This is a genomic window from Kitasatospora sp. NPDC091276, from assembly GCF_040684355.1.
In the GTDB taxonomy this organism is placed as follows: domain Bacteria; phylum Actinomycetota; class Actinomycetes; order Streptomycetales; family Streptomycetaceae; genus Kitasatospora.
Genome location: NZ_JBFBFU010000008.1, coordinates 172,419 through 277,560 on the forward strand (window position 1 = coordinate 172,419; position 105,142 = coordinate 277,560).

Sequence of the window (105,142 nt, forward strand, 5' to 3'; positions counted from 1 at the left end):
GCGAGATCGTCGCCGCCGAGGCGTCCTCCGAGGCCTGATCCCCCGCGTTCCTCACCCCGAGCCCCCGGCCGCCCGGCCGGGGGCTCCGGTGCGTCCCGGGCCAGGAGTCAGCCGCCGGCGAGCCGGCCCGGGTCCGCGACGACCGCCCGCACCACGCCCACCGCGGCGCCCAGCAGCGGCCCGCGCCGGCCCAGCCGGGACACCGTCAGCCGCTCGTCCGACCAGGGCCGCACCGTCACCCGGGCGGCCAGCTCGGCCCGCATCGCCGGCAGCAGCCAGGGCGCCAGCCGGGCGTAGCCGCCGCCCAGCACCACCTCGGCCGGGTCCAGCAGGTTGACCGCCCCGGCGACCGCGATGCCCAGCGCCGAACCGGCCCCGGCCAGCACCGCGAGGGCCGGCTCGTCCCCGGCCCCGGCCCGCCCGGCGAGCAGCGTCACCCAGTCGCCCCGCGCGCCCGCCGGCCCGGCCGCCCGCAGCACGGCCGCCTCCCCCGCGTACTGCTCCAGGCAGCCGTGCGCGCCGCAGGCGCAGCGGTGGCCGTCCGGGTGGACCGGCACGTGGCCGAACTCGCCCGCGTAGCCGCGCGCCCCGCGCAGCAGCCGCCCGCCGACCACGATCGCCGCGCCGACGCCGGCCTCGGCCGAGACGTACAGGAAGTCCTCCGGGCCGCCGCCCAGCCACCGTTCGGCCAGCCCGCCCAGGTTGGCCTCGTTGTCCGCCTCGACCGGCAGCTCGGCCAGTTCGGCCGCGCCGGCCGCGCGCAGCGCGGGGCGCAGTTCGGCCGCCAGCGGGACGTCCCGCCAGCCCAGGTTGGCGGCCCGCTGGAGCACCCCGCCGGAGGTGCCGACCAGCCCGGGGACGGCCAGGGTCAGCCCGGCCGGGCGCAGGCCCGACTCGGCGACGGCCGCGTGCAGCAGTTCGGCGAGGTCGGCCATGACCGCGGCGGGCCGGCGCCCCCGGTTGCGGACCTCGCGGCGGCGCCAGGTCCGGACCTCGCCGCTCAGGTCGACCACGCAGGCGCCGAGGTGCTCCACGCCGATCTCGGCGCCGAGGCCGCCGGGCCCGAGCGGGTTGAGCCCGAGCGCGGTGCCGGGGCGGCCGACCTTGCCGCTGGGCGCGGCCGGGCCCTCCTCGACGACCAGGCCGCCGGCGATCAGCTGCTCGGCGAGCGAGGAGACGGCGGCCCTGGTCAGGCCGGTCTCGGCGGCCACCTCGGCCCGGGAGCGCGGGGCGCGCGCGATCACCCCGAGCACCAGGGCCAGGTTGGCCCGGCGCATCCCCTGCTGGCTGGCGGGCCCGCTCCGAACCGCGTCCGGTTCCCCGCGCATAACCCTCACCTCACGGCCTCATGGCGCATCCCGCGGCATCTCGGGTGCAGCGTAACCGGGTTCGTACCTAGGGTGCGCCCGTTCGGCGGGCCGGGTGAAGACCCACCGCTGCATCGCCCAGAAGCGGAACAGCATCGCGGCGAAGGTGCCGACGACCATCCCGCTGAGGAAGTCCGCGGTCTCCTGGACGAACGGGCCGACGTACGGCTCGCGCAGGTCCAGGGCGTAGCGGGAGAGTGCCAGCGGCAGGTCGTTGACGGCGATCGCCATGGCGCTGACCAGGAAGAACAGCAGTGCCTCGCGCGGGTGCCCGGCCGTCCGGAAGGCCCAGCGACGGTTGAGCACGTAGGAGACGACGGTCGAGATCACGGTCGCGATCGTCAGCGCGACCACCGGCTTGTGCTCCAGCACGGTGAACTTCAGCTCGAAGTCGATCACCAGGGTGAGGGTGAAGCAGGCGCCGCCGACCAGCAGGAACTTCACCAGCCTGCGGTGCCGCACCAGGAACGGACGCAGCCGGGCCGGCACCCGGGCCAGGGCGCGCTGCGTGGGGGACGGCATCTCCGCAGTGTGGCACGCGCAGACGCCGTCCTCCCGTCGATCCTCCCGTCGGTCCGCCCGTCGACCCGGCGCGGCCCGGTCAGGCCGCCGCGGCCAGGACCTTGGCCGGTTCCAGGGCCAGCTCCAGCACCTCCCGCACGTCCGCCACCGGGTGGACGGTGAGCCGCTCCAGCACCTCGGCCGGGACGTCGTCCAGGTCGGCCTCGTTGCGCTTGGGGATGATCACCGTGGTGACGCCGGCCCGGTCGGCGGCGAGCAGCTTCTGCTTCACCCCGCCGATCGGCAGCACCCGCCCGGTCAGCGACACCTCGCCGGTCATCGCCAGGTCGGTGCGCACCTTGCGGCCGGACAGCAGCGAGGCGAGCGCCGTGGTCATGGTGATGCCGGCGCTCGGCCCGTCCTTGGGGACGGCCCCGGCGGGGACGTGCAGGTGCACGCCGCGGTCGCGCAGCGAGGTGACCGGCAGCTCCAGTTCGGCGCCGCGCGAGCGCAGGTAGGAGAGCGCGATGTGCGCGGACTCCTTCATCACGTCGCCCAGTTGCCCGGTGAGGGTGAGTCCGGTGCCGCCGGTCTCGGCGTCGGCGAGCGAGGCCTCGATGTAGAGGACGTCGCCGCCGGCGCCGGTCACGGCGAGGCCGGTGGCCACGCCGGGGACGGCGGTGCGCCGCTCGGCCGGCGCCTGGGCGGCCTCCGGCACGTGGTGGGGCCGGCCGATCAGGGCGCGCAGCTCGTCCGGGCCGATCGCGGCGGGCAGTTCGCGCTCGCCGAGTTCGGCCTGGGCGGCGATCCTGCGCAGCACCCGGGCGATCGAGCGTTCCAGGTTCCGCACGCCGGCCTCCCGGGTGTACTCCCCGGCCAGCCGGCGCAGCGCCGCCTCGTCGACGCTGACCTGGTCGCCGCCCAGTCCGGCCTTCTCGCGCTGGCGCGGGAGCAGGTGGTCGCGGGCGATGACGACCTTCTCGTCCTCGGTGTAGCCGTCGAGGCGGACGAGCTCCATCCGGTCGAGCAGCGGCTCGGGGATGGCCTCCAGCACGTTGGCGGTGGCGAGGAAGACGACGTCCGAGAGGTCGAGCTCGACCTCCAGGTAGTGGTCCCGGAAGGTGTGGTTCTGCGCCGGGTCCAGCACCTCCAGCAGGGCGGCGGCCGGGTCGCCCCGGTAGTCGGAGCCGACCTTGTCGATCTCGTCGAGCAGGACGACCGGGTTCATCGAGCCGGCCTCCTTGATCGCCCGCACGAGCCGGCCGGGCTGCGCGCCGACGTAGGTGCGCCGGTGGCCGCGGATCTCGGCCTCGTCCCGGACGCCGCCGAGCGCGACCCGGACGAAGGTGCGGCCCATGGCGCGGGCCACCGACTCGCCGAGCGAGGTCTTGCCGACGCCGGGCGGGCCGACCAGCGCCAGCACCGCTCCGCCGCGCCGGCCGCCGACCAGCCCGAGCCCCTGGTCGGCCCGGCGCTTGCGCACCGCGAGGTACTCGACGATGCGGTCCTTCACGTCGGCCAAACCGGCGTGGTCGGCGTCCAGCACCGCGCGGGCGCCGGCGATGTCGTACGCGTCCTCGGTGCGCTCGTTCCAGGGCAGCTCCAGGACGGTGTCCAGCCAGGTGCGGATCCAGGGGCCCTCGGGGGACTGCTCGGAGGCCCGCTCCAGCTTGTCGACCTCCTTGAGGGCCGCGTCGCGGACCTTCTCGGGCAGGTCGGCGGCCTCGACCCGGGCGCGGTAGTCGCCCTCCTCGTCGGCCGGGTCGCCGTTGAGCTCGGCCAGTTCCTTGCGGACGGCCTCCAGCTGGCGGCGGAGCAGGAACTCCTTCTGCTGCTTGGCCACGCCCTCCTCGACGTCCTTGCGGATGGTGTCGTTGACCTCCTCCTCGGCGAGGTGGTCGCGCAGCAGGGTCAGCGCGTACTCCAGGCGGGCGACCTGGTCGGCCTCCAGCAGCACCTTGAGCTTCTGCTCGGCGGTGGCGAAGGGCGCGTAGCCGATGTTGTCGGCGAGCTCGCCGACGCCCTCGATCTGGGCCACCCGGTCGACGATCTGCCAGGCGCCGCGCCTGCGCAGCCACTGGGTGGACAGCGCCTTGTACTCCTTGACCAGCTCGGCGGCCCGGCCGGCCACCGGGGTGTCCACCGAGGACTCCCGGAAGGGCGTGGTCTCCACCCAGAGGGCGGCGCCGGGGCCGGTGGTGCCGGCCCCGATGCGGACCCGGCGCACGGCGCGCACCAGCGCGGCCGGCTCCCCGTCGGCCAGCCGGCCGACCTGCTCGACGGTGGCCAGGGTGCCGACCGCCGCGTACGAGCCGTCCACCCGCGGGACCAGCAGGACCTGCGGCTTGCCGGTGCCGGTGGCCGCCGCGCGGGCGGCCTCGACCGCGGCGCGCACCTCGGTGTCCTTGAGGTCCAGCGGGACGACCATGCCCGGCAGGACGACCTCGTCGTCGAGCGGCAGCACGGGCAGGGTGAGCGGTGTGGACGTCGATGCCATGATCTCTCCCCAGTCAGTGAAGTTGAGTCGACCTGACTAAGGCCTGGCGCGCGCCGGATGTTCCCGAGGCGGTGTTCGCCGTGAGCGAACAGGAGCGGGTGTGGAGCGAGCGGGGGGAGGGCGCGGGAAGTGCCGTCAAAAGCGCCCGGGGGGCGACACCCGGAAGGGTCAGCGCACGTCCAGGACCGGAGCGCCGCCCGGCGCGGGCGAGGAGCCCGCGGCCGGCGCCTCGACCCGGCGCGTCCGCGGCTTCGGCCGCGGCCGGCGGGCCTGGGCCCGGCGCAGCCAGCGCCACAGCGCCACCCCGGTGAGCACCGCGGCCGGGTGCCCCACGGCGGTGACCAGGTCCCGCTCGGTGAGGATCTGCTCGGCGATCAGCAGCCCGGCGCCGCCGAGCGCGACCAGCCGCCCGCGCCACGGCAGCAGCCCGGCCACCGCACCCAGACAGGTGAGCACGCCGTAGCTGACGCCGATGTCCAGGTAGTCCAGCGCCCCGGCCTCCATCCGCCCGGCCTCCACCGCGGTGATCACCACGCCCTGGGACAGCAGCGTGGCCGTGACGTGCCCGATCGCGAAGACCGCCGCCGCCCGGGCGGGGCCGATCCGGCGCTCCAGCGGCGCGAGGGTGACGGCGAATCCCCACAGGTACGGCATCCACACCTCGCCGGCCACCCAGAAGCCGCTGAGCACCAGCGCGCGCAGGGGGTGCTGCAGGAGGTTGTGGCCGTCGGAACTGGAGGCCTCCTGCAGCCGCTGCACGAGTTCCGGATCGGCGAGTTTGGCAAAGGTCGTGGTGGCGCCCACCACGGCGAGATAGCCGAGGGTGAAGGGGTTTCGCCGGGGTGTCGGCACCCGCGCCAGCAGCCACTCGACGACGCCGGTGCGCAGACCGTGCCGGAGCATCCCGTACGGCGGGCCGACGGGCGGCGCCCCGACCCGTCCGGCACCTCGCCGCAGTCCAGCCATGCCGCCCTCCGCTCCACGCCGGCAGCCACCGGCCCCTCACCCAGGTGCCCAACGTACCGGCGCGCGCCGCGGATCCCGCCCTGCGGGGCGTTGTCGTGGCCACGTTACATCGAGGTTCTGAGAGGCATCTGAGAAAAGCCGGTGAAGACCGTCAGGAAACCGGTCGACCGGATTCCTGATATTGGTCCAGACCTTCTTTCGGCGAGCGTGCCGACAGGGGCTCTGACCGGCGACTTGGCGTCAACTCGACTGCATACGTACCGTTACGCAGAGAAAAATCGCCGGGTAAGGTATCGGCCCGTGCCCACTCGTGCAGTGGGCTCCGAGGGCGGCCCGACAGCCGGCCCACGGGCCGGAAACGTCCGGTCCACCTGCCGGGAGGCATCCGCTGTCCGTACGCTGCGAAGTGCGCGGGAGAAGTGGGCGGGCGACAATCCGCCCGCCGACCCGCACGCACGACGGGACGGCGGACCCGGCACAGTCCACGACGGAACAAGACTACGAGCGGAGCCCGCCATCCCCACAGGTGGCCGGCCCGCAGCCCTGGGGGCGGTGGCGTGACCGTGACAGAACTTCAGCAGGACAACAACCACAGCGGCGGCACGGTGAGCAGCCAACGCAGAGTGCTGGTGGTGGAGGACGAACCGACGATCGCGGAGTCGATCGCGGCCCGGCTGGGCGCGGAGGGCTTCAAGGTCGCCGTGGCCCACGACGGGCCGGGCGCGGTCGACGGCTTCCACACCTGGCAGCCGGACCTGGTGGTCCTCGACATCATGCTGCCCGGCTTCGACGGCCTTGAGGTGTGCCGCCGGATCCAGGCGCAGCGCCCGGTGCCGGTGCTGATGCTGACCGCGCGCGACGACGAGACGGACCTGCTGGTCGGCCTCGGCGTGGGCGCCGACGACTACATGACCAAACCGTTCTCCATGCGCGAACTGGCCGCCCGGGTCAACGTGCTGCTGCGCCGCGTCGAGCGCGCCCAGCAGGCGGCCCGCACGCCCGCGCTCGGCTCGCTGCGCTTCGGCGAGCTGGAGATCGACCACGTGCAGCGCCGGGTCCGGCTCGCCTCGGGCGACGTCCACCTGACGCCCACCGAGTTCGACCTGCTCGCCTGCCTGGCCGCGCAGCCGCGCGCCGTGCTGACCCGCGAGCAGCTGCTGGCCGAGGTCTGGGACTGGACGGACGCGTCCGGCACCCGCACCGTGGACAGCCACGTCAAGGCGCTGCGCCGCAAGATCGGCGCGAGCTGGATCCGTACCGTCCACGGCGTCGGGTACGCGCTGGAGGCCCCGCTCTCCTAGCGGCGAGCCTCGGGCGACGGGCCTCCGGGGGGCCCGTGTCCCGAACTGCCGCGCACCACGCGGGGGACGTACGCGGGGATCACAGGGGACCAATGACCTTTCCACAGCAACGCAACGGGGACACCGGCGGCACGCGGTCGCAGACGCTGGCCGCCCGCGCCGCCCGCCGGGTCTGGGCCGACATCCGTCCGCTCGACCCGGTCCGCTCGATCAAGGGCAAGCTCGCCCTGCTGGTGATCGTCTCCGTCTTCCTGGCCACCGGCATGGTGGTCGTGGCGATCCGGTCCGAGACCCAGATCCGGATCATCATGGTCTTCTCCATGATCGCCTCGCTGCTCTTCATGCAGTTCCTCGCGCACGGGCTGACCGCCCCCCTGCGCGAGATGACGGCCGCCGCCCGCGCGATGGCCTCCGGCGACTACAGCCGCCGGGTCGAGGTGAACTCGCGCGACGAGATCGGCGAACTGGCGACCACCTTCAACCAGATGGCCGCCGATCTGGGGGCCGCCGACCGGCACCGCCGCGAGTTGGTCGCCAACGTCTCGCACGAGCTGCGCACGCCCATCGCCGCGCTGCGCGCCGTGCTGGAGAACGTGGTGGACGGCGTCGTCCAGCCCAATCCGGCGACCCTGGGGGCCGCCCTGGAGCAGACCGAGCGGCTCGGCCGCCTGGTCACCCACCTGCTGGACCTCTCCAAGATCGACGACGGCGTGGTCGACCTGGACGCCCGCCCCTTCGAGGTGCGCGAGTTCCTGGACGGCGTGCTGCGCGGGGTCACCGTGGACGGCGCGACGGCCGGCGGGGCGTTCTCCCGGCGCGGCGACGTCCGGCTGGCGCTGGAGGTCAGCCCGACCGGCCTGACCGGCGTGGCGGACCCGGAACGGCTCCACCAGGTGGTCGCCAACCTGGTCGACAACGCCTGCAAGCACTCCCCGCCCGGCGGCACCGTGACGGTGCGCGCGCGGCCCGACGGCGGGCCCGGCGGCCTGCTGCTGGAGGTCGAGGACGAGGGCCCGGGCATCCCGCCGGCCGACCGCGGCCGGGTGTTCGAGCGGTTCAGCCGCAGCGGCACCGCGACCGCCCAGGGGCCCGGCGCGGACGGCGGCACCGGCCTCGGCCTGGCCATCGCCCGCTGGGCGGTGGACCTGCACGGCGGTCGGATCGCGGTCGCCGAGTCGCCGCGCGGCTGCCGGATCGAGGTCCGGCTGCCGGGGCAACGCTGAGGGTCGGATGTGTCACAGAAGCGACACAGACGTACACGAAGATCATTGGATGATCCGCATGGGGCTTTGTCCGGTTTTACCCGGATATGCCCTATGGGTGGAGGCGATCGCTTCCCCTCAGATACGGCTTTCTAACGCACATTTTCAGCCAAACTGCAGGTCAGGACTGTGATCTGGGCGACGCCTGGGGCCCGGGGACTGCGCGATCACTGGTCAGGGGCGTAGCCTTAATCCCCGCTGTCCAAACATCCCAAAAGGAAGCGGAAGAGGGCGGTTGCCGCCGTGTCGCCACAGTCCCCTGAAACCCCCAATAGCTCGGCTAGCTCCACTGGCTTCGGTCCCAATGAGTGGCTCGTCGATGAGATCTACCAGCAGTACCTCCAGGACCCGAACTCGGTCGACCGAGCCTGGTGGGACTTTTTCGCCGACTACAAGCCCGGTACCGAGGTGACCCCAGTGACCCAGGCCGCGACCCAGGCCGGCCCCACGCCGACCCCTGCCGCTGCCCCCGCGCCCGCTGCTGCTGCTCCGGCCGCGACCGCCCCCGCCGCACCGGCCGCCCCGGCCGCTCCGGCGCCGGCCCCCGCGCCGCTCGCCGCAGCTCCCGTCGCGCCCCCGGCCCCGGCCCCCAAGGCCGCCGCCCCGGCCGCTCCGGCCGCTCCGGCCGCCGCCGCGGCGGACGCGCCCGCCGGCCCCGAGCTGATCCAGCTGCGCGGCCCGGCCAAGGCCGTCGCCACCAACATGGACGCCTCGCTGGAGGTGCCGACCGCGACCTCGGTCCGCGCGGTGCCCGCGAAGCTGTTGATCGACAACCGCATCGTCATCAACAACCACCTGCAGCGCGCCCGCGGCGGCAAGGTCTCCTTCACCCACCTGATCGGCTACGCCCTGGTCCAGGCCATCAAGGCCGCCCCGGGCATGAACTACAGCTACAAGGTGGAGAACGGCAAGGCCTTCCTGGTCAAGCCCGAGCACGTCAACCTCGGCTTGGCCATCGACCTGGTCAAGCCGAACGGCGACCGCCAGCTCGTCGTCGCGGCCATCAAGAAGGCCGAGACCCTCGACTTCTTCGGCTTCTGGCAGGCCTACGAGGACATCGTCCGCCGGGCCCGCGCCAACAAGCTGACCATGGACGACTTCACCGGCGTCACGGTCTCGCTGACCAACCCCGGCGGCATCGGCACCGTGCACTCCGTGCCGCGCCTGATGCAGAACCAGGGCACCATCGTCGGCGTCGGCGCCATGGAGTACCCGGCCGAGTTCCAGGGCTCCGCCCCGGAGACCCTGTCCCGCCTGGGCGTCTCCAAGATCATGACGCTGACCTCGACCTACGACCACCGCGTCATCCAGGGCGCGGCGTCCGGCGAGTTCCTGCGCGAGATCCACCGCCTCCTCCTCGGTGAGAAGGGCTTCTACGACGAGATCTTCGAGTCGCTGCGGATCCCGTACGAGCCGGTCCGCTGGGCCACCGACGTCGCCACCACCCACGACGACGAGGTCAACAAGACCGCCCGCGTCATGGAGCTGATCCACGCGTACCGCGTGCGCGGCCACCTGATGGCCGACACGGACCCGCTGGAGTACAAGCAGCGCAAGCACCCCGACCTGGACGTCACCACCCACGGCCTCACCCTGTGGGACCTGGAGCGCGAGTTCGCGGTCGGCGGTTTCGGCGGCCAGAAGATGATGAAGCTCCGCGACATCCTCGGCCTGCTGCGCAACACGTACTGCCGCACCGTCGGCGTCGAGTACATGCACATCCAGGACCCGAAGCAGCGCAAGTGGCTGCAGGAGCGCCTGGAGAAGCCCTACTCCAAGCCCGAGCGCGAGGAGCAGCTGCGCATCCTGCGCCGGCTGAACTCGGCCGAGGCCTTCGAGACCTTCCTGCAGACCAAGTACGTCGGGCAGAAGCGCTTCTCGCTGGAGGGCGGCGAGTCGCTCATCCCGCTGCTGGACGCCACCATCGACGCCGCCGCCGAGCACCGCCTCGACGAGGCCGTCATCGGCATGGCCCACCGCGGCCGCCTGAACGTGCTGGCCAACATCGTCGGCAAGCCGTACGGCAAGATCTTCGGCGAGTTCGAGGGCAACCTCGACCCGAAGTCGATGCACGGCTCCGGCGACGTGAAGTACCACCTCGGCTCCGAGGGCACCTTCACCGGCCTGGACGGCGAGACCATCAAGGTCTCGCTCGCCGCGAACCCCTCCCACCTGGAGACGGTCGACCCGGTCGTCGAGGGCATCGCCCGCGCCAAGCAGGACATCCTGGACCAGGGCGGCACCACCTTCCCGGTGCTGCCGATCCAGATCCACGGCGACGCGGCCTTCGCCGGCCAGGGCGTCGTCGCGGAGACCCTGAACATGTCGCAGCTGCGCGGCTACCGCACCGGCGGCACGATCCACCTGGTGGTCAACAACCAGGTCGGCTTCACCGCCGCCCCGGCGTCCTCGCGCTCCTCGATGTACTGCACCGACGTGGCCCGGATGATCGAGGCCCCGATCTTCCACGTGAACGGCGACGACCCGGAAGCCGTGGTCCGCGTCGCGCGGCTCGCCTTCGAGTTCCGCCAGACGTTCCACAAGGACGTCGTGATCGACCTCATCTGCTACCGCCGCCGCGGTCACAACGAGGCCGACAACCCGTCGTTCACCCAGCCGCTGATGTACGACCTGATCGACAAGAAGCGCTCGGTGCGCAAGCTGTACACCGAGGGCCTGATCGGTCGCGGCGACATCACCATGGAAGAGGCGGAGCAGGCGCTCCAGGACTTCCAGGGCCAGCTGGAGAAGGTCTTCGCCGAGGTCCGCGACGCCGCCCAGACCCCGGCCCCGGCCACCGCCGGCAAGCCGGTCGCCGACTTCCCGGTCAACATCCAGACCGGCATCTCCCAGGAGATGGTCAAGCGGATCGCCGCCTCGCAGGTCAACCTGCCGGACTGGCTGACCGTCCACCCGCGCCTGCTGCCGCAGCTCCAGCGCCGCGCCGCCTCCGTCGAGGACAACACCATCGACTGGGCGACGGGCGAGACCCTCGCCATCGGCTCGCTGCTCATGGAGGGCCACCCGGTCCGCCTGGCCGGCCAGGACAGCCGCCGCGGCACCTTCGGCCAGCGGCACGCCGTCCTGATCGACCGCAACACCGGCGAGGACTACACCCCGCTGCAGTACCTCACCGAGGACCAGGCCCGCTACACCGTCTACGACAGCCTGCTGTCGGAGTACGCGGCGATGGGCTTCGAGTACGGCTACTCGCTGACCCGCCCGAACTCGCTGGTCATGTGGGAGGCGCAGTTCGGCGACTTCGTCAACGGCGCGCAGACCGTGGTGGACGAGTACATCGCCTCCGCCGAGCAGAAGTGGGGCCAGCACTCGGGCGTCACCCTGCTGCTGCCGCACGGCTACGAGGGCCAGGGCCCGGACCACTCGTCCGCCCGCCCGGAGCGCTTCCTGCAGCTGTGCGCGCAGAACAACATGACGGTCGCCATGCCGACCCTGCCGTCGAACTACTTCCACCTGCTGCGCTGGCAGGCGCACAACCCGCACCACAAGCCGCTGGTCGTCTTCACCCCGAAGTCGATGCTGCGCCTCAAGGCCGCGGCGAGTGCGACCGAGGAGTTCCTGTCCGGCTCCTTCCGCCCGGTCATCGGCGACAACACCGTCGACCCGGCACAGGTGCGCAAGGTCGTCATCACCGCCGGCAAGTTCTACTACGACCTGGCGGCGGCCCGCACCGAGCGCGGCGTCACCGACACCGCGATCGTCCGGGTCGAGCGGCTCTACCCGCTGCCGGTGGCCGAGCTCCAGGAGGAGCTCGCCCGCTACGGCGACGACGTCCAGTTCGTCTGGGCGCAGGAGGAGCCGGACAACCAGGGCGCCTGGCCGTTCATCGCGATGAACCTGGTCGACCACCTCCAGGTCGTCGTCGGCCGCAGCGCCAACGGCTCGCGGCTGCGCCGCGTCGCCCGCACGACGGCCTCGTCCCCGGCGGTCGGCTCGGCCAAGCGGCACGCCGCCGAGCAGCAGGCGCTGATCGAAGAGGTCTACTCGCTCTGAGGCCCTGACGCCCCGAGGCGCTGGAGCACCGACGCCCGCGGCCCCCGTCCTCCCCTGGGAGACGGGGGCCGCGGGCGTCCCCGACTATCCTGACCAGGTCAATCCCCATCGGACCGGAGTGAACCCGTGTACTTCACCGACCGCGGCATCGAGGAGCTGCAGAACCGGCGCGGCGACGAGGAGGTCACCTTCGAGTGGCTGGCCGAGCGACTGCGCGAGTTCGTCGACCTCAACCCGGACTTCGAGATCCCCGTCGAGCGGCTGGCCACCTGGCTGGCCCGGCTCGACGACGAGGACGACGAGTGACCGGTGCGGTGCCGTCGCACTGAACCGCTGATGAGGGGCCCGGGAGGCGATCGCCTGCCGGGCCCCTCACGTACCCGCGCCCGCCCGTAGGGGGCGCCTCGGGGGCGGCTCCGGGACGGCTCAGGGATGGGATCCGGGACGGCGCGCTTGACTTGCGCGTCACGCGATATATCGTCTTTGGAAGAGAACGCGATACATCGCGATCGGCAACGGGAGGCGGCAGAGATGAGCCAGTGGACGGTCGAGGGACCCGAGAGGATCACCATCGACGAGGCGGTCCGGGCGCTGCACGTGCGGATCATCGAGGGCACGGTGAACGTGGTGGCGGCCGAGGGCCCGGCCCGCCTGGAGGTCACCGAGCTCCAGGGCGAGCCGCTGCACGTGACCCTGGTGGACGGCGTCCTGACGGTCACCTACAAGGACATCAACAGCTGGGGCGAGTTCGGCGACCGGCTCAGGTCGGTCGACGCGGTCAAGGGCTTCTTCAGCTCCTTCAAGCGCAAGCGCGTCGCCGGCGTCACCCTGACCGTCCCGGCCGACGCCGAGGTCAAGGTCGGCACCGTCTCGGCCGACGCCACCGTCTCCGGGATCACCGGGCACGTCTCGGTGCAGAGCGCCAGCGGCGACGCCACCCTGGTCGGCCTGACCGGCCGCACCGAGGCCAACACCGTCACCGGCGACGTCGACGCCCAGTCGGTGGCCGGCCAGCTCAAGGTCAACACCGTCTCCGGCCAGCTCACCGTCGTCGCCGGCACCGCCGACCGGGTCCAGGCCAACGCCGTCACTGGCGCCGTCACCCTGGACCTCGACGTCGCCAACCCGGCCGACGTCAAGGTCACCACCGTCAGCGGCCCGGTCGTCATCCGGATCCCCTCGCTGGCCGACGCCAAGGTCGAGGCCGGCTCCACCAGCGGCGACATCTCCAGCACCTTCGACGGCCTCAAGCTCAGCGGCAGCTGGGGCGCCAAGCGCCTGTCCGGCCAGCTCGGCGACGGCCGGGGCAGCCTCGCCGTGACCACCGTCTCCGGCGGCGTCACCGTGCTGCGCCGCCCCGACCCCGAGGACGAGGCGCCGGTGGTCGTCAAGGAGCTCCCGGCCGGACTCGGCAAGCCCGACCTCACCAAGGAGGCGTGAGATGACGCCCGTGTTCGGCCACGGCCGGCTCCGGCTCTACCTGCTGAAGCTGCTCGACGAGGCCCCGCGGCACGGCTACGAGGTGATCCGCCTGCTGGAGGAGCGCTTCCAGGGCCTGTACGCGCCCTCCGCTGGGACGGTCTACCCCCGGCTCGCCAAGCTGGAGCAGGAGGGCCTGGTCACCCACAGCACCGAGGGCGGCCGCAAGGTCTACCGGCTGACCGACGCCGGGCGCGCCGAACTGGAAGCCCGACAGGGCGAGTTGGACGACCTGGAAGTGGAGATCCACGACTCCGTGGCGCAGTTGGCCGGGGCGATCCGCGAGGACGTCCGGGACAGCGCCAAGGACCTGCGCGAGGAGCTGTGGCAGGCCGCCCGGCAGGCCCCCCGGCCGGACCGCGCCGAGGGCGGGGACCCGTGGTCCGGACCGTGGGGCGACAACGAGTCCTGGCAGCGCGCCAAGGAGGAGTTCGCCCAGTTCAAGCGGCAGGCCAAGGACCAGGCCAAGCGCGCCCGGGAGCAGGAGAAGGCCGCCAAGGCCAAGGCGAAGGCCGCCGAGGAGGAGGCCCGCAGGCTGCGCGAGCAGGCCAAGGCCTCGCGGACGGCCGCTCAGCAGGAGGCGCTGCGGATCAAGCGCCGGGTCGAGCAGCAGGTGCGCGAGCACGCCGCGAAGGGCGACTGGCCGACCGGCCTGGCCGAGGGCCTGGCCGAGCTGACCAAGGGCCTGTCCGGGCTGGCCGACGCGGCCCGCTGGGGCCAGTCGGCCGACGGGCCGGCCGAGGAGGTCACCGTCACCCGGATCGACCTGGACAAGGACGAGCCGACCACGCCGACCGCCCCGGCCGACCTGCCGCCGTGGGCGCGGACCGACCCGGCCGGCGACCCGGCCCGCGAACTGGAGCGGCTGCTCGACCGCTTCCGCGACCAGGTCCGCGACGCGGCCCGGGACGGCGGCGTGAGCAGCGACAAGCTGGCCGAGGCCCGCTCGGTGCTGGGCTCGGCCGGCGAGCGGCTGAAGCGCCTGCTCGGCTGACCGGCAGGCTGCCGGACCACCACCGGCCCGGCACGCTCCGCGGAGCGTGCCGGGCCGGTCCGCGTCAGGGCCGCACCGGCGTCAGGGCCGGACGGCGCCAGGGCCGCAAGACGTCACGGCGTCACGGCGTCACGGCGTCACGGCGTCAGCACGATCTTGCCGAAGACGTCGCCCTTGGCGAGCCGCGCGAAGCCGTCCCGGGCCTCTGCCAGCGGCAGCACCGAGTCGATCACCGGCCGGACGCCGCTGGTCGCGCACAGCGAGAGCAGCCCGGCCAGTTCCTCCTTGGTGCCCATCGTCGAGCCGACCACCTTGAGCTCCAGGAAGAAGATCCGGTTCAGCTCGGTGGCGCTCGGGTTGGGGCCGGAGGTGGCACCGGAGATGACGACGGTGCCACCCGGGCGCAGCGCCTTCACCGAGTGCGCCCAGGTCGCGGCGCCGACCGTCTCCATCACCGCGTCCACCCGGGCGGGCAGCCGGGCGCCGCTCTCGAAGGCGGCGTCGGCGCCGAGTTCGACCGCCCGGCGGCGCTTGGCCTCGTCCCGGCCGGTGACCCAGACCCGCAGCCCGGCGGCCTTGCCGAGGACGATCAGCGCGGTCGCCACGCCGCCGCCCGCGCCCTGCACCAGGACGGTGTCACCGGGTTTGACCCCGGCGTTGGTGAACAGCATCCGGTAAGCCGTCAGCCAGGCCGTGGGCAGGCAGGCGGCCTCTTCGAAGCTGAGTTCGGCGGGCTTGGGCAGCAGGTTCCAGGTGGGCACGGCCACCTGCTGGGCGAAGGTGCCCTGGTAGCGCTCGGTCAGGATGGACCGGGGTTCGTCCGGGCCCACCCCGTGGCCGCTCTGGCCGATCACCGAGTGGAGGACGACCTCGTTGCCGTGCTCGTCGACACCGGCGGCGTCGCAGCCGAGGATCATCGGCAGCCGTCCGGCGGGCAGGCCGACCCCGCGCAGCGACCACAGGTCGTGGTGGTTGAGGCTGGCGGCCCTGACCGTGACCACGCTCCATCCGGGGCGGGCCTGCGGCTCGGGGAGTTCACCCAACTCCAGTCCGCTGAGCGGGTCATCGGCGTCGATACGTGCGGCGTAGGCAGCAAACATGCTGCGGACGATAGCCGCGCCGGCCGGGGCCGGGAACCACGCGCGGGTGTGACGCGTGTCCCGGCCCCGGCCGTGTCGGCGGCACCGCTCCCGCCGGGTCCTGCCCGGCAGCGGCGCCCGGATCGTCAGATCCGGGCCACGCCCTCGGCCCGGGCGGCCTCGGCGACGGCCTTGGTGACCGCCGGGGCGACCCGCTCGTCGAACGGCGAGGGGATGACCTTCTGCGGCGTCAGCTCGTCGGCGACGACACCGGCCAGTGCCTTGGCGGCGGCCAGCTTCATGCCCTCGGTGATCCGGCTGGCCCGCACCTGGAGGGCGCCGGCGAAGATGCCGGGGAAGGCCAGCACGTTGTTGATCTGGTTCGGGAAGTCGCTGCGCCCGGTGGCGACGACCGCCGCGTACTTGTGCGCGACCTCGGGGTGGATCTCCGGGGTGGGGTTGGCCATCGCGAAGATGAACGCGCCCGCGGCCATGGTCGCGACGACCTCCTCCGGCACGGTGCCGCCGGAGACGCCGATGAACACGTCGGCGCCGGACAGCGCGTCGGCCAGGGTGCCCCTGAGGCCGGTGCGGTTGGTCAGTTCGGCGATCTCGGCCTTGACGTCGGTGAGGTCGCCGCGGCCGTCGTACACCACGCCCTTGCGGTCGCAGACCGCGACGTCGCCGATGCCCGCCGCCACCAGCATCTTGGCGATGGCGATGCCGGCCGCGCCGGCGCCGGAGATCACGGCCCGCAGCGAGCCGATCTCACGGCCGGTCACCTTGGCCGCGTTCCACAGGGCGGCGGTGGTGACGATCGCGGTGCCGTGCTGGTCGTCGTGGAAGACCGGGATGTCCACGGCCTCCTGGAGCCGGCGCTCGATCTCGAAGCAGCGGGGGGCGGAGATGTCCTCCAGGTTGACGCCGCCGAAGGAGGGCGCCAGCCGCACCACGGTCTCGACGATCTCGTCGACCTCGGTGCAGGCGAGCGCGATCGGCACCGCGTCCACGCCGCCGAACTGCTTGAACAGGATGGCCTTGCCCTCCATCACGGGCAGGGAGGCCTCCGGGCCGATGTCGCCGAGGCCCAGCACGGCGGTGCCGTCGGTGACCACGGCGACGGTGTTGGACTTCCAGGTGTAGTCGTTGACCAGCTCCGGCTGCTCGGCGATGGCCGTGCAGACGCGGGCGACACCGGGCGTGTAGGCGAGGGACAGGTCGTCCGCGTCGCGCACCGGGACGGTCGCCCGGATCTCCATCTTGCCGCCGCGGTGGAGCGCGAAAACGGCGTCGACCGGATCGACGGTGTCCTGGGTGCTGCTGATGATCTCCGCTGCCACGATGACCTCTTCGTCATTGATCTGGCGAGGGTGCGCGACCGACGGACAGGACGACCCGTCCGGAAACCGGAAACCGGGTACGCCGAAGCGGACCCGGGGGCTGGGTCGGGGCGCTGCCGTCGGGCGGCGCCCTCGGATGAGGGTTTTATGGGTCTTGTTGGTCCGCGTAGTGCTTCCGGGCCGAGCGTAGGACGGACCAAGGCATCGCACCTATGCCTTTTCGTCCTCGTCACGTGCAGTTCATCGCCGAGCTGTCGCGTCACTGGGGCCCGGCGTCGGAAGCGCCGGGCCCCGGCGGCGGCAACGGTGATGGCGGCACGCGCACCCGCAGGAGTGAACGCAGACGCGTTGGGGAGTCGGCGTCCCGGATACGGAGCCACGTGATGACTTCCGTTCCCGGACACCCCGAGCCTGTCGGGACTCGTCGGTCTGGTTCGAGCGTTCGGGGGTCACCCGGTACCGAATTCTGACACACCCGCCGCCGGGCCCGGCAGGGCGGGATGGCCGGATCGCGTGTCCGCCATTTCGCGTACACCCACGCGTCACCGTGGCGGCCGCACGCCCCTGCGCCGTGGTCGACGGCGGCATCCGAGCCGGGGCGGCGGGCCTCCGGGCACCGGGCGGGGGGATCTGCATACTTATGCACGGGGTGACAGGAACACGGAATAAGTCCGAATAGCGGACAGCCCGGGCCCTCGTTATCCGATTTTGATCTGGATGAGGGCCATCCGACCGTCCACAGATGGCAGGATTCCCCCCATCTCGGATCGAGCCGGCCACTGGTCGAGGCGGTTCGCTCGACGTCCACCTCGGCGGAGGGTGGCGGAAGCAGTACCCCGTAGCAACCTGGGCGGCCCTGCCGCGCAGGCACCGCACCACCCGGCCCTGCACGTACGACGACGTACAGCGAAATACACCCGTACAGCGCCGCACGGCCCTGCCACCCCGGTGTGCCGCCCCCGCGGCGCGCTCCGCCCGCCCCTCTCCCTCAGGAGGAGATCCCCCTCATGACCGCCCGTACCCAGCGCACCCGGCTTCTCGCGGCCGGCGCGGTTGCCGCCTCCGTCACCCTCGTCCTGACCGGCTGCAGCAGCAGCAAGAGCGACGGTGGCAGCGGCGCGCCCAACGCCTCCGCGACCGTCAACGCGGTCAAGGCCGACGACAAGCTCGCCGCCCTCGTCCCCGCCGACGTCAAGTCCTCCGGCAAGCTCGTGGTCGGCGCGGACGCCTCGTACGCGCCGGACGAGTTCAAGGACGACAGCGGCAAGGTCATCGGCATGGACGTGGACCTGGCCAACGCCATCGCGGCCAAGCTCGGACTGAAGGCCGACGTCCAGGACTCCGGCTTCACCGCGATCATCCCCGGCATCCAGTCGAACAAGTTCCAGCTCGGCATGTCGTCCTTCACGGACAACAAGGAGCGCGAGCAGATCGTCGACATGGTGACCTACTTCAACTCCGGCAGCGCCATCGCGGTCAAGAAGGGCAACCCCGACAAGGTCGACCCCGCCGACCTGTGCGGCAAGAAGGTCGCCGTCCAGACCGGCACCACGCAGGCCGACGAGATCAAGGACACCCGCAACCCGGACTGCGCCAAGAACGGGAAGCCGGGCATCCAGAACGACGGCGACAAGTTCGACCTCCAGACGGACGTCACCAACGCCGTCGTCTCCGGCCGCGACCAGGCGATGATGGCCGACTCCCAGGTCGTCGACTACGCGATCAAGCAGGCCGGCGGCCAGCTGGAGAAGCTCGGCTCCACCTACGGCGTGGCCCCCTACGGCGTCGCCGTCGCCAAGGGCTCCAAGCTCACCCCCGCGATCCAGGGCGCCGTCCAGTCGCTGATCGACGACGGCACCTACAAGCAGATCCTCACCAAGTGGGGCGTCGAGTCCGGCGCCCTCGACAAGTCGACCGTCAACGGCGCCGTGAACTGACCGTCCGCCTGCTCCATCTCTCCCCCGAGGCCACACCGTGAACTCTCTGGACAAGGGGAAGGCGGAGGAGGGACGGCCTGAGACCATCAAGGCCGTCCCGGTCCGCCACCCCGGACGCTGGGTGGGCGCCGTCGTCATCGCCCTGCTCGCGGCGATGCTGCTGAGCGCCCTCTTCACCAACCCCGCTTTCAAGTGGGACATCGTCGGGCAGTACCTGTTCCACGACAGCATCGTGCACGGCATGGTCGTCACGCTGGAACTGACCGTCCTCTCCATGCTGATGGGCGTGATCGGCGGCATCGTCCTCGCCGTGATGCGCCTGTCCCCGAACCCCCTGCTCTCCGGCACCGCCTGGATGTACATCTGGGTCTTCCGCGGCACCCCGGTGCTGGTGCAGCTGGTGTTCTGGAACTTCCTCGGCCTGATCTGGGCCAAGCTGTCGATCGGCGTCCCGTGGGGGCCGGAGTTCTGGTCCGCGGACACCAACGTCCTGATCCCGACCTTCGTCGCCGCCCTGCTGGGCCTCGGCCTCAACGAGGCCGCCTACATGGCGGAGATCGTCCGCGGCGGCATCCAGTCGGTGGACGAGGGCCAGACCGAGGCCGCCCACGCGCTCGGCATGAGCCGGTTCCAGACCATGCGCCGGATCGTCCTGCCCCAGGCCATGCGGGTGATCATCCCGCCGACCGGCAACGAGACCATCTCGATGCTCAAGACCACCTCGCTGGTCAGCGTGATCTCCCTGGAGGAGATCTTCCGGGCCGGTCAGGTCATCTACTCCCGGAACTACCAGAACATCCCGCTGCTGATCGTGGTCAGCCTCTGGTACCTGTTCTTCACCTCGCTGCTGACCATCGGCCAGTACTACATCGAGCGCTACTACGCCCGCGGCTCCAACCGGACCCTCCCGCCCACCCCGTTGCAGCGGCTGCGGGGCCTGTTCGCCGGGAAGCCCGCCCCGAAGACCGGCGCCGACGTCGTCCCGGGGCTCGAGGGAGGTGGTCACGTATGACCGACCTGAGCAAGACCCCGGCCGCCGCCACCGGACAGCCGATGGTGCGCGCCGAGGGCGTCCACAAGTCCTACGGCTCCGTGCACGTGCTCAAGGGCATCGACCTGGAGGTCAAGCAGGGCGAGGTGTTCTGCCTGATCGGCCCCTCCGGCTCCGGCAAGTCGACCTTCCTGCGGTGCATCAACCACCTGGAGAAGATCAACGGCGGACGCCTCTGGGTGGACGGCGAACTGGTCGGCTACCAGCAGAAGGGCGACAAGCTCTACGAGCTCAAGGACCGCGAGGTCGCCGTCAAGCGGCGCGACATCGGCATGGTCTTCCAGCGCTTCAACCTGTTCCCGCACATGACGGCCGTCGAGAACGTCATGGAGGCCCCGGTCCAGGTCAAGGGCGAGAGCAAGGCCGCCGCCCGGGAGCGGGCGATGGTCCTGCTGGAGCGGGTCGGCCTCGCCGACAAGGCGAAGAACTACCCCTCCCAGCTCTCCGGCGGCCAGCAGCAGCGCGTCGCGATCGCCCGCGCGCTGGCCATGAAGCCCAAGCTGATGCTGTTCGACGAGCCCACCTCGGCGCTCGACCCCGAACTGGTCGGCGACGTCCTCGACGTCATGCGCGGCCTCGCCGAGGAGGGCATGACCATGGTGGTCGTCACCCACGAGATGGGCTTCGCCCGCGAGGTCGGCGACGCGCTGGTGTTCATGGACGGCGGCGTGGTGGTCGAGTCCGGCAACCCCCGCGAGGTGCTCACCGACCCCCGGCACGAGCGCACCCGCGCCTTCCTCTCCAAGGTGCTGTAGAACCGTACCGACCGGCGCCCGGCAGGCTGCTCCTGCCGGGCGCCGACGTTTTCCCCACCCAGGTAATAGGCTGGACGCAATCAGCCCGTTACCGACCTTCTGGAAGGACCTCCGTGGAGCTCGCCTCGTACGCCGATCTCGCCGTTCGGCTGGTGAACACCGAGGAGCCCGGGCGCGGCACCGACACGCTGACGTCCGTGGACGCGGTGCGCGGCCTGTTCTCCGACTCCTCGCGGGCCGCCGCACAGGCCGACGAGTCCGACCTGCCCCGGCTGCGGGCGGTACGGACCAGGCTGCGCGGGGTCTTCGAGGCCGCCGCCGAGGGCGACGAGATCCGGGGCGTCGACCTGCTGAACAGCCTGCTGATGGAGTACCCGGTCAGCCCGCTGGTCTCCGGGCACGACTACCTGGACGACGCCGGCCGGCCGCGCTGGCACCTGCACCTGGCCGACAACTCGCCCACCGCCACCGCGCACTTCAGCGCGGTCGCCTGCATGGGCCTGGCCGTCCACCTGACCCAGTTGGGCGCCGACCGGCTCGGCATCTGCCAGGCCGCGCCCTGCCGCAACGCCTACCTGGACACCTCGACCAACCGCTCCCGCCGCTACTGCTCGGACCGCTGTGCGACCCGCGCCAACGTCGCCGCGTACCGGACCCGCAAGCGCCAGGAGGCCGAGGCCGCGGCACTCGGCGCCGCCGGCTAGGTCCTGTCCGGGCCGGGCCCAGGGGGTCAGAGCTCGTCCGCCCAGACGCCCAGGCGGCGGGCCAGGCCCGGCACCCGGGCCAGCCGGGTGCCCAGCAGCAGCCGCTCCAGCCGCCGCCCGGGCGCCAGCCAGGCCGGGCGCGGGCGCAGCCGCAGCAGTACCCGGCCGAGCACCAGCTCGTCCGGGACCGGGCCGTAGCTGCGGCTGTCGCTGTCCACCGGCCGGTTGTCGGACAGCAGCCACCAGCCCCTCGGACGCCGCTCGGCGGCCCGCTTCACCACCAGCAGGTCCTGCTGGAAGGGGTGCCGGAAGAGCACCACCGCGCCGGGCCGGATCGGCGCGCCGTAGCGCACCAGCAACTGGTCGCCCTCGCGCAGGGTCGGGACCATCGACGGGCCCGCCACGTCGACCAGCCCGAACGGCACCGCGCCGCCGCCCCGCCCCCGGGGTTCCGTGCCCATCGGTTCCGCGCCCGCCGGTTCCGTGCTCCGCGCCACGACTCCTCCTCCCGGACCGCCCGGTCCCAGTCTGCCGTACGGACCGTCACCCCGTTCGATCCGTTCGATGTCCGGATTACCCCGGTTCCGGGTCCGCCTTTTGCCCTAGGCCCACCGCCCGATCGCGAAACCCCGGGCGCGGAAGGGTAATCTCGGGCGCGGGAAGACGATCTAAGGAAGGACTCCCATGTTCTCTCGTCTGTTTGCACCGCGCGCCACCGCCCACGCCCACTGTGACCTGCCCTGCGGCGTGTACGACCCGGCGCAGGCCCGGATCGAGGCCGAGTCGGTCAAGGGCACCCAGGAGAAGTACCAGGCCAACGAGGACCCGGCTTTCCGCACCCGCGCCCTGATCATCAAGGAGCAGCGTGCCGAGGCCGTCAAGCACCACATCTCGGTGCTGTGGAGCGACTACTTCAAGGCCCCGCACTTCGAGAAGTACCCGCAGCTGCACCAGCTGATCAACGACACCCTGAAGGCCGCCTCGGCCGCCAAGGCGTCCACCGACCCCGCCACCGGCCAGGCCCTGCTGGACCTGATCGCCGAGGTCGACAAGATCTTCTGGGAGACCAAGCAGGCCTGAGCCTGACGCGTCGCCACCCGACCGCCCCCGTCCGCGAGCCCGGACGGGGGCGGTCGTGCGTTCACGCCCCATCCGAGCCCGGTAAGGGTTGCCTAGCCTGAGTGGCTGTTATGCTGCCAGGGCGTCCGAGGGGGAAGTCCGGTGTGAATCCGGCGCTGACCCGCAACGGTGAGCACGGCCCCGGGGCCGCGCCAGCCCGATCGCCCCCGGCCGCTGAACTCCCGACAACTCGCCGTGGACTGCGAGGGGATGGCGCCCGGGCCCGCGCCCGACCGGTGCCGCCCCCGCGCACCCGCAGCCCGAGGCAAGGCGCACCGTGAGCAGCACCGCAGCCGCGGGCAGTGGCGCAACGAGCCCGCCCGCCCGCCGAATACCCGCCCTCCCGCTCGCCGTCGGCCTGGCCGCCGCCCTGCTGCTCTCGCTGCTCTGCGGCGTGGCGCTGGGCGCCTCCGGGATCGGCCTGCCCCGCGCCCTGCGGCTGCTGGCCGCCGGGCTGACGGGCGGACGGCTGGAGGCGGACGAGGCCGCCGCCTACGCGATCGTCTGGGAGATCCGGCTGCCGCGCGCCGTGCTGGCCGCGGTGGTCGGCGCCGGGCTGGCCGCCACCGGGGTCGCCGTCCAGGCCCTGGTGCGCAACGCGCTGGCCGACCCGTTCGTGCTCGGCATCTCCTCCGGCGCGGCCGTCGGCGCCAACGCCGTGCTGCTGCTCGGCGCCTTCGCCTCGCTCGGGGTGTGGGCGATCTCGGCCTCCGCGTTCGGCTCCGCGCTGGTCGCCATGGTGCTGGTCTACCTCGCGGCGCGCACGGCCTACGGGCTCACCCCGCTGCGGCTGGTGCTCACCGGCACCGCGCTCTCCTACGGCTTCTCCGCCGTCACCGCGCTGATGGTCTTCGCGGCCGCCCGCGGCGAGGCCGCCCGGGACGCCATGATGTGGCTGCTCGGCAGCCTCGGCGGCGCCACCTGGGGCTCGGTGCCGATCGCCGCCGCCACCGTGCTGGCCGGCCTGGCGTACCTGGCCTGCGCCGCCGGCCGGCTGGACGCGCTCGCCATGGGCGACGAGACGGCCGCCTCGCTGGGCGTGGACCCGGACCGGCTTCGCCGCGAGCTCTTCGTGGTGACCGCCGCCGTCACCGGCACGGTGGTGGCCGTCAGCGGGGCGATCGGCTTCGTCGGGCTGATGGTGCCGCACCTGGCCCGGATGCTGGTCGGCGCCGGGCACCGCCGGGTGCTGCTGGTCGCGCCGCTCGCCGGGGCGCTGCTGCTGGTCTGGGTGGACATCGTCTCGCGCACCCTGCTGGCGCCCGCCGAACTGCCGGTCGGGGTGGTCACCGCGGTGCTCGGGGTGCCCTGTTTCCTGCTGCTGATGCGCCGTCGCGGCTATTCCTTCGGAGGCCGCTGATGGATCTCGCCCTGGACTCCGTCTCGGTCGAGCTGGCCGGCGCCCGGCTGGTCCACGACGTCGCCCTGGACGCCGCCGCCGGGCAGGTGGTCGGACTGGTCGGGCCCAACGGCAGCGGCAAGTCGACGCTGCTGCGCTGCGTCTACCGGGCGCTGCGGCCGGCCGCCGGGGCCGTCCGGCTGGACGGCGCGGACCTGCACGCGCTGACCGCGCGCGAGGCCGCCCGGCGGGTGGCCGCACTCCCCCAGGAGCACTCCGCCGAGTTCGACTTCACGGTGGCCGAGGTGGTCGCCATGGGCCGGCTGCCGCACCGGCGCGGGCTGGGCGGCCCGGGTGCGGACGACCACGCGCGCTGCACGGAGGCGCTGCGCAAGGTCGGCGCCGAGCAGTTGGCCGGGCGGGGCTTCCTGAGCCTGTCCGGCGGCGAGAAGCAGCGGGTGCTGATCGCCCGCGCGCTGGTCCAGGAGCCCCGGCTGCTGGTGCTGGACGAGCCCACCAACCACCTGGACATCGGCCACCAGTTGGACGTGCTGGCCCTGGTCCGGGAGGCCGGCCCGACGGTGCTCACCGCGCTGCACGACCTCAACCTGGCGGCCGGCCACTGCGACCTGCTGTACGTGCTGCGGGCCGGCCGGATCGTCGCCTCGGGGCCGCCCGCCGAGGTGCTCCGACCCGCCCTGCTGGCCGAGGTGTTCGGCGTCCGGGCCACCCCCGTCCGGCACCCGGTGACCGGCGCCGTCCAACTGCTCTTCGACCGGATCTGACCCACCCCCCGAAGGAACCCCCGTGCGCACCAAGGCCGTTGCCATCACCGCCCTGCTCACCCTCGGGCTCACCGCCTGCGGCGCCGAGATCGCCCCGAGCGGCGACGCCACCGCCGCCTCCGCCCACTACCCGGTGACCGTGGAGAACTGCGGCACCAAGCTCACCTTCCCGCAGAAGCCCGCCCGGACGGTGACCAACGACGTCGGCATCACCGAGCTGATGCTCGCCCTCGGCCTGGCCGACCGGATGGCCGGCTACGTGATGCCCGACGACAAGGGCCGGGTCGACCAGGTCGCCTGGAAGGACGGCTACCAGCAGACCGCGTGGCTCTCCAAGAAGGAGATCACCAAGGAGATCGTGCTGGGCGCCAAGGCCGACCTGGTCTTCGCCGGCTGGCACTACGGCTTCGACGAGGGCCGCGGCTTCACCCCGCAGGCGCTCAAGGACCTCGGCATCCCCTCGTACGTGCTCAGCGAGTCCTGCCGCAGCGGCAAGGGCAGCGAGCGCGGCGTGATGTCCCCGCTGGACGCGCTCTACACCGACCTGGCCAACCTCGGCGAGATCTTCGACGTCCGCGACCGGGCGGACAAGCTGGTCGCCGATTTCAAGGCGCAGGTCGCCGCCGCCCCGCAGCCCGAGCGCCGGCCGTCCGTGTTCCTGTACGACAGCGGGCAGGATAAGCCGTACACCGCCGGGAAGTTCGCCGCGGCCGACGAGATCATCGCCAAGGCCGGCGGGACCAACGTGATGGGCGACCTCGCGGACACCTGGGTCACCGTCGGCTGGGAGAGCGTGGTCCAGCGCGACCCCGAGGTGATCCTGATCAACAACTACGGCGAGACCGGCGCCGACGCCAAGCGCGCCTTCCTGAAGTCCTTCCCGCCGCTGGCCGGCGTCTCGGCGGTCAGGAACGACCGGATCTTCGTCCTGGACTACGTCGACCTGGTGGAGAGCCCGCGCAACCCGGCCGCGATCACCGCGCTGGCCGACTACCTGCGCACCGTCCCCGCCCGCTGACCCGCCCGTCCCCGGCCCGGGCCCCGATCCGGGCCTGGGCCGGGGGCGGGGGCGCGCAGTAGGCTCGCGGCATGATCCGCACCGCCGTCGTGACCGACGTTCCCGTCATCCTCGCCCTGATCCGCGAGCTCGCGGAGTACGAGAAGGCCCCGGAGGAGGCCGTGGCCACCGAGGAGCAGCTGCGCGACGCCCTCTTCGGCGCCAACCCCGCGCTGTTCGCCCTGATCGCCGAGGACGACGCCACCGGCGAGCCGGTCGGCTTCGCGGTCTGGTTCCTCAACTTCTCGACCTGGCGCGGCACCCACGGGATCTACCTGGAGGACCTGTACGTCCGCCCGCTGTCCCGCGGCGGCGGCCACGGCAAGGCGCTGCTGCTGGAACTGGCGCGGATCGCCGTCGAACGCGGCTACGCGCGGGTGGAGTGGTCGGTGCTCGACTGGAACACGCCCTCGATCGACTTCTACAAGTCCCTCGGCGCGGTGCCGATGGACGACTGGACCGTCTACCGGCTCACCGGCGAGGCCCTCGCCGCCGCCGGCGGCGGTCACTGAACGGACCGCCCGAACCCCTGCCACCCTGCGTCGCGATGGCTTACCATGAGTGACTCCCGAGCCCCGGCCGGCGTGCGGAAGGCGGTAAGGTCTCAGGCGGATACGCGGCGTCCGGTCGCCCCGCGAAGGGTATGACCGGTACGTACCGCACCACCCCTCTGGACAGTTGGGGCGAAGCAGTTGAGCCAAGCAACAGACAGTGCCGCGGCCACCGGCCCGGAAGCACAGCGCGTCACCCAGGAGGTGAGGGTGTCCCAGATCGACGGCGAGCCCGGAGTGCAGGACTTCGTGGAGGTCCGGCTGCCCGCGGCGGGTGCCTACCTCTCGGTCCTGCGAACAGCGACGGCCGGCCTGGCGGCGCGGCTCGACTTCACCCTCGACGAGATCGAGGACCTGCGGATCGCGGTCGACGAGGCCTGCGCCATCCTGCTCCAGCAGGCGGTGCCCGGCTCCGTCCTGACCTGCGAGTTCCGGCTGGTCGGCGACTCGCTGAAGGTGACCGTCGCCGCCCCCACCACCGACGGGAAGGCACCCGAACGGGACACCTTCGCCTGGACGGTGCTCTCCGCCCTGGCCGGCGAGGTCGACTCCTCGGTCGGCGAGGACAAGACCGTGTCGATCAGCCTGCACAAGAAGCGCGGCGGCCCCGTCGCCCACTAGCCGGGGCGTCGACCAGCACCGCACAAGGGCCGTCCGCCCGGTCCCCGCTCAGGGGCCGGGCGGGCGGCGCCCGGTACCGCCCCCCACGCGGTACGACCAACGAGACGATGCCGGGGCCCGAGGGCCCCGGTGCTCCCGGAACGGAACGGGGGAATGGCCGTGAGTGATCTGGACCGTACCGGCCTCGCGACGGCGGGACCTGCCGTACCGACCCAGGCGAGCGTTCCTGGCCTCGCCGCCAACGACGATGCGCACCCGAAGGACGCCCACCGGATGAGCCACCCGACCGAGCCGACGTCTGAACCGTCGCCCGCATCCCCGCCCCCGTCCGATCCGGCGGACGAGGCCGCGGACCTGCGCACCGCGGTGCCCACCCAGGCGCCGGCCCCGGCCCCGCACCGCTCGGGCGCACCGGACCGGGAGGCGGCCCGCGCGCTGTTCGTCCGGCTGTCCGCGCTGCCCGACGGCTCCCCGGAGCGCGTCGAGCTGCGCAACCAGCTGGTGCGGATGCACATCCCGCTGGTCGAGCACCTGGCCCGGCGGTTCCGCAACCGGGGCGAGCCGCTGGACGACCTGACCCAGGTCGCCACCATCGGCCTGATCAAGTCGGTGGACCGCTTCGACCACGAGCGCGGGGTCGAGTTCTCCACCTACGCCACGCCGACCATCGTCGGCGAGATCAAACGGCACTTCCGTGACAAGGGCTGGGCGGTCCGGGTGCCGCGCCGCCTCCAGGAGCTGCGGCTGTCGCTCACCACGGCGACCAGCGAGCTCTCCCAGCGGCACGGGCGCTCCCCCACGGTGCACGAGCTCGCCGAGCACCTGGGGATCTCCGAGGAGGACGTCCTGGAGGGCCTGGAGTCCGCCAACGCGTACTCCACGCTGTCCCTGGACGTCCCGGACAGCGACGACGAGTCGCCGGCCGTGGCCGACACCCTCGGCGCCACCGACGAGGCGCTGGAGGGCGTCGAGTACCGCGAGTCGCTCAAGCCGCTGCTGGCCCAACTGCCGCCCCGGGAGCAGAAGATCCTGGTGCTGCGGTTCTTCCGGAACATGACCCAGTCGCAGATCGCCGCCGAGGTGGGGATCTCCCAGATGCACGTGTCCCGCCTGCTGGCCCGGACCTTGGCCCAGCTGCGGGAGAAGCTCCTGGTGGAGGAGTAGGACTGACGGCCGCCCAGCCGGCGGCCGACCCCCGGCGGCCCTGTGCGCTCAGCCCTCGTGCGAGGCGTACAGGGCCGCCGTCGACTTCGGGTTCAGCAGCGCGCCGATGCCGACCAGCCCGAGCAGGCCGACCAGCACGCCGACGCCGATCATCGCGCCGCCGCTCTCCAGCATGTAGTACCCGATCGGCAGGCAGATCGAGTTGGTGAGCACGGCCGGGCTGCGGCCCCAGCGGCGCTCCTTGAGCAGCGCGCGGGCGGCCAGCACCGGCAGCACGCCGAGCAGCACGATGACCAGGCCGCCGAACTCGTTCAGGGCGAGCTGCTTGGACTGGCCGGACAGCGCGGACACCATGTCCCAGACGCCGACGACGGCCAGCGCGGCGCCCTCCAGGGCGGTGATGGCGGCGCCCATGGTCAGCGGCAGGGGGCGGGCCGGGCCCGCCGTGGGTACGGGTGCGGAGGATTCTGCGGTCACTCCAGCAGGGTAGCCGCCGGTTGGCCCGTACCGACCCGTAGGCTTTCCCCATGCGCGCTCTCCTGGTCGTGAACCACAAGGCCACCACCACCAGTGGCCGCACCAGGGACGTACTGATCCACGCGCTGCGCAGCGACCTCAAGCTGGAGGTGGCCGAGACGCAGTATCGGGGCCACGCCCGCGACCTGGCCCGCGAGGCCTCGGAGGACGGCACGGTCGACCTGGTGGTGGCGCTCGGCGGTGACGGCACCGTGAACGAGGTGGTGAACGGGCTGCTCGCGCACGGCCCGGGCGAGAAGGTCCCGCGACTGGCCGTGGTGCCGGGCGGTTCGACCAATGTGTTCGCCCGCGCGCTGGGCCTGCCCAACGACCCGGTGGAGGCCACCGGCGCCCTGCTGTACGCGCTGGAGCACGGGAGCGAGCGGCCGGTCGGCCTGGGCAAGGCGATGACCGACGGACTGCCGGACCGCTGGTTCACCTTCACCGCCGGCCTGGGCTTCGACGCCGGGGTGGTCGGCCGGGTCGAGGAGCAGCGCCGGTTGGGGCGCAAGTCCACCCACGCGCTCTACGTGGGGCAGGCGCTGCGGCACTACGTCACCCAGCGTGAGCAGCGTCGTTCCGGCCCGGTGGCCCTGGAACTACCGGGCCGCGAGGGCGTGCCGGGCCTGGCCCTGGCCATAGTCAGCAACACCTCGCCGTGGACGTTCCTCGGCAACCGCCCGGTGTATCCCTCACCGCTCGCCTCCTTCGACACCGATCTCGACGTCTTCGGGATCACCCGGATGACGGCGTTCGGCACCGTCCGAACGATCCGTCAGATCCTGCGGTCGTACGCCTCTTCGAGCGAAGGCGCCCCGCCGGCCGGCCCGTCCGGCAAGCACGTCGTCTCCTATCACGACGTCAGACACTTCACCTTGGTTTCAGAGGAACCGGCCCCGTTCCAGGTTGACGGGGACCACCTTGGAGACAGGAGTCGCGTCAGTTTCACAGGCGTACGGCGGGCACTGCGTGTGATTGTGTGACCGGAAGGGGGTTTCACCCTTCTTCTCGAACGCACAAGCCCCCTTCACTCCATAGAAGTACTGGCTGTGAGCTAGGCGACACCGAAGAATCAAAAATTCCTCCCTGAAGGGGGTTGTATCCGGGCCCGAGGTTTGCGAACCTCTACATGGCGATCGGGACGCATCGCAGCGACGGCAACCTCAGAACCTGGCGGGTGTCGACCGCGGGGCGTCCCTCGAATCGCCGAATCCCTCCCCAGCACAGACCACCCGGGCCCCGGCGGGCCTTTGGTCTCTTTTGCTGTTGCGGGATTCGTGAAAGCGTTCACATTCACAAGCCACATTCACAAGCCATCGATTATGCCGACCGGGTGCCCCCCGCCGGCAGGAGGAGTTGGACGACCATGGACTGGCGCCACCGCGCTGTCTGCCGCGAAGAGGACCCGGAGCTGTTCTTCCCGATCGGGAACACCGGTCCTGCTCTGCTGCAGATCGAGGAAGCCAAGGCCGTGTGCCGCCGCTGTCCGGTCATGGAGCAGTGCCTGCAGTGGGCTCTTGAGACCGGCCAGGACGCCGGCGTCTGGGGCGGTATGAGCGAGGACGAGCGTCGCGCGATGAAGCGCCGTGCCGCCCGCAACCGCGCCCGCACCGCCTGATCACACGCCGTAACACCAGCAGTAACCGAAACACCGATCAACACATGATCAAAGGCTTCCCTGCACCTCCTGGTGAAGCCTTCCGCACAAAGGGCCTTGCCTGGCGAGGTCCCGCGACACCGGACCGTCCAGCCACTTGATACTGTTCACTTAGAGCAATATCGTGGAGCTGTGGCGCTCACCGTGTGCAACGCACGGGCGAGGTGTCGCACCACCCAGAGCCCCCGTTCCGGCCGACTCCCCCCGACGGCCGGAACGGGTTGAGAGGCCCTGTCGACCCACCCCCCCCGGTCGACAGGGCCTCGTTTCTGTTTTCGCGCCCCGGTCCGTGTGCGCGCCCCGGCGCGCCCGCACCCTGGCACGCCCTCGCGCGGGCCGCCCGCGCCGGGCTCGCGAGGTGGGCACCCGGCGCCTTTCGCCGAGTGCACGCCCCCACCGCGCGCCTCGATGCACCTTTCCGCGGACCGCACGCCGACCGGACCGCGGACCCGCACCGCGGACCGGTCGGCGGATCAGCGGACCGGGATCTCCAGGATCACCTTGGTGCCGCCGTCCGGACCGGCCACCATGTCGAAGGTGCCGCCCAACTCGCCGGTGGCCAGCGTGCGGACGATCTGCAGGCCGAGGTTGCCGGCCGTCTGAGGGTCGAACCCCTCGGGCATGCCGCGACCGTCGTCCTGCACCGTGATCAGCAGGAACTCCTCCGGCCGGGCGCCGCCGTTCCAGCTGTCCGACCAGCCCGCCCCGGTCGCCGGGGCCCGCCCGCGCAGCGCGCTGACCTCCAGGTTCCCGGAGGCGGACGGGCCGAAGGCGTGCTCCAGAGCGTTCTGCAGCAGTTCGGTCAGCACCATCGACAGCGGGGTGGCCACCTCGGCGGACAGGATGCCGAAGCTGCCGCTGCGGCGGGTCGCCACCCGGCCGTCCTGGGACAGCTCCATCACCATCGCCAGCACCCGGTCGGCGATCTCGTCGAAGGCCACCTGCTCGTCCAGCGCCTGGGACAGCGTCTCGTGCACGATCGCGATCGAGCCGACCCGGCGCACCGCCTCGTCCAGCGCGGCCCGGCCGGCCTCCGACTCCATCCGGCGGGACTGCAGCCGCAGCAGGGCGGCGACGGTCTGCAGGTTGTTCTTCACCCGGTGGTGGATCTCCCGGATGGTGGCGTCCTTGGTCATCAGCTCGCGGTCGCGGCGGCGCAGTTCGGTGACGTCCCGGCACAGCACCAGCGAACCGGTCAGCGTGCCCTTGGGCTTGAGCGGGATGGCCCGCAGGGTCACCACCCCGCCCTGCACCTCGACCTCGGTCTGCCGCGGCGCCCAGCCGCTCGCCAGCTTCACCAGCGCCTCGTGCACGGCCGCCCGGGAGGGCGGGACCAGTTCGGCGGTGGCCCGGCCCAGGTGGCTGCCGACCAGGTCGGTGGTGAGGCCGAGGCGGTGGTAGGCGGACAGGGCGTTGGGGCTGGCGTAGGTGACGATGCCGTCCGCGTCGAGCCGGATCAGGCCGTCGCCGACCCGGGGGGCGGCGTCCATGTCGATCTGCTCGACGCCGTGGAAGGGGAAGCTGCCGGCGGCGATCATCTGGGCCAGGTCGGAGGCGCTCTGCAGGTAGGTGAGCTCCAGCCGGCTGGGGGTGCGGACGGTCAGCAGGTTGGTGTTGCGGGCGATCACCCCGAGCACCTTGCCCTCGCGCCGGACCGGGATGGACTCGACCCGGACCGGCACCTCCTCGCGCCACTCCGGGTCGCCCTCGCGCACGATCCGGCCCTCGTCGAAGGCGGCGTCCAGCAGCGGGCGGCGCCCGCGCGGGACGAGGTGGCCGACCATGTCGTCCTGGTAGGAGGTGGGGCCGGTGTTGGGCCGCATCTGCGCCACCGAGACGTAGCGGATGCCGTCCCAGGTGGGGATCCACAGCACCAGGTCGGCGAAGGAGAGGTCGGAGAGGAGCTGCCACTCCGAGACCAGCATGTGGAGCCATTCCACATCGGCCCCGGTCAGGGTGGTGTGGCGGCGGACGAGTTCGTTCAGCGAGGGCACATGGCGAGGGTAGCGCCGCCGGTCGGGGCGGGGCGCGGCGGACCGGGGAACGGATCACGCGCCGGGCCTGCGGCGGAGCCCACTGCCCGAAGTTGTCCAGACCAATTTCCGGAGCGGCCTGGACAACCCAGATTGGTCTAGTCCACAATGAAAGGGCACCAAGGAGAGGCCCACCGCGCAACTGCCCTGACCGCGCGAGGCCTTTCCTCGGTCGGACGCCGCCGAACGAGGACCCCGCACAGTTCTCGATCGACTCCGGCGACCGACGACAGCTCCGGGCTGCGGTGCCGCATGGGTTGAGGGTCCCGTGTCGGCGCCGTGGCCCGTAGTGCTTTCCGGGTGCGCCGGGCTCCGGGGGTGCGACGCGTTCCCCGGGCGCTCCCCCGCCGAAGCCATGTTCCGCCGCTCAACGAGTCGGGCCCCCGTCCACAGCCTGTGGACAGGGGCCCGATCGCGTGGCGCCGTGCCTCAGTGCGTCTCGGTGACCTTGGCCAGGGCGCGCGGGGCGTCCGGGTCCTGGCCGCGGGCGATGGTGACCTCGTAGGCCAGCAGTTGCAGCGGGAGGATCTCCAGGATCGGCTGGACCTCCTCCGGCACGCCGGCCGGCAGGGCGAAGCCGGCCGAGGCGGCGTCCACCTGCGCCTGCTGGCCGACCACGACCAGGTCCGCGCCGCGACCGCGCAGGCGGTCCAGCACCGGCTGCAGGGCCTCGCCGCCCTTGCCGTCCGGGACGATCGCGATGACCGGCGAGACGTTGTCCACCATGGCCAGCGGGCCGTGCAGCAGGTCGGCGCCGGAGAACGGGGAGGCCGGGATGTAGGTGGTCTCCATCAGCTTCAGCGCCGCCTCGCGGGCGGTCGGGTAGCCGTAGCCGCGCGAGGTGATGACCAGGCGCTGGGCGAAGCGGTACCGCTCGGCCAGCGCCTTCACCTCGGCGTGGCGGGCCAGGACGCCGGCAGCCAGGCCGGGCAGCTCCTTGGCCGCCGCACCGTCGCCGCCGCGCAGGCCCTCGACCAGCAGGTAGAGCGCCAGCAGCTCGGCGGTGTAGGTCTTGGTGGCGGGCAGCGCCTTCTCCGGGCCGGCCAGCACGTCGATGTGGAACTCGGAGACCTCGGCCAGCGGCGAGGACGCGTTGTTGGTGACGGCGAGGGTGATGGCGCCGGCCTCGCGGGCGGCCTTGGTGGAGGCCACCAGGTCGGGCGAGCCGCCGGACTGGCTGACGGTGACGACCAGGACGTCGGTGAGGTCCGGCTTGGCGCCGTACGCGGTGGTGGTGGACATCGAGGTCAGACCGGCCGGCTTGCCGAGCAGGATCTCGATCAGGTACTTGGCGTACAGCGCCGCGTTGTCGGACGTGCCGCGCGCGGTCAGCAGGACGAAGCGAGGGTTGCGGGCGGCGATCTCGGCCGCGATCTGGCGGATCTTCGGGGCACCCTCGTCGAGGATGCGCTGGAGGACGGCCGGCTGCTCGGCCATCTCCGCCGCCATGATCCGGCCGGGGACGGAAACAGTCTGCGGGTCGGACATCAGGATGTGCCTCCGATGAGATGGTTCGACCCCTCCGGGCAGGTTGCCCGACGGGGACCTCTACGGCGGCGAGTCCGCACACTCGCTGCGGTGGTTTCCTGCCGCAATCCTACGGGGGCCGCCCCCGGCGGGCACACCCGAAGGCCCGCCCCGGACGGGACGGGCCCTAGAAGGCTGATGAAGATCTTGAAAACGCGCCCGGCTTGCACCAGTTCGACCTGGTTGACATTTCCCGGCAAACCGGGGTGAATCGGGTGTCCGAAGCAAGATCTTCAGGAGACTTCTAGGACCTGGACGGCGGCGCGGGGTCAGGACGCCTTGTTGATCAGCTGGTCGATCGCGGCGTCGGCGTCCTTGGTGGCCTGGTCCACCGACTTGCCCTTGAGGATGCCGGTCAGCATGTCGGGCAGGATCTTCTGCTTCTCGATCGCGCCCCAGCCGGGGGCCAGCGGGGTGAACCAGGCGTCCGGCACGGCGTTGGCCGCCGCGGCGGTGGTCGGCTTGTTCTTCAGCGGGTTCAGCTGGGTGAGGTTGTTCGGCAGGATGTCCTTGTCGGCCAGCGTCTGCTGGGACTTGGTGCTGGTGAACATCCGCACCCAGTCGGTGGCCAGCTCGACCTGCGTGGACTTGGCGGTGACCGCGAGGTCGGAGCCGCCGATGAAGGTGGGCAGCGGCTTGCCGTCCGGGCCGGGCATGGTGGCCATCTTGACGGTGTCCTTGAGGCTCGGGTCGCCGGTGCCCGGCGCGACGACGCTGGCCGCCTCGTAGCCGTTGCCGTAGAAGGACCCGGCGCGCCCACGGGCCATCGACTCGAACTGGTTCTGCTCGTTCACCGTCAGGTCGCCCTTGGTGTACTTGCGGACCAGGTCGACGAAGTGGCTGATGCCCTGCTGGGACTTGGCGTCGTGCAGGGTGCCGTGCCAGTTGCCGGAGCTGTCGAACTTGGCGATGCTGCCGCCGTACGCGGCCACGTAGCTCATCGCGGCGTACCAGTACGGGCCGGGCAGGTAGAGCGAGGAGTAGCTCTTGTCGGCCTTGTTCTTGTCGGCGACCTTGTCCAGGGCCGCCGTCAGGTCGGCCTCGGTCTTGGGGAACTCGGCGCTGCCGGTGGCCTGCTGGAAGGTGGCGGCGTTGTAGATGGCGACCCGGGCGCCGGCGTAGTAGGGCACGCACCAGAGCTTGTCCTGGTACGTACAGGTGTTGGCGAGCGCCTTGATCCAGCTGTCGGAGTTGTCGAAGGTGGTCCGGTCGACCGGGGCCAGCGCGCCGGAGAGCACGTACTTCATGGTCTCGGTGTTGCCCAGCTCGACCACGTCGGGCGCGGAGCCGTCGGCGATCGCCTTGTCGAGCTTGGTCACCTTGTCGGCCCAACCCTGGTAGGCGAGCTTGAGGGTGACGTTCGGGTACTTCGCCGCGAACTGGTCGTTGACCTGCTGCACCAGGTCGGGCCAGTTCTTCTGGGCGTCGTCCATCAGCCAGACGGTGACGGTGCCGCTCGCGGCCTTCGGGTCGGCGCCGGGGCTCTTGCCGTCCTTCGACGCCGTGCCGGCCGACGAACAGGCCGTCAGCCCGATCGCCAGGGCAGTGATTCCGAACGTCGACATGAGCTGACGCTTCTTCACGCCATCCTCCGAGGGTGCTAGAGCCGTGTTGCCCGCCGGCAGCGTGATGGCGCCCGCAACGGAGGGTCCGGGCAGGGGCGAAGAGCTTCGGGGAGGGCCGATACCACATCCGGTGAGGTTGAATTTCGAACCGGATGACTGGACTCTGGCCTAGACCATAGGTGGTGTCAACGGCCAAATGGCCTCGTCGCCACGGCCGTTGCAGAGCTGTTGTACCCCGTGGCGATCAGTCGCCGTATCGTCACCCTAAGTGGAACTTAAGGTGGATTTAAGGCCCACTTGAGGGAGCACGGTCACCTGGCGAATCCGCAGGTCAACGGCGGGGAAACGGAACGGGCCCGCCATGCGACATGCGCATGACGGGCCCGTCGGCCGGCGCCTCCCGGACACTCCCGGTGACGCCCCCCCTCGGTCTCAGCCGATGGCTCCCGGCTGCCCGGTGAGCACCTCCACGGCCGCCAGCCCGCAGACCCGGGCGGCGCCGTGCGTGGCGATGTAGAGCGCGCCGACCGGCTCGGACTGCGGCAGCCCCATCTCGACCACCGCGGCGTCCGGCCGGGCCGCCACCAGGCGGCCCAGCGCGGCGGACATCCAGGCGTGCCGGTGCGCGTCCCGGACCACCAGCACCAGGCGGCGGCCCTCGGCGCCGGCCACCAGCTCGGCGACCAGGGCGTCCAGCAGCTCGGGGGCGGCCTCGGCCGCCGAGACCGCGCGGGTGCGGGTGCCGGGGAAGCGGTCGGCCAGCATGCCGGCCACGCCCCACGGGGTGACGTCGCCGACGGCGATGTTCGGCTCGTCCGAGAACGAGGCCACGAACGGGCGCTCGGACACCGGCTGCGGCTCGCGGCCCGGCGCCCGGACCACCTTCAGCGCCCGGCGGGCGGCCCGCAGGCCGACCGCGAGGTCCGGCTCCGGCCGCTCACCCTGGGCCGAGATCCGGCCCCAGCTGCCGAGCGAGCGGACCCGGTCGGCGGCGTCCGCCAGCCGCTCCTCGGAGAGCACGCCGGCCCGCACGCCCGCCACGATGGCGTCGCGCAGCATCAGCACGGTGTCCTCGTCGGCCAGCCCGCCGCCGACGCAGATCGCGTCCGCGCCGGCCGCCAGGGCCAGCACGGTGCCGTCGCCCATCCCGAAGGTGTCGGCGATGGCGCCCATCTCGATCGCGTCGCTGACGATCAGGCCCTGGTAGCCGAGGCCGCCGTCGGCCGGGGCCGCGCGCAGCAGGTCGCGCAGCACGAGCGGGCTGAGGGTGGCCGGCAGCTTCGGGTCGAGCGCCGGGATCATGATGTGGGCGGTCATCACGGCCTTGGTGCCGGCCGCGATCGCCGCCTGGAACGGGATCAGGTCGCGGGAGCGCAGCACGTCCAGGTCGACGTCGATGACCGGCAGCCCGTGGTGCGAGTCGACGGCGGTGTCGCCGTGGCCGGGGAAGTGCTTGGAGCAGGCGGCCACGCCGGCCGACTGGAGGCCCTCCACCCAGGCGGCGGTGTGCCGGGCGCACAGCTCCGGGTCGGCGCCGAAGGAACGGACGCCGATGACCGGGTTGCGCGGGTTGGAGTTGACGTCCGCGGTGGGCGCCCAGTTGTAGTTGACGCCGGCCGCGGCCAGCGCCCGGCCCAGCTCGCGGGCGACGTCCCGGGTCAGCGCCGGGTCGTCGATCGCGCCGAGCGCGAGGTTGCCGGGCCAGGACGAGCCGGAGCCCGCCTCCAGCCGGGTGACGTCGCCGCTCTCCTCGTCGATGGCGATCAGGAGGTCGGGGTTCTCCTCGCGCAGCGCCTTGGTGAGCCTGGCGAGCTGGTCGAGGTCGACCACGTTGCGGTCGAACAGCGCGACCGAGCCGAGCCCGGCGGCGAGGTGGCGGCGCAGCCACTGCGGCGGCTCGGTGCCGACGAAGCCGGGCTGCAGGACGGTCAGGGCGTCGCGGTGCAGCTGGTCGCTGACCGGAGCGGTGGGGACGAGGATGCTCACGTTTCTCAGCCCTTCACGGCGCCGTCGGTCAGTCCACCGACCGCCTTGCGCTGCAGGAAGACGAACAGGATCAGCACGGGGATGGCGAACATCGTGGACGCGGCCATGGTGGCGCCCCAGTCGTTGCCGAAGGCGGTCTTGAAGGACGACAGCCACAGCGGGAGGGTCTTGCCCTCCTCCTTGTTGAGGATCAGGACGAGCGGGAACTCGTTCCACGCGGTGATGAAGCCGAACAGCGAGGTCGACATCAGGCCGGGGGCCAGCAGCGGGAAGATCACCTTCACGAAGGCCTGGGAGCGGGTGCAGCCGTCCACCATGGCCGACTCCTCCAGCTCCTTCGGCACCGCCGCGATGAAGCTGCGCAGCGTCCAGATGGTGAAGGGCAGCACCATCATCATGTAGAAGAAGGTCAGCGGCACGAGGCTGTTCAGCATCTCGTTGTCGCGCGAGATCATGTAGACCGCGATGGTCATGACCTCCCACGGCGCCATCTGCGCGACCATGACGACCAGGACGAAGGCCTTGCGGCCGCGGAACTTCATCCGGGCGATGGCGAAGGCCGCGAGGGTCGCGATCACCAGCGAGATCAGCACCGCGCCGATGGTGGCGACGAGGCTGTTGGTGACGTACGTCCAGAAGTTGGGCGCGTTGATCGCGGTGGTGAAGTGGTCGAGGGTCCCGTTGAACGGGATGAAGACCGGCGTCTTGCTGATGATGTCGTTGTCCTGCTTGAAGGCAGTCGCGATCATCCAGTAGACGGGGAAGATGAAGAAGACGAAGAGGACGACCGCGATCACGTTCGGCCAGGTACGTCCGATGAGCGAGCGCCTCACAGCTCGTCCTCCTGCTTGATCATGATGCGGAAGTAGTACGCCATCATCGCGCCCAGCATCAGGATGGTGAGCACCGCGATCGCGGAGCCGATGCCGTAGTGCTGCCCGGACGAACCCTCCAGGAAGGCGTGCACGGGCAGGGTCCGGGTCAGGTTCTCGGGGCCGCCGCCGTTGATCGCGTACACCTGGGTGAAGGCCTTGAAGACCCAGATGATCTCCAGGAACGTCGTGGCCAGGAAGAACGGCTTCAGGTTCGGGAAGATCACCGAGCCGAAGATCTTGGACGCGCCGGCGCCGTCCATCCGGGCGGCCTCGTAGAGCTCCTTGGGGATGGTGGTCAGTCCGGCGTACATGTTGAACGCCACGAAGGGGACCGACTGCCAGACGATCAGCAGGATCACCACGAAGAAGGTCGAGTACTGGTCGCTCATCCAGTTGTAGTCGGCCATCGCGTGCCAACCCAGCTTGTCCAGGAACCAGTTGACGACGCCCCACTGCTGGTCGAACAGCCAGGTGTAGACGGTGGTCGCGGCGACCACGGGCATCGCCCAGGCCATCAGCAGGCCGACCGAGAGGAGCAGCCGCATCCGCTTGCCGAGGCGGTTGAGCAGCAGGCCGATCAGGGTGCCGCCGGCCATGATCAGCACGACGTTGACCAGGGTGAAGGCGACGGTGCGCCCGGTGACCGCCCAGAAGTCCGGGTCGGTCAGCTGCTCCTTGTAGTTGTCGAAGCCGTTCCACTCGGTCAGGTGCTGGACGAACTGGCGCTTGTTGAGGTTCTGGAACGACAGCAGGACCGTCTTCACCAGCGGCCAGCCGAGCAGGGCGACGGTCGCCACGGTGGCGGGCAGCAGCAGCAGGTACGGTGCCAGGCGTGCGCCGAGGCCCGGCCCGCCCGCGGGTCTGGCGCCCTTGCGGGGGGTGCCGTTGGCGCCACCACCGGCGGCACTCGTCTCAATTCCGGCCACGGCAGCCTTCCCTGAATCCGGGGACTGCGTCTGCACCCGCTCCGAATGCACAGCCATCGTTCTCACTTCCTCACAACCCGAACCACGACGGACAGGCGTCGCTCACCGACCCCCCGCCGGGGGTCGGTGAGCGACGCCGCTCGGTGCCTACTGCTTCTGGTTGAGCCGCTTCGCGATCTCGTCGTCGTACTTCTTCGCGGTGGCCGCGTAGTCGCCACCCTGGAGGGCGGCGGTCAGGAACTCCTTGATCGGGTTCGGCTTGTCCTCGACGCTCGCCCAGTTCGGGGTGATCGGGGTGACCGCGCCGACCGCCGAGGCGGACTGGGCGGCCTTCGCGAAGTCGCCGGTGAGCTGGCTGTTCAGCGCGGCCTTGTTCGGGATGTTGCCGGCGGCGGCGACCGCACCCTCGTTCTTGTCGTTGAGGGCGATCTTCAGGAAGTCCTTGGCCATGTCGGTGTTCTTGCTCTGCGCACCGATCGCCAGGTTCGAGCCGCCGAGGAAGACGCCGGAGGGCTTGTCAGCGGTCTTGCCCGGGAGCGGGAAGAAGCCGATCTTGTCCTTCGGCATGTCCTTCTCCGCCGGGAGCTCCCAGCCGAGGGCGATCATGGTGCCGACGTTGCCCTTGCCGAAGACGTCCTTCTGCTGCGGGGTGGCCTCGTCCTTGTCCTTCGGACCGGTGGCCGAGTAGCCCTGCAGCTTCTTGTAGGTCTCGAAGGCCTTCTGCGCCTCGGGCGAGGACAGGCCGCCGACCCACTTGTCGCCGTCCTTCTTGGCGATCTTGCCGCCCTCACCGGTGAGCAGGCCGAAGTAGGTGTACCACTCCTGACCCGGCAGGTAGATCGGGTCGACGACGCCCTCGGTGGCCTTCAGCTTGTCCAGGTCGGCGTAGAACTCGTCCAGGGTCTTCGGCGCGTCGGTCAGCTGGGCCTTGGCCCAGAGGTCCTTGTTGTAGGCGACGACGCGGTTGGAGACCCACCACGGGGCGGCGAACTGCTTGCCGTCCAGCTGGGCGGCCTCGTTCTGGTTGGCGTTCCAACCGTCGCCGCCCAGGGCGGACTTGTCCTTGGTGATGTCGAGCAGGCCACCCGAGGCGGCGTAGCCGGAGGTCTGGGTGTTGCCGAGCTCGACGACGTCGACCGAGCCCTCGGACAGCGCGGCGGTCACCTTCTGGCCGATGCCGTCCCACTCCTGGATCTGGAAGTCGACCTTGGAGCCCGGGTAGGTGGTCTCGAACTCGCTCTTGACCGCGTCGGTCCAGCCCTTCGGGGCGGAGCCGGTCATCAGCCACACCTTCAGCGTCTTGCCGCTGTAGTTCTTGGCGCCCGCCGCGGACGACGAGTTCGAACCGGCGTTGTCCTTGCTCTTGCCGTCCGAGCCACAGGCCGCCAGGCCGACGACCATTGCTGCGACGCCGACCGCCGCGATGAGCTGACGCTTCACGCCATCCTCCTGAGGGATGCCTGGGTTACCCCCGTCGGGCGGCAGCGGCAGACCCACGTAAAGCGGGGGGAAAGGTGCCGCGGACCCCTTCGAGCGGGTGGGGGGATTCATAGTGACCGGCCTAGTGGTGTAGACCAGATGCCTGGAGCTTGGCCTAGACCAATGGGCCTGTCAACGGCTGTTCGACCGATCCGGACCACCCGTTATCAAGCCGACACCGCACATCGTTCATCGCGTGATGAGGTATTCGTTCCGTAGCCATACATGCAACGATGTCACCCGTTAACTATGTGGCGGGGCCCGTAAAGGCCCCGCGAGAAGCGGGAGAACAGGTCCGATGAGCAGCGACGGGGGAACCACCGCCCAGGTCAACGACCCCGAGGTGAAAAACCTCCCGACGCAGGCCGGCGCCGACCCGACCGCGCGCGTCCCCAAGTACTACGGTCTCAAGCGCCACCTGCTCCAGCTCACCGAGACCCAGCCCGCCGGCACCCCGGTCCCGCCCGAGCGCGCGCTGGCCGCCCAGTTCGACACCTCCCGCACCACCGTGCGCCAGGCGCTGCAGGAACTGGTCGTCGAGGGCCGGCTGGAGCGCATCCAGGGCAAGGGCACCTTCGTCGCCAAGCCCAAGGTCGCCCAGGCCCTCCAGCTCACCTCCTACACCGAGGACATGCGGGCCCAGGGCCTGGAGCCCGCCTCGCGGCTGATCGAGATCGGCTACATCACCGCCGACGACCGGCTCGCCCCGCTGCTCGACATCAAGCCCGGCGGCCGGGTGCTGCGGATCGAGCGCCTGCGCCTGGCCAACGGCGACCCGATGGCCATCGAGGTCGCCCACCTGTCCGCCAAGCGCTTCCCCGCGCTGCGGCGCAACCTCGCCAAGCACAACTCGCTGTACGCGGCGCTGCGCGAGGTGTACGGGGTCACCGTGGCCGAGGCCGAGGAGACCATCGAGACCACCCTCGCCAACCCGCGCGAGGCCGGCCTGCTCGGCTCCGACCTCGGACTGCCGATGCTCCAGCTCTCCCGGCACTCCTTCGACGCCGACGGCGACCCGGTGGAGTGGGTCCGCTCGATCTACCGCGGCGACCGCTACAAGTTCATCACCCGGCTCAAGCGCCCGGAGTAGTCCGGGCGGAGCAGTCCGGGGCGAAGCAGTCCGGGCGGGGCACTCCCCCCGCGCACCACGGGCACCGGCGCGCGCGACCCGCGCGCGCCGGTGCCCGTTCGCGTCACGGAAGGGGCAGTACCGGTCGAATACGACCGGATGCCGTCCGGATGGCGGGAAGTTGCGCCGACCCCGGTGACATGGATCACCCCATGCCCTAGATTGCGCAGCCGTACTGACTGTCGATCACCGATGGTGCTGCTCGGCGGGTTCGCGGGGGCGTGCGGTGCCCCGCGGGCTGCGGCGCCGACGGGGAGAACCCTCCGGAGCGGAGCCGAAGATGCCGTCTGATCCCGATACCGTCGAACCTGTCATGCCCGAGCCACCCGGGGAGCGGGTGCCCGCCGTGACCCCCGAACGGGTGCTGGCCGGGCTCGCCCTGCTCGTGCCGATCGTCGCGACGCTGTGGGTGTCCTCGTACGACAAGACCGACCCGGACGTCGGCGGGGTGCCGTTCTTCTACTGGTACCAACTGCTCTGGGTGCCGGTGTCGGCGGTGTTCACCGTGGCCGCGTACCTGCTGATCAACCGGGACGAGAAGGCCCGCAAGGCGGCGCGGAAGGCGGGTGGCGCGCGATGAGCCACGTCAACGTGCCGGCCCTCACGGTCTTCGTGCTGTTCTTCGTCCTGGTCACCGTGATGGGCTTCCTCGCCGCCCGCTGGCGGCGCGCGGACGACGCGGCGCACCTGGACGAGTGGGGCCTGGGCGGCCGCAGCTTCGGGACCTGGGTCACCTGGTTCCTGCTCGGCGGCGACCTCTACACCGCGTACACCTTCGTCGCCGTCCCGGCGGCGGTCTACGCGACCGGTGCGGCGGGCTTCTTCGCGGTGCCGTACACGATCGTCGCCTACCCCCTGGTCTTCCTCTTCCTGCCCCGGCTCTGGTCGGTCTCCCGGGTGCACGGGTACGTCACCCCGGCCGACTTCGTCCGCGGCCGGTACGGCTCGCGGCCGCTCTCCCTGGTCGTCGCGCTGACCGGGATCCTGGCCACCATGCCGTACATCGCGCTCCAACTCGTCGGCATCCAGGCGGTGCTGGACGTGCTGGGCGTCGGCGGCGGCGAGAACGCCAACTGGTTCGTCAAGGACCTGCCGCTGTTCCTCGCCTTCGGCGTGCTGGCCGCGTACACCTACTCCTCCGGGCTGCGCGCCCCGGCGCTGATCGCCTTCGTCAAGGACGCCCTGATCTACATCGTGATCATCGTCGCGGTGATCTACATCCCGATCCGGCTCGGCGGCTACGGGCACATCTTCGACGCGGCCGCGCACAAGTTCAGCGCCCCCAAGTCCGCCGGCTCGCTGACCCTCCCGGGCGACAAGCAGTGGACGTACGCGACGCTGGCGCTGGGCTCGGCGATGGCGCTGTTCATGTACCCGCACTCGGTGACCGGTGTGCTGGCCTCCAAGTCCCGCGGCACGGTGCGCCGCAACATGGCGATCATGCCCGCGTACTCGCTGATGCTGGGCCTGCTGGCGCTGCTCGGCTTCATGGCCATCGCGGCGGGCGTCGGCAAGGGCGACAAGAAGTTCAACGCCCAGTTGTCCGTGCCGCAGCTGTTCGCCGACATGTTCCCGGACTGGTTCACCGGCGTGGCCTTCGCGGCGATCGGGATCGGCGCGCTGGTGCCGGCCGCCATCATGTCGATCGCGGCGGCCAACCTGTTCACCCGCAACGTCTACAAGGAGTGGCTGAAGCCCGCCGCCACCCCGGCGGACGAGACCCGGATCGCCAAGCTGGTCTCGCTGCTGGTGAAGGTCGGCGCGCTGGTCTTCGTGCTCGGCATGGACAAGCAGGCCGCGATCAACCTCCAACTGCTCGGCGGCCTGTGGATCCTCCAGACCTTCGTGGCGATCGTCGGCGGCCTGTTCACCCGCTGGTTCCACCACTGGGCGCTGTTCGCCGGCTGGGCGGCCGGCATGGCCTACGGCACCTGGAAGGCCTACGGCATCGCGAGCCCCGCCACCAAGCACTTCGGCGGCAACGCGGCCGCGATCCCCGGCATCGGCGAGATCGGCTACATCGGCCTGACCGCCTTCGCGCTCAACCTGATCGTCGCGGTGGCGCTCACCCTGGTGCTGCGCGCCGTCAAGGCGCCCGAGGGCCCGGACGAGACCAGGCCCGCCGACTACAGCGCCGAGGCCGGCGACGAGGAGCCGAAGAACGCGCCGGAGCCCGTAGCGGCGCACTGATTCGCGCCGCACGCGCCCTGTGATCGCGCCGCCCTCTCCGTGAACACTGGAGAAGGCGGCGCGATCATATGTATGAACAGCCGCCTTCGCAGGGCACCACCAGACCGGACCGGCGACCGGCCGGCAACTGATCGACCCACGGGGAGCACGCGGCCATGGCAGAACTCGGCACCACCCTCAACGGCCAGCACCAGTCCACCCAGAGCCCGCACCACCTCACCACCCACCGCCCGGCGTCGGCCACCCGGCTGCCGTCCGTGCTGATCGCCACCCGGCACGGCGAGTCCACCGCCAACGTCGAGTTCCATCTGGCCGAGGCCGCCGGCGCGCTCAGCGTCCCGATCAGCTGCCGGGACGCCGACATCCCGCTGTCGCTGCACGGCCAGCAGCAGGCCCAGGCGCTCGGCCGCTGGTGGGCCGCCCTGCCCAGCACCGACCGCCCGCGCAGCGTCTGGTGCTCGCCGTACGTGCGCACCACCGAGACCGCCCGGATCGCGCTCGCCCAGGCCGCCGGGCTCGGCGCCGTCCCGGTCACCCTCGCCGTGCGCCACGACGAGCGGCTGCGCGACCGCGAGCTGGGCGTCCTGGAGATGCTGACGCGGGCCGCGATCGAGGCCAAGCACCCGGAGGAGTCCGCCCGGCGGCGCAAGATGGGCGAGCTGTACTACCGGCCGCCCGGCGGCGAGTCCTGGGCCGACGTCGCGCTGCGGGTGCGCAGCCTGCTGCGGGACGTCTGCGAGGAGGAGGCCGGGCGGCCCGTCCTGCTGGTCGCGCACGACTGCACGGTGCTGATGTTGCGCTACGTGCTGGAGCGGCTCACCGAGGAACGGCTCACCGCGCTCGCGCCGGTGCGCAACTGTTCCACCAGCCTGTGGCGCGCCCAGGACGGGCGGCTGCACCCGGAGCGCTGGAACACCGTCGACCACCTCGCCCTGGAGAATTGACGAGCCGTCACGCGCCCTCGTCCGGTCGCGCCTCGTCGCCCGGTCATGCCTCGCGGTCCGGTCATGCCTCGTCGTCCGGTCATGCCTCGTCGTCCGGGCAGGCGAAGCAGCGCCGGTAGGCCAGCGGCGTGGTCCCCAGCCGGCGCCCGAAGTGGTGCCGCAGCGCGGCCGCGTTGCCGAAGCCGCAGCGGGCGGCGATCGCGTCCACCGGTTCGGCGGTGGACTCCAGCAGCCGCTGGGCGAGCAGCACCCGCTGCCCGGTCAGCCAGCGGTGCGGCGTGGTGCCGGTCTCCTGCTGGAAGCGGCGGGCGAAGGTGCGCGGGGACATGTGGACCCTGGCGGCCAACTGCTCGACGGTGCAGTCCCGGTCCAGGTGGTGGCGCATCCAGTCGAGCAGCGGCGCCAGCGAGTCGCCGTCGCCGCCGGGCAGCGGGCGGCTCACGAACTGGGCCTGCCCGCCCTCCCGGTGCGGCGCCACCACCATCCGGCGGGCGATCCCCCGGGCCACCTCCGCGCCCTGCACCTTGCGCACCAGGTGCAGGCAGGCGTCGATGCCGGCGGCCGTCCCGGCCGAGGTGATCACCGGGTCGTCGTCCACGTACAGCACGTCCGGCTCGACGGCGGTCCGCGGGAAGCGCCGGGCCAGGTCCTCGCTGTGCCGCCAGTGGGTGGTGGAGCGGCGGTCGTCCAGCAGCCCGGCGGCGCCGAGCACGAAGGCGCCGCTACAGATGGACAGCACCCTGCCGCCGTCCGCCACCACCGAGCGCAGCGCCGCCAGCAGCGGCTCCGGGTACTCCGGGCGGATCGCCGTCGCGGTGACCACCACCAGGTCGGCCCCGGCCAGCCGCTCGGGGCCGTGCGGGACGTCCACCGCGAACCCGGCGTGCGTCGTGTGCGGCCCGGGGCGGGCGCCGGCGATCGCGAAGTCGTACCCGGGCAGGCCGTCGGCCGTGCGGTCGAGGCCGAAGACCTCGCAGGCGACACCGAGCTCGAAGGGGTGGATCTCCTCCAGCACCACCGCGACCACGTTCTTCAGCATGCCGCCCAGGATGCCCGGCCGGCACCGGCGACGGAAGGGCCGGATGGCAGTTTTTCGATGAGATCAGTCATTCCTGCCACTCGTGGCCGCCGCCCCGCCCGACCAGAGTGGAGCCATGGACAGCGGCACTCTCGCAAGCGCAATCGCCCTGGTCGGGGCCGTCGGCGGTTTCGGCCTGCTCGGCACCCTGATCGGCCGGGAGGTCGCCCGCGGCGCCGCCACCGACCGCGACAACTGGCACCGCCCGGGCGGCTACCCGGCCGGCCCGGAACGCCTGGACCGGCTGTACGGCACCATGCCCGCCGCCTCGCTGCGCCCCTCCGCCGACCCGGCCACCCTCCCGGTCCGGGCCACCCCGGAGATCACCACCCCGGACGGTTCCGGCACACTGACGGGATGGACATCCTCATCCGCCAGGCCCTTCCGGAGGACCTCGACGACGCCGGCCGCATCACCGTCGAGGCCTTCGTCGGCGACGGCCACACCTCGCCCGAGAGCAGCTACGTCGAGCTCCTGCGCGACGCCGCCCGCCGGGCCCGGGAGGCCGAACTCCTGGTCGCGGTCGACCAGGCCGAAGGACGGGTCCTCGGCTGCGTGACCTACGCCGTCGGCGGCACCGAGTGGGCCGACATCGCCGGCCCGCGCGAGGGCGAGATCCGGATGCTCGCCACCGCCGCGGCCGCCCGCGGCCGGGGCGTCGGCGAGGCCCTGGTCCGCGCCACCATCGCCCGCAGCCGCGAACTCGCCCTGGACGGGATGGCGTTCTCCACCCGCCCGCAGATGACCGCCGCCCACCGCGTCTACGAGCGGACCGGCTTCCGCCGCACCCCCGAGCGCGACTGGTCCCCGTACCCGGGCATGGACCTGATGGTCTACAGCCTGGCGTTCTGAGCCCGGCCGGGGCGTCGTCGGCCCTCCTCCTCCCCGGTGACCGACAGACGATCAACGGACGTCTTTTGATATAAACCACAGATCACGTCTGATGCCACGTCGCGGCAGCCGACCGATCCCGGGGGGACGCACCACATGGACGACGGGCCCGGCCTCGGCACGCCCGCGAGCGGCCCCACGCTCCAGGACATGCGCACGTCCCGGGGCATCGAGCCCCCGGCCACCAGCCGCTACGCGATCCCCGCACCGGCGCCCCGGCCGCGCGGGCCGCTGCCGCCCTCCGTCCGCTTCCCGGCGGTCGACGGGCTGCGCGGCCTCGCCATCGCCTCCGTCCTGCTCTACCACACCAACTGGTTCCAGAACGGCCTGTTCGGAGTGGACGTCTTCTTCGTCCTCTCCGGCTTCCTGGTGACCCTGGTGCTGATCCGCGAACTGGACCGCACCGACGGCATCCGGCTCGGCGTCTTCTACCGCCGCCGGGCCAAGCGGCTGCTGCCCGGACTGCTCGCCACCGTCCTCCTCGTCGTCGCGCTGTCCGCACTGGTCAGCCCGCTACGGGACGTCAGGGACCTCCGCCCGCAGGCGCTCGCCGCGCTCGGCCAGGTCGCCAACTGGGCCCAGCTGGCCCGCGGCGACGCCTACTGGCAGCACTTCGCCTCCATCGACCCGCTCGCGGCCATGTGGTCGCTCAGCATCACCGAGCAGTTCTACGCGCTCTGGCCGCTGCTGCTGCTCGCGGTCTTCGGCCTCTGCCGCCGCTCGCTGCGCGCGACCGGCGTCGTCACCGCCGGGCTGTTCGTCGTCGCCGCGCTCGTCGCCCCGCTGATGTGGAACGGCGACAACAGCGACCGCCTCTACCTCGGCACCGAGACCCGCGCGGTCGGCTTCGCGGCCGGCGCCACCGCCGCCTTCGCCGTCCACCTGCGGCTGCGCCGCCAGGTCCGCGCGGCGGCCCCCGACCGCGACGGCGCCACCCGCTCCCGGCGGCGCCTGCTCGACCGCTCCGGAGCGGCCGGCACCCTGGCGCCCGCCCTGCTCGGGACCGCGGCCCTCGGCGGCCTGGTCTGGGCCAGCCTGTCCGTCAGCGGCTACCACGAGCCGCTGCTCTACCAGGGCGGGCTGGCCGCGGTCGCGGCGCTGGCCGCCGTCCTGGCCGCCTCGCTCTGCCACGACCGGGGCCCGCTGGTCCGGCTGCTGTCACTGCCCCCGCTGCGGCTCACCGGCACCATCTCCTACAGCCTCTACCTGCTCCACCTGCCGGTGTACTGGCTGCTCCAGCACTACGTCGACGACATCTCGCCACAACTGCTGCTCGCCATCGGCGCACCGCTCTCCTGGGTGCTGGCCTGGCTGATGCACACCGGCACCGAGAAGCTGCGGGTGCTGCGCTGGCGGGCCTTCCCGGCCGTCCCGCTGCTGGCCGTCGCCACGGCGGTGGCCACCACCGGCGCCTGGTACCTGCCCGCCTGGGTCCAGTACGACATGCGGTCCGGGCCGAGCGGCAAGCCCGCGGTCCTCGTCCTCGGCGACTCCTTCGCCCAGGACCTCGCCACCGGCCTCTACCGGCACGGCGACCGCTACCGGGTGGTCGACGGCGGGATCAGCGGCTGCGGCGTGTTCGACCCGGACAAGGTGCGCACCACCTCCGGCGAGGAGTTCGACACCAGCCGGGAGTGCCGCGACCGGGCCGCCGCGTGGGACCGGCAGCTCACCGGCGCCGCCCCGCAGGCCGTCGTGATCCACCTCGGCTGGGACGCCGCCGAGCAGTACCTCGACGGCAGCTGGCTCAGTCCCTGCGAGGAGGACTACCGGAGCCGCTACACCACCCAGCTCAGCCAGGCCGTGGACCAGGTCCGTCGCCGGGCGCCCGGCGCCCGGGTGCTGCTGATGAACGAACGGGTCGAGAACGGCGCCATCGACAAGGGCTGGGGCACCTGTTACGACCAGCAGGTCGCCGCCTACGTGAAGGCCACCGCCGGCGCCGTCCGGCTGGTCGACCTCAACACCTTCTTCTGCCCGTACGAGACCTGCGCGTGGAAGGACCGCGACGGCCACTGGGTCACCCCCGCCAACGACGGGGTGCACCTCACTCCGGCCGGCATGCGGTTCGTGACGCCGTGGCTGGAGCAGCAGATCGCGGACGGACTGACCGGGCCGCCGTCGGGGCCGCCCACGGCCGCCCCGGCGCCGACCTCGACACCGACGCCCGCACCCACGCCGACTCCGACTCCGACTCCGACTCCGACAACTGCGACGCCGGCCACCACCAAGCCCACGGGCCTGCCGAGTTCGGCCAAGCCCGGCCGGACCGCGCCCTGACCGGGGCCTAGGACGGCGGCAGTTCGTAGGTCTGCGCGAAGCAGTCGCGGATCGCCTGCTCGGAGGCCGGGCGCCCGGCGTAGTCCATCCGCGGGGTGTCCTGGTTGGTCGGCAGGTTCGGGTCGATGCCGAAGTACAGCGACCAGAAGTACAGCCCGCGCAGCTTGCGCTCCTGCGCCACCTGGCAGACCGCGGTGAACCAGGTCGCCTGGACGGTCTCGTTCAGCTCGGTCTTCTTGTAGTACTCGCCGGGCGTCTTGTAGGCGCCCTTCTGCGCCGGGATGCCCACCTCGGTGAGCTTGGTGGTCGGCTGCGGACCGCTGCCGCGCTTGTCGAGCCAGGCGTTCCAGCTGGCCTTCAGGTCGGCGACCGGGGCGTCGTCACCGGCCGACTTGGCCGGCGGGTAGGCGTCCACGCCCGTGCCGTCCGCCGGTACCGCTATCGGGCCCTTGGACCAGTTGTCGAAGTTCGCGTCGTACACCAGCTCGCCGTGGAAGGTCTTCCGCGCCTGGTCGATGAGACCGGGCCACCGCGGGTCGCCCTCCAGCGAGTTGAACTCGGTGCCGATGGTGACCTCGGCCGCGGAGTGTTCCTGGGCGGTCTTCAGGTAGGGCGTCAGGAAGGCGGCGTAGCTGGCGAACCAGGCGTCCCGGTCGGTCGGTGCGATGTTGCCGCGCCACTTGAGGGTGTTGAGGTAGTCGAAGACGTCCTCGTCCATGATCGGACGGATGGTGGTGCGCAGGCCCGCCCGGTGGGCGGCGTCCAGCAGCAGGGCCAGCCGCTCCGGGGTGGGGGTGGTCGGCCGGGCGGCGACGGCGTTCGACCTGGTGCCCGTCGTGTAGTACGGGAAGGTCACCGACAGGGAGTTGGCGTTCAGCCCGACGACGTACTTGACGATGCGGTCGACCTTGCCCTGGACGAAGTTGTCCGGGTCCGCCGGATCGTCCAGCCAGTACACCTGCACGCCCCACTCGGGGCTGCCCTTGGCCCACGGGCGGGCCACCCTGGGGCCGGTGTCCTCGGCCGGCGGCGCGTCCTTGCCGAAGCCCCAGACCCGTCCCTGCTCGGTCGCGGAGCCGGCCCAGTGCACGGCGGTCGGGCGCTGGTGGACGAACTTGAGCGGGTGGTCCCCCCAGACCACCGGGACGGCGACGGTGACGGCGACCACCACGGTCGGCAGGATGAAGATGGCGGGGCGCTTCACAGCGGTGACCTCCGATCAGGCCGGCTTGGCGATGACGACGAACTTGTTCTCCTCGCCCTTGAGGAACTTGACCAGCCCGCGCAGGCCGCCCCAGCCCTCCAGGAAGGAGAACAGCGGGATGGCCGCCACCACGACGATCGGCTCCCACCACTTGCGCCGGTGGTTCGCCGAGGCGACGACGTTCAGGCGCAGGCCCTCCCAGTACGTCCAGATGACGTAGGCGAAGTTGATCGACCAGACCAGCACCACGGACTGGGTGACCGGGGAGGTGTTCCAGGTGCCGGTGAACCAGGCGACCAGCAGCACCAGGCCGACGTGCTGGAGCGGACCGAGCACCCAGCTGACCATGCCCATCCCGATGAACAGCCGGTACCGCAGCGGGATCGTCCTGTTGAAGCAGAGCGCGACCAGACCCCAGGCCCAGCGCTCGCGCTGCTTGAGGAAGTCCTTGACCCCGGCCGGCGAGGCTCCGTAGCAGCGCCCGTTGAACCAGTCGCTGCGGCCCGGGTAGCGCTGGCAGAAGTTCAGCGCCATCTGGGCGTCCTCGACGATGGTCTTCGGGCCGAAGTCCCAGCCGATGGTGGCCTCCACCGAGGAGCGCATCAGGAGCAGTTCGCCGTGCACGCCGGCGATCGGGGTGCCGGTGCCGGTCATCGCGCGGAAGCGGGCGATGTCGTCGGCCGGGCGGATCGCGTCGGCGAGCCAGGTGAAGGTGGAGACGGCGTTCTCCCGCGGGTACGTCAGGATGCCCTGCGCCATGTGCTTGGCGTCGTCCCCGGCCCGGCGCTGCCGGTTGACGAACTGCGCGACGGCGGCGGCGGTGTCCGGGCCGACGCCGGTGTCGTCGTCCATGTGCAGCACCCAGACGTCGTCCTCGGCCTCGCCCTCCTCGATCCGCAGCTCGTGCGAGTAGTGGTTGGCGCGGGCCTTGAACTTGGTGCCGTTGGCCGTCTCGTAGGCCTTCGGCACGGTCACCACCCGGATCAGCGGGTTGCGGGCGGCCAGACCGTCGATCTTCTCGGCGGCCGCGCAGCCCTCCTCGGTGAGGACGTCCACCCGCATCCACGGGAAGTAGGCCGGCAGGTGCTCGACGTACGAGAGCACCGAGCGCTCCAGCGCCGGATAGGTGTCGTGGCGGCCGATGGTCGGCACCAGCACGATCAGGAAGTCGTCCTCGACCGGCACGGCCGGCGTCATCCGGCTCACCTGGCGCAGCCGGCGGCGGACCATCAGCACGCCCTGGAAGCCGATCAGGACGCCGAACACCGGCATCCCCCACAGGATGGTGATCGTCCAGCCGAGCGGGGTGGGGTTGGGCACGTAGGCCCAGACCGAGAAGGCGAAGATGACCGTGAAGGAGAAGTAGAACGGGAGGACCCGGGGCTTCCACGACATCTGTCGCTCGGCGAGCCGGGCGGCCTCGCGGGACGTGGTGAGCACCGTCCGTGCGGGGGATGTCGATGGCATGGCGAAAGTCGCTCCTCGTCTGGTGTCGGGCCGATCCCGTGCGGGAGCCGGGTCGTTCGTGAGCGGTCCGGGGCTGCGGAGGTTCAGGCCTGGGGCGGGCGGTCCGTCGGCGGGCGGTCCGTCGGCGGGCGGTCGACCGGGGACACGACCGGGCCGGGGGCGACCGGACCGGGCGTCACCGGCGGCGCGGCGGGCCACGGCTGCTGGGCGAGCGTCGACGGGTGCGGGGCCGGCTGGGCGGGCTGCTGCGCGTACGGCACCGGCTGTGACGGCTGCGAAGGCTGGGTCGGCTGGGCCGGCGCCGACTGCGGCCAGGCAGCGGGCTGCGACTGCGGCTGCGAGGCCGGGGGCTGCTGCGGCCACGCGGGCTGCGGCTGCTGTTGGAAGGGCGGCTGCGGTGGCCAGGCTGCCTGCGGCTGCGGCTGCGGTGGCCAGGCGGGCTGGTGTTGGAACGGCGGCTGCTGGTACGGCTGCGGGCCCGGGGCCGGCTCGGCCGGGATCGTCTGCAGCAGTGACCAGTGCACCTGGCCGCCCGACGCCGCGGCGGCCTCCGGCGCCCGCTGCTCCCGCCACTTCAGCCGGGCCAGCAGCAGGATCAGCGCCGCGGTGACGGCCACGCCGAGCGCGAAGGTCGCGAGCTTGAGCCCGCCCTCGGTGGTGCTGGTGAACCACTCCCGCTGCGGCTTGTCCAGGAGCGCGCCGGTCAGGCTGCGCACCCGGTTGTACCCCTCGACCAGAGCGACGCCGGCCGCCACCCCGAGCGCCCAGCTGCGCCCGCGCAGCAGCAGGATTCCCGAAAGCAGGTAGATCAGGCCGTAGTTGAGGCTGCCGGTCTCGGCGTCCACCGAGGTGCCGCCGTAGTAGAAGATGCCTTTGACGTAGGTCGCGAACCCGACCTGGCCGAAGCAGTTGTACGCCGCCCAAGCCAGCAGCACCACGCCCCAGCCGACGGCGATGCCGCCGGCCGCGCGCATCGCACGCGCCTGTCCCATCCCGCACCCCCGCCCCGCCGGGCCCGTCCCGGCGTCAGCCCCTCGGCTTCGCCGCCACAGGATGCCACACGGCACAACGGACACGGTATTCCGGCCGTTCAACGGAATTCGGTGGTGTAGCGCACCTCACGGCGACCGGCTCGGCGGACGCGCGGGGGCGGCTCGACGACCCTGCGGACCGACTCAACGAACGTGCAGGCCGCCCCAGTCGACGTTCGCGCCGAACGGCCCGGCGCCGCCGGTGAGCGCCAGCGGGCTGTGGTAGGTGGCGTTGACGTCCGCGCTGGCGTTGCGCGGCTGGTCCGGCGTCAGGTTGTCCGAGGTGAGCGACTGCCCCCAGACCGTCCAGATCGTCCAGGGCGTGCGCCGCAGCGTGTCCGGCTGGCGGGAGTTGACCGGGACGGCGAAGGACTCGGCCAGGATCCGCGGCTTGCCGTAGCCGGCGAGCCCGTCGTAGTACCGCTTGGTCCACACCTCACCGGTGCCGATCGGGTGCGCGGGGCTGCCGCTGTAGTCGTCCACCCCGACCACGTCGACGTACTGCGAGCCCGGGTAGTAGTCCCACGGGTCCGCGCCGGGGGCTCCGTCCCAGGACACCGGCGTCCAGACGAACAGCAGGTTGTGCAGGCCCCTGGTCTCCACCAGGTAGCGGTAGGTGATCCGCCACAGCGCCTGGTAGTCGGCCGGCTTCTGGCCCGACCACCAGAACCTGCGGGAGCAGTCCTGCACGTTCATCTCGTGGTACGGGCGCAGCAGCACCGGCACGTCGTGGGCGGCCAGGTACTCCAGGTGGTCGGCCAGGTAGGACAGGTCGGTCATCAGCGCGCGGTACTCGGGGGTGTCGTGCGCGCTGTCGACGACCCGGCCGAACCAGCCCTTGTCCTTGGCGGCCGGAGAGTTCGAACAGAGCACCTGCTCGAAGGACTTGACGTCCGAACCCGGGTAGGGCTGGTGGAAGGACATGCCGACGATCCCGGCCGGCCCCCCGCCGTTGTCGGGCAGTTCGGTGGTGGTGCCGTCGCAGTTGTGCTGGACGCCGGCCGTGCCGTAGCTGCCGTCGTCGGCGCGCGGGTGACCGGACCAGACGGCGGAGAGCAGGTCGACGGCGTCGTCGGTGTACTGCCAGCCGGCCCGGCAGGTGGGCCACCGGCCGGCCGAGTAGGAGCGCGGGTCGCCGACGCCCCAGCCGGTCTGGCCGTAGCCGGGGCCGAGGTCGGTCTCGACGAAGCCGGGCAGCTTGCCGGTGAGGTCGGCGGCCTTCTTGTAGTAGTAGCCGACCTGCTTGGTGCCGCGGTAGTCGCCGTACTCGGGGTTGTTGCGCTCGTTGTGCGCCTCGACGTGCTGGCCGATGACCGTCCCGCCGCTCTGCCCGGTGCGGGCCCGGCCCTCCAGGTCGGCGAGCAGCTGCTGGACGGCCCGGGCGTTCGGCGAGGCCTGCGGATCCCGGGCGAGCAGGTCCCGGCCGACCTCCGGCGGCAGGGTGCGGCCGGGGAGGCCTACCGTCACCGGGACGCGGACGGGCCGTTCGCCGTCGGCCCGGCCGTCACGCTGCAACAGCGCCACGGCGCCCGCGGCGACCACGACCCCGGCCGCGGCCAGGACGGCGGGCTTGCCGCGCAGGGCTCTGGGCAGGGCCACGGACCGCTCCTCCGGTTGCTCGCCGGCACCGGCCCAGGCGGACACAACCGGAACACTCGTGCGAATGACTGCCCCGAGAGCCTGCCACACTCCCCCGGCACCGGCGAGCGAACCCGCCGGGCCGGGGGGTCACGGCGGATCAGCCGGCCGCGGCGGCCCCCGGCGCACCCGGCGCACCCGGCGCGGCCGCGGACGCGGCCTTGGCGCGCTGGAGCAGCTGGCCCTTCACGTGCTCGCCGAAGCCGGCGGCCGCCGCGGTGGCGGCGGCGTCGGCGGTGTCGCCGCCCTTCGCCGAGCCCTCGACCGTGAAGTAGGCGTACCGGCCCAGGGTGTTGTGCGTGTTGGTGCAGCCCGGAGTGGCGCAGAAGGCCGGCGCGCCCGGCGCGACGGCGCCCTTGAGGTGGCCGGTGTAGCTCTTCATCGAGGTCTCGGCCTGGATCTTGTGGTCGAAGACCGCGACGCCGACGGTCACCGCGCTGTCGCCGGAGACGTAGGTCGCCCGGAGCACCTTCTGGCAGCCCTGGTCACCGAGGACCTTGCCGAGCCCGCCGGTCGTCGAGTTCCCGTCCCAGCAGGGCGAGTCCAGCGAGACGAAGGTCCGGTTCCAGGTGGCGCCGTTGACCGTCACCTGGAGCGCGGAGAACAGTGCCCCCGCGTCCTGCGGCGCCGGGTCGGTGGCGGCCTCCCAGATCGGCCTCGACGGGTCGTCCGGCGCGCCGCCCGGGGTGCCGGACGGGTTCCCGCCCGGGGTCGCGGCGGCACTCGGCGCGGCACCCGATGCGGCGGAGGACGGCCGGTTGGAGGCGGAGGCGATCGGCCCGGCGACCGGCTTGTCGCCGCCGCCCTTCGTCAGCAGCACCGCCCCGCCCGCGATCAGGCCGCCGACCAGGACGACCGCGACCGCCACGCCGAGGGCCCGCAGCCGGCGGCGGCGCTTGCCGTCCGCCGCGTTGCGGTCGGCCAGCGCCTCCCAGTTCGGCTCGGCGCGCTGCGGCGCCTGGGGCTGCGGGTACGACTGCGGATGCGGCTGGGGGTGTGCCTGGTGATGCGCCTGGGGGTTCGGCTGGGGGTGCGCCTGGGGGTTCGGCTGCCACTGCGGCGGCAGCTGCTGCCCTGGCGGTCCCGGCTGCGGCAGCGGAGGCTGCCCCGGCGGACCGGGCTGCGCCACCGGCTGCGCGGGCGGCACCGGAGGCCCGTACGAGGCCGGCGGCGGCCCGAAGCCCCCGCTCGGCGGCAACACCGGACCGGGCACCACCGGCGGCTGCTGACCGTGCGCGTCCCCCGGCCCGGGGGGAGGCGTTCCCTGCGGACCCTGCCCGGGTGCGCCAGTTCCGTCGCTCACGCGCCCCCTCGCTTCGCTCGATGATCGCTTCGCGAAACGCGCCCCTCGGCGCTTCGCTCGCTCATGCGCCCAGATCGTAGGGCATGCCCGCGGCGACCGGTCCGCCCGGTGACCGTTCCGTATCGAAACCAGGACGCCGGGGCCCGGAATCACGGCGCCGGGAGCCCGGAATCAGGGCGCCGGGAGCCCGGATCCGAGGCGCCCCAAGGCCACGACCCGCCCCCTCCCGGCACCCCCGGTCATCGCTCCGACACACCGCGCCGTACTACATGTGGGGTCGCATCAGAGAGACACCACTAGATGTATGCTCAATCCTGCTGTCGATGCAGGGGAACCCGGTGCGAATCCGGGACTGCCCCGCAGCGGTGAGCGGGCGGCTCCAGTAGCCGCCCCGCGAGTCCGAGTACCTGCCGACGGTGTGCGCACGGGCCCTCCCGCAGAGGCCGCGCCAGCACGAGAACTACCTTCCGGGCCTCGCGGGCGGGCCGGGGACGCCACCGTCGCGCGACGCTTCCTGCGTACGTGCCGTGCTCCCCTGCCCCGAACGGCCCGGTACCCCCCGATCACCGCCGCCGATCGCCGCCAGGAGAGAGCGCCTTGACCACCGCTGCCTCAGCCACCCTGCCCGCCCAGGGCACCGGCCCCGCCCCCACCGACCCGACGGTCTCCGACCCCGGCGGCGCGCTCCTTCGGCTGCTCACCGACCGCAGCGTCGATCTCCCCCAGGTGGACCCCGGCCATGTCGCCGCCGCCGCGCTGCGCGGCCGCCACGCCGGCTCGGACTTCGCCGAGCTGCGCGGGCTGGCCGTGGACGCCGCCGCGTCGATGATCGCCGAGGACCCCCAGTACTCGAAGCTGGCCGCCCGGCTGCTCGCCCTGGAGATCGTCGACGAGGCGAACAGCCAGGGCTCGCGCTCCTTCGCCGCCTCGATCGCCGTCGGCCACGCCGAGGGCCTGATCGGCGACACCACCGCCGCCTTCGTCACCAAGCACGCCGCCGCCCTGGACGCGCTGATCGACGCGCACGGCGACGACCGCTTCGAGTACTTCGGCCTGCGCACCGTGCAGTCCCGCTACCTGCTGCGCCACCCGATCACCCGCAAGGTCATCGAGACCCCGCAGCACTTCCTGCTCCGCGTCGCCTGCGGCCTGGCGGTCGGCGACAGCGAGCAGTCGGTGCGGGAGGTCGCCGAGCTGTACGGCCTGATGAGCCGGCTGGAGTACCTGACCTCCTCGCCGACCCTGTTCAACTCCGGCACCCGGCACCCGCAGATGTCAAGCTGCTACCTGCTCGACTCCCCGCTGGACAACCTGGACTCGATCTACAACCGCTACGCGCAGATCGCCCGGCTGTCCAAGCACGCCGGCGGCATCGGCCTGTCCTACTCGCGCATCCGCTCGCGCGGCAGCCTGATCCGCGGCACCAACGGCAAGTCCAACGGCATCGTCCCGTTCCTGCGCACCCTCGACTCCTCGGTCGCCGCCGTCAACCAGGGCGGCCGCCGCAAGGGCGCGGCCTGCGTCTACCTGGAGACCTGGCACGCCGACATCGAGGAGTTCCTGGAGCTCCGCGACAACACCGGCGAGGAGGCGCGGCGCACCCACAACCTCAACCTGGCGCACTGGATCCCGGACGAGTTCATGCGCCGGGTCAACGCCAACGAGGACTGGTCGCTGTTCTCCCCCGCCGACGTGCCCGAGCTCGTCGACCTGTGGGGCTCCGACTTCGACGAGGCCTACCGCAAGGCCGAGCTGGCCGGCAAGGCCGTGCGCACCATCCCCGCGCAGACCCTGTACGCCCGGATGATGCGCACCCTGGCGCAGACCGGCAACGGCTGGATGACCTTCAAGGACGCCTCCAACCGCGCCGCCAACCAGACCGCGCTGCCCGGCCGCACGGTGCACTCCTCGAACCTGTGCACCGAGATCCTGGAGGTCACGGACGACTCCGAGACCGCCGTCTGCAACCTCGGCTCGGTCAACCTCGGCGCCCACGTCGCCCCGGGGGCCTCCGTCGACGACCTGCTCGGCGCCATGGACTGGGAGCGCCTCGACGCCACCGTCCGCACCGCCGTGACGTTCCTCGACCGCGTGGTGGACATCAACTTCTACCCGACCACCGAGGCCGGCACCTCCAACTCCCGCTGGCGCCCGGTCGGCCTCGGCGTGATGGGCCTCCAGGACGTCTTCTTCAAGCTGCGGATCGACTTCGACTCCGCCGAGGCCGCGCGACTGTCCACCCTCATCGCCGAGCGCATCATGCTCACCGCGTACGAGCGCTCCGCCGACCTGGCCGAGCAGCTGGGCCGCCACGAGGCCTACGGCGAGACCCGCGCCGCCCGCGGCGAGCTGCACATCGACCACTTCCCGACGGCCGCCCCGCAGTGGGCCGACCGCTGGACCGCGCTGCGCGCCCGCATCGCCGAGACCGGCCTGCGCAACTCGCTGCTGCTGGCCATCGCGCCGACCGCGACCATCGCGTCCATCGCCGGCGTCTACGAGTGCATCGAGCCGCAGGTCTCCAACCTGTTCAAGCGCGAGACGCTGTCCGGCGAGTTCCTCCAGGTCAACCCGTACCTGGTGCGCGAGCTCAAGGAGCTCGGCGTCTGGGACCAGCAGACCCGCGACGCCCTGCGCGAGGCCAACGGCTCCGTCCAGGAGCTGGGCTGGCTGCCCGCCGAGGTCCGCTCGCTCTACCGCACCGCCTGGGAGCTGCCCCAGCGCGCGCTGATCGACCTGGCCGCGGCCCGCATGCCGTACCTCGACCAGAGCCAGTCGCTGAACCTGTTCATGGCGGCGCCGACCATCGGCAAGCTCAGCTCGATGTACGCCTACGCGTGGAAGGTCGGTCTCAAGACCACCTACTACCTGCGCTCGCGCCCGGCGACCCGGATCGCCCAGGCCGCCTCCGGTACCGCCCGCGCCGCCGCGCCCGCGTCCTCGTCCGCGCCCGTGCCCGTGAACACCCCGACCCTCACCCCGGAGGAGGAGGCCGCGCTGGCCTGCTCCCTGGAGAACCCCGAGTCCTGCGAGGCCTGCCAGTGAGCACCCCCGACCGCGAGAAGATGCTGCTCGACCCCGGCTTCGAGCTGACCCTGCGCCCGATGCGCTACCCGTCGTTCTACGACCGGTACCGGGACGCGATCAAGAACACCTGGACCGTCGAGGAGGTGGACCTGCACTCCGACGTCGCCGACCTGGCCAAGCTCAGCGAGGGCGAGCGCCACCTCATCGGCCGCCTGGTCGCCTTCTTCGCCACCGGGGACTCGATCGTCTCCAACAACGTGGTGCTGAGCCTCTACAAGCACATCAACTCCCCGGAGGCGCGGCTGTACCTGTCGCGCCAGCTCTTCGAGGAGGCCGTGCACGTCCAGTTCTACCTGACGCTGCTCGACACCTACCTGCCCGACCCCGAGGACCGCGCGGCGGCCTTCGACGCGGTGGAGAACATCCCCTCCATCCGCCAGAAGGCGCAGTTCTGCTTCAAGTACATGAACGCCGTCGACCACATCGACTCGCTCCAGACCAAGGAGGACCGCCGCGCGTTCCTCCTGAACCTGATCTGCTTCGCGGCGTGCGTCGAGGGCCTGTTCTTCTACGGCGCGTTCGCGTACGTGTACTGGTTCCGCTCGCGTGGCCTGCTGCACGGTCTGGCCACCGGCACCAACTGGGTGTTCCGCGACGAGTCCATGCACATGGACTTCGCGATGTCGGTCGTGGACACGGTCCGCGAGGAGGAGCCCGACCTCTTCGACGACGAGATGGCCAAGCAGGTCACGGAGATGCTGGAAGAGGCCGTCGAGGCCGAGCTCCAGTTCGCCCAGGACCTGTGCGGTGACGGCCTCGCCGGCATGAACACCGACTCCATGCGCCAGTACCTGGAGGCCGTGGCCGACCAGCGCCTCGCCCGCCTCGGCCTGCCGATCCGCTACGGGTCGACGAACCCGTTCGGGTTCATGGAGCTCCAGAACGTCCAGGAGCTGACCAACTTCTTCGAGCGCCGTGTGTCGGCGTACCAGGTCGCCGTCGAGGGCTCCGTCGCCTTCGACGACGACTTCTAAACCGCTCAGACACACCAGAGGTGCCCCGCCCGGCTCACCGCCGCGCGGGGCACCTCTGTCTGTACCGACCCGACCGCCCACCCCATCCCCCTGAACTCCCCCGCCCCCACCCGGCGTTCACACCGGGCGGGGGCGGTCGAACGACTTTCCCGTTCTGGAAAGATCAGGTTCTTGACCCTGCGCCCAGAGAGCCGGGAGCATCGGCCAAGACAGGAACCACCGGCGACTGGAGGCACCTGATGCTGCGTTGGCTGTCTGGGAATGGGTCCTGCAACGACGGATCGTGCCCCACGCTGTGGGGCACCGAGAACGGGGACTACGTGGTCCAGGGATACGCGATCACCGACCCTTACCGTCTGGGGGAGTTGAACCTGCCGGACGGCGAGTCGGCGGTCGTGATCCCCGCTGCGGTCCTGGAGGGGTACTTCCATGCTCAAGGGTGAAGACTTCGGCCGTCTCTTCAAGACGTTCGAGCGAACGGCCTTCCGGCTCGAAACTCTGGCCGTCTACGACGTGGACGACGAACGTGAAGAGTTCGCGGATTTCCTCGCCGGCAAGGGGCTGCCGCCTGGCCGCTTCGACAACCCCTGGGTCCGCTCCATGACGGATCTGGGCAAGCAGGTGGCCCGGGTGCACGTCCTCCACTCCCCCTTGTCGGACTACCTCCGCTACGAGCTGGCGTCGTACCCCGGCAACATCAAGGCCGGCGAGTCGATCGGCATCATCGACACGGCTCGCCAGAAGGTGGCCGGGCTACCGGACCACGACTTCTGGCTGTTCGATGACGCCCAGGTCTACCGGATGCACTACACGGATGCAGGGCAGTTCCTCGGAGCCGAACTCCTGCCCGACGACTACCTGAGCGAGTACCAGCAGTACCGGGAGATCGCTCTGACGAACGCCGTGCCTTTCGGGGAGTACTCGGCGGCTTGAGCGGAGAACAGCACAAGGACTTGGGCAAAGCCCTGCGGGCGCTACGGATCGCCTCGGACAAGACAGCCGAGACCGTCGCCCGCAGGGCTTCCATGTCTCCAGCCAAGCTTTCGAAGATCGAAAACGGCAAGACCCTACCGAGCGTGCAGGACGTGGACCTCATCCTGACCGCGCTCGGCATATCAGGCGAAGCCAAAGCAGAGTTCCTGGAGGCAGCCCGCGGCGCGGCGACCGAAGAGGTCGCCTGGCGGGAACTCCGCCGAATGGGCCACTGGAAGCACCAGCACGCCATCAAAGCCATCGAAGCCCGAACAGGCCTTCTCCGACTCTTCCAGGGACAGCTGATTCCTGGACTGCTCCAGAGCGCCGAATATGTCTCGGCCGTCTTCGCCTTGCACCCAGAGCTGCCAGAAGAGGCGAAGACGAAAACGATCGCAGCTCGACTGGAGCGCCAGGCCGTACTGTACGACCGCCAGCGGCAGTTCCACTTCCTCATCTGTGAACATGTACTACGCTGGCGGATCTGTCCTCCTGCCGTCATGGCTACACAGCTCGATCGCCTGGTGTCACTGTCCCGCCTTCCCAACGTGACCATCGGGTCTATTCCCCTCGCCAGACGAATGCCGGACTTCCCAATGACATGCTTCAGCATGTATGACGATCGCCTGGTCATCGTGGAGACGTTCCATTCAGAGATCACCACTCACGATCCACGAGATGTCGGCGTCTATCTGTCAAAATTCTCCGAATTCGATGCCGTAGCACTACACGGAGACGACATGCGCGCATTGGTCGAAGGGATCCGAGACGAATTCCTTCGAGAATAAGAATCCAAAGGAATCCTCAGTGGAAAACAGGTCGGATTCAGCACGGCTCGCGGGTCCAGAGTGGCAGGACGCCAGAATCCTCCGCTGAAACGGCGCGGACAAGAAGCAGGTTGAGCTGGCGAGCCTTGAGCGGACCTCGACGGAACCCCGCCACTTCCTGCCGACCATGATCACCGGACTGCTCTCGACGCCGGCGTACGTCAACGCCAGTCTGACCCAGATCCCCGGCGATTTGTTCAACAGGCCCCACGACGTCCAGGAGTACCTGGACACGTTCCGAACCTTCGAGAATTACGCGCTCTGGGGCGAGGACGCTCGGGCCGCGTTGCACGAGTGGACTTCCCGCCATCGGGAGACATCACAGGATCTCTGCCGATAACCAACCAGCGAACCTTCGCGGCGCAGGAAGTCGACCGGTCCGACTTCCTGCGCCCACGTTCGGCGGGATTCGGTGGGCCACCTGAGCCCTACGATCCCTCCCGTTCGACCCGGGCGGAAAATGGAATGCGCGCACTGCCCAAACGGGCCTGAGGTGAGTTCTTTCGGGAACGGGAAAGCGCACAGAAACAACCCCAACGCCCCGGTAATTTGGTGACTCGCCGAAATGATTCGAGAGCCACAGGAGCGCTCCATGCCCACTGACGGTTTCGCACAGCCGACCGGCACCACACGCCGCCGTACGCACGCGGAACTCATGGAGCGGATCGACAACAATCCGGTCCGGAAGGACCTGACGACCGGGTGTCTGGTCGAAATCGTGGGCGCCCAGGACGGCCGGGCGCTGGTCCGGCCGCTGTTCGAGCCGGACGCCAAGTCGCGCCAGGTGCCGGCCGACCAGCTCACCACCCGCATCAGCCTGTGGGGCTGAACTCCCCCTCATTCTCCCGCCCAAGTCCTGGGCGGGGCGGGGCCGTTCCGTGCCGCCCCGAAGCGATACCGAAAGGTGCAGGCGATGACTGAGCGCAACCTGTACGGACTCGACCTCTCCCAGGTCGAGTTCAACCGTGCGTGCGGCGGCAACCAGGGCGGGGGCGACGACGGCGAGTCGTGCGTGACCCTCGGCCTGGTCGAGCACGGCGTCTTCGCCCTCGGCGACAGCAAGCGTCCCGACCGCGAACCGTTGCTGTTCACCGCCGAGGAGTTGACCGAGGCCGGAATCGACCCGGCGCGGTTCGGCCTGTCCGTCTGAAGTCCCCTGACAGCCCCGGCCGCCCGCAGTCCCGTGCGGGCGGCCGGGGCTTCAACGTCTCCGAGGAGAAGCACAGTTGCACTTCCACGGCTACGAGTGGACCGGTGACGGCCGGCTGTTGGCGAAGGAGCCGGAGCGTCGCCCGATCGAGGCCGCACGGTTCGGCCTCTCGGAATTCCCGCCGATGATGACCGGCTGGTGGCTACTGCGCCCGGCCGCCCAGGTGCGGGGCACCTGGGAGACGGCGGCAGGCGCAGCCAACTGGCTTGCGGAACGGTACGAGGAACACACTCCTGGCGGCGACCCCCAACTTCCCTTGGAGGCACGGCGACTCCGCGCGGTTGAGCAGTTGGAGGGCGCCTCGGACGTCGTCTGGTCCCGCTGGGTGTCCGACAGCCGCTGGTCGGGCCACTACGTGGTCGTGTGCCCCAACCGGATCTGGCCGGACATCCCGTGCCCGATCCGACCCGCTGCCCGGCCGTCAGCCTGATGTGCGATCGCCGGCCAGGCCAGTCACCCGACGTCCAGGTCCTTGATGACCGCCTCAGCGGTGCGGCACTCCGCACAGATCGGCATGCTCCTTGGCCCTTCTCGCTGTCTCAGGCCCAGGTGGAGCCACAAGAGGCGCAGCCCCAACGGCCTTCCATCGTCTGGTACATGGCGCCCGACCCGCACACGACGAAGGAGCGGCTGCCAACCGGTCGCGTGTGGGCGTCGAGCTGCTGGTCGTGGCGCTCCTCGACTCTAACCAGGCCCTGGTGACGTCCGATCCCAGTTTGCATCGAAGCGGGCTTTCTCCGCCTCGATCAGTGGCCGGACCACCTCGTCAACGGATCGGTGAGAGATCTCGGCGAACTCGTGGAGCCAGTCGACGAGGTCGGCGGGTAGGTGGAGGGTGATGCGGCGTGTGGCGGGAAGTTCAGGCATTGGGCTCTCTTGTGAGGGCTGTGTAGGTTGCAGGGCCATAGCAACGCCTGGTCAACCTTTGCTGAGACGGACAAGCCGGTCAATCTTCGCCGGGACAGGACGCGCCGCTCAGGACTCTCGTGACGGCTCCGGTACCGGCCAGGCCTGCGGGGGAAGACACTGATGCCGGTCCCGCCTGCACGAGGCTTCCGGAGGCATGGTGAGCGCAGGGTCCCTGCACGGCCACCACGACGACCAGCAGCCGATCCCGCGGACCCAGGCCTCAACGTTCCTTCACCGTCTCGGGGCCCAGTGAGCGACCACATCGAGGATCCGGACGACCCGATCGCCCCGTCCCGGCCGCGACGCTGATGGTCCCCGCCCGGCGTTCGCACCGGGCGGGGACAGGGCGATCGACCGGTCACACCTCCGCGACCGCTTCCAGCGGGCTGAGGGCGGCGGCCCGGCGGGCGGGGACGGCGGCGGCGAGGACGCCGATCGTGAGGGACGCCAGGCAGACGAGCGCGAGCGTGCCCCAGGGCAGCACCAGCGCGTACTGCCTGACCGCGCCGCCCGCCAGCGCCCCGACCGCCCAGGCGCCGAACAGCCCGCCGGCCAGGCCGAGCAGGGTGCCGAACGCCGCGACCGTCACGGCCTCCAGGCGGATCATGCGACGGATGCCCGCACAATCCATGCCGATGGCGCGCAGGGCGCCGATCTCACGCGTCCGTTCGGTGACCGACATGGCCAGGGTGTTGACGATGCCGAGCGCGGCGATCACGACGCCGATGCCGAGCAGCCCGTACATCAGCGTCAGCAGGTCGCCCATCGTCCCCGCCGCCTCCCGCACCAACTCGGCCCGGTCCTGCACCTTCAGCAGCGGGTTGTTGCCGACGGCGGCCCGCAGCCCGTCCCCGGACAAGCCGTCGCCCCGGACCAGGATCCGCTGGAAGGAGCCGGGCTTGAAGCCGTTCTTCTGCACCTCGCCCCGGGCGCCGACCGCGTCGTGGGCGGTGGGGTTGTCCTGGTAGACACCCACCACGGTGTACTTGGTGAACTCCCCGCTCCGGCCCATCCGTGCGTTGACCTGGCCGCCCGTGCTCACCCCGGTCTCCCGGGCGACGCTGCTGGAGACGGCGATCCGGCCGGGCCCGAGGTCCTGCACGGAACCGCTCACGAAGTCGAGCTTCACGGCCTGTTCAACAGAGACGGGGTCGATGCCGGAGATCTCACGGACCTTGCCGCCGATGACCACCGTGGAGTCCGCGACCGCGCTCGCGCCGCGCACCCCCGCAAGACCGGCCACCCGCTGCACGGCCGCCGGGTCGATGCCGGTCGTGGTGTCGCCGGTGCTGATCACGTAGTCGGCGGCGAGGCCGTCCGCCGTCTGCCGGTCGAGGGCCTGTCCGGTGGAGCTGCCGATGGTGGCGAGCCCGCTGACCAGCGCCGTGCTGATCAGCAGCGTGGCGGCGGTCGCCGCCGTGCGCCGGGGGTCGCGCAGCGCGTTCTGCCGGGCCAGCAGGCCGACGACGCCGAACCGCCGGGTGAGGCGGCCCGTCAGCCGGATCACCGGGACGGCGAGCGTCGGTGCCAGCACGGTCAGGGCGACGACCAGGAGCCCGCAACCCGCCATCGCACTCCGCAGATTCGCCTCGGAGGCGTCCTTCGCCGCACCCGCGAGCGCGACCAGCCAGCCGACGCCGAGGACGAGCAGCCCCACCCCCACGATCGGACGCAGCCGCGAGCGCCCGCCCGGCTGCGCGGCCGCCGCCCGCAGCGCCTCGATCGGCGCGATCCGCGCCGCCCTGCGCGACGGCAGCCAGGCGGCCGACACCGTCACGCCGACCCCGACGAACAGGGCTGCCGCCACCGGCCGGGGCCCGATGACCAACGGCCCCTCCGGCAGCCGGCCGCCCTCGCCACTCAACAGCCCGGGCAGCACGGCCGCGATGCCGAGCCCGAGGACGAACCCCACCACCGACGCGACGACCCCGACCAGCACCGCCTCGGCCAGCAGCGAGCGCACCACCTGGCGCCGGGTCGCGCCGACCGCCCGTAGCAGGGCGATCTCCCGGGTGCGCCGGGCGACGAGCATGGTGAAGGTGTTGACCACGAGGAACGAGCCGATGAACAGCGACACCCCGGCGAAGACCATCGGCAGCTTCTGGTAGCCCCGGGTCAACGTGCCGACGTAGAGGGCTTGTTGGTTCGCCTGCGCCTGTCCGGTGGTGACTTCGGCCCGGCCGGGCGGCAGGACGGCGGCGATCCGCTCCGCCAGCTCGTACTGGCCGGCGCCCGGCCCGGCGGAGACCTCAAGGCTGGTGTAGTGCGCGGGAGTTGTGAACAGCCGCTGCGCGGTGGCCCGGTCGAACAGGGTGAGCGTACCGCCGGCCGTGACCCGGGTGTCCGTGGTGGTCACGATGCCGACCAGCCGCGCGGTGAGGGCCGGGCCGTCCGTGGCGAGCGTGACCGGGTCGCCCACCCGGTACCGGCCCGCCGCCGCGGTGCCCCGGTCGACGGCGATCTCGTCGGCACCGGCCGGGGCACGCCCCTCGACCACGGGGTAGCGGGCGTCCTCGCCGTCGCGCCCCGGGACGTAGACGTCCGCGAGGTTCGTCCCCCGCTTGACCCGCAGCGGCCTGCCGTCGGCCGCGTTCAACGTGGCGCTCCCGTCGACCGACGACCGTACCGCCGCGACGCCGGGCACGTCCGCGATCCGGCGCGCCAACTCGTCCGTCAACACGTTCGGCTGGTCGGGGGCGGCAGGGGACTCCTTCGCGGTGACGCTGACCGCGATGTCGGCGAAGGTGCGGGACGCGGCCGCCCGGTGGGCGGCGGCGGTCGAGTCCGCGAAGACGAGGGTGCCGGAGGCGAAGGCGACGCCGAGGCAGACCGCGAGGACGGTCATGAGCAGCCGGGCCTTGTGCGCCAGGACGTTGCGCAGGGCTGTGGTCAGCATGATCAGCTTTCGAGAGTCGGGGGGAGCGGGTCAGCCCGCGAAGGACTTCATGACGTCCAGCACCCGGTCCGGCGTCGGGTGCGCCATCTCGTCGACCAGCCGCCCGTCGGCCAGGAACACCACCCGGTCCGCGTACCCGGCGGCCACCGGGTCGTGGGTCACCATGACCACCGTCTGCCCCAGTTCCCTGACGGAGTCCCGCAGGAAGCCGAGCACCTCGGCCCCGGACTGCGAGTCGAGGTTGCCGGTCGGCTCGTCGCCGAACACGATCGAGGGCCGCGCGACCAGCGCCCGGGCGACCGCGACGCGCTGCTGCTGCCCGCCGGACAGCTCGGCCGGCCGGTGGTCGAGGCGCCGGGAGAGCCCGACCATCGACACCACGCGGTCCAGCCACTGCCGGTCCGGCGTCCGCCCGGCCAACGACAGCGGGAGCGTGATGTTCTCCAGCGCGGTCAGGGTGGGCAGCAGGTTGAACGCCTGGAAGATGAAGCCGACCCGGTCCCGCCGCAGCCGGGTGAGCTGCCGGTCGCCCAGGCTGCCCAGTTCCGTCGTGCCGATCCGCACCGACCCCGACGTGGGGGTGTCGAGCCCGGCCGCGCAGTGCATCAGGGTGGACTTGCCGCAGCCGGACGGGCCCATGATCGCGGTGAACTCGCCCTCCCGGAAGGCCACGCTGACCCGGTCCAGGGCGGTGACCCTGGTGTCACCGTGGCCGTAGGTCTTCGTCAGGTCGACGACGGCGGCCGCGACCCCGGGGGTCGCCTGCAGGGCAAGGGGGTTGGCGATCACGGGAGGGGCTCCTGTCCGAGGTGCGAGTCGGTGCACTTCGAAGGGTGTCCGGAGCACGTATCAGGCCCCTGCGCCGCCGTGTATCGACGACCGCTCCGCTCGGCAGCAGTCCGGTAGCAACCGAGGCGGTCAGCCCGGCAGCCGCAGAGTCGCCACCGCGCCGCCGTCCTCCGCGTTGTCGAGGCGCAGCTCCGCGCCGAGCAGCCGGGCCTGCCCCAACGCGATGGTCAGCCCCAGTCCGTGGCCCGTGCCGCGCTCGGCGGCGCCGGTGTGGAAGCGCCGCGGGCCGTGGCGCAGCAGGTCCGGCGGGAAGCCGGGGCCGTGGTCGCGCACGACGACCGTACGGTCCTGGACGGTGACCAGGACGGGGGCGGCCCCGTGCCGGTGCGCGTTGACGACGAGGTTGCCGACGATCCGCTCCAGCCGCCGCGGATCGGTCTCCACCGTCAGCTCCGCCGCCACGGCGATCTCGGCCTCGTACCCGGTGCGCAGCGCGGCCTCCCGGACGACGGCCGCGAGCGGCACCCGGGCCCGCGCCACCTCCTCCGCCCCGGCGTCCAGCCGCGAGATCTCCAGCAGGTCCTCGACCAGATCGCGCAGGTCCCGCACCCGCGCCCGGATCAGGTCCTCGGTCTCGCCCGCCGGCAGCAGGTCGACGGCGGCCAGCAGTCCGCCGACCGGCGTGCGCAGCTCGTGCGCCACGTCCGCGGTGAACTGCCGTTCGGAGCGCAGTCGTCGGCCGAGGCTGTCGGCCATCAGGTCCACCGTCGCCGCGATGTCGGCGACTTCGTCGCCGCCCTTGGTGGGCCCGGTCCGGGCGTCGAGGTCCCCGGCGGAGATCCGGCCGGCCGTCTCGGCGACCCGCCGCAGCCGGCGGGCGAGCAGCCCGGCCCCGTAGACCGCGGCCGGTGTGGCCGCGGCGAGCGCGACCAGCGAGGCCACCGCCATCGCCACGTCCAGCCGGGGCAGGTCGGAGAGCTGCGGTGCCAGGTTGACCCGGATGGCGAGGACGGGGCTGCCGGGCCCGCCGGTGCGCTGGGCGGCCCAGTAGCTCGGGCCCGAGTTCCCTTCGGCGTGCCCGTCGTAGGCCGTGTGCCGTTCGCCGTCGACCGGGTGGCGCAGGGCGGCGGGCAGGTCGACGGGGTCGAGTTCGGCGCCGTCCGCCAGCGATCCGGTGCGCCGGTAGACGTCCATGGCCGAGTAGACGGCGTTGAAGGCCTGCGCCTCGGCCCGGCTGCGGATGTCGTGCGCCGTCCACAGGTGCACCAGCACTCCGACCGCCGCCGCGACGAGGCAGGCGGTGGCGGCGGCCAGCGCGGCGATCTTCCAGCGCAGGGGGGCGCGGGCCGGCCGGGGAATCGTGTGCACCGCTCTCAGCGCCTGAGCTTGTAGCCGAAGCCGCGGACCGTCTCGATCCGCTCCCGGCCGAGCTTGCGGCGCAGCCGCTGCACGCACAGGTCCACGACCCGGCTGTCGCCGTCCCAGCCGTACTCCCAGACGTTGCGCAGCAGGGTGTGCCGCTCCAGCACGACGCCGGGGTGGGCGGCGAACTCCAGCAGCAGCTTCAGCTCGGTCGGGGTCAGCGCCACCGGCGCCCCGCCGACGGACACCTCCATTCCGGCGGTGTCGACGGTGAGGTCCCCGAACACCAGGACGTCCCCGTCGGCGGCTCCGGGTGAGGGCGCCGGGGCGGGTGGCGCGTACGTCGCCCGCCGCAGCAGCGAGCGGATGCGCGCCACCAGCACGTACGTGTCCACGGGCTTGACCACGTAGTCGTCCGCCCCGGCCTCCAGGCCGGCGACGACGTCGAGGCCGTCGCCGCGCGCGGACATCATCAGGACGGGCACCAGGCTGGTCTCCCGGACCTTGCGGCACAGGCCGATCCCGTCCAGGCCGGGCAGCATCACGTCCAGGATCAGCAGGTCGAACTGCTCGTCCCGGAACAGTTCCAGCGCCGTGAGGCCGTCCGCCGCGGCGCTCATCCCGTAGCCGTAGCGTTCCAGCGCGACGGTGAAGGAGCGGCGCATCAGCTCGTCGTCCTCGACCAGCAGCACGCGGACGGGGTGCGGGGGCGGCGCGGGCGAGGACACGGGCGGACGGCTCCTGCTCGGACGGCTGCGGGCGGTGGGCGGCGACGCACGGTGGGCGGTGGCAAACGGCAGCGGCGGACAAGGGCACGATACGGCAGATACCGGACGCATCGGCCTCCTCGCCCGCATCGACGGCCGGCCGAGCGCTCCCTGATACCCGGCGGATACAAACCCGCCGACGAACCCCCCGCCGCACCCGCCACCGGTCACCCCTTGACCGACCCGGCGGTCAGGCCCTGGGCCAGGTAGCGCTGGAGGAACTGGTAGACGACGATCACCGGCAGCGAGGTCACCAGCGCCCCGGCCGCGAACAGCCCGTAGTTCTGGTCCTGTTGGCCGGAGATGATCCCGTAGAGGCCGACCGCGACGGTCTTGGAGTCGTTCGAGGTCAGGAAGATGTTCGCCAGGATCACGTCGTTGAGCGCGGCGGTCAGCGACAGGATCGAGATCACCACCAGCATCGGCGCGGCGAGCGGCAGGATCAGCCGGAAGAAGATCTGCGCGTGCCCGGCGCCGTCCACCTTGGCGGCCTCGTCGATCTCGCGCGGGATGGTGTCCAGGTAGCCCTTCATCAGCCAGGTGTTCACTCCCATCGCGCCGCCGAGGTAGACCAGCACCAGGCCCCACGGGGTGTCCAGGCCGATCGCCGGCAGGACGTCCCCGATCTTGGCGAACATCAGGTAGAGCGAGATCACCGCGAGGAACTGCGGGAACATCTGCACCAGGAAGACCGCCATCAGCCCGATCCGCCGGCCCCGGAAGCGGAACCGCGAGAAGGCGTACGCGGCCAGCACCCCGAGCAGCACGTTCAGCACCGCGAAGGTGCCGCAGACCAGCGCCGTGTTCCCCAGCCACCGGGCGAAGGGGTACTGCCCGCTGGTGAACAGCGCGGTGAAGTTGGCGAGCGAGGCGTGCCGGGGCAGCAGCGTGGACGACTGGAGCGTGCCGAGCGGGTTCAGCGCCGCGGACAGCACGAACAGCAGCGGGAACAGCGCGAAGCAGACGGCGAGCACGGCGATCAGGTGCCGCCAGCCGAAGCGGCGCAGCCAGCGGGCGGCAGTGGAGACGGCAGGGGCAGGGGCAGGGGTGGCGGTCATGCGTTCAGCTCCTCCAGGGCGCGGGTGCGGCGGAAGCCCACCAGCGTGATCAGCCCGACCAGCAGGAAGATGACGATGGACAGCGCGGCGGCGAAGCCGTACTGCGCGCCCTGCCCGCCGAAGGCCAGCCGGTAGGTGTAGCTGATCAGGATGTCGGTGGATCCGGCCGTGCCGCCCGCGCCGTCGAACGGCCCGCCGCCGGTGAGCAGTTGGATCGCGTTGAAGTTGTTGAAGTTGAAGGCGAAGGACGAGATCAGCACCGGCGCGGCGGCGACCAGCAGCAGCGGGAAGGTGACCGCCCGGAACGCCGTCCACGGCCCGGCGCCGTCGATCCGGGCGGCCTCGTTGAGTTCGACGGGCATCGCCTGCAGCACGCCCGTACAGATCAGCAGCATGTTGGGGAACCCGAGCCAGAGGCTGGTGAGCACCACCGCGAACCGGGCGTTCCAGGCGTCGCCCAGCCAGTCGACCCTGGCGTGCAGCAGTTGGTTGAGCAGCCCGAAGTCCCGGTTGTACATGCTCTGCCAGATCAGGATGCCGATGAACGCGGGCATCGCGTACGGCAGCAGCATCAGCGAGCGGTAGACCCGCTGCCCGCGCAGCCGCGGGTGGTGCAGGGTGAGCGCCAGGCCGAGGCCGAGGGCGAAGGACGCGCCGGTGGAGAGCAGGGCGAAGCCGAAGGTCCAGGCGAGGACGCCGAGGAAGGGCCCGCGGATGGCGGGGCTGGTGAGCACGGCGGTGAAGTTGGCGAAGCCGACGGTGCGGTGCCAGCCGGTGGGCAGGGTCCGCCCGGAGCCGTCGGCGGCGGTGAACCGGCCGTCCCGGGGTTGGTAGACGGTGTGGTCGCGGGTGTCGGTCAGGGTGTCGGCCTGCCGGTCGTACACCAGGGTGGGCCGTGCCGCGGTGGCCATCGAGAGGCCCTGGCTGACGATGAACCCGCCGTCCACCGGCACCCGGAGGTCCGTCAGCTCGCCGGACCGGCCGTTGACCTGGCCGAAGGTGAGCAGCTTCAGCCCGGGCGCGGCCTTCACCCGGCCGTCCGGCCCGGTCACCGTCCCGGCGGGGGCGGGGGCCAGGCCGCGCGCGGTGCCGACCGAGACCTGCCCGGTGTCCGGGTCGGTGAGCAGCAGCACCAGCGGGCCGCCGTCCGGGCCGGTGGCGATGGTGAGCGCGTACGAGGGGCTGCCGGGGGCGGGCTCGACGGAGTGCTCGACGAGGCTGCGCACCGCCTGGTCCTTGGTGAGCAGGTGGCCGTCGCCGTAGTCGGTGAAGGAGACCGCGACGATGTACAGCACGGGGTAGGCCACGAAGGCCAGGAAGAGCGCGGTGGCGGGCAGCAGGTACTTGGCGGGCAGCCGGCGCGGCGACAGGTAGATCCAGAACGTCGCGCCGACGGCCGCGGCCAGTACGCCGAGCGCGGCCCACTGCCCGTCGTCGTACAGCCTGGGCGCCGCGTAGAGGGCGAGGGCGGCGACGCCGGCCAGCAGGGCGATCTTCACCAGCTGCGCGGTGGCGGCGCCCGCCCGGCGGGGCGGGCGGGCGGGAGGGCGGTCCGGGGCGCCGGCGGATCGGTCGGCCGGGCGCCTGCTGTCCTGAAGGGTGGGGGATGTCATGGGTGGTCCCTGGTCCGGAGGGCGCCCGGCGGTGGTGGCCGTCCGGGTGTCGGCGCGCGTGCCGGGGGGCTCGGCACGCGAGGGCCCGGCGGGCGGGCCCGACGGGTGTTCAGTGCGCGGAGCCGAGGGCGGTGCGGATCGCGTCGCCGGCCTGCCGCATGGTCGCGGCCGGGTCGGCACCGGCCACGATGCTGGCCTCGGCCTGGCCGAGCGGCCCCCAGATCGCGTTCATCGCGGGGATCGTCGGCAGCGGCTGGCCGCCCGCCCCGGCCGCCGCGAGGGAGCCGATGTCCGGGTCGTTCGCGGACGCCTCGGCGAGTGCGGAGGTCAGCGCGGGCGGCTCCGGCGAGGCCTGGTAGAGCGCCAGCTGGCCCTCCTCGGCGCCGATCTCGCGCAGCAGGAACTCCTGGGCCAGCGGCAGGTTCCTGGCCTTGGCGGAGAGGTAGAAGCTCTGCACCCCGATGAACGGGCGGGCCGGGCCCTTGCCCGCCCACCCGGGCACGGCCGAGATCGCGTAGGGCACCCCGGCCTGCTTGAGCTGGCCGAGCGCCCACGGTCCGGCCACCAGGAACGGCGTCCTGCGCCCGGTGAACAGCGCGATGGCGTTGGTGTCCACCGAGCGGTTGAACAGCCCGGCGCCCTTCTCGCCGTACTGCTTGAACAGCTCGCCGGCGGCGATCGAGCCCGGGCCGCCGACGCCGAGGTCGGCGGTGTCGTAGCCGCCGTCCGCCTTGGCGCCGAACAGGTAGCCGCCGGCCGAGGTGAACAGCGGCTGCAGGGCGTACGCGTTGCCCTGCTGTCCGATCGGCAGGGCGAGCGGGACGTCGCTCTTCCCGGCCTTGACGGCGTCCTGCCCGGTGGCGGCCAGGTCCTCGAAGGTGCCGGGGGCGTCCGGCGCGAGCTCGGTGTTGCGGAACAGCACCAGGTTCTCGGTCGCGTACGGCAGCCCGTACGGCCGGCCGTCGTAGCTGACGGCCTCCATCGCGGCGGGCTGGAACTGGGCCTTCTGCGCCTGCGTCAGCGGCACGGGCGCGACGACGCCGTTCTGCACCAGGTTGCCCAGCCAGTCGGAGGCGCCGACCACCAGGTCCGGTCCCTTGCCCGCGTTGGTGGCCGAGACGTAGGCCTGCTGGGTGTTGACGGACTGCGGGGCGACGGTGACCTTGACCCCGTGCTCCTTGGCGAACCGGTCGGCGAGCGGCTGCAGGGCGGCGGCCTGCTGGGTCTGCGCCCAGATCACCAGGTCGCCCTCCGGGCCGGCGATCGGCGGGGCGGTCATCGAGTCCCCCGCCGGCGACCCGCTCCCGGACGGGGCGCCGACGGGCGAGGTGCCGGCGGGCGAGGTGCCGCCGCAGGCCGTGACCAGCAGGGCGAGGACGCCGAGGGCGGCGTGTCTGCGGTAACGCATCGTCCGAGACTCCTTCGTCTGGGCTGGGAGGGATGGGAGGGACCGGAGCCCCCGGAAGGGCCGGGGCCCCGAGGAGGGGCGGCGGGTCAGATGCCGTCCACCGGCCGGTGCCAGCGGTCGACGGTGAGGTCGAGGCGGGTGTCGCGCTCGACCGTCAGCGGGTGCATCACCCGCAGGCCGTCCTCGTCGACGGCGTCCAGGCCCCACCCGCGCGAGATGCCGCCGTCGAAGCCGGTGCCGCGCGGGACGGCGATCCGGCCGCGGAAGCGCCCGGGGCCGTCGGGGCGGCAGGGCAGCGGGCCGAACATCACCGGCGCGTCGTCGGGGGTGCCGTCCGGGACGGTGACGACCACCTCCAGGACGGGCCGCGCGGGCAGTTCGGGCGCCACCTCGATCTCGGAGTGCGCGGCCAGCCCGTGCGCCCGGACGGTCAGCGCGGTGCGCCCGGTGGCCAGCGGGCGCAGCAGCCCGTGCGGCGAGACGGCCGCGACCTCGGGCCGCTCCACCCGGTATTCGGCCTCCAGGGCGGTGTACCGCACGCCGTCGGCCCGGACGGCGACCGGGTTGACGGCGCTCCAGGTCTCGCCGGGGGCGAGCCGCAGCCGCTCGGCGGCGCTGAGCGAGACGACCGGCGAGGGGTCGCCGAAGAGGTGCAGCAGCGCGTGCCGGGAACGGGGTCGCCAGGCGTCCTCGTGGTGCGGCGCGGCCGGGTCCTCGTAGTAGAGGAGGTCCGCGCCGGAGGTGTAGCCGGCCTCGTCGAGCAGTTGGACGGCCAGCTCGCGGGCGGGCCTGGCCATGATCAGGCCCTCCCGGCCGCCGATGTCCAGCCAGAGCCGGCGCGGGCCGCGTCGCCGGTAGCGCTCGTGGACCACCTTCTCGCCGAGGTCGGCCGGGTCGACGTGGGTGAGGAACGGCGAGAGGACGGCGGCCAGGCCGAAGACCTCGGGGCGGCGGAAGGCCATGTGGTAGGCGACCAGGCCGCCCATCGAGGAGCCCATCACCGCGGTGTGCTCGGGCCCGGTCCTGGTCCGGTAGCGGGCGTCGACGAACGGCTTGACCTCGTCGGCGAGGAACGCCTCGTAGCGGTGCCCCTTGAGCGGGGTGCCGGGCGTGCGCCAGTACTCGGCGACGTGCGAGTACTCGGTGCCGCGCTCGACGCCGGCGTTGGGCACGCCGACCGCGATCAGCTCGGGGATCAGGCCCTCGGCGTACAGCTGCTCCAGCGTCCGGTCCAGCGCCCAGGTGGGTCGCTGCCCCTGGTCGAAGACCTGCTGGCCGTCCTGGAGGTAGAGCACGGGGTAGTCGGCGCCCGGGTCGTCGTCGTAGCCGGGCGGCAGGTGGACGAGCAACTCGCGCTCGTTGCCGAGCAGTTCGGAGCGGAAGCCGGGGATGCGCTCGATCCGGCCGCGGCGCACGCCGGCCCCGGCAGTCCCCGTGGTGCGCACGGCGCTCATCGGGCCACCGACCAGACGTGCACGGCCGGGCCCCCGGCGGGCAGGTCGCGGCCGGGGACGAGCTGGGGCCCGCCGAGCAGGTGGGTGGCGTGCCACTCGCCGGCCACCGGCGGGTGGTCGGCCCGGCTGATCTGCACCAGGATCCGCTCCCGCTCGTCCTCGCGCTCGAACAGCAGGACGTCGCGCTCGGCGAGCAGCCAGCGCAGCCCGCCGCCGCTGAGCGCGCTGTGGCTGCGGCGCAGCCGGATCAGCTCGCGGTAGGTGCGGTAGGTGTGCTGGTCCCAGGCGGATTCGTCCCAGGGGAACGGCTTGCGGCCCTCCTCCAGGCCCTCGCCCTCGACGCCGACCTCGTCGCCGGAGAACACCATCGGGGTGCCGGGCAGGGTGAACAGCAGCGCCGCGCCCAGCAGTTGGCGCTCGGGGCCGGCGAAGCTGCGGAACCTGGCGGTGTCGTGCGAGTCCAGCAGAGTGAGGTTGTGCACCCGGCTGCGCCAGGGCAGGGCGGCGCCGAACGCCGTCATCACGGCCCGCACCTGGGCGCCGCCGTAGTCGGGGATCGGCCCGGGCACCGCCCAGAAGTCCTTCTGGTCGTGCCGCTCGGCGAGCCAGGACCACACCGGGCGGGTGAAGCCCGCGTAGCTCATGGTGCCCTGCCAGCCGTCGCCCTTGAGGGTGAGCGAGGCGTCGTGCTGGTGCTCGGCGAGCAGGACGGCGTCGGGGTTGGCGGCCCGGACGGTGGCCGCGGTGGTGGTGGCGACCCGCTGGTTGAGCTCCACCTCGCCGCGCCGGCCGGCCATCTGTGCCACGTCGACCCGCCAGCCGTCCAGGTGGAACGGCGCCTTGAGGTACTTGGCGATCACCGAGTCGGGGCCCTCGTAGAGGCGGCGGCGCAGTTCGGGCGAGCGGTGGTCGAAGGTCGGCAGGGTGCGCACGCCGAGGAAGGTGGCGTAGTCGTCCGGGCCGCCTTCGCCGAAGAAGTAGAAGCCGGCCTCGGGGCTGTGCGGGTCCTGCTGCGCGGCGCGGAACCAGTCGTGGTCGCTGCCGGAGTGGTTGAGCGTGATGTCGCCGATGACCTTGATGCCGCGCCGGTGGGCCTCGGCGGTGAGCGCGATGAGCGCCTCGTCGCCGCCGAGCGCGGGGTCGACGCGGTCGAAGGAGACGGCGTCGTAGCGGTGGTTGGAGCGGCCCTCGAAGAAGGGGGTGAGGTAGATGACGGTGGCGCCGAGGCGCTGGATGTGGTCGATCCTGCGGACCACGCCCCAGAGGTCGCCGCCGTACATCTGCTGGAGGGCGGCGGCGTCGCCGGTGTGCAGCGGGGTGTCCCAGTCGGCGGGGCGGGCCCAGGCGGCGAGCGGTGCGTCGCCGGCGCGGGCGTAGCGGTCCGGGAAGATCTGGTAGACCACGGCGTCGGCGGTCCAGGCGGGCGGGGCCGGGTGGGTGGTGAGGCGGAAGTCGGTGGCGTCGGGCAGGTCGTGGTCGTGCAGGCCGGCGGCGGTGAGCCAGCGCCCGCCGTCGGGGGTGTGCAGCCAGAACCGGTAGTTCATCTCCGGGTTGACCATCGCCAGGCGGGCCCGCCACCAGGTCGCGTCAGCGTCGGCGCGTTCGGGCACCGGTACGGCGGCCTCGAAGTGCGGCTCGCCGTCGGGGACGGAGCGCAGGAAGACCCGCTCCACCTCCTGTCCGGCCGGGATCCGGACCAGCAGGTCGACCTGCTGCCCGAGCCGGGGCGCGAGGTCGCCGACGTACCGCGCGGAGCCGTCGTGGTGCGGCTGGTGGCGGGCGGCGAGGCGGTGGCTGCTGGCCGTGTCCATGGAGCTCCTCGGTCGGGTGAACAGACTGATGGAAGGCGGCGTTCCGCTTACCGGGGCCGACGAGGGAACCGTAACGGCGATGAAACTGTTGCGCAATACGTTGCTAAGATTGTTTCACCAGCCTCGCTGGCCCACGGCCGGGGATTTGTAAGATGCAGGCTCGACCAGGTCGGGAGGACCAATTGAGCGGCCCGTCACTACGGGACATCGCCGCCCGGGCAGGCGTCAGCGCCGCCTCGGTGAGCAGGGTGATCAACGACCGGCCGGGCGTCTCCGACGACACCCGCCTCAAGGTCGCCGAGGCCATGCGCGAACTCGGCTGGCAGCCCGACCAGGGCTACGACCCGCACCAGGGCGCGCTGATCGGCATCGTCGTCCCCGAGCTCGACAACCCGGTCTTCCCGCTGCTCGCCTCCGCGATCGAGGTGCAGCTCGCCAAGCACGGCCTGACCGCCGTGGTCGGCACCTCCACCCGGCAGGGCACCGCCGAGCTGGGCTACATCGACGTCCTGCTCCGCAAGGGCGTGTCCGGACTGGTCCTGGTCTCCGGCCGGCACGCCAACCCGCACGCCGACCACGGCTTCTACCGGCTGCTGCACGAGCGCGGCATCCCGATGGTGCTGGTCAGCGGCAAGGTCGAGGGCCTGGCCGTGCCCACGGTCGCCACCGACGAGGCGATCGGCGCCCGGATCGCCGTCGCCCACCTGCGCGAACTCGGCCACCGCCGGATCGGCCTGGCCGGCGGCCAGGGCTACCTGCGCCCCTCCCTCAACCGGCTGGACGGCTACCGGCGGGCGATGCGCGAGCTGCTCGGCGAGGACGCCCCCGCCGACTGGTACGCCGAGTCCTCCTACTCGATCGCCGGCGGCGCCGCGGCCGCCCGCCAACTGCTCGACGCGGGCGTCACCGCGGTCATCGCCGGCAGCGACCTGATGGCCCTCGGCGTCGCCCAGGCCGCCCGCGAGGCGGGCCGCTCGGTGCCCGGCGACCTCTCCGTGGTCGGCTACGACGACTGCTACCTGGCCGCCCACAGCAACCCGCCGCTGACCACCGTGCGCCAGCCGATCCAGGAGATGGGCGCGGCGGTCGCCGAGGCCCTGTGGCGCCAGCTGGAGGGACACGGCGGGCGGGCCCGGGACTACCTGTTCACGCCGGAGCTGGTCGCCCGCGAGTCCACCGGCCGGGCACCCGGCTGACGGGACGCGACCGGCAGGGCGCGACCGGCGGCGTCAGGAGCGGGAGCGTCACGTGCGGGAACGCCGAGGGCCGGGACGCCCGTCGCGCCCCGGCCCTCGGCGGTTCGTCAGTCGTTCGCCACGGTCGCGTACCGCGGGGTGCCCTCGGCCATCTGCTTCAGCGCGTCCTTGCGGTCCCGCTTCGACAGCTTGTCGATGTAGAGGGTGCCGAACAGGTGGTCGGTCTCGTGCTGCAGGCAGCGGGCGAAGAAGCCGGTGCCCTCGACCCGGATCGGCCGCCCGTCCTTGTCCACGCCGGTCACCGCCGCGTACTCCGGGCGGGGCAGCTCGGCGTACGCGCCCGGCACCGACAGGCAGCCCTCGTTGCTGTCGTCCAGCACCCGCCGGCGGTCCGCCGGGTACTCCTCCAGCTTCGGGTTGATCACGTGGCCGACGTGGCGCACGCCCTCGTCGTCCGGGCAGTCGTAGACGAAGACCTTCAGGTCCACGCCGATCTGATTGGCCGCCAGGCCCACGCCCTCGGCCGCGTACATCGACTGGAACATGTCGTCGATCAACGCGGACAGCTCACCGTCGAACGCGGTGACGTCCTTGACCTCGCGGTGCAGGACCGGGTTGCCCACCACGGTGATCGGGCGCGCGGTGCCCTTGGAGAGGTCCGGCTGCTCGCCGACCACCTTCAGCGGGGCCTCGTCGGCCGCCGACTCCTGGTCATGGTCGTGGTCGTGCTGGTGGTCCTGCTGCTCCGCCATCGCTGCTTATCCGCTTCCGCTTCCGAGAATGGTCCAGGTATTCGGCTCTCGCCGGGTACACCGCTCAAGGGTAAGCGGCGCGCTCAACAGACTTCTTCCAGATCGCGGTACGCCCGCGTGCCGGGCGAGGACGCGGCCCAGCGGTCCAGCAGCGAGCGGACCAGCAGGGCGGGCGCGGCGATCCCGCACTCGCGCTCCACCAGCCAGGACATTCCGGCCTCCCCGCCCTGGCTGAGATGGCTGAGGTGTCCGGGGTGCGCGGCGTCGCCGTCGTCGTGCGGGTCGTGGTGGGCGGTGTTCCCGTCGTCCGCGGCCATCCGGCTCTCCGAACAGGCCCGGCAGAGCAGCCGCACCGAGGACGTCCAGTCCTCCGCCGCGTAGCCGGCGTCCGCGACCACCCGCTCCAGCGCGTCCCGGTCCCCCGCCGTGGCGGCCTGGAGCAGCACCACGTAGGTCGGCACCGGGGACGGCGCCCACAGCTCGATCTCGTCGAACACCGGGTAGGCGACCCCGTCCGTGACCCGCTCACCGTGCGGGGCGCCGTCGTGCAGCACCACCTCGCCCCAGCGGCGGCCGGAGGACGGCAGCGGGATGGACAGCACCTCGATCCGGGCCGGGTCCAGCCGGCGGCCCCACACCACCTCGGACTCGCCGTCCGGGGAGAGCCGCACCGGGGTGGTGCCGAGGTCCAGGCTGACCGGGCCGTCCTGCTGCCCGCCCGGGCCGCCGGGCAGCTTCAGCCCGTACGCCTGCCAGGCGCGGCGGGCCAGCGGCCAGTCCTGCAAGGCGGTCGCGGTGATGCCGAGGTTCCACCAGTCGGGGGCGCCGTGCTCGCGGTCCAGCAGGGCGACGGCCCGCAGCCCGGCCGAGCGGGCCTGCTCCCAGTCCCGGCGGAACTTGTGCAGCAGGGCGAGGTTGAACCAGGAGTCGGACAGCCAGGGCTCCAGGTCGGCGGCCATCACCAGCAGCGCGCCGGCGTCCTCGTAGCGGCCGTCGCCGATCAGCGTGAAGGCCCGGTCGGTCGTCTGCCGCCAGGTGGCGGACGGCCGGTGCCGTGCCCGGTGGAAGATCCTCACGTTCGTCCCTGCCGTCGTCGTCCGCTCAAGTCCCGTACCGCCGCGTCCGGATCCACTTCCGCGGGGGTCCGGGGCACGGTGCCCCGGGTCGGTGTTCCACGCTACGACCGCATCCAACCACGCCCGCCCCCGCCCGCGCTCCCCACCGCCGAGGTTGGGGCCGCCCCTACCCAGCCTGCCCGCCCGGCCGCCCCGCCTCAACCCCGACGGAGGCCCGCCGGTCCGCGGCGCTCCACCGGAGCCCGGGTCAGCCGCCGAACTCAGGCCCGCGCCCGAGCCCGCCCGAGCCCGGGCCTGATCCACCGGGCAGGGCCTAGCCGCCCACCCGGGCCAGCGCGTCCACCACCCGGGCGTCGTACACCCGGCCGCGCCCCAGCCGCAGCACCTCCAGCGCCTCCAGCCGGCCCACCGCCTCGCCGACCCCGCGGCCGCGGGCCGCCGTCAGCAGGTCGTCGTGGGCGTTGGCCACCCGGATGATCCGGGCCGCCAGCGGCACCGCGCCGTCCCCGCCGGCCGTGCCGAGCACCGGATCGGCCAGCCGGGCGACCTGCTCGGCGACCTGCCGGGGCACCCCGGTGCGGCGGATCACCTCGCTGCCCAGCCGGGCGATCCGCTGCTGCTCGGCGCAGGGCAGCAGCGCGGTCGCGCCGTCCGGCACCGGCTCGACCAGCGACAGCTGGCCCACGTCGTGCATCAGCGCCGCGTACTCCAGCAGGGCGAGTTCCCGGGTGCCCAGCCCCAGCTCGCGCCCCAGCGCGCACGCCGTGTCCGCGACCCGGCGGGCGTGCCCGTGCGGGGTGTAGCCGGCCACCTCGGTGGCCCGGGCCAGGCTGGCGATGGTCTGCCCGGTGGTGGCCCGCACGGCCGCGGCCCGCCGGAAGGACACCTGGGCGAGCAGCAGCGGGGTGCAGAACAGCGGCAGCGCCCACAGTCCGACCTCGCCGGCCGCCAGGCTGACCAGCATCCCGGTGGCGACGATCGCCGAGCCGATCCCGAACAGCGAGCGCAGCTCGTCCTCCAGCGCCGCCGGGAACCGCAGCCCGCCCTCCAGACCCGCCGCCGACCGGCGCAGCAGCGCCGCCAGGGTCGCGTCGCAGAGCGCGGCCAGCGCGGCGACGGCGGTCAGGAACGCCCCGTACGCCGGGCCCTCGGGCGAGAAGCGGTCGACCAGTCCGCCGTTGTAGAGCGGCTGGAAGACGGCGGCCGCGAAGCCGACCCCGAGCAGCCGGCGGGCGGCGCTGTCCCGCCGGGCCGGGTCGGCCCAGGGCGGGCGCCGGTGCGGGCGGCCGGGGCGGGCCCGCTGGATCAGGCCCGGCCGGCCCCGGCCCGGGCGGCACGCCCTGAGCCGGGGCAACGCGAGGCCGGGCAGCCAGGACAGCAGCAGGCCGACGCCGGTCACCGCGACGACCTGGAGCATCCCGGGCGCGGTGGGCACCCCGCGCAGCGGCCCGAGCAGGGCGTACGCCAGCGCGCCGGCCGCGCCGATCGGTGCCTGCTCGCGGTCGCCCGGAAGAGTGATCCGGACGCACTCGCCGAGCGCGATCAGCGCCGTGAACGCCAGCGCGACCCGCGCCCCGGCCACCCCGCGCAGCGCGACCGCGCCCACCGCGAACACCAGCAGCGCGGCCGCCGCCGCGTGCACCACGCGGGCCTCCCGGCCGGCCGCGGTCACGGCTGCCCGGCCGTGGGGACGCTCCCGCCCTGCGCGGGCACCCGGCCCGGCGCCGCCCGGGCCGGCTCGGGCACTCCGAGCGGAATGTCGGGGACGGCCCGGATGCCGTCCCCGGGCGGCGGCAGCACCGGCTGCCAGTCGTGCCCGGCCAGCGCGTCGATCAACGCCCGGACCATCACCGGGTCGAACTGGCTGCCCGAGCAGCGCTCCAGCTCCGCCACGGCCTCGGTGACCGGGCGGCCGCGCCGGTAGGAGCGGGTGGAGGTCATCGAGTCGAAGGCGTCGGCGACGGAGATGATCCGGGCGAACTCGGGGATCTGCTCGCCGACCAGCCCGCTCGGGTAACCCCGGCCGTCCATCCGCTCGTGGTGGTGCAGGATCCCGGCGTGCGCCTCGCCGAGGAAGGCGATCCCGCGCACCAGCTCGTACCCGTACACGGGGTGGACCTCGACGGCCCGCCGCTCCGCCTCGCTGAGGGGACCGTTTCTGCGCAGCAACTCGGTGGCCACGCCCAGCTTGCCGACGTCGTGCAGGATCCCCGCGAAGCGCAGGGTGCGCAGCCGCTCGGCCTCCATGCCGAGCTGACCGGCGATCAGCACCGAGGCCCGGCCGACCCGTTCGCTGTGCCCGCGGGTGTACGAGTCCTTGATCTCCACGGCCTGCACCAGCGACTGCACGGTGGCCTGGTGGGCGTCCCGCTCGCGCTGCCCCTGGGCGAACACCCAGGCCGAGATCGACAGCGGCAGCAGCGCCAGCAGCGCCGCGAACGCCCCGTACGGGCCCTGCCAGAGCACGGCCACCATCAGGCCGCCGGCCGCGTGCACCAGCACCGGCAGCCCGCACACCGCGACCGCCCCGCGCAGCAGCACGACGGGCCGGCGGTCCTCCGCGAGCATCAGCATCGCGCCCACCAGCACCCCGTTGACCAGGCAGAACGTGACGACGGCGGCGAAGCCGGGCAGCAGCGCGGCCGGGAAGCGGGAGCCGAGCAGCAGTTGCGGCCCGTGCAGCAGGTGGAAGGCGGCCGCGGAGGCGAAGGCGCACAGCGCGAGCTGGGAGCCGTTCCACAGCTGGCGGGTCCGGCAGCCGCGCCCGGCCGGGCCACCGAGCACCGCGGTGGGCACCGCGACCAGCGCGGCGGCGGCCGGCGGCAGCATCAGCACGCCGGCGAACAGCACCGGGAAGAAGGCGTTGACCCCGGGGCGGGAGAGCGCCCGCTCGGGCGGCGGCGGGCGGCGCAGCAGCCGGCGGACCAGTCGCAGGCAGGGTGTCGGCAGGCCCTGGGCCAGTGACTCCCAGCAGCCGTGCAGGAAGGCCAGCAGCCCGACCTTGGGCCAGTCCACCGGGGCGCCGAGCCAGCGCGGGACCCCGGGCGGCACGCCGGTCGGCAGCAGCGGCAGCAGGCAGCACAGCGCCGCCACCGGGACGGCCACCAGGTAGCGCATCGCCCCCTCCGGCAGGGCCGCGTCTTCGCCGTCGATAGCGATCTCGACCTCCCCGACGTCCGGGCCCGCGTTGCCTCAGCTCGCCGGGCGGACCGGCGGTGAGCGTCCGTCAGGAGGATAGGCCGCCACCCGGGCGTAAGGACGCATGATGGCGCGACGACGCTGCTGGCGCACCGCCAACTCACTCGAACGAGTGAGGGGCGCATGCAAGCACAAAGGGAGCGGCCCCGGGAGCGCACGCTCCCGGGGCCGCCTGACTCCGTGTCCGGACCGCTCGGCCCGCCCTCGCCGGCAGGCCCGTCCGCTTGCTCCGCCCGGCCGTTGGACGGCCGGGCGGCTACTCCGCCGGGGCGCCCGCCTCGACGGTGGCACCGGGCCGGACCGTCGACTCCTCCGGGGCCTCGCCGGCGCCCGGCGCCGGCCGGTCCGCCTCGACGTGCAACTCGACCGTGGTGTCGACGGCGACCACCACCTGCTCGCCCGAACGCTGCCCCGCCCGGATCGAGTCGATCCTGGCCAGCACCTTGCTGCGCAGGTCAGCCGGGGTGTCGTCGCAGCCGCAGGAGCGCTTGATCAGCGCCTTGATCGCCTGCTCCAGCCCGTACTGCTTCAGGCAGGGCGAGCACTCCTCGAAGTGCACCCGCAGCTTGGCGCAGTCGCCCTCGGTCATCTCGTTGTCGAGGAATTCGTAGAGGTGGTCGAGGACCTCGCCACACTCCGTGTCGTGCGGATCGCCGCAGCTCATGAGCCCGAGCCCTTCGCTTCCTGCCCTGCCCCGCTGCCGGCCGGGACGAGCCCGCGCTCACGGGCGTAATCCTCCAGCATGCCGCGCAGCTGACGGCGGCCGCGGTGCAGCCGGGACATCACCGTACCGATGGGAGTACCCATGATGTCCGCGATCTCCTTGTACGCAAAGCCTTCTACGTCCGCGAGGTACACGGCGATCCGGAATTCCTCCGGAATGGCCTGGAGCGCGTCCTTCACGTCGCTGTCGGGGAGGTGGTCGAGCGCCTGGGTCTCGGCCGAGCGCAGACCGGTCGACATGTGCGACTCGGCGCGGGCCAGCTGCCAGTCCTCGATCTCCTCCGCCGCCGTGCGCTGGGGCTCGCGCTGCTTCTTGCGGTACGAGTTGATGAACGTGTTGGTGAGGATGCGGTACAGCCAGGCCTTGAGGTTCGTGCCCTCGCGGAACTGGTGGAAGGACGCGTACGCCTTGGCGAACGCCTCCTGGAGCAGGTCCTCCGCGTCCGCGGGGTTGCGCGTCATGCGCAGCGCCGCCGAGTACATCGGATCCAGGTAGCCCAGGGCGTCGCGCTCGAAGCGCTCCCGCCGGGCCTCCTCGCTCTCCTGTGCCGACACCCGGAAGGTGTCCTCACCGATCGCCTCGGCCAGCTCCTCACCGGTGAGCGCCTCGCCCGCGGGCTGGCCCTCCTCCGGGCCCCGGCCCGGCTCGGCCTCGTGCTCGGTCCCGACGACCGGACCCACCTCCTCGGCATGGCGGGCACGACCCACGGCGGGCCGCCCCGAAATGGAGGATATCGGGCTGACGGGCTTCTCGCCCGCGACAATCCAGTCGGACCAGGCGGGGCCGAACGCCGCGGCGGCCTCGCGCTGCTCTGACCGCTCGGGGCACGCGATCGAACCCATCTGCCCTGCCTCTCAACCGGGAATCGTGCTGACGAGAGTGCCAACCACCCCGGCCCCGCCCGCATTCCCGCGCCCGCCCCGAAATCGCTCGTACGGGTGATCGAGTGGAAACCCCCCGCTCACGGCCACCCCCGCCGCCTCAGACGACCCGCAGCACCCAGTCCCCGACCGCCCGGCAGATCGCCTCCAGCACCTCGTCCTGCCCCACCGGCGCCCGCTTGGGCACGTCGAAACCGTGCCCGCCGTACGGCACCGCCACCAGCTCGTGCCCGGGCGGCAGCTCCGGGAACTCCTGCGGCCCGCCGAACGGATCCGCCGTACCCTGCACCACCAGCGTCGCCGTCCCCGACTCCAGCAGCTCCTGCGCCCGGCTCTTCTCCGGCCGGCCCGGCGGGTGCAGCGGGAACGCCAGCGCCACCACCCCCACCGCCCCGCTCGCCGCCCCGGTCCGGCAGGCCACCCGCGCCCCGGCGCTGCGCCCGCCGACCACCAGCGGCAGCCCCTGACCGGCCAGCCGCCCGGCGACCGGGGTCCAGCCGCGGTCCAGCGTGCGCGGCGCCGGGGCGAGCCGCTTGCCCGCCACCCGCCAGGGCTGCTCCACCAGCGCCACGGTGATCCCGCGCGCCGGCAGCGCCGCGGCCAGCGCCACCAGGTCCCGGGCCTCGATCCCGCCGCCCGCGCCGTGACCGAGCGCCAGCAGCGCCTTCGGCGCACCGGCCCGGTGGTAGCTGATCCGGGCGTCCCCCACCTCGGTGGGGACGAGTTCGGTGGTCATCGTCGGTCGCTCCAACCGGCTCAGGCTCCCTCAGCTGTCAGGACTCGATCGTCGAACTTCAAACATCGGACGGCAGAAGACGTCAGACGTCAGAACAGGGTGGTCTCGTACTCCGCCTCGGCCCACGGCTCCTTGAGCTCCGGCCCGTTGTTGCGGATGCTGCCGACCGCCGGCGAGACCGGGGTGGCCAGCAGCGCACCGGGCGGCGGCGGTATCAGCAGCCGGCGCAGCTCCTCCGGGTCGTCCAGCCCCGGGTCCAGCCACTCGTCGTAGGAGCCCGGGTCGAGGAACAGCGGCATCCGCTCGTGGATCGGCGCCAGCGACTCCTCGGCGTCGGTGGTGACGATGGTGAAGGTCACCAGCCAGGCCGCCGGATGGTCGGCCGGCACCGTCCGGTCGCGCCAGAACTCGTACAACCCGGCCAGCGCCAGCGGGGTGCCGTCCGCCCGGGAGACGAAGAACGGCTTCTTGCGCGCCTTGCCGCGCTCGCCCGGCACCGTCTGCCACTCGTAGTAGCCGTCCACCGGCAGGATGCAGCGGCGCGAGGCGAACGCCTGCCGGTACGAGGGCTTCTCGTGCACCGTGTCCGAACGGGCGTTGATCATCTTCACCGCCGTCTCGGCCGACCGCGACCACTGCGGCACCAGACCCCAGCGCAGCACCCTCAGCTGGCGCACCGGCCGCGCCCGGCCCTTCGGCACCCGCTCCAGCACCACGAAGGCGCTGGTGGTCGGGGCGACGTTCCAGTTGGGGGCCAGCGTCTCCGCCGGATCCCACTGCTCGACGCCGAACAGCTCGACGATGTCCTCGGGCTTGCCACTGGCTGCGAAGCGACCGCACATGCGGGCCAGCTTGCCATGCCGCCCCCGCTCACCACTTCTTCATCCCGCCAGGAGAACCGTCCGCTCCCGCCCGCCCGTCCCCGCATGGGAGGCTGCCCCGAACGGCCCAACGCAGCGGACGGAGGCGGAGACGAGACGATGAGCGCACAACCCACCGACCAGAACCTCGGCGAACTGTGGAACCAGGTCACCGGCACCCAGCCCGCGCCGCCCGGCTGGCTGGTGCTGGCCACCGCCGGCGCCGCCCTGCTCGCCGTCCTCGCCCGCCCGCTCTGGCACGTCACCCGCAACGCCGTGACCATCGCCCACGAAGGCGGCCACGGCCTGATCGCCCTCGTCACCGGCCGCCGGCTCGCCGGCATCCGGCTGCACTCCGACACCTCCGGCCTCACCCTCTCCTACGGCCGCCCCACCGGCCCCGGCATGATCCTCACCGCCGCCGCCGGCTACACCGCCCCCGCCCTGCTCGGCCTCGGCTGCGCCGCCCTGCTCTCCACCGGCCGGATCACCCTGCTGCTCTGGCTGGCCGTCGTCCTGCTGCTCGCCCTCCTGGTGCGCATCCGCAACGCCTTCGGCCTGTTCACCGTGCTGGTCGCCGGCGGCGCCTTCTTCCTGGTCTCCTGGTTCGGCAGCGCCGAGGTCCAGGCCGGCTTCGCCTACCTCGGCTGCTGGTTCCTGCTGTTCGGCGCCGTCCGCCCGGTCCTCGAACTCCAGCACCAGCGCCGCATCGGCTGGGCCCGCGACTCCGACGCCGACCAACTGGCCCGCCTCACCCACATCCCCGGCCTCGCCTGGATCACCGTCTTCCTGCTCACCGCCCTCGCCTGCCTCGCCCTGAGCGCGAGCTGGCTGCTCCAGCCCCTGTACTGAACCTCGCCCGCGGCACGGGCCGGCTGCTCCCGGCCCCGCACCGGGCCGCCCCCGCGGCACGGGCCGGCTGCCACAACCCCTGCACCGGGCCTCCCCCGTCCCGCCATGCGGTTGGCGCAGGGGCCGTTCCGGTACGGCCCCTAAACTTGGCCCCATGACCGAGACCCTGTGGCCCGCCCCCGTCGCGACCACCCCCGTTGACGCCACCGTCACCATCCCCGGCTCCAAGTCGGTCACCAACCGAGCCCTGGTGCTGGCGGCGCTCGCCGACGAGCCCGGCTGGGTGCGCCGGCCGCTGCGCAGCCGCGACTCCCAGCTGATGGCCGACGGCCTGCGCGCCCTCGGCGTCGGCATCGAGGAGAAGGTCAACAACGACTCCGGCGGCACCGGTGGCGGCGAGGCCTGGCGGGTCATCCCGACCCCCGCGCTGCGCGGCCCCGCCTCGATCGACGTCGGCAACGCCGGCACCGTGATGCGCTTCCTGCCCCCGCTCGCCGTCCTCGCCGACGGCCCGGTGCACTTCGACGGCGACCCGCGCAGCTACGAGCGCCCCCAGCACGGCGTGATCAACGCCCTGCGCGCGCTCGGCGCCCGGATCGACGACGGCGGCCGCGGCGCCTTCCCGCTGACCGTGCACGGCACCGGCGCGCTCGACGGCGGCCCGGTCGAGCTCGACGCCTCCTCCTCGTCCCAGTTCGTCTCCGCCCTGCTGCTCTCCGGCGCCCGCTACAACCAGGGCGTCGAGGTCCGGCACGTCGGCGGCCCGGTGCCGTCGCTGCCGCACATCCGGATGACCGTCGAGATGCTGCGCCTGGCAGGCGTCCAGGTCGACGCCCCCGAGGACGGCGGCGAGAAGGACGTCTGGCGGGTCACCCCCGGCGCCCTGATCGGCCGCGACCTGGTGGTCGAGCCGGACCTCTCCAACGCCGCGCCGTTCTTCGCCGCCGCCCTGGTCACCGGCGGCCGGGTCACCGTGCGCGACTGGCCCAAGCACACCAGCCAGCCCGGCGACCAGCTGCGCGAGATCTACACCCGGATGGGCGGCGCCTGCGAGTTCACCGACGAGGGCCTGCAGTTCACCGGCACCGGCCGGATCCACGGCATCGAGGCGGACCTGCACGACGTCGGCGAGCTCACCCCGGTGATCGCCGCCGTCGCCGCACTGGCCGACTCCGAGTCCCACCTGTACGGCATCGCCCACCTGCGGCTGCACGAGACCGACCGGCTCGCCGCGCTCGCCAAGGAGATCAACGACCTCGGCGGCGACGTCACCGAGACCGAGGACGGCCTGCGGATCCGCCCGCGCCCGCTGCACGGCGGCGTCTTCCACACCTACGAGGACCACCGCCTGGCCACCGCCGCCGCCGTGGTCGGCCTGGCCGTGCCCGGCGTCGAGGTGGAGAACGTGGCCACCACCGCCAAGACCCTGCCGGACTTCCCGAAGATGTGGGCGGAACTGCTCGGCGAAGCGGTGGCGGACGCCTGAGCGGAGACTGAGCACATGCGCCGCTACGGCAAGGACGCCGACGAGGACGACATCCGCAACCGCCCCGCCCGCCGGGGCTCCCGGCCGCGGACCCGGATCCGACCCAAACACGAGGACGCCGCCGAGGCGATGGTGCTGACCGTCGACCGCGGCCGGCTGACCTGCCTGATCGACCCGGGCACCAAGCAGGAACGCGAGATCGTCGCCATGAAGGCCCGCGAGCTGGGCCGCAAGGGCGTCGTCGTGGGCGACGTGGTCAACATCGTCGGCGACCTCTCCGGGGACACCGACACGCTCGCCCGGATCGTCCGGGTCGAGGAGCGCAGCTCGGTGCTGCGGCGCACCGCGGACGACGACGACCCGTACGAGCGGATCGTCGTCGCCAACGCCCAGCAGCTGGCCATCGTCACGGCGCTGGCCGACCCGGAGCCCCGGCCCCGGCTGATCGACCGCTGCCTGGTGGCCGCGTACGACGCGGGCATGGAGCCGCTGCTGGTGCTCACCAAGGCCGACCTCGCCCCGGCCGGGCCGCTGCTGGAGTCGTACGCGCCGCTCGGCATCGACTACGTGGTCACCCGTCGGGACGAACTGGAGACGGCCGGCGCCGAGGCCGTCCGCGCGCACCTGCGCGGCCTCTCCACGGTGTTCATCGGCCACTCCGGCGTCGGCAAGACCACCCTGGTCAACGCCCTCGTCCCGGACCACCAGCGGCAGACCGGCCGGGTCAACGCGGTCACCGGGCGCGGCCGGCACACCACCGTGTCCGCCCTGGCGCTGCGGCTGCCCCCGCCCCCGGGCGCCAAGCCGGGCTCCAAGAAGGCGCTGGACCCGGGCTGGGTGATCGACACCCCGGGCTTCCGCTCCTTCGGCCTCTCGCACATCGACCCGTCCCGGGTCATCCACGCCTTCCCCGACCTGGAGCCCGGCACCGTCGACTGCCCGCGCGCCTGCAGCCACGACGAGCCGGACTGCGCGCTGGACGCCTGGGTCGCCGGCGGCCACGCCGAGGGCGCCCGGCTCTACTCGCTGCGCCGCCTGCTGGCCAGCAAGGAGGCCCGCGAGGGCGACTGACCCGGGCGGCGGTTTTACCGTCCCATGGGTTTCCCGACCGTTCGAGGTGTCGGACCGCGCCGGCCTGGCGATCATAGGAAGGTCGGGCCACAGCGCGGTCCGACCCGTCGATCGACAGGGAGGGCACGCGATGGCATGGGCCTTGGTGGTCCTGGCCGGCCTGCTGGAGACCGGCTTCGCGATCAACCTCAAGCTCAGCGAGGGCTTCACCAAGCTCTGGCCCACCATCAGCTTCTGCGTGTTCGCCCTGGGCAGCTTCGGCCTGCTCACACTGTCCCTGAAGAGCCTGCCGGTCGGCCCCGCCTACGCGGTGTGGACCGGCATCGGCGCGGCCGGCACCGCCATCTACGGCATGGTCTTCCTGGACGAGACCACCTCGGTGCTGAAGCTGGTGTCCATCTCCCTGGTGATCGCCGGCGTGATCGGCCTCCAGCTCAGCGGCTCGGCGCACTGAGCAGGCCCGTCCCGGTCCGCGAGCCCAATCGCCTCCGGCGGGCCCGTCCCGGTCCGCGAGCCCGGCTGTCCCGATCCGGGCGGGATCGCTAGGGTTTCGGACATGGCCGATTACCACGACGATCTCCGACTCGCCCACGTCCTCGCCGACTCGGCCGACTCGGTCACCCTGGAGCGCTTCCGCGCCCTCGACCTGAAGGTCGAGACCAAGCCCGACCTCACCCCCGTGAGCGACGCCGACAAGGCCGCCGAGGAACTCGTCCGCAGCGTGCTGCAGCGCGCCCGCCCGCGCGACGCGGTGCTCGGCGAGGAGTTCGGCCTCCAGGGCTCCGGCCCGCGCCGCTGGGTGATCGACCCGATCGACGGCACCAAGAACTACATCCGCGGCGTCCCGGTCTGGGCCACCCTGATCGCCCTGCTGGAGGACGGCCCGGACGGTGTCGAGCGCCCGGTGGTCGGCATCGTCTCCGCCCCCGCGCTGCAGCGCCGCTGGTGGGCGGCCAAGGACCTCGGCGCCTACGCCGGCCGCAGCCTCACCAAGGCCTCCCGGATCCACGTCTCCGGCGTCTCCCGGATCGAGGACGCCTCCTTCTCCTACTCCTCGCTCTCCGGCTGGGAGGAGCGCGGCCGCCTCGACCCCTTCCTGGACCTCACCCGCGCCTGCTGGCGCACCCGCGCCTACGGCGACTTCTGGTCCTACATGATGGTGGCCGAGGGCGCGGTCGACATCGCCGCCGAGCCCGAGCTGTCGCTCTGGGACATGGCCGCCAACTGCGTCATCGTCGAGGAGGCCGGCGGCCGCTTCACCGGTCTGGACGGCGTGTCCGGCCCCGGCGGCGCCGACGCCGTCGCCAGCAACGGCATCCTCCACGAGGAGACCCTGCGCCGCCTGAGCGTCTAGGTCCTCCGGCCGAACATGGTGCGGGCCCGGTCGACCGGTCCTCCGGTCGACCGGGCCCGCCGCTCATCGGGGCGCGTCCCGGCTACTGCTTGCGCAGCTCCCGGACGGCCGCCTCCAGCCGCTGCCCGTAGTCGGCGTCGGCCTTGCGGAAGTTGTCGACCGCCCGCTCGACGATGTCCTCGCGGTCGGCGGAGACCTTGGCGATGAAGCCGGCCAGGTTGGCGATCAGCCGCTGCTTCTCGTCCTCCGAGAACAGCCGGTACAGGTTGCCGGCCTGCACGAAGTCGTCGTCCTCGGCGTGCGAGGGCGCCTCGTGGTTGCCGGTGGCGCCGGTGACCGCGGTGGCGGCCCACAGCGGGCGGCCGGTCTGCACCGGGCCGCCGAAGCTGTTCGGCTCGTAGTTCTTCTGTCGGCCGTGGCGGCCGTCGTACAGGTGGCCGTCGCGGCTGTTGGTGCGCGCCTCGGTGGCGTGCGGGCGGTTCACCGGCAGGTGGTCGGCGTTGATGCCGACGCGGTAGCGGTGGGCGTCCGCGTACGCGAACAGGCGGCCCTGCAGCATCTTGTCGGGGGACGGGCCGATGCCGGGCACGAAGTGCGACGGGGAGAAGATCGACTGCTCGACCTCGGCGAAGACGTTGTCGGGGTTGCGGTTGAGCTCCAGCCGGCCGATCTCGACCGGCGGGTAGTCGGCGTGCGGCCAGACCTTGGTGAGGTCGAAGGGGTTGAAGCGGTAGTTCGCCGCGTCGGCCGCCGGCATGATCTGGACCTGCACGGTCCAGCTGGGGAACTCGCCGCGCTCGATCGACTCGCGCAGGTCACGCTGGTGGCTGTCCGGGTCCTCGCCGGCCAGCCGGTTGGCCTCGTCCTGGGTGAGGTTCCTGATGCCCTGGTCGGTCTTGAAGTGGTACTTGACCCAGAAGTGCTCGCCGGCCTCGTTCTGCCACTGGAAGGTGTGCGAGCCGTAGCCGTTGAGGTGGCGGTAGCTGGCCGGGATGCCGCGGTCGCCGAACAGCCAGGTCACCTGGTGGGTGGCCTCGGGCGACAGGCCCCAGAAGTCCCAGACGTTGTCCGCCTCCTGGGAGCCGGTGTACGGGTCGCGCTTCTGGGTGTGGATGAAGTCGGGGAACTTCACGGCGTCCTTGATGAAGAACACCGGGGTGTTGTTGCCGACGAGGTCGTAGTTGCCCTCCTCGGTGTAGAACTTCAGCGCGAAGCCGCGCGGGTCGCGCACCGCGTCGGCCGAGCCGAGGTTGCCGGCCACGGTGGAGAACCGCAGGAAGACCTCGGTCTGCTTGCCGACCTCGGACAGGAACGAGGCCCGGGTGTAGGGCGTCAGGTCGGCGGTCACCGTGAAGGTGCCGTAGGCCGCCGCGCCACGGGCGTGCACCACGCGCTCCGGGATCCGCTCGCGGTTGAAGTGCGCGAGCTTCTCGAAGAGCTGCTGGTCCTGGATGAGCGCCGGGCCGCCGGGGCCCGCGGTCTCGGTGTTCTGGTTGTCGGCGACGGGGGCACCCGCCTCCGTGGTGAGGGTGGGGCGCAGCTCGTCCTGGGTCGTCATAAGAGGGCCTCCGCGTTATCCGGTCGTGACGACTCGATCCTAACTTGGACTTTGTCCAAGTCAACACTGGAACCAATCTCAGAGCGTGACTTACCCTGTTCCCATGAGCGACCTGCTGGAACGACTTCGCGGACGCGGCTGGCGGCTGACCTCACAGCGCCGGGTCGTGGCCGAGGTCCTCGACGGCGACCACGTGCACCTCACCGCGGACGAGGTGCACGCCCGCGCCGTCGCCCGCCTGCCCGAGATCAGCCGCGCGACCGTCTACAACACCCTCGGCGAACTGGTCGGCCTCGGCGAGGTCCTGGAGGTCGCCACCAACGGACGCGCCAAGCGCTACGACCCCAACGCCCACCGCGCCCACCAGCACCTGGTCTGCTCCGGCTGCGGCGCCATCCGCGACGTCCACCCGCACGGCGACCCGCTCGCCGCCCTCCCGGCCGGCGAACGCTTCGGCTTCACCGTCACCACCGCCGAGGTCACCTACCGCGGCCTCTGCCCGGACTGCACGGGCACGCCGTAACACGGCCCCCGGAAACCAACACGGCCCCCAGAAACCGCCGCCCCGGGGGCCTCCGGACACGCCCTACGCGCTCAGCTCCGCGTGCAGCGCGCCCAGCAGGCGCCCGGCCCGCTCCGCCACCTCGGCCGGCCCGTAGTCGGCCGCCCGGCGGCACCAGTTCTCCGCCTGCACCGGCTCCCCCCGGCGCAGCGCCAGCAGTGCCAGGCGCAGCGCCGCCCGCCCGTGCCCGGCGTCGGCCGCCCGGGTGTACCAGAGCATCGCCTGCGCCTCGCGGTCCTGCCGGGCCAGCAGCAGCCCCAGGTTGAAGGCGGCACTGCGGCTGCCGGCCTCGGCCGCCCGCCGGTACCAGCTCTCGGCGATCTCCAGCGCGCCGCGCTCGGCCGCCCGCACCCCCATCCGCACCTGCGCCCGCCGGTGCCCGGCATCGGCCGCCAGCGCGTACCAGTGCTCGGCCTCGGTGTCCGCGTCACCGCGCCGGTCCAGCACCGAGGCCAGCCGGAACGCGCCCTCCGCCGACCCGCCGGACGCCGCCTGCCGGTAGCGCTCCAGCGCGCCGCCCAGGTTGCCCCGCTGCTCCTGGGCGACGGCCAGTTGCAGCGCGGCCTCGCCGTGGCCCTCGGCGGCGGCCCGCGCGTACCACTCCTGGGCCTGCCGCTGCTCGCCGCGCCCGGCGTGCAGCACGCCCAGGTTGAACGCGCCGTCCACGCTGCCGGCCTCGGCCGCCTTGGAGAACCACGGCTCGGCGCCGGTCTCCTCGCCGCGCTGCAGCAGCACCACGGCCAGCGCGTTGCAGGCCTCCCGGTGCCCGGCGTACGCGGCCCGGCGGTACCACTGCTCGGCCTGCTGGTCGCGGCCGGTGGCGACGCAGAGCAGGCCGAGGTTGAAGGCGCCGTTCTGGTCGCCCGCGTCCAGGGCGGTGCGGTACCAGTGCTCGGCCTCCTTGGACTCGCCGCGGCCGGCGTGCAGGGCGCCCAGCGCGTTGGCGGCGTTGCCGTCGCCGGCCTCGGCGGCCTCCCGCCACCACTCGGCGGCGGCGGCCAGGTCCCCGGAGTCGCGCAGCAGGAAGCCCAGCGCGCAGGCGGCCCGCGGTTCGCCGTTCTGCGCGGACTGCCGGTACCAGCGGGCGGCCTCCTCCAGCAGCGGCTGGTCGGTGGCGGCGCGCTCCTCCAGCAGCACGCCCAGGCGCAGCGCGGCGCGGGCGTGGCCGCGGGCGGCGGCGGTGCGGTACCAGGCCTCGGCGATCTCCTTGTCCCCGGCGGCCTCGCGCATCCGGGCCAGCCGGTAGGCGGCCTCCCGGTGCCCGGCGTCGGCGGAGACCTTGAACCAGCGCTCGGCGCGCACGTCGCGCCGGTGCTCCATCAGGTCGCCCAGCGCGTAGGCGCCGAGCGGGTGGCCGTGGTCGGCGGCGAAGTGCAGCCAGTACTCGGCGGCCTCCTCCTCGCCCTGGTCGCGCAGTTGGAGCCCGAGCGCGTGCGCGGCGGGGGCGCTGCCGGCCACCGCGGCCTGGCGCCACCACTGGGCGGCCTCGGCGCGGTGGCCCTGCTGGTGCAGCAGCACGCCGAGGTTGTTGGCGGCGGCGCGCGTCCCGGCGGCCGCGGCGGCGCGCAGGTAGGGCTCGGCGTCCTCCAGGTCGCCGCGGCGCAGCAGCAGGGTGCCGAGCCGGCTGGCGGCGTCCGGGTCGCCGTCGTCGGCGGCCTGCCGGTGGCGGGCCTCCAGCGCGGCGCTCTCGCGGGCGGCCAGCGCGGTCTCGAAGCTGGTGGTGTCCAGGCCGGCCGGGTCGAGTGCGGCGGCGTTCGGGCCGTCGGCGGCGGCGCCGTCGGGCCCGTACGGGCGGACGGCGTCGGCGAACTGACGGGTGGGCACGCGGACCAGGCTGTCGGGGCCGTAGCCGGCGACCGGGGGGCGCTCGGACAGGCCGCTGGTGCGCTGGGCGGGCAGGGCTCCGGGGCGGCTCTCGGGGCTCTCCGCCCAGGCGTCGGTGTCCGCCTCGGTGGCCGCCGCGGACTTGGTGCCTGACCCGTTCTTGCCGATCAGCCTCATGCCGACTCCCGCTCCCCCAGAGTGTCGCGGCATCGTGCCCCGGCCCGCGGCCGGGGGGACCCCCAGGGGAGGTACCGGAACCGACGGCCGGTCAGCAGCCGCGCACCGTCCCCCATGTGTCCCATCGTCGCACCACCCGCAACCCGCGTACACCTGCCCCGGCCGAATTCGGGCGGGGCCGACCCGAAGCCGACGAAATTGCTTCGGCGCTTTGTCGATTTCCCGACACTCGGGCCCCACAAACCCCGTGCCGTCGTCGTTGGCGACGGTTGATGGTACCGGAGCGGTTCCCGCCGCTTCGGGGGAAAAACACCAGAGGCCCGGAGGAAGAATCCTCCGGGCCTCTGGCCACTGAGTAGCGGGGACAGGATTTGAACCTGCGACCTCTGGGTTATGAGCCCAGCGAGCTACCGAGCTGCTCCACCCCGCGTCGGTAGTTGAACCATAGCACGGGTGCGGGGTGGAACAGGAATCGGTTGCCGCAGCTCAGCGGGGCTACGGCTACGGCTACGGCTGCCCGGACGGCGATCCGGTCGGCGTCGCGCCCGGCGTCGGGGCCTGCGCCGGGCTCCCGCCGCGGGCCGCCTCGGCCGCCTTCAGCGCATCGCCCAGCGCCTTCTGGGCGTTGCCGTAGGCCACCCAGTCGCCGTTCTTGAACGCGGTCTGGCTGTCGTTGTACGCCTTCTCCGCGTCCCCGAGAGCCTTCTGCAGCTCCGGCGAGATCGTCCCGCCCGGCGTCGCCGTCCCCGGACCGGTCGACGTCCCCGGATTGGTGGACGTCCCCGGGTTGTTCGGCGTGGACGGCGCGGTCGGCGTGGTCCCCGGGGCCGCCCCGGCGAACACCTTCTTCAGCGCGTCCTCCAGGGTGTTCTCGAACGCCACGTTGTCGTTCCCGTACACCGCCAGCACCTTCTGCAGCGTCGGGTACTTGGCGCCGCGTCCGCGCACGTACACCGGCTCGACGTTGAGCAGCCCGCCGCCGACCGGCAGGGTCAGCAGGTTGCCGTACTCCAGCTCGGTGTCACCGCCGCTCTTCAGCGCGAAGATCTGCGAGGCCACCTCCTGCCGGGAGTTGAACGTCGACTGCACCAGGCCCGGGCCGGGGGCGCTGTTGTCCCCCGAGATCTTCAGGATGCGGATCTTCCCGTAGTCCGGCCCCGGATCGGCGTTGACGGCCATGAACGCGGCCAGGTTCGGGCGGCCGTTGGGCACGAAGGTCGTGGTCAGCGAGAAGCTCGCCGAGGTGACCTGCGGGTCCGGCATCCGCACCGTCACGTAGTACGGCGGCTGGACCTGCTTGGTGTCGCTGGTCGGGTCGACCGGGATCTGCCAGATGTCGCTGCCGTTGAAGAAGGAGTTGGCGTCGGTCACGTGGTACTGGCCGAGCAGGTCGCGCTGCACCTTGAACATGTCCTGCGGGTAGCGCAGGTGCGGCAGCAGCGTGCCCGGGATGTCCGTCTTCGGCTCGACGGTGCCGGGGAACGCCTTCATCCAGGTCTTCAGCACCGGGTCCTGGTCGTCCCACTGGTAGAGCTTCACCTCGCCGGTGTAGGCGTCCACCGTGGCCTTGACCGAGTTGCGGATGTAGTTGACCTGGTTGGCGACGGTCAGCAGCTCACCGCGCTGGTTGGTCAGCGAGTCCTTGGTCGCGGTGCCCAGCGTCGTCTTCGACGAGAACGGGTAGCCGTCCGAGGTGGTGTAGCCGTCCAGCACCCAGACCACCCGGCCGTCCTGCACCACCGGGTACGCGTCGGCGTCGATCGACAGCCACGGGGCGACCTTCTCCACCCGCTCCTTCGGCGTCCGGTTGTAGATCACCTTCGCGCCGTCGGTGATCGCCCCCGCGTACAGGATCTGCGGCTCGGCGAAGCGCACCGCGTACGCGGCCCGGGTGATCGGGTTGTCCAGCGAGACACCGCTGTTGCCGGTGTAGGTGTACTCCTTGTTCTCGCCGGTCTTGGTGGTGTAGTCGATCTCCTTGTTCGAGCCGCCGACGATCGAGTACGACGTCGTCTTCTCGCCGTAGTAGATCCGCTGCTGGTAGTCGCCCAGCGCGCCGGTGGCCGGCAGGCCGGACTCGGTGAACACCGGCTCGCCCTTGTCGCTGACCTGGTTGCCCTTGGCGACGACCGCGCCGTAGCCGTGGGTGTACTTGAAGTGGTCGTTGATCCAGTTGCGCTGCACGCCGTTGAGGTCCAGCTCGCGCAGGCCGATCACGGTGTCCTGCTTGTCCGTGCCGGAGCCGTAGCGGTCCACGTCCAGGGTGTTCGGGAAGGCGTAGTAGTTGCGCTGCTGCTCGATCGACTGGAAGGTCGGCGAGACGACGTTCGGGTCCAGCAGCCGGATGTCGGAGATGGTCTGCGCGTCCGGCTTGAGCGCCTCGGCCGTCGTCGACCCCTGCGGGCTGTACTGGGTGGTCTGCGCGTCCGCGATCCCGTACGCCTGCCGCGTCGCGTCGATGTTCTTCTGGATGTACGGCGTTTCCTTGGCCTGCTCGTTCGGCTTGACCTGGAACTGCTGGACGATCGCCGGGTACAGCCCGCCGATCAGCACCGCCGACAGCACCATCAACCCCAGCCCGATCAGGGCCGGCGCCCAGGTGCGGCGCACCGGCGTCAGGAAGAACAGCAGCGCGCAGATGATCGCCACGAAGAACAGGATCGTCTTGGCCGGCAGGAACGCGTTGGCGTCCACGTAGCGCAGGCCGGTCCAGCCGGAGACCCCCTTGTAGGAGCCGGTCTTCACCGCCAGCGCGTACCGGTCCAGCCAGTACGCCACCGCCTTCAGCAGCACGAACACGCCCAGCAGCACCGCCAGGTGCCCCTGCGCGCCCGCGCTCGCCCGACGGCCCGGGCCCTGCAGCCGCAGCCCCCCGTACAGGTAGTGCACCAGCGCCGAGGTCAGCAGCGAGACGATCACCGCGCTGAACGCGAAGCCCAGCACGAACTCGTAGAACGGGAGGTCGAAGGCGTAGAACGAGACGTCCATGCCGAACTGGGCGTCCTTCTCGCCGAAGGGCGTCGCGTTCGTCCACATCAGCCAGGTCCGCCACTGGCCGGACGCCGCGGCGCCCGCCACCAGGCCGATCACCAGCGAGACCCCGATCAGCGCCCAGCGCTTGAACGGCGCCAGGCCCGACCGGTAGCGGTCCAGGCTCTGCTGCTCGACCGACATCGCCGACAGCGGCGGCCGCAGCCGGTGCGCCAGCCAGACGTTGAAGCCGACGATCACCGCCATCAGCAGGCCGAACACCGCGAACAGGCCGATCTTCGTCCACAGCTGCGTGGTGAACACCGAGGAGTAACGGACGGATCTGAACCACAGCCAGTCCGTCCAGAACCCGGCGAACATGACGAACAGCAGGAACAGCACCGCGAGCACGCCCAGGGTCAGCAGGGCCACCCGCGCCCGCCGGGAGGGCGGCCCTACCCTGCGCCGGAAACCCGGCCCTGAGCGTTCCGGCATCTGGAATACCACGGTGGCACCTCAGCTGTGTCGTCTGGAGTCAGTCGGTCTTCAGGGAAACTTAACCAGGCTTTGGCCGAGTTCCCACCGTTAGCAGACGGTTACGACGCCGTTCCCCGTCCCGGCCGTTCCCCGGCCCACCGGCGGCGCCCGGCGCCCGGGCCCCCGCCCGGCGTGTGAGGATTGAGGCATGTCCGACGCGTCCAATGCACTCAACACCCCCGGCTCCCCCGACGACGTCTCCAAGCTCCCCGCCGCCACCCCGCTCACCCGGGCCGCGCTGGAGATCGACGAGTACGCCGCCACGCTCGGCTGGGACCTCCCGGCCCGGCTGTTCGCCCTGGTGGACAGCACCGCCCTGCGCAAGGCCGACCCGAAGATCGCCGCCCAGCTCGGCCTCGGCGACGACGACACGGCCGGCCTCACCCCGGTCGAGCAGGACGAGCTGCCGGCCGGCATGGAGCTGGACAAGTTCCTCGGCACCATCGCCTGGCCCGACGCGGTGGTCGGCTGCGCCCTGGTCGTCGAGCGCCTGATGCTGCCTCCGGGCTCCGAGCAGACCCGCCCGCGCAACGCCAGCGACGCCCAGCTCGCCGAGTGGGTGGCCAACCACCCCAAGCGCGAGGAGGTGCGGATCACCGCCGCCGTACTGCGCAACGGCAAGAAGGAGATCGCGCTGCGGCTGCGCTCCAAGGACGTCGCCCGCGAGGTGCTGACCGGCCCGGACCTGGTGCCCGGCCTGACCGCGGCGCTGCTGGCGACCTTCTCGTAGCCCCCGGCCGCCCCGGCGGCACCCCTTCACGTTCACCGCACTACGTCACGGCATTACTTCACGGCACTACTTCACGGCACAGGACGGCAGCGCGGAGGTCTGCCCGGAGCGGATCTGCTCCAGCGACTTCAGCGCGCCGTCCAGCGTGTCCGTCTTGATCAGGTTCAGCCCGGACGGGACGTTCTTGGTCGCCTCGGCGCAGTTCGAGGACGGGGTGAAGAAGTACTCGGCGCCGGCGTCCCGGGCGGCGATCAGCTTCATCGATATCCCGCCGATCGGGCCGACCTTGCCGTCGTCGTCGATGGTGCCGGTACCCGCCACGAACCGGCCGCCGGTGAGGTCGCCGCCGGGGGTGAGCTTGTCGATGATGCCGAGCGAGAACATCAGCCCGGCGCTCGGCCCGCCGACGTCCTGGAGGCCGATGTCGATCTGGAACGGGTAGGTGTGCCGGATCGTGGTGCCGATGCCGACCACCGCGAGTTCCGCCCGCTCGGCCGGAGCCTTCGGGTCGAGGTCCTTGGCCCGCACGGTGGGGACGGTGACGTCGGTCCGGTCCCCCGGGTTGGCGCCGCCGTTGCCGGTCGCGTCCTTGACCCGCGGGACCACGGTGAAGACCACCGACTCGCCCGGCTTGTGCCTGGTGACCGCGGCCACCACCTGCTCGGCCGTGCTGACCGGCGTGCCGTCGACCGCCACGATCTGGTCGCCCGCGTGCAGCCGGCCCTCCGCCGGAGCCCCCGCCGTGACCGATTTGATGATCAGCTCGGTGCCGACCGGGATGCCCAGCTGGTTGAGCGCGGCGGTGCGGGCGCTGTCCTCGGAGGAGGCGAACTCCTCGGCGTTCTGCTTCTTGGCGTCGGCGTCCGTCTGCCCCTTCGGGTAGACGTTGTCGTGCGGCACGACCATCACGTCGTCGCGCAGCCACCCGACCACCGCGTTGACCAGGCTGGGCTCGTACTTGGCCCCGGTGACCTGGACGGTGGTCATGTTGAGGTGCCCGGTGGTCGGGTACGAGTCGCGCCCGGTGATGGTGATCACCGACTTGCCCCCCTGGTTGCCGAGCGTGTTGTACGTCGGCCCCGGGCTCATCTCCGTGTACGGCACCTTCATCAGCACCGAGACGCAGAGCAGCGCTATGAGCAGCAGGGTGGCAGCGAGCATCGTCGCGGAGCGGCGTGGCATGCCTCGACAGTACGGGACGCGGATGAGCGGGCGCCCCCCGGGCTACCGGCCGGAACCGTCCTCGGAGGCGGCGCTCCCGGCGGTGGTGCGTTCCATCGCGGCCATGAAGCGCCGGTGCTCGGCGAGCGAGGCCGGGTCCCCCGTGGCTCTCGGGGCACGCTGGGCCCAGCCCGCCCACAGGGCGGCGAGCAGGACGGCGATGACCGGAATGATCAACCAGGCGAGCGCACCCATATCAGTACTCCCAGCTCGTCGTGTCTATGAGCAGATTAACCACTCCGGCGGACAACGCGGCCGGCGCCGTCCGGGTTACGGGACGGCCGATCGGCTCACTGCCAGGGAGTATTCGGCCCACTGACCCGGACCCGTTCGAGTGAGAGCCCGGCCCGCTCGGCATGCTCGTCGCATTCCGTGCACAGACAGCCACTCTCCGCAGCCAATCGCCCTTTTCGGGTCCGCCCCGGTCCGATCCGTCCCGGTCCGGTCCGATCCGCAGGGGCACCCGGGTCAGCAACTGCCGGCGCCGACCCACTCCTCCTCGCCGTCGGTGAAGACCTGGTGCTTCCAGATCGGCACCTCGTGCTTGAGGTCGTCGATCAGCCGCCGGGCGGCCGCGAAGGCCTCGCCCCGGTGGGCGCAGGACACGGCGACGATCACCGCCTTGTCGGTGATCTCCAGCCGGCCGACCCGGTGCACCGCGGCCAGCGCCCGCACCGGGAAGTCGGCGACGACCTTCTCGGCGATCCGGCGCATCTCCTGCTCGGCGGTGGGGTGGCAGCTGTATTCCAGCGCGGTGACCGACTTGCCGCCGTCGTGGTCGCGGACCGTCCCGACGAAGACGGTCGTCCCGCCGGCCGCGTCGTCGCCGACCGCCTCGTACACCTCGTCCAGCGAGAGCGGGGTGTCGCGGATGGCGAGCAGGCGGATGGGGTCGTGGTTCTCGGACATGCCCCCATGATTCCCCATCCCGGGTGGTTTGAGGCAAGCAGGTTCCGCATCACGATGACGGGATTCCGCATCGTGAGAAAGCCTGCCCGCCCCTCGGGGCCACCGGCCTCAGAAGCGGCGCCGCTTGCGGGCCCGGCGCACCAGCGCGGCCGTACCGACCAGCGCCACCGTCGCCCCGGCCGCCCCCAGGCTGGTCGCGGCCTCCTTGCCGCCCAGCCGGCGCCCGGCCACCGCGTGCTTCCCGGCGACCTGGCCCAGCAGCTCGGCCAGCACCTGCTCGTTGCTGTGCTCCGGACGCCAGCCCGCCTCGTGCAGCCGGCTGCCGGACACGACCCACGGGTACATCGTGTAGGCCAGGTCCCCCGCCGGGGCCGGGGTCAGGCCCAGCCGGTGCAGCCGGGCCGCGGTGCCCAGCGCCAGCGAGGCCGGCAACTCCATCCGCCGGATCCCCGACAGCCGCTCCACGTCCTCCTGCTCCAGCCAGCCGTCACAGCCGACCGTCACCTCGCCCTCCACCAGGCCCAGCGCCGCGTACTCCAGTGCCGCCGCCAGGTCGTCCACGTGGCAGAACTGCCAGCACGGGCGGGAACCGGCCACCACCAGCAGCCTCGGCGCCTCGAAGTGCCGGGTCAGCACGGTGTCCACGCCGGGGCCGACCACCACCGCCGGACGCAGCACCGTCACCTGCAGCCCCGGGTGGGCGCGCGGCGCCCGGCGGGCCAGGCGCTCGATCTCCAGCAGGTCCCCGACCAGCGAGGCCTCCTCGGTCGCCCGCAGCTCGGAGTCCTCGGCCAGCGGCACCTCGTTGTCGGCCAGCGCGCCGTAGACCATCGCGGAGGTGCAGAGCACCACCCGGTGCACCCCGGCGGCCGCGGCCGCCGTCAGCACGGTCTGCGCGCCGCGCACGTTGTAGGCGCTGCGGGCGCGCGGATCCGACTCCATGCCGAAGTCCATCGCCAGGTGCACCACCACGTCCACCCCGGACAGCCGCTCGGCCACCGCGGGGTCGCGCACGTCCAGCACCCGCCACTGCACACCCGGCACCTCACCGCGCCGGTCGTCCACCGCCAGCACCCTGCGCACGTGCGGCGAGGCGACCAGACGGGCCGCGACCCGTTCGCCGATCACGCCGGCGGCACCGGTGACGGCCACGGTCAGCGGCCGTCCGCCGTAGGCTGGAGGCGGCGACGCCGTGATGTCCGGGGCGTCCTCGTCTCCGGTCAGCCCAGAGCGAACGTCCGAAGGCGGGGAACTCACCGACCATCCTCCACGGTTAGCTTATGTGCGTACGGACGTGTGTCACGTACGTCCATCCTGCCCGAGGCGAAGGCCCGGCGGTGCACCCGGCGCGGGCCTGCCGCACTGGAGCCGCCCACGAGTCCCCCACTCCGCTGGTGCCCCGGGCGGGCAGCACTTCCCGCCACACCCGTATGACGGCCGACCGGATCGAGGACCCCGTGAGCGACCTTCCCTTCGGATTCGGCGTTCCGCCCGAGGAGCCCGAGGACGGCAAGGCCAAGCCCGACAACGAGCAGCAGAAGAAGGACCAGGGCTCCGCAGGCTCCGACCAGAGCGGCGCGCAGCCGTTCGGCTTCGGCGCCGGCAACCCGTTCGGCGCGCTGTTCGGCATGCCCGGCGGCGGAGCCCCGGGCGGCCCCGGCGGGGCCGACAACCCGTTCGCCGCGATGTTCGGCGGCCTCAACCCCAACGACCTCGGCAGCGCGTTCCAGCAGCTCGGGCAGATGCTCTCGTTCGAGGGCGGCCCGGTGAACTGGGACCTCGCCAAGAACATCGCCCGCCAGAGCGTCGTCGCCGAACCCGCCGAGGGCAAGAGCAAGGACCGCTCGGTCAGCGCCGCCGAGCACTCCGCCGTCGCCGAGGCCGTCCGGCTCGCCGACCTGTGGCTCGACGGCGCCACCGAGTTCCCCTCCGGCGCCGGCACCGCCGTCGCCTGGAGCCGCGCCGAGTGGATCGAGGCCACCCTCCCGGTCTGGAAGGACCTCGTCGACCCGGTCGCCGAGCGGGTCGGCAACGCCATGGGCGGCGTCCTGCCCGAGGAGATGCAGGCCATGGCCGGCCCGCTGATGGGCATGATGCGCTCCATGGGCGGTGCCATGTTCGGCACCCAGATCGGCCAGGCGCTCGGCGCCCTCGCCGCCGAGGTGGTCGGCTCTGCCGACGTCGGCCTGCCGCTCGCCCCGGCCGGCAAGGCCGCACTGCTGCCGCAGAACGTCGCCGAGTTCGGCGAGGGCCTCAACGTGCCCGCCGACGAAGTCCGGCTCTACCTCGCCCTGCGCGAGGCCGCCCACCAGCGGCTCTTCGCCCACGTGCCGTGGCTGCGGGCCCACCTGCTCGGCGCCGTCGAGGCCTACGCCCGCGGCATCAAGGTCGACACCTCCCGGATGGAGGAGCTCGTCGGCCAGCTCGACCCGAACAACCCGGAGGCGCTCCAGGAGGCGCTGGCCGGCGGGCTGCTCCAGCCCGAGGACACCCCCGAGCAGAAGGCCGCGCTCGCCCGCCTGGAGACCGCGCTCGCGCTGCTCGAAGGCTGGGTCGACGCGGTCGTGCACGCCGCCGCCGAACCGCACCTGCCGCAGGCCGGCGCGCTGCGCGAGACCGTCCGCCGCCGCCGCGCCGCCGGCGGGCCCGCCGAGCAGACCTTCGCCACCCTGGTCGGCCTGGAGCTGCGCCCGCGCCGGCTGCGCGACGCCGCCCGGCTGTGGGCGCTGCTCGCCGACGCGCGCGGCATCGAGGGCCGGGACGCGCTCTGGCAGCACCCGGACATGCTGCCCACCGCCGCCGACCTGGACGACCCGGACGCCTTCGTGCACCGGGGCACCGGCGACCTGGAGGGCGGCCTCGACTTCGACGCGATCGACAAGCTGCTCGGCGAGGCCGCCGCGGGCGGCACCGCCGCCAAGCCGGACCTCACCAAGAACGACGGGCCGGCGAAGAGCGACGAGCCGAAGCAGGACGGCGACGGCGACGGCACCGACGGAAAGGGCGAGCCCACCGCATGACGGCCACCGACACCGGGGCGACGTCCCTGCACGCGGACGCCGTGCGCACCCTGACCGGGTGGCGCCCCGCCGAAGAGGAGCAGGACCGGCTGCGGCTCGACTACCTGGCGCACCTGGCCGAGCAGCCCGAGGGCCTGTACCGGTCCTGCCTGCCCGCGCACATCACCGCGAGCGCGGCGGTCGTCGACCCGGCGGCCGGGCGGGTGCTGCTCACCCTGCACCCCAAGGTCGGCATCTGGCTGCAGATGGGCGGGCACTGCGAGCCCGACGACCGGGACCTCGCGTCGGCGGCGCTGCGGGAGGCCGTCGAGGAGTCCGGCATCCCCGACCTGGCCCTGCTGGAGGTGGACGGCGTCCCGGTGCCGGCCAAGCTGGACCGGCACCTGGTCCGCTGCACCGGCAAGGACCGGCCGGAGAACACCCACCTGGACGTCCAGTACATCGCGGTGGCACCGGCCGGTGCGCAGGCGCTGATCAGCGAAGAGTCGCTGGACCTGCGCTGGTTCGACTACGACCGGCTGCCGGAGCTGACCGACCACTCGGTGCGGGACCTGGTGGCACGGGCCCGCCGGCTGACCAGCTGAGGTGAAACGCGAAGAGGGGGCGCGGGGCGGTTTGGGCCCCCGCCCCGCAGTTTGTGTCCCCCCGACGTGCCCCCCGGGGGGGACACCCCCCCCACAGACCGGCCCCCGGCCCCGCGGGGCGGGAG

88 protein-coding genes, 1 tRNA gene and 2 riboswitches (1 of these 91 running past the window's edge) are annotated in these 105,142 nt (G+C 72.4%); of the genes, 43 read left to right on the forward strand and 46 right to left on the reverse strand.

The features are described 5' to 3' along the window. Positions 1-38, forward strand: partial view of an ABC transporter permease gene (locus AB0O19_RS12795; protein ID WP_363581935.1) — the 3' end only. 1,015 nt of this gene lie to the left of the window's left edge; the window shows 38 of its 1,053 coding nt (coding positions 1,016-1,053); its start codon lies off the left edge, out of view; the stop codon is at positions 36-38. Positions 39-107: 69 nt separating this feature from the next. Here the strand turns inward: AB0O19_RS12795 and AB0O19_RS12800 are convergent, their stop codons facing one another. From AB0O19_RS12800 to AB0O19_RS12815, 4 genes are all read right to left on the reverse strand, one after another. Then, the gene (locus AB0O19_RS12800) at positions 108-1,328 is read right to left on the reverse strand and encodes an ROK family transcriptional regulator (RefSeq protein WP_363619323.1); all 1,221 of its coding nucleotides are present in this window, start codon (positions 1,326-1,328) and stop codon (positions 108-110) included. A gap of 18 nt (positions 1,329-1,346) precedes the next feature. Continuing rightward, positions 1,347-1,889 (reverse strand): GtrA family protein, encoded by a 543-nt coding sequence (locus tag AB0O19_RS12805; RefSeq protein ID WP_363619324.1) that lies wholly within the window; start codon positions 1,887-1,889, stop codon positions 1,347-1,349. A gap of 79 nt (positions 1,890-1,968) precedes the next feature. Continuing rightward, on the reverse strand, positions 1,969-4,365 hold the full coding sequence (gene lon, locus AB0O19_RS12810) for an endopeptidase La (protein ID WP_363581929.1): 2,397 nt from the start codon (positions 4,363-4,365) through the stop codon (positions 1,969-1,971). Between the two features lie 168 nt (positions 4,366-4,533). Beyond that, entirely contained in the window at positions 4,534-5,331 is a 798-nt protein-coding gene (locus tag AB0O19_RS12815; protein ID WP_363619325.1) for a rhomboid-like protein, read from the reverse strand. Positions 5,332-5,894: 563 nt separating this feature from the next. On the opposite strand from AB0O19_RS12815, the gene AB0O19_RS12820 reads away from it, so the two are divergent. The 6 genes from AB0O19_RS12820 (at position 5,895) to AB0O19_RS12845 (ending at position 14,381) form a co-directional block, all read left to right on the forward strand. Next, positions 5,895-6,632, forward strand: a complete 738-nt coding sequence (locus AB0O19_RS12820) for a response regulator transcription factor (RefSeq protein WP_063351140.1) — start codon at positions 5,895-5,897, stop codon at positions 6,630-6,632. A 92-nt stretch (positions 6,633-6,724) separates the two neighbouring features. Further along, complete coding sequence (locus tag AB0O19_RS12825) at positions 6,725-7,855, forward strand: HAMP domain-containing sensor histidine kinase (RefSeq protein WP_363619326.1); 1,131 nt, start codon at positions 6,725-6,727, stop codon at positions 7,853-7,855. Between the two features lie 282 nt (positions 7,856-8,137). Continuing rightward, the gene (locus AB0O19_RS12830; protein WP_363619327.1) at positions 8,138-11,908 is read left to right on the forward strand and encodes a multifunctional oxoglutarate decarboxylase/oxoglutarate dehydrogenase thiamine pyrophosphate-binding subunit/dihydrolipoyllysine-residue succinyltransferase subunit; all 3,771 of its coding nucleotides are present in this window, start codon (positions 8,138-8,140) and stop codon (positions 11,906-11,908) included. Between the two features lie 126 nt (positions 11,909-12,034). Next, positions 12,035-12,214: a DUF6104 family protein gene (locus AB0O19_RS12835; RefSeq protein WP_063347844.1), complete on the forward strand. Its 180-nt coding sequence runs from the start codon at positions 12,035-12,037 to the stop codon at positions 12,212-12,214. A gap of 225 nt (positions 12,215-12,439) precedes the next feature. Further along, positions 12,440-13,348 (forward strand): DUF4097 family beta strand repeat-containing protein, encoded by a 909-nt coding sequence (locus tag AB0O19_RS12840; RefSeq protein ID WP_363619328.1) that lies wholly within the window; start codon positions 12,440-12,442, stop codon positions 13,346-13,348. A 1-nt stretch (position 13,349) separates the two neighbouring features. Further along, a complete protein-coding gene (locus AB0O19_RS12845; protein ID WP_363619329.1) occupies positions 13,350-14,381 on the forward strand; it encodes a PadR family transcriptional regulator in 1,032 nt (343 codons plus the stop codon). A 137-nt stretch (positions 14,382-14,518) separates the two neighbouring features. Here the strand turns inward: AB0O19_RS12845 and AB0O19_RS12850 are convergent, their stop codons facing one another. Continuing rightward, complete coding sequence (locus AB0O19_RS12850) at positions 14,519-15,481, reverse strand: zinc-binding dehydrogenase (RefSeq protein WP_363588857.1); 963 nt, start codon at positions 15,479-15,481, stop codon at positions 14,519-14,521. 125 nt (positions 15,482-15,606) lie between these two features. Further along, entirely contained in the window at positions 15,607-16,800 is a 1,194-nt protein-coding gene (locus tag AB0O19_RS12855) for an NADP-dependent malic enzyme (RefSeq protein ID WP_363619330.1), read from the reverse strand. A gap of 1,007 nt (positions 16,801-17,807) precedes the next feature. Here AB0O19_RS12855 and AB0O19_RS12860 point away from each other — a divergent pair. The 4 genes from AB0O19_RS12860 (at position 17,808) to AB0O19_RS12875 (ending at position 21,247) form a co-directional block, all read left to right on the forward strand. Further along, a complete protein-coding gene (locus AB0O19_RS12860; protein WP_363619331.1) occupies positions 17,808-18,737 on the forward strand; it encodes an ABC transporter substrate-binding protein in 930 nt (309 codons plus the stop codon). 37 nt (positions 18,738-18,774) lie between these two features. After that, positions 18,775-19,749, forward strand: coding sequence for an amino acid ABC transporter permease (locus tag AB0O19_RS12865; RefSeq protein ID WP_350879646.1), 975 nt, complete (start codon positions 18,775-18,777; stop codon positions 19,747-19,749). Beyond that, the gene (locus AB0O19_RS12870) at positions 19,746-20,543 is read left to right on the forward strand and encodes an amino acid ABC transporter ATP-binding protein (protein WP_363588850.1); all 798 of its coding nucleotides are present in this window, start codon (positions 19,746-19,748) and stop codon (positions 20,541-20,543) included. The genes AB0O19_RS12865 and AB0O19_RS12870 overlap by 4 nt, the downstream gene beginning before the upstream one ends. 113 nt (positions 20,544-20,656) lie before the next feature. After that, positions 20,657-21,247, forward strand: a complete 591-nt coding sequence (locus tag AB0O19_RS12875) for a CGNR zinc finger domain-containing protein (RefSeq protein WP_363619332.1) — start codon at positions 20,657-20,659, stop codon at positions 21,245-21,247. 26 nt (positions 21,248-21,273) lie between these two features. Here AB0O19_RS12875 and sodX read toward each other — a convergent pair whose 3' ends face one another. Then, a complete protein-coding gene (gene sodX / locus AB0O19_RS12880; RefSeq protein WP_363588859.1) occupies positions 21,274-21,708 on the reverse strand; it encodes a nickel-type superoxide dismutase maturation protease in 435 nt (144 codons plus the stop codon). Positions 21,709-21,931: 223 nt separating this feature from the next. Between sodX and sodN the strand changes: the two genes are divergently transcribed. The 7 genes from sodN (at position 21,932) to AB0O19_RS12915 (ending at position 27,883) form a co-directional block, all read left to right on the forward strand. After that, a complete protein-coding gene (gene sodN / locus AB0O19_RS12885; RefSeq protein ID WP_063347853.1) occupies positions 21,932-22,327 on the forward strand; it encodes a superoxide dismutase, Ni in 396 nt (131 codons plus the stop codon). 88 nt (positions 22,328-22,415) lie between these two features. After that, a riboswitch (cobalamin riboswitch) is annotated at positions 22,416-22,554 on the forward strand. Between the two features lie 89 nt (positions 22,555-22,643). Further along, positions 22,644-23,726, forward strand: coding sequence for an iron ABC transporter permease (locus tag AB0O19_RS12890; RefSeq protein WP_363619333.1), 1,083 nt, complete (start codon positions 22,644-22,646; stop codon positions 23,724-23,726). Further along, positions 23,726-24,490: an ABC transporter ATP-binding protein gene (locus AB0O19_RS12895; protein WP_363588844.1), complete on the forward strand. Its 765-nt coding sequence runs from the start codon at positions 23,726-23,728 to the stop codon at positions 24,488-24,490. The genes AB0O19_RS12890 and AB0O19_RS12895 overlap by 1 nt, the downstream gene beginning before the upstream one ends. A 22-nt stretch (positions 24,491-24,512) precedes the next feature. After that, complete coding sequence (locus AB0O19_RS12900) at positions 24,513-25,508, forward strand: ABC transporter substrate-binding protein (protein WP_363619334.1); 996 nt, start codon at positions 24,513-24,515, stop codon at positions 25,506-25,508. Positions 25,509-25,579: 71 nt separating this feature from the next. Continuing rightward, on the forward strand, positions 25,580-26,059 hold the full coding sequence (locus AB0O19_RS12905; RefSeq protein ID WP_363619335.1) for a GNAT family N-acetyltransferase: 480 nt from the start codon (positions 25,580-25,582) through the stop codon (positions 26,057-26,059). Between the two features lie 249 nt (positions 26,060-26,308). Next, complete coding sequence (locus AB0O19_RS12910; RefSeq protein WP_350879653.1) at positions 26,309-26,719, forward strand: anti-sigma regulatory factor; 411 nt, start codon at positions 26,309-26,311, stop codon at positions 26,717-26,719. A gap of 159 nt (positions 26,720-26,878) precedes the next feature. Continuing rightward, positions 26,879-27,883, forward strand: coding sequence for an RNA polymerase sigma factor SigF (locus AB0O19_RS12915; RefSeq protein ID WP_363588838.1), 1,005 nt, complete (start codon positions 26,879-26,881; stop codon positions 27,881-27,883). A gap of 48 nt (positions 27,884-27,931) precedes the next feature. Here AB0O19_RS12915 and AB0O19_RS12920 read toward each other — a convergent pair whose 3' ends face one another. Continuing rightward, on the reverse strand, positions 27,932-28,360 hold the full coding sequence (locus tag AB0O19_RS12920) for a hypothetical protein (protein ID WP_363619336.1): 429 nt from the start codon (positions 28,358-28,360) through the stop codon (positions 27,932-27,934). A gap of 50 nt (positions 28,361-28,410) precedes the next feature. Here AB0O19_RS12920 and AB0O19_RS12925 point away from each other — a divergent pair, with 50 nt between their 5' ends. Both AB0O19_RS12925 and AB0O19_RS12930 read left to right on the forward strand, forming a co-directional pair. Next, on the forward strand, positions 28,411-29,382 hold the full coding sequence (locus AB0O19_RS12925) for a diacylglycerol kinase family protein (RefSeq protein ID WP_363588834.1): 972 nt from the start codon (positions 28,411-28,413) through the stop codon (positions 29,380-29,382). A gap of 383 nt (positions 29,383-29,765) precedes the next feature. Continuing rightward, the gene (locus AB0O19_RS12930) at positions 29,766-30,017 is read left to right on the forward strand and encodes a WhiB family transcriptional regulator (RefSeq protein WP_014138019.1); all 252 of its coding nucleotides are present in this window, start codon (positions 29,766-29,768) and stop codon (positions 30,015-30,017) included. A gap of 512 nt (positions 30,018-30,529) precedes the next feature. Here the strand turns inward: AB0O19_RS12930 and AB0O19_RS12935 are convergent. From AB0O19_RS12935 to AB0O19_RS12965, 7 genes are all read right to left on the reverse strand, one after another. After that, positions 30,530-32,050, reverse strand: coding sequence for a PAS domain-containing sensor histidine kinase (locus AB0O19_RS12935; protein WP_363588832.1), 1,521 nt, complete (start codon positions 32,048-32,050; stop codon positions 30,530-30,532). A gap of 468 nt (positions 32,051-32,518) precedes the next feature. Beyond that, the gene (locus tag AB0O19_RS12940) at positions 32,519-33,577 is read right to left on the reverse strand and encodes an SIS domain-containing protein (protein ID WP_063347859.1); all 1,059 of its coding nucleotides are present in this window, start codon (positions 33,575-33,577) and stop codon (positions 32,519-32,521) included. A gap of 308 nt (positions 33,578-33,885) precedes the next feature. Further along, entirely contained in the window at positions 33,886-35,181 is a 1,296-nt protein-coding gene (locus AB0O19_RS12945) for an extracellular solute-binding protein (protein WP_363588830.1), read from the reverse strand. A gap of 432 nt (positions 35,182-35,613) precedes the next feature. Further along, positions 35,614-37,167, reverse strand: a complete 1,554-nt coding sequence (locus AB0O19_RS12950) for a glycoside hydrolase family 3 protein (RefSeq protein ID WP_363619337.1) — start codon at positions 37,165-37,167, stop codon at positions 35,614-35,616. Between the two features lie 5 nt (positions 37,168-37,172). Beyond that, positions 37,173-38,000, reverse strand: a complete 828-nt coding sequence (locus tag AB0O19_RS12955; RefSeq protein WP_363619338.1) for a carbohydrate ABC transporter permease — start codon at positions 37,998-38,000, stop codon at positions 37,173-37,175. Next, positions 37,997-39,025 (reverse strand): sugar ABC transporter permease, encoded by a 1,029-nt coding sequence (locus tag AB0O19_RS12960; protein WP_363619339.1) that lies wholly within the window; start codon positions 39,023-39,025, stop codon positions 37,997-37,999. Before AB0O19_RS12960 ends, AB0O19_RS12955 begins: the two co-directional genes overlap by 4 nt. Before the next feature lie 90 nt (positions 39,026-39,115). Then, the gene (locus AB0O19_RS12965) at positions 39,116-40,408 is read right to left on the reverse strand and encodes an extracellular solute-binding protein (protein WP_363619340.1); all 1,293 of its coding nucleotides are present in this window, start codon (positions 40,406-40,408) and stop codon (positions 39,116-39,118) included. Between the two features lie 337 nt (positions 40,409-40,745). Here AB0O19_RS12965 and AB0O19_RS12970 point away from each other — a divergent pair, with 337 nt between their 5' ends. From AB0O19_RS12970 to AB0O19_RS12985, 4 genes are all read left to right on the forward strand, one after another. Continuing rightward, complete coding sequence (locus tag AB0O19_RS12970; protein WP_244293370.1) at positions 40,746-41,537, forward strand: GntR family transcriptional regulator; 792 nt, start codon at positions 40,746-40,748, stop codon at positions 41,535-41,537. A gap of 352 nt (positions 41,538-41,889) precedes the next feature. Then, on the forward strand, positions 41,890-42,156 hold the full coding sequence (locus AB0O19_RS12975; protein WP_363619341.1) for a DUF3311 domain-containing protein: 267 nt from the start codon (positions 41,890-41,892) through the stop codon (positions 42,154-42,156). Beyond that, positions 42,153-43,766, forward strand: coding sequence for a monocarboxylate uptake permease MctP (gene mctP / locus AB0O19_RS12980; protein WP_350879664.1), 1,614 nt, complete (start codon positions 42,153-42,155; stop codon positions 43,764-43,766). The genes AB0O19_RS12975 and mctP overlap by 4 nt, the downstream gene beginning before the upstream one ends. Before the next feature lie 155 nt (positions 43,767-43,921). Continuing rightward, on the forward strand, positions 43,922-44,710 hold the full coding sequence (locus tag AB0O19_RS12985; protein ID WP_363619342.1) for a histidine phosphatase family protein: 789 nt from the start codon (positions 43,922-43,924) through the stop codon (positions 44,708-44,710). A gap of 79 nt (positions 44,711-44,789) precedes the next feature. Here the strand turns inward: AB0O19_RS12985 and AB0O19_RS12990 are convergent, their stop codons facing one another. After that, complete coding sequence (locus AB0O19_RS12990; RefSeq protein ID WP_363586954.1) at positions 44,790-45,749, reverse strand: helix-turn-helix domain-containing protein; 960 nt, start codon at positions 45,747-45,749, stop codon at positions 44,790-44,792. A 396-nt stretch (positions 45,750-46,145) separates the two neighbouring features. Here AB0O19_RS12990 and AB0O19_RS12995 point away from each other — a divergent pair, with 396 nt between their 5' ends. After that, positions 46,146-46,640: a GNAT family N-acetyltransferase gene (locus tag AB0O19_RS12995; RefSeq protein ID WP_363586955.1), complete on the forward strand. Its 495-nt coding sequence runs from the start codon at positions 46,146-46,148 to the stop codon at positions 46,638-46,640. Positions 46,641-46,775: 135 nt separating this feature from the next. Further along, a complete protein-coding gene (locus AB0O19_RS13000) occupies positions 46,776-48,959 on the forward strand; it encodes an acyltransferase family protein (protein WP_363619343.1) in 2,184 nt (727 codons plus the stop codon). A 7-nt stretch (positions 48,960-48,966) separates the two neighbouring features. On the opposite strand, the gene AB0O19_RS13005 is transcribed toward AB0O19_RS13000, so the two are convergent. The 5 genes from AB0O19_RS13005 to AB0O19_RS13025 all read right to left on the reverse strand — a co-directional run bounded on the left by AB0O19_RS13005 (position 48,967) and on the right by AB0O19_RS13025 (position 55,446). Beyond that, entirely contained in the window at positions 48,967-50,163 is a 1,197-nt protein-coding gene (locus tag AB0O19_RS13005) for a hypothetical protein (protein ID WP_363619344.1), read from the reverse strand. 15 nt (positions 50,164-50,178) lie between these two features. Further along, positions 50,179-51,630: a glycosyltransferase family 2 protein gene (locus AB0O19_RS13010; protein ID WP_363586958.1), complete on the reverse strand. Its 1,452-nt coding sequence runs from the start codon at positions 51,628-51,630 to the stop codon at positions 50,179-50,181. An 83-nt stretch (positions 51,631-51,713) separates the two neighbouring features. After that, on the reverse strand, positions 51,714-52,622 hold the full coding sequence (locus tag AB0O19_RS13015) for a hypothetical protein (RefSeq protein WP_363619345.1): 909 nt from the start codon (positions 52,620-52,622) through the stop codon (positions 51,714-51,716). A gap of 183 nt (positions 52,623-52,805) precedes the next feature. Then, the gene (locus tag AB0O19_RS13020) at positions 52,806-54,260 is read right to left on the reverse strand and encodes a glycosyl hydrolase (RefSeq protein WP_363619346.1); all 1,455 of its coding nucleotides are present in this window, start codon (positions 54,258-54,260) and stop codon (positions 52,806-52,808) included. A 139-nt stretch (positions 54,261-54,399) separates the two neighbouring features. Then, positions 54,400-55,446: a hypothetical protein gene (locus AB0O19_RS13025; RefSeq protein ID WP_363619347.1), complete on the reverse strand. Its 1,047-nt coding sequence runs from the start codon at positions 55,444-55,446 to the stop codon at positions 54,400-54,402. A 443-nt stretch (positions 55,447-55,889) separates the two neighbouring features. Next, positions 55,890-56,032, forward strand: a riboswitch (cobalamin riboswitch). Between the two features lie 191 nt (positions 56,033-56,223). Between AB0O19_RS13025 and AB0O19_RS13030 the strand changes: the two genes are divergently transcribed. The 7 genes from AB0O19_RS13030 (at position 56,224) to AB0O19_RS13060 (ending at position 63,102) form a co-directional block, all read left to right on the forward strand. Further along, on the forward strand, positions 56,224-58,647 hold the full coding sequence (locus AB0O19_RS13030; RefSeq protein WP_363619378.1) for a ribonucleoside-diphosphate reductase subunit alpha: 2,424 nt from the start codon (positions 56,224-56,226) through the stop codon (positions 58,645-58,647). Further along, on the forward strand, positions 58,644-59,663 hold the full coding sequence (locus AB0O19_RS13035) for a ribonucleotide-diphosphate reductase subunit beta (RefSeq protein ID WP_363619348.1): 1,020 nt from the start codon (positions 58,644-58,646) through the stop codon (positions 59,661-59,663). The genes AB0O19_RS13030 and AB0O19_RS13035 overlap by 4 nt, the downstream gene beginning before the upstream one ends. Before the next feature lie 429 nt (positions 59,664-60,092). Continuing rightward, a complete protein-coding gene (locus AB0O19_RS13040) occupies positions 60,093-60,596 on the forward strand; it encodes a DUF6879 family protein (protein WP_363619349.1) in 504 nt (167 codons plus the stop codon). Beyond that, a complete protein-coding gene (locus AB0O19_RS13045; RefSeq protein WP_363586964.1) occupies positions 60,593-61,423 on the forward strand; it encodes a helix-turn-helix transcriptional regulator in 831 nt (276 codons plus the stop codon). Before AB0O19_RS13040 ends, AB0O19_RS13045 begins: the two co-directional genes overlap by 4 nt. A gap of 631 nt (positions 61,424-62,054) precedes the next feature. After that, a complete protein-coding gene (locus tag AB0O19_RS13050; protein ID WP_363586965.1) occupies positions 62,055-62,291 on the forward strand; it encodes a hypothetical protein in 237 nt (78 codons plus the stop codon). An 84-nt stretch (positions 62,292-62,375) separates the two neighbouring features. Continuing rightward, positions 62,376-62,612, forward strand: coding sequence for a DUF397 domain-containing protein (locus AB0O19_RS13055; RefSeq protein ID WP_363586966.1), 237 nt, complete (start codon positions 62,376-62,378; stop codon positions 62,610-62,612). A gap of 76 nt (positions 62,613-62,688) precedes the next feature. Continuing rightward, positions 62,689-63,102 (forward strand): hypothetical protein, encoded by a 414-nt coding sequence (locus AB0O19_RS13060; RefSeq protein WP_363619350.1) that lies wholly within the window; start codon positions 62,689-62,691, stop codon positions 63,100-63,102. Positions 63,103-63,939: 837 nt separating this feature from the next. Here AB0O19_RS13060 and AB0O19_RS13065 read toward each other — a convergent pair. The 9 genes from AB0O19_RS13065 to AB0O19_RS13105 all read right to left on the reverse strand — a co-directional run bounded on the left by AB0O19_RS13065 (position 63,940) and on the right by AB0O19_RS13105 (position 76,739). Continuing rightward, positions 63,940-66,477, reverse strand: a complete 2,538-nt coding sequence (locus tag AB0O19_RS13065; protein WP_363619351.1) for an ABC transporter permease — start codon at positions 66,475-66,477, stop codon at positions 63,940-63,942. 30 nt (positions 66,478-66,507) lie between these two features. After that, complete coding sequence (locus tag AB0O19_RS13070; protein ID WP_363619379.1) at positions 66,508-67,263, reverse strand: ABC transporter ATP-binding protein; 756 nt, start codon at positions 67,261-67,263, stop codon at positions 66,508-66,510. A 132-nt stretch (positions 67,264-67,395) separates the two neighbouring features. Next, positions 67,396-68,634, reverse strand: coding sequence for a HAMP domain-containing sensor histidine kinase (locus AB0O19_RS13075; protein ID WP_363619352.1), 1,239 nt, complete (start codon positions 68,632-68,634; stop codon positions 67,396-67,398). Positions 68,635-68,639: 5 nt separating this feature from the next. Next, positions 68,640-69,356, reverse strand: a complete 717-nt coding sequence (gene cseB / locus AB0O19_RS13080; RefSeq protein ID WP_363619353.1) for a two-component system response regulator CseB — start codon at positions 69,354-69,356, stop codon at positions 68,640-68,642. A 206-nt stretch (positions 69,357-69,562) separates the two neighbouring features. Next, positions 69,563-70,453, reverse strand: coding sequence for a sugar ABC transporter permease (locus AB0O19_RS13085; RefSeq protein WP_363619354.1), 891 nt, complete (start codon positions 70,451-70,453; stop codon positions 69,563-69,565). Then, positions 70,450-72,066 (reverse strand): ABC transporter permease subunit, encoded by a 1,617-nt coding sequence (locus tag AB0O19_RS13090; RefSeq protein ID WP_363619355.1) that lies wholly within the window; start codon positions 72,064-72,066, stop codon positions 70,450-70,452. Before AB0O19_RS13090 ends, AB0O19_RS13085 begins: the two co-directional genes overlap by 4 nt. Before the next feature lie 109 nt (positions 72,067-72,175). After that, positions 72,176-73,474: an extracellular solute-binding protein gene (locus tag AB0O19_RS13095; RefSeq protein ID WP_363619356.1), complete on the reverse strand. Its 1,299-nt coding sequence runs from the start codon at positions 73,472-73,474 to the stop codon at positions 72,176-72,178. Positions 73,475-73,560: 86 nt separating this feature from the next. Continuing rightward, positions 73,561-74,928, reverse strand: coding sequence for an alpha/beta hydrolase-fold protein (locus tag AB0O19_RS13100; protein WP_363619357.1), 1,368 nt, complete (start codon positions 74,926-74,928; stop codon positions 73,561-73,563). After that, a complete protein-coding gene (locus tag AB0O19_RS13105) occupies positions 74,925-76,739 on the reverse strand; it encodes a glycoside hydrolase family 13 protein (protein WP_363619358.1) in 1,815 nt (604 codons plus the stop codon). Before AB0O19_RS13105 ends, AB0O19_RS13100 begins: the two co-directional genes overlap by 4 nt. Before the next feature lie 182 nt (positions 76,740-76,921). Between AB0O19_RS13105 and AB0O19_RS13110 the strand changes: the two genes are divergently transcribed. Next, positions 76,922-77,935 carry a LacI family DNA-binding transcriptional regulator gene (locus AB0O19_RS13110; RefSeq protein WP_363619359.1) on the forward strand — a complete coding sequence of 338 codons (1,014 nt, stop codon included), beginning with the start codon at positions 76,922-76,924 and terminating at the stop codon, positions 77,933-77,935. A 107-nt stretch (positions 77,936-78,042) separates the two neighbouring features. On the opposite strand, the gene def is transcribed toward AB0O19_RS13110, so the two are convergent. The 8 genes from def to AB0O19_RS13150 form a co-directional block, all read right to left on the reverse strand. Next, positions 78,043-78,687 (reverse strand): peptide deformylase, encoded by a 645-nt coding sequence (def, locus tag AB0O19_RS13115; protein ID WP_363586974.1) that lies wholly within the window; start codon positions 78,685-78,687, stop codon positions 78,043-78,045. Positions 78,688-78,770: 83 nt separating this feature from the next. Beyond that, entirely contained in the window at positions 78,771-79,763 is a 993-nt protein-coding gene (locus AB0O19_RS13120; protein ID WP_363586975.1) for a hypothetical protein, read from the reverse strand. Positions 79,764-80,076: 313 nt separating this feature from the next. Beyond that, entirely contained in the window at positions 80,077-81,408 is a 1,332-nt protein-coding gene (locus AB0O19_RS13125) for an HD domain-containing protein (protein WP_363586976.1), read from the reverse strand. Positions 81,409-81,431: 23 nt separating this feature from the next. Beyond that, the gene (locus AB0O19_RS13130) at positions 81,432-82,880 is read right to left on the reverse strand and encodes an HD-GYP domain-containing protein (RefSeq protein WP_363619360.1); all 1,449 of its coding nucleotides are present in this window, start codon (positions 82,878-82,880) and stop codon (positions 81,432-81,434) included. Positions 82,881-83,217: 337 nt separating this feature from the next. After that, positions 83,218-83,625 (reverse strand): mycothiol system anti-sigma-R factor, encoded by a 408-nt coding sequence (gene rsrA / locus AB0O19_RS13135; protein ID WP_363619361.1) that lies wholly within the window; start codon positions 83,623-83,625, stop codon positions 83,218-83,220. Beyond that, on the reverse strand, positions 83,622-84,365 hold the full coding sequence (locus AB0O19_RS13140) for a sigma-70 family RNA polymerase sigma factor (RefSeq protein WP_363377190.1): 744 nt from the start codon (positions 84,363-84,365) through the stop codon (positions 83,622-83,624). The genes rsrA and AB0O19_RS13140 overlap by 4 nt, the downstream gene beginning before the upstream one ends. A gap of 301 nt (positions 84,366-84,666) precedes the next feature. Further along, positions 84,667-85,302, reverse strand: a complete 636-nt coding sequence (locus AB0O19_RS13145; RefSeq protein WP_363619362.1) for an alpha/beta family hydrolase — start codon at positions 85,300-85,302, stop codon at positions 84,667-84,669. A gap of 89 nt (positions 85,303-85,391) precedes the next feature. Continuing rightward, on the reverse strand, positions 85,392-86,144 hold the full coding sequence (locus AB0O19_RS13150; protein ID WP_363619363.1) for an SOS response-associated peptidase: 753 nt from the start codon (positions 86,142-86,144) through the stop codon (positions 85,392-85,394). Between the two features lie 138 nt (positions 86,145-86,282). Here AB0O19_RS13150 and AB0O19_RS13155 point away from each other — a divergent pair, with 138 nt between their 5' ends. The 5 genes from AB0O19_RS13155 (at position 86,283) to hisN (ending at position 90,925) form a co-directional block, all read left to right on the forward strand. Continuing rightward, positions 86,283-87,014: a M50 family metallopeptidase gene (locus tag AB0O19_RS13155; RefSeq protein ID WP_350879695.1), complete on the forward strand. Its 732-nt coding sequence runs from the start codon at positions 86,283-86,285 to the stop codon at positions 87,012-87,014. A gap of 154 nt (positions 87,015-87,168) precedes the next feature. Further along, entirely contained in the window at positions 87,169-88,500 is a 1,332-nt protein-coding gene (gene aroA / locus AB0O19_RS13160) for a 3-phosphoshikimate 1-carboxyvinyltransferase (RefSeq protein ID WP_063347887.1), read from the forward strand. A 15-nt stretch (positions 88,501-88,515) separates the two neighbouring features. Continuing rightward, positions 88,516-89,571: a ribosome small subunit-dependent GTPase A gene (rsgA, locus tag AB0O19_RS13165; protein ID WP_363619364.1), complete on the forward strand. Its 1,056-nt coding sequence runs from the start codon at positions 88,516-88,518 to the stop codon at positions 89,569-89,571. Positions 89,572-89,701: 130 nt separating this feature from the next. Further along, positions 89,702-90,025 (forward strand): multidrug efflux SMR transporter, encoded by a 324-nt coding sequence (locus AB0O19_RS13170; RefSeq protein WP_063347889.1) that lies wholly within the window; start codon positions 89,702-89,704, stop codon positions 90,023-90,025. Between the two features lie 102 nt (positions 90,026-90,127). Next, on the forward strand, positions 90,128-90,925 hold the full coding sequence (gene hisN, locus AB0O19_RS13175) for a histidinol-phosphatase (RefSeq protein ID WP_363586982.1): 798 nt from the start codon (positions 90,128-90,130) through the stop codon (positions 90,923-90,925). A gap of 82 nt (positions 90,926-91,007) precedes the next feature. Here the strand turns inward: hisN and AB0O19_RS13180 are convergent, their stop codons facing one another. Further along, positions 91,008-92,483, reverse strand: coding sequence for a catalase (locus AB0O19_RS13180; RefSeq protein ID WP_363586983.1), 1,476 nt, complete (start codon positions 92,481-92,483; stop codon positions 91,008-91,010). A gap of 103 nt (positions 92,484-92,586) precedes the next feature. Between AB0O19_RS13180 and AB0O19_RS13185 the strand changes: the two genes are divergently transcribed. Next, a complete protein-coding gene (locus AB0O19_RS13185) occupies positions 92,587-93,006 on the forward strand; it encodes a Fur family transcriptional regulator (RefSeq protein ID WP_063347892.1) in 420 nt (139 codons plus the stop codon). Between the two features lie 63 nt (positions 93,007-93,069). Here the strand turns inward: AB0O19_RS13185 and AB0O19_RS13190 are convergent, their stop codons facing one another. From AB0O19_RS13190 to AB0O19_RS13200, 3 genes are all read right to left on the reverse strand, one after another. Then, positions 93,070-95,046, reverse strand: coding sequence for a tetratricopeptide repeat protein (locus tag AB0O19_RS13190; RefSeq protein WP_363619366.1), 1,977 nt, complete (start codon positions 95,044-95,046; stop codon positions 93,070-93,072). 356 nt (positions 95,047-95,402) lie between these two features. After that, positions 95,403-95,476, reverse strand: a tRNA-Met gene (locus AB0O19_RS13195). 77 nt (positions 95,477-95,553) lie between these two features. Next, positions 95,554-98,511, reverse strand: a complete 2,958-nt coding sequence (locus AB0O19_RS13200; RefSeq protein ID WP_363619367.1) for a UPF0182 family protein — start codon at positions 98,509-98,511, stop codon at positions 95,554-95,556. Positions 98,512-98,701: 190 nt separating this feature from the next. Here AB0O19_RS13200 and AB0O19_RS13205 point away from each other — a divergent pair, with 190 nt between their 5' ends. Continuing rightward, positions 98,702-99,283: a PPA1309 family protein gene (locus AB0O19_RS13205; RefSeq protein ID WP_363586986.1), complete on the forward strand. Its 582-nt coding sequence runs from the start codon at positions 98,702-98,704 to the stop codon at positions 99,281-99,283. A gap of 66 nt (positions 99,284-99,349) precedes the next feature. Here the strand turns inward: AB0O19_RS13205 and AB0O19_RS13210 are convergent, their stop codons facing one another. The 4 genes from AB0O19_RS13210 to AB0O19_RS13225 all read right to left on the reverse strand — a co-directional run bounded on the left by AB0O19_RS13210 (position 99,350) and on the right by AB0O19_RS13225 (position 102,610). Beyond that, the gene (locus AB0O19_RS13210) at positions 99,350-100,465 is read right to left on the reverse strand and encodes a PDZ domain-containing protein (RefSeq protein WP_363619368.1); all 1,116 of its coding nucleotides are present in this window, start codon (positions 100,463-100,465) and stop codon (positions 99,350-99,352) included. Between the two features lie 42 nt (positions 100,466-100,507). Continuing rightward, positions 100,508-100,699, reverse strand: a complete 192-nt coding sequence (locus AB0O19_RS13215) for a hypothetical protein (RefSeq protein ID WP_350879703.1) — start codon at positions 100,697-100,699, stop codon at positions 100,508-100,510. Between the two features lie 273 nt (positions 100,700-100,972). Beyond that, a complete protein-coding gene (locus AB0O19_RS13220; RefSeq protein WP_350879704.1) occupies positions 100,973-101,413 on the reverse strand; it encodes a molybdenum cofactor biosynthesis protein MoaE in 441 nt (146 codons plus the stop codon). Positions 101,414-101,521: 108 nt separating this feature from the next. Continuing rightward, positions 101,522-102,610 (reverse strand): NAD-dependent epimerase/dehydratase family protein, encoded by a 1,089-nt coding sequence (locus AB0O19_RS13225; protein WP_063351152.1) that lies wholly within the window; start codon positions 102,608-102,610, stop codon positions 101,522-101,524. A 260-nt stretch (positions 102,611-102,870) separates the two neighbouring features. Here AB0O19_RS13225 and AB0O19_RS13230 point away from each other — a divergent pair, with 260 nt between their 5' ends. Beyond that, a complete protein-coding gene (locus AB0O19_RS13230) occupies positions 102,871-104,433 on the forward strand; it encodes a zinc-dependent metalloprotease (RefSeq protein ID WP_363619369.1) in 1,563 nt (520 codons plus the stop codon). Then, a complete protein-coding gene (locus AB0O19_RS13235; protein ID WP_363619370.1) occupies positions 104,430-105,017 on the forward strand; it encodes an NUDIX hydrolase in 588 nt (195 codons plus the stop codon). The genes AB0O19_RS13230 and AB0O19_RS13235 overlap by 4 nt, the downstream gene beginning before the upstream one ends. The last annotated feature ends 125 nt before the right edge of the window (positions 105,018-105,142 follow it).

Excerpts from the sequence above, each read along its gene's own strand:
- AB0O19_RS12800 (WP_363619323.1), bottom strand. The coding sequence starts at position 1,328 with ATGCGCGGGGAACCGGACGCGGTTCGGAGCGGGCCCGCCAGCCAGCAG.
- AB0O19_RS12805 (WP_363619324.1), bottom strand. The coding sequence starts at position 1,889 with ATGCCGTCCCCCACGCAGCGCGCCCTGGCCCGGGTGCCGGCCCGGCTG.
- lon (WP_363581929.1), bottom strand. The coding sequence starts at position 4,365 with ATGGCATCGACGTCCACACCGCTCACCCTGCCCGTGCTGCCGCTCGAC.
- AB0O19_RS12815 (WP_363619325.1), bottom strand. The coding sequence starts at position 5,331 with ATGGCTGGACTGCGGCGAGGTGCCGGACGGGTCGGGGCGCCGCCCGTC.
- AB0O19_RS12825 (WP_363619326.1), top strand. The coding sequence starts at position 6,725 with ATGACCTTTCCACAGCAACGCAACGGGGACACCGGCGGCACGCGGTCG.
- AB0O19_RS12840 (WP_363619328.1), top strand. The coding sequence starts at position 12,440 with ATGAGCCAGTGGACGGTCGAGGGACCCGAGAGGATCACCATCGACGAG.
- AB0O19_RS12845 (WP_363619329.1), top strand. The coding sequence starts at position 13,350 with ATGACGCCCGTGTTCGGCCACGGCCGGCTCCGGCTCTACCTGCTGAAG.
- AB0O19_RS12850 (WP_363588857.1), bottom strand. The coding sequence starts at position 15,481 with ATGTTTGCTGCCTACGCCGCACGTATCGACGCCGATGACCCGCTCAGC.
- AB0O19_RS12860 (WP_363619331.1), top strand. The coding sequence starts at position 17,808 with ATGACCGCCCGTACCCAGCGCACCCGGCTTCTCGCGGCCGGCGCGGTT.
- AB0O19_RS12870 (WP_363588850.1), top strand. The coding sequence starts at position 19,746 with ATGACCGACCTGAGCAAGACCCCGGCCGCCGCCACCGGACAGCCGATG.
- sodX (WP_363588859.1), bottom strand. The coding sequence starts at position 21,708 with ATGGGCACGGAACCCCGGGGGCGGGGCGGCGGCGCGGTGCCGTTCGGG.
- sodN (WP_063347853.1), top strand. The coding sequence starts at position 21,932 with ATGTTCTCTCGTCTGTTTGCACCGCGCGCCACCGCCCACGCCCACTGT.
- AB0O19_RS12895 (WP_363588844.1), top strand. The coding sequence starts at position 23,726 with ATGGATCTCGCCCTGGACTCCGTCTCGGTCGAGCTGGCCGGCGCCCGG.
- AB0O19_RS12905 (WP_363619335.1), top strand. The coding sequence starts at position 25,580 with ATGATCCGCACCGCCGTCGTGACCGACGTTCCCGTCATCCTCGCCCTG.
- AB0O19_RS12925 (WP_363588834.1), top strand. The coding sequence starts at position 28,411 with ATGCGCGCTCTCCTGGTCGTGAACCACAAGGCCACCACCACCAGTGGC.
- AB0O19_RS12930 (WP_014138019.1), top strand. The coding sequence starts at position 29,766 with ATGGACTGGCGCCACCGCGCTGTCTGCCGCGAAGAGGACCCGGAGCTG.
- AB0O19_RS12940 (WP_063347859.1), bottom strand. The coding sequence starts at position 33,577 with ATGTCCGACCCGCAGACTGTTTCCGTCCCCGGCCGGATCATGGCGGCG.
- AB0O19_RS12945 (WP_363588830.1), bottom strand. The coding sequence starts at position 35,181 with ATGTCGACGTTCGGAATCACTGCCCTGGCGATCGGGCTGACGGCCTGT.
- AB0O19_RS12960 (WP_363619339.1), bottom strand. The coding sequence starts at position 39,025 with ATGGCTGTGCATTCGGAGCGGGTGCAGACGCAGTCCCCGGATTCAGGG.
- AB0O19_RS12970 (WP_244293370.1), top strand. The coding sequence starts at position 40,746 with ATGAGCAGCGACGGGGGAACCACCGCCCAGGTCAACGACCCCGAGGTG.
- AB0O19_RS12975 (WP_363619341.1), top strand. The coding sequence starts at position 41,890 with ATGCCCGAGCCACCCGGGGAGCGGGTGCCCGCCGTGACCCCCGAACGG.
- mctP (WP_350879664.1), top strand. The coding sequence starts at position 42,153 with ATGAGCCACGTCAACGTGCCGGCCCTCACGGTCTTCGTGCTGTTCTTC.
- AB0O19_RS12985 (WP_363619342.1), top strand. The coding sequence starts at position 43,922 with ATGGCAGAACTCGGCACCACCCTCAACGGCCAGCACCAGTCCACCCAG.
- AB0O19_RS12990 (WP_363586954.1), bottom strand. The coding sequence starts at position 45,749 with ATGCTGAAGAACGTGGTCGCGGTGGTGCTGGAGGAGATCCACCCCTTC.
- AB0O19_RS12995 (WP_363586955.1), top strand. The coding sequence starts at position 46,146 with ATGGACATCCTCATCCGCCAGGCCCTTCCGGAGGACCTCGACGACGCC.
- AB0O19_RS13000 (WP_363619343.1), top strand. The coding sequence starts at position 46,776 with ATGGACGACGGGCCCGGCCTCGGCACGCCCGCGAGCGGCCCCACGCTC.
- AB0O19_RS13010 (WP_363586958.1), bottom strand. The coding sequence starts at position 51,630 with ATGCCATCGACATCCCCCGCACGGACGGTGCTCACCACGTCCCGCGAG.
- AB0O19_RS13015 (WP_363619345.1), bottom strand. The coding sequence starts at position 52,622 with ATGGGACAGGCGCGTGCGATGCGCGCGGCCGGCGGCATCGCCGTCGGC.
- AB0O19_RS13040 (WP_363619349.1), top strand. The coding sequence starts at position 60,093 with ATGCTCAAGGGTGAAGACTTCGGCCGTCTCTTCAAGACGTTCGAGCGA.
- AB0O19_RS13050 (WP_363586965.1), top strand. The coding sequence starts at position 62,055 with ATGCCCACTGACGGTTTCGCACAGCCGACCGGCACCACACGCCGCCGT.
- AB0O19_RS13055 (WP_363586966.1), top strand. The coding sequence starts at position 62,376 with ATGACTGAGCGCAACCTGTACGGACTCGACCTCTCCCAGGTCGAGTTC.
- AB0O19_RS13065 (WP_363619351.1), bottom strand. The coding sequence starts at position 66,477 with ATGCTGACCACAGCCCTGCGCAACGTCCTGGCGCACAAGGCCCGGCTG.
- AB0O19_RS13085 (WP_363619354.1), bottom strand. The coding sequence starts at position 70,453 with ATGACCGCCACCCCTGCCCCTGCCCCTGCCGTCTCCACTGCCGCCCGC.
- AB0O19_RS13090 (WP_363619355.1), bottom strand. The coding sequence starts at position 72,066 with ATGACATCCCCCACCCTTCAGGACAGCAGGCGCCCGGCCGACCGATCC.
- AB0O19_RS13095 (WP_363619356.1), bottom strand. The coding sequence starts at position 73,474 with ATGCGTTACCGCAGACACGCCGCCCTCGGCGTCCTCGCCCTGCTGGTC.
- AB0O19_RS13100 (WP_363619357.1), bottom strand. The coding sequence starts at position 74,928 with ATGAGCGCCGTGCGCACCACGGGGACTGCCGGGGCCGGCGTGCGCCGC.
- AB0O19_RS13105 (WP_363619358.1), bottom strand. The coding sequence starts at position 76,739 with ATGGACACGGCCAGCAGCCACCGCCTCGCCGCCCGCCACCAGCCGCAC.
- def (WP_363586974.1), bottom strand. The coding sequence starts at position 78,687 with ATGGCGGAGCAGCAGGACCACCAGCACGACCACGACCATGACCAGGAG.
- AB0O19_RS13130 (WP_363619360.1), bottom strand. The coding sequence starts at position 82,880 with ATGCGCTACCTGGTGGCCGTCCCGGTGGCGGCGCTGTGCTGCCTGCTG.
- rsrA (WP_363619361.1), bottom strand. The coding sequence starts at position 83,625 with ATGAGCTGCGGCGATCCGCACGACACGGAGTGTGGCGAGGTCCTCGAC.
- AB0O19_RS13145 (WP_363619362.1), bottom strand. The coding sequence starts at position 85,302 with ATGACCACCGAACTCGTCCCCACCGAGGTGGGGGACGCCCGGATCAGC.
- AB0O19_RS13150 (WP_363619363.1), bottom strand. The coding sequence starts at position 86,144 with ATGTGCGGTCGCTTCGCAGCCAGTGGCAAGCCCGAGGACATCGTCGAG.
- AB0O19_RS13155 (WP_350879695.1), top strand. The coding sequence starts at position 86,283 with ATGAGCGCACAACCCACCGACCAGAACCTCGGCGAACTGTGGAACCAG.
- aroA (WP_063347887.1), top strand. The coding sequence starts at position 87,169 with ATGACCGAGACCCTGTGGCCCGCCCCCGTCGCGACCACCCCCGTTGAC.
- rsgA (WP_363619364.1), top strand. The coding sequence starts at position 88,516 with ATGCGCCGCTACGGCAAGGACGCCGACGAGGACGACATCCGCAACCGC.
- AB0O19_RS13170 (WP_063347889.1), top strand. The coding sequence starts at position 89,702 with ATGGCATGGGCCTTGGTGGTCCTGGCCGGCCTGCTGGAGACCGGCTTC.
- hisN (WP_363586982.1), top strand. The coding sequence starts at position 90,128 with ATGGCCGATTACCACGACGATCTCCGACTCGCCCACGTCCTCGCCGAC.
- AB0O19_RS13180 (WP_363586983.1), bottom strand. The coding sequence starts at position 92,483 with ATGACGACCCAGGACGAGCTGCGCCCCACCCTCACCACGGAGGCGGGT.
- AB0O19_RS13185 (WP_063347892.1), top strand. The coding sequence starts at position 92,587 with ATGAGCGACCTGCTGGAACGACTTCGCGGACGCGGCTGGCGGCTGACC.
- AB0O19_RS13190 (WP_363619366.1), bottom strand. The coding sequence starts at position 95,046 with ATGAGGCTGATCGGCAAGAACGGGTCAGGCACCAAGTCCGCGGCGGCC.
- AB0O19_RS13200 (WP_363619367.1), bottom strand. The coding sequence starts at position 98,511 with ATGCCGGAACGCTCAGGGCCGGGTTTCCGGCGCAGGGTAGGGCCGCCC.
- AB0O19_RS13205 (WP_363586986.1), top strand. The coding sequence starts at position 98,702 with ATGTCCGACGCGTCCAATGCACTCAACACCCCCGGCTCCCCCGACGAC.
- AB0O19_RS13210 (WP_363619368.1), bottom strand. The coding sequence starts at position 100,465 with ATGCCACGCCGCTCCGCGACGATGCTCGCTGCCACCCTGCTGCTCATA.
- AB0O19_RS13215 (WP_350879703.1), bottom strand. The coding sequence starts at position 100,699 with ATGGGTGCGCTCGCCTGGTTGATCATTCCGGTCATCGCCGTCCTGCTC.
- AB0O19_RS13220 (WP_350879704.1), bottom strand. The coding sequence starts at position 101,413 with ATGTCCGAGAACCACGACCCCATCCGCCTGCTCGCCATCCGCGACACC.
- AB0O19_RS13235 (WP_363619370.1), top strand. The coding sequence starts at position 104,430 with ATGACGGCCACCGACACCGGGGCGACGTCCCTGCACGCGGACGCCGTG.